This is a genomic window from Pseudomonas sp. 478 (assembly GCF_003254125.1).
Classification (GTDB): Bacteria; Pseudomonadota; Gammaproteobacteria; order Pseudomonadales; family Pseudomonadaceae; genus Aquipseudomonas.
This window is the reverse complement of sequence record NZ_QKZG01000012.1, coordinates 1-82,813: the sequence shown is the minus strand read 5'-3', so window position 1 is coordinate 82,813 and position 82,813 is coordinate 1. Positions and strand designations below refer to the sequence as shown.

Below are 82,813 nucleotides of genomic sequence, written 5' to 3'. Positions count from 1 at the left end.
TGGGTAAGATATCGGCCCTTCCCCGCAGCCCTGCCACATTGATTTGTGCAACGCCGCACATCCCCTGTGGGAGTGAGCCTGCTCGCGATGAGGCCAGAGCGGTCGCCGCAGAAGTTGGATATGGGTAAGATATCGGCCCTTCCCCGCAGCCCTGTCCTGCACCCCGCCGAATAAGCCGATTCCATGCCTTTCGAACTCAGTGTTGACCTCACCACCCTGGCCATTCTGGCTCTCGTCGCTTTCATTGCCGGTTTCATTGACGCCATTGCCGGCGGTGGTGGTCTGTTGACCACTCCGGCGCTGCTGACCGCAGGCCTGCCACCGCATCTGGTGCTGGGCACCAACAAGCTCAGTTCGACGTTCGGCTCGGCCACCGCCAGTTTCACCTTCTACCGACGCAAGCTGTTCCATCCCAGGCAGTGGATGCACGCCATTGTCGGCACGCTGGTGGGCGCGCTGACGGGTGCCGTGGTCGCTCACTACCTGCCGGCGGAATGGCTGAACAAGATGCTCCCGGTGATCGTTTTTGCCTGCGGCATCTATCTGTTGTTTGGCGGCACGCCGAAAGCACCGCTGGACAGCGATGCACCGATCAAGAAAAAGTGGCAATCGACCCAAGGCTTCGGCCTGGGCTTTTACGACGGTGTGGCCGGTCCCGGCACGGGCGCGTTCTGGACCGTCAGCACGATGCTGATGTACCCCATCGACCTGGTGAAAGCCAGCGGCGTGGCGCGCAGCATGAACTTCGTCAGCAACATTGCGGCACTGTCGGTGTTCGTGTTTTCCGGGCAAGTGGACTGGATCATCGGCCTGAGCATGGGCCTGTCGGTGATGATCGGGGCGTTCTTCGGGGCTCGCACCGCCATCAGCGGCGGTGCGAAGTTCATTCGCCCGGTGTTCATCACTGTGGTGCTGGGCTTGACCGTGCGGTTAGCCTGGCAACACTGGTTCAGCGTGGCCTAAGCGCCGCGCCACATAGACGTCGATCAGGTAACGGGCAATCGAGCGTGACGCCGGTAACGGCGGCAGCTCATGAACGTTGAACCACTGGGCGTCTTCGATCTCGTCTTCCTGACACACGATCTCGCCACCGGCGTATTCGGCATGGAAACCCAGCATCATCGAATGCGGGAACGGCCAGCACTGGCTGCCCATGTACTGGATGTTCTTGACCTCGATCTGAACTTCTTCGCGGACTTCGCGAATCAGGCAGTCTTCGGCCGACTCGCCCGGTTCGGCAAACCCTGCCAGCGTGCTGTAAACACCGGTGACGAAACGCGGCGAACGCGCCAGCAGGACTTCATCGCCTCGGGTCACCAGTACGATCATGCTCGGCGAAATCCGCGGGTAGCTGCGTAAATCACACGGCTCGCAATACATCGCCCGTTCCCGGGTCACTTGGGTCATCGCCTGCCCGCAGTTACCGCAAAAGCGGTGTTCGCGGGCCCAGGTGCCAATTTGCGCGGCATAACCGAGCATCCTGTAAACCGTATGGTCGCCTTCGAGCATGAACGCCCGCAGGCCTTTCCAGTTGCAGCCCGGCACCTCGCTGTGACTGCGCAGCTCCAATAAATAGACCGGCTCGCCGTCCAGGTGACCAATGCCATGTTCGGCGAGGATCGACAGGTCCTGGCGCTTGAGCCATTCGCGGGGGAACAGCGCGCCATTGTCATCGAACAGAAAGCCTTCGGGGCTACGCGCCACGGCCCAGCCGCCGGGTTGGTCGGTGTCCAGTACTGCAGTGGTCCAGCGTGAAGTCATTTTTAATCAGTCCAGAAATTCGGGTTTCTGTTTGCTCATATGGGCGGCCATGGCCACGCGCAGATCGGTGGATTGCAGCATGGCGGCGTTCCAGGTGGCGACGTATTCGAGGCCGTCATCGATGCGATGATCGCGCATGTAGCTGATCATCTCTTTGGTGCCGGTGATCGCAATCGGCGACTTGCTGGCGATTTCGCGGGCTATGCCCATGACACCGTCGAGCAGGCTGGCGGTGTCGCTGTAAACACGATTGACCAGGCCCATGCCACGCGCTTCCTCGGCACCGAACGTGCGACCAGTGTAAGCCAGTTCACGCAGCATGCCGTCACCAATGATCCGCGGCAAGCGTTGCAAAGTGCCAACGTCGGCCGCCATGCCGATGTCGATTTCCTTGATCGAGAATTGTGCATCTTCGGCGGCGTAACGCATGTCACAAGCCGCAATCAAATCAATGGCGCCGCCCAGGCAATAACCCTGAACCGCCGCCAGTACCGGCTTGCGGCAATTGTCGACAGCATTGAAAGACGCTTGCAGGGCGAGGATCTTGCGGCGCAACAGGCGCGCGTTGCGCCCCACGTCCTTGCCCAGTTCATTGGCCACACCGGCCAGCATCATCAGGTCGATACCGGAAGAGAAATGCTTGCCCGCACCACTGAGGACCACCACCCGGACTTCGTCGGTGTCATCAATCCACTGGAAAATATCGATGATCTCGCTCCAGAACGCAGCATTCATCGAATTGATCTTTTCCGGCCGGTTGATCTGCACATGGGCGATCTTATCGGCCAGTTCGACGGTGAACGCAGTGTACTGAGACATGGCAGTGATCCTTTTACCGGGCAGCAAATGAGGCCCGGACTATAACAAGGCAACATGGCCGGCTGTAAGGCAGTGGTTCGGCCAAAGACGGGACTTGTCCGCTACGCACCACAACAGTGCGCGAACATGGCTGTGTCTCGCACACTCATGTGACATTCCGAATATTTTTTGTGGCAGAACTGCAAAAAAACATGCCCTTCGTCGGTGCGTTTCTCCCTCCAAGCGGTACGTCCGTACCTCTTTAAACCGATTGTCGAACAATTTTGCCATATGGGCTCCCCCGCTCTAAGTTCTGGCCTAGACTCAGTTCCGCGGGGCAAAACCGGTCGGTCACAAAGCGGAAAAAAAGTCGAAACTTTTGCCGGTCGTGACGGGTCAGCTTAAAAGGAGGTGCGTTGCGACTGGTGCAATCCTTGCAACGATCTCTCCAGCCATTCTGCTTCATCGCATTGGCAGCGCTTGCTCACCGATGCGTAGCGCGTTTGCGCCTGGCCACAGGAATTGGCCACGAAATACCGTTTGTGCCAGACCTAAGAATTAGATCAACAACACGGGAGATTCATATGATCAGTGCGGCTTTAGATATTCAGGGAGAACGTGCTCATCAGCAAGTCGGCGAAACGAGCGCCGTGAGTGCCCCCAGTCACCAATCGATCAGCGTCCCCGGCACCAAGACGCTGGCACCGGTGGCCAGTCAGAATCCCAACAAGAAGAAAGTGCTGTTCGTCACCTCGGAGATCGCCGATCTGGTGAAAACCGGTGGTCTGGGCGACGTTTCCGCAGCGCTGCCGCGAGCCATGGCTCATTTGCATGATGTGCGAGTGTTGATCCCCGGTTACCCGCAAGTGCTGCACAGCGAAAATCCGATTCATATCATTGGCGAGCTCGGTGGTCACGCCGCGTTGCCTCCCTGCAAGATCGGGCGCATGGACATGCCCGACGGTCTGGTCATTTACGTATTAATCTGCCCCGAACTCTACGAGCGCGAGGGTTCGCCTTACGGCGCCAACAACGGCCGCGACTGGCCGGACAACCACATTCGTTTCGCCCGTCTGGGCCTGGCCGCCGCCGATATCGCCGCCAACCTTGCACAAATTCACTGGTGCCCGGACCTGGTGCACGCCCATGACTGGCCTGCCGGTCTGGCACCCGCTTACATGCACTGGCGTGGACAGCGCACCCCGACGCTGTTCACCATTCATAACCTCGCCTATCAGGGCGTGACCAGTCTTGGGTCGTGCCCGGAACTGGGTATTCCCATGCATGCCTTGCAACAGGAAGGCATGGAGTTCTACGGCAAGATGTCGTTCCTCAAGGCCGGCATGGCTTATTCGAGCCACATCACCACCGTCAGCGCCACCTATGCCCAGGAAATCACCACCCCGGCCTTCGGCTGCGGTCTCGACGGTTTTCTTGCCGCCAAGACCCAGCAAGGTCTGCTCAGTGGTATCCCCAATGGCATCGATGAAAGCTGGGACGCGGCCACCGACCCGCACCTGTTCTGCCCCTTCAAAATTGGCGATTGGGAAGGCAAAGCGGTCAACGCCGCCCACGTGCGTGAGCTGTTTGGCCTGGACGATAGCGAAGGTCCGCTGTTCGCTGTGGTGTCGCGACTGGTCTATCAGAAAGGCCTGGACCTGACCGAAGCCGTCTCCGACTACATCGTCAAATCTGGCGGGCAGATCGCGATCATCGGTCGTGGCGAGCCGGAAGAAGAACAAGCCATGCGTGAACTGGCCCTGCGTTTTCCAGGCCAGGTCGGCGTGCGCATCGGTTTCAACGAAACCGACGCCCGTCGCATGTTCGCCGGCAGTGATTTCCTGCTGATGCCTTCGCGTTACGAGCCTTGCGGCCTGAGCCAGATGTACGCCCAGCGCTTCGGTTCGTTGCCGGTGGCACGCAACACCGGGGGTTTGGCCGACACCATTGAAAACGGCGTGACCGGTTTCCTGTTCGACGAATCCACGGCTGAAAGTTACGAGGAAGCCCTGAGCCGGGCCTTCAAGGTCTTCGCCTTCCCCGACCTGCTCAATGCCATGCGCTGCCGAGCCATGGCCGCGCCTTTCAACTGGTGCAAGGCAGTCGAACCGTACGCCGAACTCTACGAAAAACTGGTGACCAAGGCGCTGGGCAAATCGGGCAAACATTAAGAGGTTTTCAAAGATGCCGTTACGGACCCTTGAGACCTGGCCCCACGGCGCAATCATGCTGGACGCAGAACACACGCGTTTTGCCTTGTGGGCGCCAGATGCGTTTTACGTCAGTGTCGAACTGGAAGATGGACAGTCCTTGCCACTCCTGCCCCAGGCAGATGGTTGGTTCGTGATCAATACCCGCTGCCCCGCCGGCACGCGTTACCGCTACAACATCGACGGCGAGCTGGAGGTGCCCGACCCGGCCTCCCGCGCGCAGGCCGGTGATATCGACCGCCACAGCGTGGTGGTCGACCCACTTGCCTATCAATGGCAACACAGCGCCTGGCTTGGGCGGCCGTGGAATGAGGCGGTGATCTACGAATTGCACGTCGGTGCGCTCGGCGGCTTCAGCGAAGTCGAGCAGCACCTGGCGCGCCTCGTGGAGCTGGGCATCAGCGCGATCGAACTGATGCCGCTGGCGCAGTTCCCCGGTGATCGCAATTGGGGTTACGACGGGGTTCTGCCCTACGCGCCCCAAGCCTCCTACGGCACTCCCGAACAACTCAAACACCTGATCGACACCGCCCACGGCCATGGCCTGGCGGTGATTCTCGACGTGGTTTACAACCACTTCGGCCCGGACGGTAATTACCTGCATCGCTACGCCAAGGGCTTCTTCCGCGAAGACAAGCACACCCCGTGGGGTGCGGCGATCGACTTCCGGCGGCGCGAGGTGCGGGACTTCTTCATCGACAATGCGTTGATGTGGTTGCTGGAGTACCGCTTCGATGGCTTGCGCCTGGACGCGGTGCACGCCATCGAAGACCCGGACTTTCTTCGGGAACTGGCGCAAAAGGTTCGCCAGCAAACCGATCCGGCCAGGCATGTGTGGCTGACCGTTGAAAACGAACACAACCAGGCCAGCCTGCTCGAAGAAGGCTTCGACGCGCAGTGGAACGACGACGGCCACAACGCCTTGCACGTGCTGCTGACCGGCGAAACCGACGCCTATTACGCCGACTACGCGCAAAACCCCACCGAGCAACTGGCACGTTGCCTGAGCCAGGGCTTCGTGTTTCAGGGCCACGTAACCCGTCACGGTACAACCCGCGGTGAGCCCAGCGGTCATTTGCCGCCGAGTGCTTTCGTGCTGTTCCTGCAAAATCACGACCAGATCGGCAACCGCGCCTTGGGCGAACGATTACATCAATTGGCCAACCCCGATGCGCTCAAGGCCGCCACCGCATTACTGCTGTTGTCACCGATGATCCCGCTGATGTTCATGGGCGACGAGTTCGCCGCCGAACAACCGTTCCTGTTCTTCACCAGCCATCACGGAGAACTCGCGGAGTTGGTCCGCGAGGGACGCCGTAACGAGTTTGCAGCGTTCAGCGCGTTTGCTGATCCGCACACACGCGAGCAGATTCCCGACCCCAACGCGCGCCAGACCTTTGAGGCTTCACGCCCCGAGCTGACATCAACCCGACAATCCGCCATGCACGACCTGTATCGCCAACTGTTGCAGATCCGCCATCAGCAGATCATCCCCCGCCTGCCCGGTGCGCAAGCATTGGGCGCCGAGGTGCTGGCCACAGGCGCGGTAACGGCGCGCTGGCGACTGGGCGATGGCAGTCAGCTGCGTATTGACCTGAACCTCAGCGACACGCCTGTGGTCCACTCCCCACAGGCCGACGCTTCGTTGTTGTTCGAATACCCGCCACAGTCAGCCGGCCTGTTGGATCAGGGCACGCTTGCCCCGTATTGCGCGCTAGTCAACCTCACGGCCGCAGCCCCTTTGCTACCCCCGGATGGAGAGCGCCAATGAGCGATGCGCAACTGGAAATACTGGCCAGCCGAGCAGGCCTGGCAGTCGACTGGATCGACGCCAACGGCCGCCCACAGAAAGTCGCTCCATCAGTGTTACGCAACGTCCTTACCGGACTCGGCCACCCGGCCGGCAGCGCTCAGGAAATCGACGCCAGCCTGCAAGAACTGCAGCAGGTGCAACAAACCCGACACCTGCCACCGCTGCTGACCGCAGACTTCGGAGTCGGCCTCAGCCTGGCGCATTACTTTGAGCCCGAAACGCCGTGCGAGATCCACCTTGAAGATGGCTCGCGACTTCATTTAAAACTGGATGCCGAGGCGGTGTTGCCCGGCCTGATTCCGGTCGGTTATCAACACGTCAGCATCGACGGACAGGCATTTACGCTGGCCGTTGCACCGGCTCGCTGCTACAGCGTCGGCGATGCCGTCGACAGCCCGATCCCCCGCGCCTGGGGCCTGAGCGTGCAGCTGTATTCGCTGCGTCGTCCGGGCGATGGCGGTTTCGGCGATACCCAGGCACTGGAAGACCTGGCCCGGGTGGCCGGCGAACGCGGTGCCGAAGCGCTGGCGATCAGTCCGCTGCACGCGATGTTCGGCAGCGACACCCAGCGTTACAGCCCGTATTCGCCTTCCAGCCGTTTGTTTCTCAACAGCCTGTACGCCGCACCCGGCGCCATCCTGGGCGATCGAGCATTGCGTACCGCGATTGATGCAACCGGCCTGGCGGCAGAACTCAAGCACCTTGAAGCCTCGCCGTTGATTGATTGGCCGGTGGCGGCCGAAGCCAAACATCGTCTGTTGCAAGCGTTGTACGAAGGCTTTGTCCAGGGCGAACACCCGTTGCATGCCGATTTCAGCAGCTTCCGCCACGCGGCGGGCGAAGCCCTGGAAAACCACTGCCGCTTTGAAGCCATTCAAGAAGCCCGCGCCGCCAAGGGTGAAAGTCTCGACTGGCGGCATTGGCCCGAGCAATGGCAAAACCCGCGCAGCGCGGCCCTGGCCGAATTCGCCGAAGAGAATGCCGGGCGCATCGGCTTCTTTGCCTTCTGCCAATGGCTGATCACACGCTGCCTGGAACGCGCCCAAACCGCCGCCCGCAGCGCTGGCATGAGCATTGGCCTGATCGCCGATCTGGCGGTGGGTGCCGATGGCGGTGGCAGTCAGGCCTGGAGTCGTCAGGACGAGTTGCTCGCCTCGCTGACCGTGGGTGCACCACCGGACATTCTCAACCGCACCGGTCAGGGCTGGGGGATTTCCGCGTTCTCGCCCGAAGGTCTGGTACGCAACGGCTTTCGTGCCTTCATCGAAATGCTCCGCGCCAATTTTGCCCACGCCGGCGGCCTGCGCATCGATCACGTCATGGGCCTGCAACGGCTATGGGTGATCCCCAATGACGCGTCACCCGCCGACGGCGCCTACCTCTATTACCCGGTGGACGACCTGCTGCGCTTGCTGACCCTCGAGTCCCATCGCCATCAGGCCATCGTCCTCGGTGAAGACCTCGGCACCGTGGCCGATGGTCTGCGAGAAAAGCTCATCGCCCGCTCGATCCTGGGTATGCGCGTGCTGTTGTTCGAACAGGACAACGCGCACTTCAAGCCGATTCTCGACTGGCCAGACAACGCACTGGCGACCACCAGCACCCATGACCTGCCGACGCTCAATGGCTGGTGGCATGGCCGCGATATCGACTGGAACGCCCGACTGGGCCTGGTCGACGCCCCGGGTGAAATCGAATGGCGCCATCACCGCGAACGCGAGCGTGAAGGCCTGCGCCGGGTATTGAGCGAGGACCCGCAGAACTTTCGCGACGAGTCCCATGAAACCGATCAAGTGCTCGACGCCGCGATACGTTTCCTCGGTCATACCCGTGCGCCCTTGGTGTTGCTGCCGCTGGAAGATGCCCTGGGCATCGAGCAGCAGGCCAATCTGCCCGGCACCACCGACACGCACCCCAACTGGTCCCGACGCCTGCCCGGCGACAGTGAAGCCTTGCTCGATGACCCGGACGCCGCCCGACGCCTGGAACTGCTCGCCTGTGCGCGGCTTCAGGCGGCCGAGCGTGACCAATGAAGCAAACGCTTATCCAACCGCTGCGGGCGACCCTGCGGCTGCAGTTCCATAAAGACTTCACGCTGGACGATGCGGTGCCGCTGGTGCCGTACTTCGCCAGCCTCGGCATCAGCCACGTCTATGCGTCACCACTGCTGAGCGCCCGCGCCGGTTCCATGCACGGCTACGACGTCGTGGACCCGACCACGGTCAATCCGGAGCTGGGCGGCGAAGCGGCACTGCGGCGTTTGGTCAGCGCATTGCGCGAGCTGAACATGGGGCTGATCCTCGACATCGTCTCCAACCACATGGCCGTCGGCGGTGGCGATAATCCCTGGTGGCAGGATTTGCTGGAATGGGGACGCCTGAGCCCTTACGGCGAGTTCTTCGATATCCAGTGGCATTCGCCCGACCCATTGATGGAAGGTCAGTTGTTGCTGCCCTTCCTCGGCAGCGACTACGGCATCGCCTTGCAGGACGGCACCCTGCCCCTGCGTTTCGATGCGCAAAAGGGCGCGTTTTATGTCGCGCACTATGAGCATCACTTCCCGATCTGCCCGACGAATTACGGCGAACTGCTCAGGACCGATGACCCGCTGAGCGCCGAATCGCTCAAGTCGCTGGCAGACCGTTTCAGCACCTTGAGCTACCAGACCGACGCCCACAGCCTGGCGATACCGCTGAAAACAGAGTTGCGTGAACGGGCCAGCGATCCGGTGATTCTGCAGGCCATCCAGCAAAACCTCAGCGCTTACGACTCGCTCACCGCCGAAGGTTTCCAGCGCCTGCACCAGTTGCTTGAACGCCAAAGCTATCGCCTGGCCAGTTGGCGCACGGCGGCAGATGACATCAACTGGCGGCGTTTTTTCGATGTCAACGAACTGGGCGGCCTGCGGGTCGAACGCCCCGCCGTGTTCGAAGCCACCCATGCAAAAATCTTCGAGCTGGTGGCCGAAGGCCTGGTTGACGGTCTGCGCATCGACCACATCGACGGTCTCGCCGACCCTCGGGGCTACTGCCGCAAATTGCGGCGACGGGTCGACAGCCTGTCGCCGGATCGGCACCTGCCGATCTACGTCGAGAAGATCCTCGGCGAAGGTGAAACCCTGCACCGTGACTGGTCGGTGGATGGCACCACGGGTTACGAGTTCATGAATCAACTGTCGCTGCTGCAACATGCTCCGGAAGGCGCCGACACATTGGCCGAACTGTGGAATCGCTACAGCGAACGGCCCGCCGATTTCCGTCAGGAAGCGCAATTGGCCCGCCAGCAGATTCTCAACGGTTCCCTCGCCGGAGACTTCGAAAGCGTCGCCCAGGCCCTGTTGCAAGTGGCCCGGGATGACCTGATGACCCGCGACCTGACCCTCGGTGCGATTCGTCGGGCGTTGCAGGAACTGATCGTGCATTTCCCGGTGTACCGCACCTACATCAGCCCCCGTGGGCGTACGGCTGAAGACGATGTGTTTTTCCAGCAAGCCATGAACGGTGCGAGGCTTACCCTCGGCGAGGCCGATTGGCCAGTACTCGATTGCCTGGCCCGCTGGCTGGGCGGTGAATCATGGCGCAAACGCCCGCTGGGCCGGCCGCGCAAGATGCTCAAGCATGCCTGTGTGCGTTTTCAGCAACTGACGTCGCCGGCGGCGGCGAAGGCCGTGGAGGACACCGCGTTCTATCGTTCGGCGACATTGTTGTCGCGCAATGACGTGGGCTTCAACACCGAACAGTTCAGCGCGCCGGTAGCCGACTTCCATGCGGCTTGCGTCAACCGTCTCGACGAGTTTCCCGATAATTTGCTGGCCACCGCGACCCACGACCACAAACGCGGCGAAGACACCCGCGCGCGCCTGGCGGTGCTGAGCGAGCGCAGTGCCTGGTACGCCGAGCAAGTGCCGCTCTGGCAGGCCCTCGCCCGCCCCCTGCGCGACGACGACCAGATGCCGACGGCGGGCGATGAGTTGATCCTCTATCAAGCGATCCTCGGCAGCTGGCCGCTCGATCTGCGCAGTGACGATCAAACAGCCTTGGAGAACTACACTCAACGGGTGTGGCAGTGGCAACAGAAAGCCTTGCGCGAAGCCAAGTTGCAAAGCAGCTGGAGCGCGCCGAACGAGGCTTACGAACACGCGGTTCAGCAATTCCTGCAACGTCTGCTTCTGAGCCCCGAAGGTGAACCGTTACGCGCGGCCCTCGGCAAGGCAGCCAAGAGCATCGCCGTTCCCGGCGCACTCAACGGATTGGCGCAAACCTTGCTGCGCATGACCGTGCCGGGGGTGCCGGATCTTTATCAGGGCAACGAGTACTGGGACTTCTCGCTGGTCGATCCGGACAACCGCCGGCCGGTGGATTACGCCAGCCGTCAGCAGTCGATGCAGACGCCCTTGGCACTGCCCGGGCTGTTGGCTGACTGGCGCGACGGGCGTATTAAACAAACGCTGATCGCTCATGTGTTGAACCTGCGGTTCGAGCACACCGAGCTGTTTCGGCGGGGGACGTATCAAGCCCTTGAAGTCGTCGGCAGCCAGGCTCACAGGGTGCTCGCATTTGCGCGCTCGCTGGAAGGAAAACGCGCCATCGTGATCGTGCCGATACGCTGCGCCGAACTGCTGAAAAACAGTGCCCAACCCCTGATTGACGCGCCGCTGTGGGGCGATACACGGGTCAAATTACCGTTCACCGCCCCTGAGGAACATTTGAAGGGACTTTTTTCAAGCACAACAGTCACACACCAAAGGGAGCTGAACATCAGCGACGGGCTGGGGGATTTCCCGGTCAATCTATTTATCCAAACTACCCACACTTGAGTTCAGTTCAGGAGCATTGCGATGAGCACTAACGATAAACGTATCCGCGAATTCGCCTATCAGATCTGGGAATCGGAAGGAAAACCCGAAGGCCAGGACGCTCGCCACTGGGAGATGGCCCGCAAACTGGCTGAAGCCGAAGCCCTGGCACCGAGCAAATCGGCAAAAGCGGCTGCCAGCAAAACCGCCGGCACCAAGGCCCCTGCCAGCAAACCCAATGGCAAGGCGGCGGAGCCAAAAACCAAAGCCAAGCCCGCCGCTGCCTCCAAGGTCATCCCGCCGGGCGAGAAAGCCAGCGAGAAAAAGCCTCGAGCAGCGCGTAAGCCGCCCGCTGTCTGACGCCTTTCACCTTTGTCCTGATTGACCTCGTGGCGAGCCTTCTCGCCACCGAGGGCTCGCTCGCCCTCAAAAAAAACCAGAGCCAAGAATTGTCCCCCCTTTGCAGGAGCACCTATGACCAGTCCGAAGAAAGCCGCGCCAGAACCTCAACTCGAGGCCTCGCGAATCCGTGAAGGCTTGCCCTTCCCGCTGGGCGCGACCTGGGATGGCCTAGGGGTCAACTTCGCCTTGTTTTCCGCCAATGCCACCAAGGTCGAGCTGTGCATCTTCGATGATGCCGGCGAGGTCGAACTGGAACGCATCGAACTGCCGGAATACACCGACGAGATCTACCACGGCTACCTGCCCGACGCGCATCCGGGGATGATCTACGGCTACCGTGTCTACGGCCCGTACGACCCGGCGAACGGTCATCGCTTCAACCCCAACAAACTGCTGATCGACCCCTACGCCAAACAACTGGTCGGCCAGTTGAAATGGTCCGAAGCGCTGTTCGGCTACACCATCGGCCACCCCGACGCCGACCTCAGTTTCGATGAGCGCGACAGCGCGCCGTTCGTGCCCAAGTGCAAGGTGATCGACCCCGCCCACACCTGGGGTCACGACCATCGGGTCAGCGTGCCGTGGGACAAGACCATCATTTATGAGACTCACGTGCGCGGTATCAGCATGCGTCACCCCTCCGTCCCCGAGAATGTGCGCGGCACCTTCGCCGGGCTGATGGTGGATGATGTGCTGGAACACATCCGCAAGCTCGGCGTGTCGACCGTGGAATTGCTGCCGATTCATGCCTTCGTCAACGACCAGCATCTGTTGCACAAAGGCATGACCAATTACTGGGGCTACAACAGCATCGCGTTCTTCGCCCCCGACCCGCGTTACCTGGCCAGCGGCAAGATCGCCGAGTTCAAGGAGATGGTTGCACACCTGCACGAAGCCAATCTTGAAGTGATCCTCGACGTGGTCTACAACCACACCGCCGAGGGCAACGAACAAGGCCCGACCCTGTCCATGCGCGGCATCGACAACGCCTCTTACTACCGCTTGATGCCCGACGACAAGCGCTTCTACATCAACGATTCCGGTACCGGCAACACCCTGGACCTGAGTCACCCGTGCGTGCTGCAAATGGTCACCGACTCCCTGCGCTACTGGGCCTCGGAAATGCACGTGGACGGTTTCCGTTTCGACCTGGCGACCATTCTCGGGCGCTACCACGATGGCTTCGACGAACGTCACAGCTTCCTTGTGGCCTGCCGCCAGGACCCGGTGCTGCGCCAGGTGAAAATGATTGCAGAAGCCTGGGATTGCGGCCCCGGCGGCTATCAGGTCGGTAACTTTCCGCCCGGCTGGGTCGAGTGGAATGACAAATTCCGCGACACCGTGCGTGCGTTCTGGAAAGGCGACGACGGCCAACTGGCCGACTTCGCCAGTCGCATGACCGCCTCCGGCGAGATGTTCAATCAGCGTGGCCGACGGCCGTACGCCTCAGTGAACTTCGTTACCGCCCATGACGGTTTCACCCTGAACGACCTGGTGTCGTACAACGACAAACACAACGAAGCCAACGACGAGAACAATCAGGACGGCAGCAACAACAACCTGTCCTGGAACCACGGCGTCGAAGGCCCGACCGACGATCCCGAGATCAATGAGCTGCGTCAGCGCCAAATGCGCAATTTCTTTGCCACGCTGCTGCTGTCCCAAGGCACGCCGATGCTGGTGGCCGGCGACGAATTCGCCCGCACCCAGGAGGGCAACAACAACGCCTATTGCCAGGACAGCGAGATCGGTTGGGTCAATTGGGACCTGAGCGAAGACGGCAAGGCCCTGCTCAAGTTCGTCAAACGGCTGATCAAGTTGCGCCTGGCCTACCCGATCCTGCGTCGCGGCCGGTTCCTGGTGGGCAATTACAACGAGGACATCGGCGTCAAGGATGTCACCTGGCTCGCGCCGGATGGCAGCGAAATGTCCATCGAACAATGGGAGGAAGGCCATGGCCGCTGCCTCGGCATGCTGATGGATGGCCGTGCTCAGGAAACCGGTATTCGCCGCAAAGGTGCTGACGCCACCTTGCTGTTGGTGGTCAACGCGCATCACGACATCGTCAATTTCCTGCTTCCGGAAGTGCCTGATGGCGGTTTCTGGACCTGCATGATCGACACCAATCAACCGTCGATTCGCGGGCAGGAACGCTTCGAGTTCGGGCACGAATATTCGGTTACTGGCCGTTCGCTGCTGCTGTTCGAATTGCAGCGTGAGGAAGAAGAGTGAAATGGACCTTCAGGGATTAGCTGCCGCCCGGATGAAAAAACATGCCGAATGGAACATCGGGGCGACGAATAGCGTGACATGAGCAATACTCTGTTCGCGGCAATCCAGGGTTTGGAGCGCCGCACATTGCTATCAACTAGAACAAGGACGTAGCCATGAAATCCGTCACCATCAGTGAAAGCAGCCTACCCGTACAAATCTGGAACAGCGCTCCGCAACTGGACAACATTCCTGTCATCAGCACTCAGACCCTGGTCCCCGCCGGCGCACGCGCTGTAGTGATTGCCCCACACCCTGGCGATGAAGTCGTGACCTGCGGCGGCCTGCTGCAGTTGCTCAGCGCCCTGGGACATCCCCTGCAATTAATCTCGATGACCGACGGCAGCGCCAGCCATCCGGGCTCGCAACAGTGGTCGGAGAAACGCTTGAGCGTGTTCCGCCCCCAAGAAAGCCTCGAAGCCTTGCGCCGGCTCGGGCTGCCGATGCACAGCCTCAAATGGATTCGCGGTGGCTTCACCGATAACGCGCTGGCTGAACGGGAATTTCAGATGACTCAATTCATTGCCCGTTATTTACGCCCCGGGGATGTGGTGTTCAGCACCTGGCGCGAGGATGGCATTGTCGACCATGACGCCGTCGGCCGGGCCAGCGTCAAGGCCGCGGCCATGGTCGGGGCGGCGTTCAACGAAGTACCGGTCTGGGCCTGGCACTGGCCAACGCGTGATCGAGGGCTCATCCCGTGGCATCGCGCACGCAAGGTTCGCCTGGACACCTGGACCGTCGCGCGCAAAAGCCACGCCACCCACGCCTATGCCAGCCAGCTCGACGGCGAGCCCGCCATCGGCCTCGCCCCGCTGCTGCCCCCGGTGCTTCTGGAACGGATACGGTTGCCGTACGAAATTGTCTTCGTCTGACGCAGCGCTGGCAGCAGCCTGTAGCAGCTGTCGCAAGCTCGACAGCTGCTACATTTTACTGTGAAGGCTGCTTACGACGAATCACTCTGAACTGCCCGCCGCTGTATCAGTCGCATACATAACCCGTCCTGATTCAGAGGAGTGAACGTGACCAGTGATTCCAAGTGGCAGGCCGTCGAATCATCTCCGTTGAACACGCCCCCGGCGATTCATCGGCTGAGAGTACTGACGGTCAACACCCACAAGGGTTTTACCGCACTCAACCGACGTTTCATTCTCCCGGAACTGCGTGAAGCGGTACGCAGCACGTCGGCGGACCTGGTGTTTCTGCAGGAAGTCGTCGGTGAACACGACCGCCATTCCACTCGCTACAACGATTGGCCGCAGACCTCACAATACGAGTTCCTGGCCGACAGCATGTGGAGCGACTTCGCCTACGGTCGTAACGCGGTCTACCCCAACGGTCACCACGGCAATGCCCTGTTATCGAAGTACCCGATCCGCGAACACCGCAACCTCGACGTCTCGATCACCGGCCCCGAACGCCGCGGCCTGCTGCATTGCGTACTGGATGTGCCCGGGCACACTGAAGTGCATGCGATCTGCGTGCACTTGAGTCTGCTGGAAAGCCATCGACAGTTGCAGCTCCAGCTACTGTGCCAACTGCTCGAATCCTTGCCCGATGATGCACCGGTGATTATCGCCGGCGACTTCAACGACTGGCAGCTGCAAGGCAATACCGCCCTCGCCCGACGCGACTATCTGCATGAAGCCTTTGAGCGTCACCTCGGTCGCCCGGCGAAAACCTATCCGGCGCGCTTTCCGCTGCTGCGTCTGGATCGGATTTATCTGCGCAATGCCAGCAGTCATGAGCCGCGAATACTGGGGCACAAGCCCTGGACGCATTTGTCGGATCACTTGCCGTTGGCGGTGGAAGTGCATCTTTGAAACGTCCGCCGGCCTGCAAATATGGGTGTCAGAGTGAGTGGGCAGACCGGTAGCCCACTATCAAAAGTGCTCTGGGACGCGGATTTTTTGACGATTTTCCGAACAAACAAGAACTTAGATGTGCGGCGAAAATCAATCACTTGCAAGCCCTAAAATACAGCTACCATTTATCGGCCATTTTCTTGACGCAATGTCAAGGGTCTTCTTAGCTACACATTACTACCCCCGGAAATACACCAGGGGCAAACCCCAAGACACCCGCAAAATCGGGCGGCCAAAGGCTTGCCCCACTACATTCGGTCGCCCCTCATTCGGGTAGGAGAGAGACGCCAGAGCGAGATACCGCATGCGATTGCAAGGCAGACCTCCATGAAAACTTCATTCACCCAACAAGAGATCAAAGTAACTTTTTGCACTGTCTCGAGCTCACTTCTTCTGTGCTCGTCCATGGAAGCACTGGCAGGGCCGGCAGAGAATGAAACCACGCCTTGGTACCGTCAGGATGTTCCGGTCATGACCTTACCCTCCGTCACTTTCACCGCCCCCTACTCCGGCCACTTCAGCGCCGCCTCCGATACACGAAGTTCACACCTGACCATCGAGGGCGCGACACCTTCGGCCTGGGATCAGATGTATGGACTGGCTTCGCGGCAGGCGCAAACCGATGTTCTGGCTCAGGGGTTTGCCGTCCCTGGCAGTAGCGAATTCAAAGGTCCGGCGATCCTGACGCTGCAAAGCGATAGCGGTCATATCCAACGGCTCGGGCTGGTCGGCGGCATGACTCAGTTACAAGGCAACAGCAACGGGCTGCTGACCGGTCGCGCCCTTGCTGACCCCAGCCACGACACCCTCAACCTCGAAGGCCAGAGCCTCGGCGCTTACTGGAGTTTGACCGGGCCCCAAGGCTGGCACGTGGACTTGACGGCCAGCGGCGGCCGGGTCAACGGCTATACCCGCAATGACCAGGGCGCCCGACTGGCGACCGAGGGCAACGCGGTGACGCTGTCGGTGGAAGGTGGTTTCCCCATTGGTCTGAGCGATAACTGGGTCGTTGAACCCCAAGCGCAATTAATCAATCAACGCATTACCCTGGACACCCCGTATGCCGGCTCAGGCAATGCCTCGTCCGGCGATCTGACGTCCTGGAGCGGCCGGGTCGGTGCGCGGTTGAAAGGTAGTTACGACATCAACGGCCTGGGGGTCGAACCCTATGTGCGAACCAACGTGTGGCATACGGTGTACACCAGCGATACCGTGAACCTCGATCAGGTCGAGAAGATCAGCAGCAGCCGCTACTCATCGACCGTCGAAGTGGGTTTGGGCCTGGTGGCCAGAGTGACGCCCACCGTGAGTCTTTACGTCAGCGCCGACTACAGCAGTGATGTGGATGGCAATGATTTGAACGGGTTCATTGGGAGTTTGGGTGTGCGGATGCGGTGGTGAGTGTTTCAGTTCAAGAAATTGATTGTTCGGGCTGACGCCTTCGCGAGCAAGCCCGCTCCCACATTGGTTTTGTGTACGACATCAATCCAATGTGGGAGTGAGCCTGCTCGCGATGGGAGCGACTCGGTTTTAGATCAACCCTCCGGACGCAGCATCAACACCGCCAGCGGCGGCAGGTTCAATACCAACGAGAGTGCCTGGCCATGGCTCGGCTCATCCTCGGTAAACGCCCCGCCGCTGTTGCCATAGTTCGAACCGGCGTAAGTGGCCGCATCGCTGTTGATCACCTCGGTCCAACGCCCGGCAAACGGTACGCCAATGCGATAACCCTCACGCGGCACCGGGGTGAAGTTAGCCACCACCAACACCGGCCGCCCCTCCCTGCTCCAGCGCATGAAGGCGTAAACGCTGTTGACGGCATCATCACCAATCAACCACTGGAAGCCTTGCGGCGCGTCGTCCTGATCATGCAGCGCCGGTTCTTCGCGATACAGCCGATTAAGATCGCCGACGAGTTTCTGCACACCTTTGTGTTCCGAGTACTGCAGCAAGTACCAGTCGAGTTGCTGATCGTGGTTCCACTCACGCCACTGACCAAACTCGCAGCCCATGAACAACAGCTTCTTGCCCGGATGTGCCCACATAAAACTGAGGTAGGCGCGCAGGTTGGCGAATTTCTGCCAGCGATCGCCCGGCATCTTGTCGATCAGCGAGTGTTTGCCGTGTACCACCTCGTCGTGGGAAATCGGCAGGATAAAGCGCTCGGACCAGGCATACACCAGGCCAAAACTCAGTTCGTTGTGGTGATGGGCACGGTACACCGGGTCCTGCTGGATGTAGTGCAGCGAATCGTGCATCCAGCCCATGTTCCACTTGTAGTCGAAGCCCAGTCCGCCCTGTTGCGTGCCCTGGCTGACACCCGGCCATGCGGTGGACTCTTCGGCAATCACCAGCGCGCCAGGGGCTTCGAGGTCGACCACGTCATTGAGATGGCGCAGGAAGTCGATGGCTTCGAGGTTTTCCCGACCGCCGTGACGGTTTGGCACCCATTCGCCGGCCTTGCGCGAGTAATCGCGATACAGCATCGAAGCCACGGCATCGACCCGCAGGCCATCGACGTGGAAATGTTTGAGCCAGTGCAGCGCCGAGGCCAGCATGTAGCCGTGCACTTCGGTGCGACCCAGGTTGTAGATCAGCGTGTCCCAGTCCTGATGGAAGCCTTCCTGCGGGTTGCCGTATTCGTACAGCGCAGTGCCGTCGAATTGCGCCAGACCGTGAGTATCGGTCGGGAAATGGGCCGGCACCCAATCGAGGATCACGCCGATGTCAGCCTGGTGGCAGGCATTGACGAACGCGGCGAAGTCATCCGGCGAGCCGTAGCGGGCGCTCGGGGCGAATTGCGACAGCAGCTGATAGCCCCAGGAGCCGCCGAACGGGTGTTCCATGATCGGCATCAGCTCGATGTGGGTAAAACCCAGTTCCTTCACGTAAGGAATCAACCGCTCGGCCAACTCATGCCAGGTGTACAGGCGCGCAACTTCGCCCAGATCATCCAGCTCACATTGCCAGGAGCCGGCATGCAATTCGTAGATCGACAGCGGCGCACTCACCCGATGACGGTCGCCCCGGGATTGCATCCACTCGTGGTCCTGCCAGTCGATATTCAGCGGTGAAGCGACTTTTGACGCGGTGTCCGGCGGCAGCGAGGTGGCCAGCGCCATCGGGTCGGCCTTGAGTGGCAGAATGCCGTGGCTACCGAGGATTTCGTATTTGTACGTTTCCCCCGCTTGCATGCGCGGGACGAAAATTTCCCATACGCCGGTAGGATGACGCAGGCGCATCGGGTGCCGGCGACCGTCCCAGTTGTTGAAGTCGCCCACCACCGACACCCTTCTGGCGTTCGGTGCCCACACGGCGAAACGCACGCCATCGACACCGTCGACCGTTTTCAGCTGCGCGCCCAGGCAAGCGCTGAGATCGCGGTGATTACCTTCGGCGAACAGGTACAAGTCCATCTCGCCGAGCAACGGGCCAAAGCTGTAAGGGTCTTCGCAAACCTGTTCGCCGCCGGCCCACCGGGTTCGCAGCAGATACGGCTGCGCCCGATCGAAGTGCCCGACGAACAGGCCCGGCGTCTGGGTGGCCTCAAGGTTGCCGAGTTCTTCCCCGGAGTCCCTGGCCAGTACCTGCACGCTCAAGGCGTCCGGCAAATAGGCCCGAATGAATTGCCCGCCGGCACCATCGCCGTGGGGGCCAAGAATTGCAAAGGGGTCGTGATGTTCGGCGCGTACCAGTGCGTCGATGTCCCGCGATCTGGGCAGCAACGCTTCTTTAGCGTGACCCTGTTCCTTGTTCGAGAAACTCATGACTACTCTCCACCAAGATCGGAAAAGGGTTTAAGCCCACTCAATAACCCATACAAACCGTGCAACGGCACGGGCAACCATGTGGGGCGATTTTCTGCCTCGTAGGCCACTTCATACGCTGCCTTCTCCAGGCCGAACAACGCCAACGCGGCGTCCTCGCCTTCCGGATCTTGCCATGCATGAGCAAGACTAGCTGCCGCTAGCCGATAAGCGTCGACAAATGCGTGTCTTGCTTCATTCAAATAGCGATCGGCGACACGTTGACGAGCGGCTTTGGCATCGGCCGTGTTGTCGACGTTGTGCACATTGATCGCCATCGCCGCAGCGTAGTCAAAGGAGCGCAATACGCCACTGACATCTTTGTACGGGCTGTGTTTGCCCCGTCGTTCGTGCAACGGCCGCGCCGGTTCGCCTTCGAAGTCGATCAGGTAGGCGTCGCCCTTGATCACCAGCACCTGGCCCAGGTGCAAGTCGCCATGGACGCGAATGCGCAGACCACCAACGGCTTTTTTGCCCAGCTCCTGAACATGACTGAGGATGTCTTTTTTGTTGTCCAGTAAACGAGTGACCAAGGCTTTGTCTGCCGGGTTCAATTCGCTTTGATGCTGTTTGAGCAACTTCAGCGCGTGCTCCAATTGCGCCGCCACGTCCTTGGCACAGGCCAGGGCATCTTTCTGGGTGGTGACCTTCGGGGCGAAGTCCGGGTTGTCGCTGGGCGCCGCCAGCACCTGATGCATTTCACCCAGACGCTGACCGAGCATGCCGGCGAAGTCTCTGAGTTCACCCAAGGCGTTGTAGTGTTGCTCCTGCTCGGACATGGCGTCGGCCAGCTCGTCGCGCAGCGCCCGTTCGAGGTTGTTCTGGGTCCATTCCCAGGCGTCGCCCTGATTGCTCAAGTAGCCTTGGGCAATCATCAGCAGACTTTCCTCACCCGCCGGATCACGGCGAACCACCGAACCCAGCAGCGGCGAGATGTTGCGGTAACCGGCATGAGTCAGGTATGCGCTCATTTCCAGTTCCGGGTGCACGCCGGACGCGACCTTGCGGATCAGTTTCAGCACCAGGCTGTTGCCGATCACCACCGAACTGTTGGACTGCTCGGCGGACAGGTAACGCACTTCCGATTCCCCGGTCAGGCCGAGTTTCGCCAGTTCCCACGTCGGCTCAAAGCAGATATCGCCCGCACTGGATGGCACTACGGTATTACTTTGCATGCCCTGCAACACCGCATGCACAAAGGTATCGAGGCTGAAGGCATCAGTGATCAAGCCGACCTGACGCACGCGCCGGACCCGGGACAAGGCCAGTTGCTGAGGCAACGCGGCACCCACCTGATCTTCGGAGATAAAACCGAAGGGCAGCTGATAGCGGCTGGTCTGGCCGCCACTGGTAACGTCGATTTCACTCAACAAAACGGGGTGCAGCGGATCGCCGAAGCGCACGCCATAAGCGATGTTGACCTGTTCGATGGCCGCGTCCTTGCCGGCAAACCAGCGGCGGTTCTGTAGCCAGCTCGGCAAGATGCCCTGTTCCAGCGTGTTGCGGGACGGCGCTTCGAGCAGTTCTTCCATGCGTTTCTTCAGCACCAGCGTGGTGAAGTCCGGCAGGCTTTGCGCCGGTTCCACGTGCCAGCTTGGCATCTGGTTTTCTGCTGCCAGGCCGAACCAGTAGAAGCCGTAAGGCGCCAGGGTCAGCAGGAAATTCAACTGGCCGATCGGCGGGAAGGCGTTACCGCCAAGCATTTCCACCGGCACCATGCCGGCATAAGCGGATAAATCCAGCTCCGCCGCTTGCGCACTGCGCGATACGTTGGCCACGCACAGAATGATTTCGTACTTACCATCCGGCCCGGTGAATTCTCGGGTGTAGGCCAGGATCCTCCGGTTAGTCGGCGAAAGCATTTTCAGGGTGCCGCGACCGAAGGCCTTGGACTGCTTGCGCACGGCGAGCATGCGCCGGGTCCAGTTCAGCAACGAATGCGGGTCGCCGGCCTGGGTTTCGACGTTAACCGACAGGTAACCGTATTGCGGGTCCATGATCGGTGGCAGCACCAGGCTGGCCGGGTCGGCGCGGGAGAAACCGCCGTTACGGTCAATCGACCACTGCATGGGCGTGCGCACGCCGTCGCGGTCGCCGAGGTAGATGTTGTCGCCCATGCCGATTTCGTCGCCGTAATACAGGGTCGGCGTGCCGGGCATCGACAGCAGCAAACTGTTCAGCAACTCCACACGACGACGGTCGCGTTCCATCAACGGCGCCAAGCGACGGCGAATCCCCAGGTTGATCCGTGCCCGACGGTCGGCCGCGTAGTAATTCCACAGATAATCGCGCTCCTTGTCGGTGACCATTTCCAGGGTCAACTCATCGTGGTTGCGCAGGAAAATCGCCCACTGACAGTTGGCCGGGATCTCCGGGGTCTGACGCAGGATGTCGGTGATCGGAAAACGGTCTTCCTGGGCCAGCGCCATGTACATGCGCGGCATCAGCGGGAAGTGGAACGCCATGTGGCATTCGTCACCGTTCAGGCCTTTGGCGTCGGTGTCGCCGAAGTACAGTTGCGTGTCCTCCGGCCATTGGTTGGCCTCGGCCAGCAACATGCGGTCCGGGTAATTGGCGTCGATTTCGGCACGGATCTGCTTGAGGACGTCGTGGGTCTCGGGCAGGTTTTCGTTGTTGGTGCCGTCGCGTTCGATCAGGTACGGGATCGCGTCCAGACGCAGACCGTCGATGCCCATGTCCAGCCAGTAGCGCATCACCGACAGCACGGCTTTCATGACTTGCGGGTTATCGAAGTTCAGGTCTGGCTGGTGGGAATAGAACCGGTGCCAGAAGTACTGGCCGGCCACCGGGTCCCAGGTCCAGTTGGACTTCTCGGTGTCGAGAAAGATGATGCGGGTGCCGTCGTATTTATGATCGTCATCCGACCAGACGTAGAAATCCCGTGCCGCCGAGCCTTTCTTGGCCTTGCGCGCACGCTGAAACCAGGCGTGCTGGTCCGAGGTGTGGTTGATGACCAGTTCGGTAATCACCCGCAGGCCACGTTTGTGGGCTTCAGAAATGAAACGCTTGGCGTCGGCCATGGTGCCGTAGTCGGAATGCACACCACGGTATTCGGCAATGTCGTAGCCGTCATCACGCCGTGGCGAGGGATAGAACGGCAACAGCCAGATGGTGTTGACGCCCAGATCGGCAATGTAATCGAGTTTGGCGATAAGACCGGGAAAGTCGCCGATCCCGTCATTGTTGGAGTCGAAAAAAGACTTAACGTGAACCTGGTAAATCACCGCATCCTTGTACCAGAGCGGGTCTTTGATAAAGGTGGCTGCCTTGGGTTTCTTCGCCATTTGAAACTCCTGAAAAATTCTGGGAAAACAGTATCTGCCTGAAGAAATACGGTCAGTGTGGGAGCGGGCTTGCTCGCGAAGGGGCCATAACAGTCAGCATTGATGTCGCCTGACACACCGCTTTCGCGAGCAAGCCCGCTCCCACATTTGATCTTCGCCAGGCTCAGGAAATGCTGATTCGCCAGATCCCGAACGGTTGATGCGCCGGGTCGATCCGCATGAATTGGTACTTGCCGTGCCAGGTCCAGCGATGACCGCTCATCAAGTCTTCGCCCTGGGTGCTGGCGTCGTCGGGCAAGCCCATTTCCCACAGCGGCAATTCGAAATTCGCTTCCTGGACGTTATGCGGATCAAGGCTGACGGCCACCAGAATGAAATTGCTGCCATCGGCGCTGCGTTTGCCGAAATACAGAATATTGTCGTTCCAGGCGTTGTAGACCTTCAGGCCCAGATGCGTCTGCAGCGCCGGGTTCTGCCGGCGGATGCGGTTGAGCTGGGCGATCTCGGCAATGATGTTGCCCGGCGCATTGAAGTCCCGAGGGCGGATTTCGTACTTCTCGGAATTGAGGTATTCCTCCTTGCCCGGCACCGGTGCCGCTTCGCACAGTTCGAAGCCTGAATACATGCCCCACAGACCAGAGCCCATGGTGGCCAGTGCCGCGCGGATCAGAAAACCGGCGCGCCCCGACTCATGCAAAAACGCCGGGTTGATGTCCGGTGTGTTGACGAAGAAGTTCGGCCGGAAGCATTCGCGCCACGGTGACTCGTTGAGTTCGGTGAAGTAGGTGGCCAGCTCGGACTTGTTGTTGCGCCAGGTGAAGTAGGTGTAGCTCTGGGAGTAACCGACCTTGCCCAACCGCGCCATCATTGCCGGGGTGGTAAAGGCTTCGGCCAGGAAGATCACCTCGGGGTACAGCGCCCGCACATCAGCGATCAGCCATTGCCAGAACGGCAGCGGTTTGGTGTGAGGGTTGTCGACGCGGAACAGCTTCACGCCCTCCTCGACCCAACCCACCACGATGTCGCGCAACTCGACCCACAGACTCGGAATCGCATCGGTGGCATAGAAATCGACGTTGACGATGTCCTGGTATTTCTTCGGTGGGTTCTCGGCGTATTTGATCGTGCCGTCGGGACGCCAGTTGAACCAGCCCGGATGCTGTTGCAGCCACGGGTGATCCTGAGAACACTGAATCGCAAAATCGAGGGCGATTTCCAGCCCATGGTCTGCAGCCCTCGCGACAAGTCGGCGGAAGTCTTCGCGCGTGCCCAGCTGCGAATGAATGGCTTCATGCCCACCCTCTTCGCTGCCAATGGCATACGGACTGCCCGGATCGTCCGGGCCGGCGGTCAGGGAGTTGTTCGGACCTTTGCGGTAGCTGAGGCCAATCGGGTGGATCGGCGGGAAGTACAGCACATCGAAACCCATGTCCTGGATCATCGGCAGCCGCGAATGTACATCGTTGAAGGTGCCATGACGGGCCGGATCATCAGTGATCGAACGCGGAAACAATTCATACCAACTGGCGAACTGCGCCAGGTCCCGTTCGACGTCGAGCGGGTACTCAGGGCTGATGCTCAAATAGGGACGATGATCGGCCTGCGTCATCAGCTCAGCGCTACGCTGGTGCAGAAACAGCTCGACCTGCTCGATTTCGAGCAACCCCGACAATTCATGGTGCAACGCCTTCAGTTGCTCGCTCAGCTGTCCTTCGGTGCGTTCGGCGGCTTGCTGGACCAGCGTTCGCCCCTCTTGCAACTCCAGGCTGATCGGCACCCTGGCGGCATGTTTTTTCTCCAGCTCGTAACAGAAGCTGGCGAACTGATCGATCCAGGCTTCGATGCAAAACACATAACGGCCCTGACGCGCGACCCGGAACTGGCCCTGCCAACCGTTATTGCCCAGCGCGGCCATGACTTCGCTTTGCCAGGTTTCCTCACCCTCGGCGTGCCAGCGCACTCGCACGGCCAATTTGTCGTGACCGTCGGCAAACACTTTGCTGGTCACCACCACGTCCTGACCCATCACGGCTTTGACGGCGAACTGTCCGCCATCGAGGGTCGGCATGGTGTTTTCGATGGCGATGCGCGGCAGCAGTAAAGCCTGCGACAGCGGCATATGAGGGTTGTAGTTCAGCTCTGTCGGTTTTTCAGCAGTCATCGAGCATCTCTCCTTTACGCCCCATGGACGCTCTTGTGTCTGTGGCTTGTAACAGGATAGCCATCCCGCAGGATCGTCCGCCCCGGAATGAACTCACTTAGGTTCCGAGCGACAGGCGCCGGTAAAAGTTCACGAGGATTTGCCCAAGCCTTCGAAGGAATCAATTCCTGTACGCAGTGGTCAACACACTTAAGCACGACTTACGCCATGTGCCACCGGAGGTTGAATTTATGAGCATTCCGATCCCTGCCGAAACGCCTGATCCAAACATCGACAGCCCGACCATTCCGCCGACCGAGCCTGAACCTGTGCCTGAGCAAGACCCGCCCGGCACTACCCCGCCACCGCGCGAAGACCCGCCAGCGACGATACCGCCGGTGATTGTCACACCCGAGTAGTGATCGTTCCCATGCTCCGCGTGGGAATGCAGCCGAAGCGGACGCGGAACGTCCATTGAGGCATTCCCACGCAGAGCGTGGGAACGATCATTCACGGACTTTGATCCTTGTCCTTGTCGATAATCCGCACAACGGCGGGCATCACGCTGAGAATCGCCAACGCCAGCAACGTACTGAGCACCGCCGTCGCCTCTCGCCCCAACCCGGCCGAGACGCCAATGGCGGCGGTCATCCACAACCCGGCGGCGGTGGTCAGGCCTTTGACGTGCCCCTCGTCGCCCTCGTTGTTTTTCAGAATAGTCCCTGCGCCAAGAAAGCCGATCCCGGCGATCACACCCTGCACCACCCGGCTCATGGCATCGGCTTGCGAGCCGGACATTTGCGGCACCAGCACGAACAGCGCGGCGCCGAGGGCCACCAGCATGTGGGTGCGAACCCCGGCGGCCTTGCCCTTGTGCTCGCGTTCGAAGCCGAGAATCCCGCCCAACACCGCCGCCATCAGCAAGCGCACGGTAATGCGCGTCAGTTGTGAAGCGTCGCCAACGTCGGCGAACTCCGCTTGCAGGGTCACCCAAACCTCATGCCACCAGGCGTTCATGGTGTTGTCCTTGTCAGGGGTCGTTTCAGGGTGGACCGCGTCGACCATTAATCGGTTGCACAGAACGATGATCCTCGGCTGCGCCCTAACGCTTTAGATCCCGCAGAAAAAAGGACACCTCCATGACTGTGCGCATCGAAAACCAGACCTGCTTCTTCATTACCGCGAACGGCGAAGAAATTCGTTTGTGTCCCGACGTCACCATCATTACCGACCCGGAAAAAGCCATGTCGGCGGTGGAGCTCAATGATCGGCGCTTCTACATTACCGAAGCAGAAGCCGACGCATTGACCGTAGCAGGCGCAGTCGACGGGCGTAAGCATTTGAAGGCCACCGACAGTGGTTCGGTGATTTGACTGATCAGCATCAATACCACCCGCAGACGCTTGATATAGGTGTCTGCGTCCTGCTGTAGCGGGTGCATCAACTTGTCGCAGGCAGCGGATCAATGGCCATCTGATCCGCTTTTTATTGCAATAGGTGAGTCTGTTATGCAAACAGATCGCCGCTCATAGTGCTCAGGCCTGATGGAGGCTGATGAGCGAAAGACCATGAGCGATAGAATCCCCGTCCGAATTGTTGAAAGTGCCCCGTCCGTTCAAAGCTATGAGCCTTCGCGTCCAAAGATGAAGGCCAAGTCCAGCGACAACCTGATCCACACCCGCAGCTTCACCGGTTTATTCCGCACCCTGCGCATGAGCGGCGCGGGGTTTCTGTTTTTGCTGTTCTTCGGCACGGTGTGGTTGAACTGGGGCGGTCGCCAGGCGGTGCTCTGGGACCTTTCCGAAAGCAAATTCCACATCTTCGGCGCGACCTTCTGGCCGCAGGATTTCATCCTGCTGTCGGCGCTGCTGATCATTGCCGCGTTCGGCCTGTTTGCGATTACCGTGTTCGCCGGGCGAGTCTGGTGCGGTTACACCTGCCCACAGAGTTCCTGGACCTGGATCTTCATGTGGTGCGAGAAGCTCACCGAAGGCGAACGCAACCAGCGGATCAAGCTGCAAGCCGCGCCCTGGGGCCTGAACAAAATGGTCCGGCGCTCGGCCAAGCACACCTTGTGGCTGGCCATCAGCCTGTTGACCGGCCTGACCTTTGTCGGCTACTTCACCCCGATCCGCCCGCTGGCCGAAGAACTGCTGACCTTGCAGATGGGCGGCGTCAGCCTGTTCTGGGTGCTGTTCTTTACCGGCGCGACTTACATCAACGCCGGTTGGTTGCGTGAAGCGGTGTGCATGCACATGTGTCCGTACGCGCGGTTCCAGAGCGTGATGTTCGACAAAGACACCCTGACCATCTCCTACGACGTGGCCCGTGGCGAAAACCGTGGCCCGCGCAAACGTGACGTGGCACCGGCAGAAGTCGGCCTCGGTGATTGCATCGACTGCCAGCTGTGCGTGCAGGTCTGCCCGACCGGCATCGACATCCGCGACGGTTTGCAGATGGAATGCATCGGTTGCGCCGCGTGCATCGACGCCTGTGATTCGATCATGGACAAAATGGGCTACGCCCGCGGGCTGATCAGCTATACCTCCGAGCATCAATTGCAGGGTGGCAAGACTCATTTGTTGCGCCCGCGATTGATCGGCTACACCGCGGTCCTTCTGGTGATGATCGGTGCGCTTGCCCTGGCGCTGGTGGAGCGGCCGATGGTCTCGCTGGACGTGAGCAAGGACCGTGGCCTGTTCCGCGAGAACAGTCAGGGGCAGATCGAAAACATCTACAGCCTGAAAGTCATCAACAAGACCCAACAACGTCAGGATTACCGTCTGACCCTGGTCGATGGTGACGGCTTCCAGTTGCAAGGCAAGACCGAACTGAGCCTGGCGCCGGGCGAGATTGTGGATGTGCCGGTGTCGGTGGCGATGACCACGGAACGGCCGAGCAGCAGTTCGCAGACGATCAGTTTCAAGATTGTCGACAGTGATGAGCCAGGGATTTATAGCGTGGCGAAGAGCCGGTTTGTTGCGCCGACGAATCGTTGAGCCTTTAAGATGGGGAGCGGTCAGAGGCGGGATTGAGTTTCGTGCATGATCTGTAAGCCACCCCTCACCCTAACCCTCTCCCCGGAGGGGCGAGGGGACTGACCGAGGCGTCCAGCGAATTACGGCGACCTGAAACTCCGAGTCGACTATGGATTCAAAGCAGATTTTTCAGGTCGCCGTTACCTTGAATATCCCCCAATCAGTCCCCTCGCCCCTCTGGGGAGAGGGTTAGGGTGAGGGGTCGATTTCCCTGACACACCACACAACAACCTGGCGACAAGGCCCTCCGATGAAACGCTACGAAAAATTCGCCGACGACATCGCTGAACTGATCCGCTCCGGCGTTCTCGGCCCTGGCCAGCGTGTGCCATCGGTGCGCTACGCCAGCCAGACTTACGGGGTCAGCCCATCCACAGTGTTCCAGGCCTATTACCTGCTCGAACGCCGCGGCCTGATCCGTGCTCGTCCGCGTTCCGGCTACTTCGTCAACGCACACGCGCCGAGTCCGTTCTCGGAGCCGGTGATCAGCAGTCAGGTCAATGAATCCACCGAAGTCGACGTCAGCGAACTGGTGTTCTCGGTCCTCGACTCGATCAAGGACCCGAACACCGTGCCCTTCGGCTCAGCCTTCCCCAGCCCGACCCTGTTCCCGCTGCAGCGCCTGTCCCGCTCCCTGGCCAGCGCCGCGCGCGAGATGGACCCGCGCATGGTCGTCACCGACATGTCGCCGGGCAACCCGCAACTGCGTCGACAAATCGCCCTGCGCTACATGGTCGGCGGGTTGATGCTGCCCATGGAAGAACTGCTGATCACCAACGGCGCACTGGAAGCGCTGAACCTGTGCCTGCAAGCGGTCACCGAGCCCGGCGATCTGGTGGCCATCGAAGCCCCGGCGTTCTACGCGTGCCTGCAAATCCTGGAGCGGCTGAAGCTCAAAGCCGTGGAAATCCCTGTGCATCCGCGCGATGGCATCGACCTTGGCGTACTCGCGCAAACCCTGGCACGGCACCCGATCAAGGCTGTCTGGTGCATGACCAGCTTCCAGAACCCGATGGGCGCGACAATGCCCGAGGCGAAGAAACAGGAACTGGTTGAGCTATTGCGCAGCCATCAGGTGCCGCTGATCGAAGACGACGTCTACGCCGAACTGTATTACGGCCAACAGGCGCCGAAACCGGCCAAGGCTTTTGATACCGAAGGGCTGGTGATGCACTGCGGTTCGTTCGCCAAAAGCCTGGCCCCCGGCTACCGCATCGGCTGGGTTGCCGCCGGGCGTTATGCGCAGAAGATTGAACGGCTGAAACTCATGACGTCGCTGTGTGCGTCGATGCCGGCCCAGGCGGCCATCGCCGATTACCTGCAACACGGCGGCTACGACCGGCACCTGCGAAAACTGCGTTACGCCTTGGAAGAACAGCAAAGCGCCATGCTCGCCGCCATCGCGCGCTACTTCCCGGCGCAGACTCGCGTCAGCCAACCGGCCGGCGGCTACTTTTTGTGGCTGGAATTGCCACCGCAGATGGATTCGCTGAAGTTGTTTCAGATGGCGTTGGCGCAAGGAATCAGCATTGCGCCCGGGCCGATTTTTTCACCGACCCAGCGCTTCAGGAATTGTATCCGCCTGAACTACGGTAGCCCCTGGGATGAGACGGCCGAGAAGGCGATGGAGACGTTGGGGCGGATTGTGCGGTCGTTCTGAATGATCGTTCCCACGCTCTGCGTGGGAATGCCTCTAGGGACGCTCCGCGTTCCAGCTCTCGAAAGGGCCGCAGAGCGTCCCGGGCTGCATTCCCACGCAGAGCGTGGGAACGATCAGTATTAACGCCCGCCGCCGAGGTCAACAAAAGTCCCGGTCGCATAGGAAGCCTTGTCCGACAGCAACCACACAATCGCCTCAGCCACTTCTTCCGGACGCCCGCCCCGAGCCATCGGGATCGCCGACTCCAGCTTGCTGACCCGATCCGGGTCACCGCTCAACGCATGGAAATCGGTGTAGATGTAACCCGGGCGCACGGCGTTGACGCGGATGCCTTCGCCAGCCACTTCCTTGGACAGGCCGATGGTGAACGTATCCAGCGCACCTTTGGAGGCGGCGTAGTCGACGTATTCATTGGGCGCGCCCAGGCGTGAGGCCACCGAGGACACGTTAACGATGCTGCCACCCTGCCCGCCATGCTTGGGCGACATGCGCAGGATCGCGTGTTTCGCGCAGAGGATCGGCGCCAGGACGTTGGTCCTGAGGATCTTGAGAATACGGAACTCAGACATTTCATCGATCCGGGACTTCTGTCCGACGGTGCCGGCGTTGTTCACCAGTGCCGTGACCCGGCCCAACTCCGTGTCCACACGATGGAACAGCGCGATCACTTCATCTTCGATGCTGACGTCAGCGCGCACCGCGATGGCTTGGGCGCCGAGGGCGCGGACTTGCTCCAGCACCGTTTGCGCAGCGGATTCGTCGGCCAGGTAGTTGATGCAGATCTTATAGCCTTGTTCGGCGGCCAACAGGGCTGTGGCGGCGCCGATACCACGGCTGCCGCCAGTGATGACGATGACTTTGTCCATGCGAAATTTCCCCCATACCAAGCGTTAGCGGTCGGGGCCAAGAATAACCGTCATCGCTGGCTTTTGCATGGGCTCACATCAATCACATCGTTCTCAACTCACCGCCAATTGCTCTGCACGCAGAATATCCACCATGAAGCGTTCAGCCGGCAGCGGGTGCCCGAGCAGGTAACCCTGAAGCGAATCACAACCGAGTTGCGTCAGGAAGTCTTGCTGCGAGTCGGTTTCCACCCCTTCGGCGACGATCCGCAACCCCAGTGCCTGGCCGAGGGCAACGATGGCGGAAACGATGGCGGCGTCATCGCTGTCACGCTCCAGATCGCGGACAAAACCCCGGTCGATTTTCAGTTCGTTGGCGGGCAAGCGCTTGAGGTACATCAAGCTCGAATAGCCGGTGCCAAAGTCGTCGATCGACAGGTCGACACCCATTGTCGACAGTTCCTGAAGCACCGTCATGCTCGCATCGGCATCGCTCATGGCGGTGGTTTCGGTGATCTCGAGGGTCAGGCTGTTGGCCGGCAAATGGTGAGTGGCCAAGGCTTTGGCGACGCTCTGGACCAGGCCTGCGTGGCAGAACTGCAGGGCTGAAAGGTTCACTGCGATGCGCCAGTCGGTGTACCCGAGCACGTACCACTCGCGCATCTGGCGGCAGGCTTCGTTGAGCACCCATTCGCCAATCGGAATGATCAGCCCGGTCTTTTCCGCCAGTTCGATGAACTTGTCCGGGAGCAACATGCCCTGGGTCGGATGCTCCCAGCGCAGCAATGCCTCGGCACCGACCGGCCGGCCATTGTTGGCATCGAACTTGGGTTGGTAATAGAGACTGAATTGCTGCTGATCGAGGGCGATACGCAAGTCCTGCAGCAATTGCAGCTGTTTACGCGCGTTGCTGTTCATTGAGGCATCAAAGAAGCTATAGCCGTTTTTGCCGGCGCCCTTGGCGTGATACATCGCCGCGTCGGCGTTCATCAGCAACTCTTCGGCGGTTTCACCGTTACCGGGATAAATCGCGATGCCGACACTGGCAGAAATCTGCAAGTCATGTTCGGCGACCCGGAACGAACGCGCGATCAGCCCGACCTGGCGGGCTGCCAGGCTCAATGCGTCATTCTGTTCGCCGAGCTGCACCAGTAAAACGAACTCATCACCGCCGATCCGCGCCAGGGTGTCATGGCTGCGCAAATCCTCGCGCAAGCGCAGACCGACTTCACGCAACAACAGATCGCCCATATGGTGACCGAAGGCATCGTTGACGGGTTTGAAACCGTCCAGATCGATGAACATCAACGCGAAACAACCGCCCTGCTCCTGCACCATGGACATCGCCTGATCAATACGGTCAGCCAGCAACACGCGATTCGGCAGGCCGGTCAGGGTGTCATGCAAGGCCAGTTGAGTCAGTTCGCGGTTGGCCTCGGTCAATGAGTGGGCAAGGCTTGCGGTGCGGGCCTCAAGGCGCGCATCGAGGATCGAAGTCAACAAGGCAAGGCTCAACACTGCCAGGGTGGTGATCAGCACCAGATTGTCCAGGCCCTTGCCGTTCAGACCGCTGACGGCCGCGCCACAGAAGCTGCCATCCGGGAAACGCGCCGCCGCCATGCCGGTGTAATGCATGCCGACGATCGCGAACCCCATGATCACCGCCGCACCGCCACGGATCAGGCCGACATAAGGCGTGTGCTGGCGCAGGCGGAAAGCGATCCATAACGCGGCGCCCGAGGCGACTACGGCGATCAGCAGCGAGGCGCCGAACAGCGTCGGATCGTAATCGATACCCGGCTGCATGCGCATGGCGGCCATGCCGGTGTAGTGCATCGCGCTGATCCCGGAACCCATGACCAGCGCGCCGAATGCCAATTGCCAGGCTGGCAATTGTGGCTGGCTGACCAGCCACAGGGCAAAGCCGCAGGACAGGATGCCAGTCAGCAGTGACAGCAATGTGATGCCGACGTCGTAACCGAGGTCAATGGGCAATTTGAACGCGAGCATGCCGATGAAATGCATCGACCACACGCCAACCCCCATGGCAAAAGCTCCGCCCGCCGTCCATAGATGCACGGCCCGGCCCTTGGCCGTGGCGATGCGTCCGGTCAGGTCGAGCGCGGTATAGGAGGCGAGAATCGCCACAAAAAGCGAGATGATGACCAGCGTGGGGGAATAGCTACCGATAAGCATGAGACTACTCGCGACAGCCCCTCCGTACTGCTTCCATTCTCGGGGGGGCAAATCGGGCGATTGTACTGATTGCGCAAAAGAACGCACTGACAAAATAAGCAAAGGGCCATCAAGCCGATGAAGCACTTGTTTGACACCTCGCGACGGCCACGTCCAGCAGTAGCAGTAGCAGTAGCAGTTGCGTTGTGGCGAGGGGATTTATCGAAACGTCGCACCGCCCCGTTCGGCTGCGAAGCAGTCGTTAATCCATCGGATGTGGTGTGTGACTGTAAAAAAAAAAAACCGGGGCCGCTTCGCAGCCCAACGGGGATAAATCCCCTCGCCACAGGTCGCAGCCCCTACTCTTTTTCGCTTACTTGCAATGCCCCATCCCAGCCACCGCCCAATGCCGCGATCAACTGCACGCTGGCAATCAACCGGCTCTGCAACAGGCTCAGCATGCTGCGTTCATTGTTCAACGCTGTGGCCTGAACGACCACCACGCCCAGATAAGCGATCACACCGGCCTTGTACTGGTTCTGGGTCAGGCGCAAGGATTCACGCGCCGCGTCCAGTGCTTCCTGGCGCACGCCCGCTTCGTCTTCCAGAACCTTGAGCTGCACCAGATAGTTTTCCACTTCACGGAAGCCATCGAGCACGGTCTGGCGGTACTTGGCCACGGTCTCGTCGTAAGCCGCTTCGCTGCGGTCTACTTCCGCGGAGCGCTGACCGCCGTCGAACAAGGTCATGGCCAATTGCGGTCCGACCGACCAGAAGCGGTTTGGCAAGCTGATCCAGTTGGCATAGGTGCTGCTGCTATAGCCACCGTTCAGACTCAGGGTGAAGTCCGGGTAATAGGCCGCCTTGGCCACACCGATGTTGGCATTGGCCGCCATCACCGAGCGTTCGGCGGAGGCGATGTCCGGGCGGCGCTCGAGCAATTGCGAAGGCAGGCTCAGCGGTATCTCGGGCAACGCGGGAATGTCTTTGGTTTCAGCCAGGCTGAACTCGGCCGGCGGTAGCCCGATCAGTACGGCGATGGCATTCTCGAATTGAGCACGCTGCCAGATCAGATCGACCCTGTCAGCCTGGGTGCTTTTAAGCTGAGTCTGGGCCTGCGCCACCGCGTCCTTGCCGGAGACACCCGCGCGGTACTGGTTTTCAGTCATTGTCAGCGAGCGCTGATAGGCCTCGACCGTCGCTTCCAGCAGGCGTTTCTGCTCGTCGATCACCCGCAATTGCAGGTAGTTCTGCACCAGTTCCGACTGCTGGCTCAAGCGCATCGCCGCCAGATCGGCATAACTCGCCTCGGCGTTGGCGGTGTCGGCTTCAAGGCCTCGGCGCAACTTGCCCCAAACGTCGGCCTCCCAACTGACGCCGGCCTGTGCGGTGTAAGTGTCGCGAATCCCGCTGGAAGAACTGGTCAGGCTCGAACTGCTGCTGCCGGTGCCCTGGCTGGAGCGGTTTTTCCCGACGGTCAGGTCCACGGTCGGAAAAAACGCGCCACGGGCACTGCGCACCAAGGCCTGGGCCTGACGGTACTGGGCTTCGGACTGCGCGACGGTCTGGTTGGCACTGTTTAGCTTTTCGATCAGGCCATTGAGCTGCTGATCGCCATACAACTCCCACCAGGCGCCACGGGCCAGGGAATCGCTGGGATTGGCCTGACGCCAGCCTGCCGCTTCCTTGTATTGCGCCGGCGCAGCCGCTTGCGGGCGCTGGTAATCCGGGCCGATGGCGCAGGCGCTGAGCATCGCCACGCACAGCGCCAGGCTCAACAAACGCGAGCCTCGGGCCGTTACCAGCGGTGCAGCCAGAGTGATAAGCGAACGGTCAGTCATAGCGGAGTTTCCAGAGCAGCATCGGTACGCACCCCACGCCAGTGGTTGAAGCGATGGCGCAGTTTGTCGAGATAGAGGTAAACCACCGGGGTGGTGTAAAGGGTCAGCACCTGGCTGAAAACCAGTCCGCCAATGATCGTCAGGCCCAGTGGCTGACGCATTTCCGCACCTTCGGCACGGCTCAGCAGCAACGGCAACGCGCCGAGGATCGCCGCCAGGGTGGTCATCAGAATCGGCCGCAGACGTTGCAGGCAAGCGCTGCGAATCGATTCCAGCGGCGCCATGCCCTGATGCCGTTCCAGCTGCAAAGCCAGGTCGATCATCAGAATGGCGTTTTTCTTCACCACGCCGATCAGCAGGAACAGCCCAAGCAACGAGATCAGGCTGAACTCACCGCCCAGCGCGTAAATGGACAGCAACGCGCCGACCCCGGCCGACGGCAAGGTCGAAAGAATGGTCAGCGGATGGATGTAGCTTTCATACAGCACACCGAGCACCAGATACACCGCCACCAGCGCCCCGAGAATCATCCACGGCTGGCTCTTCTGGGTCGCGGCAAAGGCGTCGGCAGTGCCGGCCATTTTCACGATCACGTCTTCCGGCATACCCAGTCTGGCGATAGCCCGCTCGATGGCCGCCGTGCCCTGCTCCACCGCCACGCCTTCGGCCATGTCGAAGGAAATGCTCTCGGAGGCGAATTGCCCTTCGTGGCTGACGCGGTCGTCTTCCAGGCTGTTTTCGTAATGAGCGATGGTCGAGAGCGGAATCCGCGCACCGTCAGCCGTGATCACCTGAACCTGTTTGAGGGTGCTCGGGTCCTGGGCATATTTCGGATTGACCTCCATGACCACCTGATACTGGTTAAGGCTGTCGTAAATCGTCGAAATCTGCCGCTGGCTATAGGCGTTGTTCAGCACCGCGGTGACCATGTCCATGTCGACACCCAGGCGTTTGGCCTGATCGCGGTCGACGATCAGGGTCACCTGTTGGGCGCCGCGCCCTTCACGTGCGTCAATCGCGGTCAGTTCCGGCAAGGCCTTGAGCGCGGTCACGACTTTCGGAAACCACTCGCGCAACTCACCAAGGTCGGCGCTTTGCAGGATGTAGGAATACTGCGACGTGGTCTGTTCACGACCGCCACCAAACTGCAGGTCCTGATCGGCCATCAGCATCAGCTGTGCACCAGCGACCTTGGGCATTTCCTTGCGCAGGCGTTCGATGACCTTTTGCGCGGACAGGTTGCGTTCCTTGATCGGTTTCAGCCGCACCAGCATGAAGGCGTTGTTGGTGCCGTTGGTACCGCCGATGAAGCCGGCGACGCTTTGCACCGCGTCATCCTTGAGCACGGCGCGGCGGAAGGTTTCCATTTTTGGCTGCATCACATTGAATGACAGTCCGTCGTCACCGCGTACGAAACCGATCAGCTGGCCGGTGTCCTGCTGAGGCATAAATGTTTTAGGAACAACGACATACAGCGCAATGTTAACGCCGACTGTCACGATCAGGCTAAGCAACGTCAACCGGCGGTGACGCAGCACCCAGTCAAGGCTTGTGGCGTATTTGCCGACCATCCACTCGTTGGCGCGCTGGCTCCAGCGCTGCAAACGGTTTTCCTCACCCGGCGTATGCGGCTTGAGCCAGCGGGCGCAGAGCATCGGCGTCAGCGTCAAGGAGACCACCAGCGACACCACGATGGACGCCGCCAACGTGATGGAAAACTCGCGAAACAGGCTTTCGACAATCCCGCCCATAAACAGGATCGACAGGAACACCGCCACCAGCGAGGCGTTCATCGACAGCAAGGTGAAGCCGACTTCCTGCGCCCCGAGGTACGCGGCCTTCATCGGCGGTACGCCTTTGTCGATGTGCCGGGAAATGTTCTCGAGCACCACAATGGCATCGTCCACCACCAGCCCGGTGGCCAGAATCAGCGCCATCAGCGACAGGTTGTTCAGGGAGAATCCGTAGAGGTACATCACCGCAAAGGTGCCGACCAGCGACACAGGCACCGCAAGGGTCGGAATCAACGAGGCGCGGAAGTTACCGAGAAACAGGAACACCACCAGAATCACCAGCGCCACGGCAATCAGCAGGGTCATTTCCGCTTCGTGCAAGGTCGCCTTGATCACCGGCGACCGGTCCATCGCCACGTTCAATTTCACGCTGGCCGGCAACACGGCCTGCAGCGCCGGCAGTTGAGCTTTGATCGCGTTGACCGTCTCGATGATGTTGGCGCCGGCCTGGCGGTTGATCACCAGCAGTACCGCCGCATCGTTGTTGAAGAAGCCGCTGTTGTAGCGGTCTTCGACGCCGTCGCTGACCTTGGCCACGTCCTTCAGGCGCAGGGCCGCGCCGTCCGCGTAGTGAATGATCAGCGACTCGTAATCCTTGGCTTTCTCCAGTTGATCATTGGCCTGAACCTGCCACAACCGCTGGCTATCTTCGACCGACCCTTTGGGCCGGCGCACGTTGGCGTTGGCGATGGTGTTACGCACATCGTCCAGCGCCACGCCGTACTGGTTGAGCGCCTGCGGTTCGAGTTCGATGCGCACCGCCGGCAGGGAACTGCCACCGATTTGCACTTCACCGACGCCCTGCACCTGGGACACGCTCTGGGACAGAATCGTCGAGGCCAAATCGTAGAGCTGGCCCTTTTCCAGTACGTCGGAGGTCAGTGACAGCACCATGACCGGCGCTTGGGACGGGTTGACCTTCTTGTAGGTCGGCATGCTGCGCATCCCGCTCGGCAACAGGTTGCGCGAAGCGTTGATCGCCGCCTGTACTTCCCGCGCCGCGCCGTTGATGTCGCGGTCCAGGTCGAACTGCAAAATCACCCGGGTCGAGCCCTGGCTGGAGCGGCTGCTCATGGTGTTGACCCCGGCGATGGCGCCGAAGGAACGTTCCAGCGGCGTGGCCACGGTCGAGGCCATGACCTCCGGGCTCGCACCGGGCAGACTCGCCTGGACCACGATCACCGGGAAGTCCATCTGCGGCAGCGGCGATACCGGCAACAGGCCGAAGCTCACGCCGCCCAGCAGCAGGATCGCCAGGCTCAGCAACATCGTCGCGACCGGCCGCTTGATGAAGGGTCCGGACAGGTTCATGGCTGCTCTACCGCTTCCACGGCTTCAGGCTTGCGACCCCAGCGCCGACCGAGGCGGTCGAAGTACAGGTAGATGACCGGAGTGGTAAACAGCGTCAGCACCTGACTCACCAACAAGCCACCCACCATCACCAGACCCAACGGTTGACGCAGTTCCGCGCCGGAACCGGTCGCCAGCATCAGTGGCACCGCGCCGAACAACGCGGCCAGCGTGGTCATCAGAATTGGCCGGAAACGCAGCAGCGCCGCCTGATAGATCGCCGTTTCCGGGTCCACGCCCTGATTGCGTTCAGCGTCGAGGGCGAAGTCGATCATCATGATCGCGTTCTTTTTCACGATACCGATCAACAAAATGATGCCGATGATCGCGATCATGCCCAGATCATTCCCGCTCAACAGCAACGCCAGCAAGGCACCGACCGCTGCCGAGGGCAAGGTCGAGAGAATGGTGATCGGGTGGATGTAACTCTCATAGAGCACGCCGAGCACGATGTACATGGTGACCACCGCCGCCAGAATCAGCAGCAAGGTGCTCGACAGCGACGCCTGGAATGCCTCGGCCGCGCCCTGGAACTGGGTCTGCACGCCAATCGGCATGCCGATGTCCTTCTGCACCTGGTCGATGATCTCCACCGCATGCCCCAGCGCCACGCCGGGCGCGAGGTTGAACGACATCATCACTGCCGGAAACTGCCCGATATGAGTGATCGCCAGTTGGGCCTGACGTTCCTCCATGTGCGCCAGACTGGACAGGCGCACTTGCCCGCCGTCGGTGGTTTTCACGTGAATCTGGTTCAGCGCCTCCGGGCCGATCCTCTCGCCCGACTGCGATTGCAGCACCACGCGGTACTGGCTGGCCTGGGTGTAGATGGTGGAAATCTGTCGCTGACCGAAGGCGTCGTACAGCGCATCGGTGATGTTCGACACCGACACACCGACCCGCGACGCCGCATCGCGGTCGATCACCAGATAGACCTGTAGGCCCTTGTCCTGCAAATCGCTGGCGACGTCGGTCAGCTCAGGCCGCTGGGCCAGTGCGTCCACCAGACGACCGCTCCACAGAGTGAGCAACTCCGAGTCCGGCGACGACATGCTGAACTGATATTGAGTCCGGCTGACGCGGTCTTCGATGGTCAGGTCCTGCACCGGTTGCATGAACAGGCGAATGCCGGTGAGTTTGTCCAGTTCCGGTTGCAGGCGTGCAATCACCTCGGTGGCGCTGAGGTCGCGATTGCTGTGGGATTTGAGGTTAATCAGCAGCCGACCGCTGTTCAGTGTCGAGTTGTCACCGTCGATGCCGATGTAGGACGACAGGCTTTCCACCGCCGGATCCGCCAGGATCACTTTGGCCAGTTCCTGCTGACGTTCGCTCATGGCCGCAAAGGAAATCGACTGCGGCGCTTCGGAAATACCCTGGATCACCCCGGTGTCCTGCACCGGGAAAAAGCCCTTTGGCACCACCATGTAAAGGAACACGGTCAACGCCAGTGTGCCGATGGCCACCATCAGGGTCAGCGGTTGATGCTTGAGAACCCACTTTAACTTGCGCCCGTAAGCCGCGATCATCCAATCAATTGTGGCGCCGCTGGCCCGGTAGAAACGGCCCTGCTCTTCTTCCTTCGGCTCACGTTTGAGCAAACGCGCGCACATCATCGGCGTCAGGGTCAGGGAGACGACAAGGGAAATCAGGATCGCCACCGCCAGGGTGATAGCAAATTCACGGAACAGCCGCCCCACCACGTCGGCCATGAACAGCAGCGGGATCAGTACGGCGATCAGCGACACGGTCAGGGAGATCAACGTGAAGCCTATCTGCTTGGCGCCCTTGAGCGCTGCATTCAGGGGGCTGTCGCCCTCTTCGATAAATCGGGAAATGTTCTCCAGCATGACGATCGCATCGTCCACCACGAAACCGGTGGCGATGGTCAGTGCCATCAGGGTCAGGTTGTTGACCGAGAAACCTGCGAGGTACATCACACCGAAGGTGCCGATCAACGACAGTGGCACGGCCACTGACGGAATGATCGTGGCGCTGGCCCGACGCAGGAACAGAAAGGTCACCATCACGACCAGCGCAATGGCGATCAACAATTCGTGCTGCACGTCGGTGACCGAGGCGCGGATGGTCTGGGTGCGGTCGGTCAGCACGGTCACTTCGAGACCGGCCGGCAGGTTGTCAGTGATGCTCGGCAGCAGGGCTTTGATCCGGTCAACCACTTCGATGACGTTGGCGCCAGGTTGACGCTGGATGTTCAGCAGCACGGCCTGGTTTTCATTGGCCCACGCCGCCAGACGTTCGTTTTCCGCGCCATCGACGATCTCCGCCACGTCCTTGAGCCGCAATGGTGCGCCGTTGGCGTAGGCGAGGATCAGGTTGGCGTAGTCCTTGGGCGAGGTCAGTTGATCGTTTGCATCGAGCATCGACACCCGGGTCGGGCCGTCGAAGTTGCCCTTGGGCTGGTTGACGTTGGACGCGCCGATCAGGGTGCGTACGTCCGACAGGTTCAAGCCATTGGCCGCCAGCGCCTCAGGGTTGACCTTGATCCGCACCGCCTGACGCTGGCCGCCAGCAATGCTGACCATGCCGACGCCGCTGATCTGGGCAATTTTCTGCGCCATGCGCGTGTCGACCAAATCATTGAGTTTGGGCAGCAGCATGGTCTTGGAGGTGATGGCCAGGGTCAGCACCGGGGTGTCCGCCGGGTTGACCTTGTTGTACACCGGCGGCGCCGGCAGGTCCTTGGGCAGCAAATTGGTCGCAGCGTTGATCGCCGCCTGCACCTGCTGCTCGGCGACGTCCATGTTGATGTCGAGGCTGAAACGCAGGGTCAGCACTGAAGCGCCGCCGGAACTGGTCGAGGCCATCTGGGTCAGGCCGGGCATCTGCCCGAATTGACGCTCAAGGGGCGCCGTCACGGCGCTGGTCATCACATCCGGGCTGGCACCGGGATACAGCGTCATGACGCGGATGGTCGGGTAATCGACCTGAGGCAATGCCGACACTGGCAACAACCGATAGGCGATCACGCCGGCCAGGATAATGGCCAGCATGCTCAGGGTCGTGGCGACCGGGCGAAGGATGAACAGCCGCGAGATGTTCATGCGCCGCCCTTTTTCGCCTTGTCGGAGGTCGTCGCGTCAGGCGTCGAAGCGGCCGATTTGCCTTGCAGGTGCCCGGTCGGGGTGGTCGGTACATCCTTGGTGTCGTTGACCACTTCCACTTCGCTGCCTTCCTTCAAGCGGTCGGTGCCTTCAAGGACCACGCGATCTCCAGGGGCCAAGCCTTCGGTAACCACGGTGTTTTCACCATCACTGGCGCCGACTTTCAACTGACGAATAGCGACTTTCTTGTCGCCGTCCAGGGCATAGACAAACGTGCCGTTGGTGCCGAACTGAATCGCTGCCGAAGGTGCGAGCACCACGTCTTTGAGGGTGTCGGCCAGCAGGTGGACGTTGACGAACTGGTTCGGGAACAGCGCCTGATCGCGGTTCTCGTAGCGCGCCTTGAATTTCAGGGTGCCGGTGGTGACGTCGATCTGGTTGTCCAGGCTCTGCAAGACGCCAGTGGCCTGCAACTTGGTGTCGCCACGGTCCCAGGCTTCGGCGGGCAGTTTGGCACCGGTGCGATAACGGGCCAGCACAGTTTCCAGGCTGTTTTCCGGCAAGGTGAAGGCAACGCTGATTGGTTGGGTCTGGGTGATGATCACCAGGGCGGTGGTGTCGTTGGCTGCCACCAGGTTGCCGACATCCAGCTGACGCAAGCCCACACGTCCGGCAATCGGGGCGCGGATCTTGGTGAATTCCAGATTGAGCTTGGCGTCGTTGACCGCCGCCTGATTGGTTTTGACCGTGCCCTGATACTGGCCCACCAGCGCTTCGGCGGTGTCCAGGGTCTGCTTGGCGATACTGTCCTCGCGATACAGGCCGCGATAGCGTTCCACATCGACCTGGGCGTTTTTCAGTTGTGCCTGGTTCTGCAGCAAGGTGCCTTCGGCCTGAAGCAAGGCGTTCTGGTAAGGACGCGGGTCGATTTCAGCCAGCAGATCGCCAGCCTTGACCATCTGCCCTTCCTCGAATGAAATCTTCATCAGTTCACCACCGACGCGGCTGCGCACATTAATGGTGTTCAGCGCCGTCACGGTGCCCAGCGCCTTGTAGTACAGCGGGAAGTCGCCCTTGACCGCTGGCGCGACACGCACTGGAACCGGCCCGGTCGCCCCGCCGAAACCCGGACGCATCCCCCCCGACTTGCCGGTATGCCCGGCAACGGCTTTTTGCCCTGCGCCCTCTTTTTGGGCAGTGCCAGCGGGCCAGAACTTCCAGCACAGGCCAGCGATGACCAACAGGACAAGCAGGCCGAACAGCCAGCGACGGGGACTACGGGAAACGGAGGATTGCATGGAATGATCAACCATTGGGCGCGTGGGCTTCTTCTACAGGAGGCTGAACGATAAGCACTGGCGGGCATTAAGCAAAGCGGCTTTACCGGCAATTTACCTTCGGCTTACGTAACAGGATGTTTTGCCAAGACACTGAATCACAAATGAAAACGGCCTGGACAGTGCCAGGCCGTTAACAATTGTAAAACTAGACTTACTTCAGAACAGCAAGTGCCGCTTCGTAGTTCGGTTCTTCAGCGATTTCCTTGACCAGTTCGCTGTGCAGAACGTTGTCGTTTTCGTCCAGAACCACGACGGCACGGGCGGTCAGGCCTTTGAGCGGGCCGTCAGCGATGGCAACGCCATAGTTCTCGATGAACTCGGCACCGCGCAGGGTCGACAGGTTCTGTACGTTTTCCAGGCCTTCGGCGCCGCAGAAGCGCGCTTGAGCGAACGGCAGGTCAGCGGAGATGCACAGTACGACCGTGTTGGCGACATCGCTGGCCTGGGCGTTGAACTTGCGAACCGACGTCGCGCAGGTTGGGGTATCGACGCTTGGGAAGATGTTCAGCACTTTGCGCTTGCCGGCGAAGCTCGCCAGGGTCACGTCGGACAGATTGCCGGCAACCAGGGAAAAGGCTGGCGCCTTGGAACCGGCTTGTGGCAGTTGGCCGTTGACTTGAACCGGGGAGCCTTTAAGAGTGACTTGAGCCATGAACGGAGTCCTTCTGAACGTTGTTGTAGAGAATTTTGAAGAGGCCGAAGTTAACCACGAAATGGCCCGACGACCTATGCCCAGATACAAATTGTGAAGTGTCGCCCCCTAAATTGGATACAACTCCAACAATCAACACAATTCCCTTGTGGGAGCGGGCTTGCTCCGGGCGGCGTTCCGACGAATACAGTGTGCCAGTCAAAGCAGATGTCGACTGACACGACGCCTTCGCGAGCAAGCCCGCTCCCACAGGGTCGGTGTACAGCGTACCGCCCTCGCCGGCCACAACCAGGCATTCATGACGAAAGGCAGCCAGCGTTGTCGATTCAGGCGACGGCCATTCGACTAGTCTGTGAATCACTCACAACCACCGGAGATAAGACCATGCGATTCATGATCATTGTGAAAGCCAGCCCCGATTCCGAGGCCGGTGTGATGCCCAGCGAAGAACTGATGACCGCGATGGGCAACTACAACGAGGAATTGACCAAGGCCGGCATCCTCATCGACTGCGATGGCCTGCAGCCCAGCAGCAAAGGCGCCCGTGTACGTTTCTCGGGTGACCAGCGCACGGTGATCGACGGCCCGTTCGCCGAAACCAAGGAGCTGATCGCCGGCTACTGGATATGGCAGGTGAAGTCGAAACAGGAGGCGATCGAGTGGGTCAAGCGCTGCCCCAATCCGATGCCGGGCACCGACGCCGAGATCGAGATTCGCCAGGTGTTCGAAGCCGAAGATTTCGGGGACGAGTTCACACCGGAACTGCGGGAGCAGGAAGAGCGGGTGCGTGCGCAGATGAAGAAACATTGAGGCGCTGAGGGGGCGAGCGCGCTCGCTCCCTCAGGACGACTGCATGCAAGCGGTCTTAACCGAGCAAGCGCAGCATATTGCGGTGCCGAGCCTGATCAAACACTGTGGATTCAGGTGATAGCCATTCGAAACCACAAAACCGGTAAAGGCGTTTTAACTGACAAATCGAATCCGACGGTGTGAGGTGGCTGCTCCACCCAACGGGGACCAAGAATCCCCCCCTTCGACTGGCGAACACCGCGTTAACTGCTAGCTTCAACAGACGTGTCCTACAGGCTTGAAAGGAAGGAGATTACGCAGTAATGGTCGAGAAGTGCCGGGTCGTCCAATGAGCCACTAATGCCACTCGCCCTATCCAAACGGCGCTACAGTACCGGTGAAATAACAGGCAACAGTTCACGCTGTTCACCGGGATCAACGTCATCTTCGGCAAATGAGGACTTTGATATGCACATTGCAATTCGCGCAGCCGGTTTCAGCCTGATGACGATGTTCGTAAGTTGCGGCGTCGGTGCCCAGGAGCTTGATACGCGGATCGCCAAGATCGCGATGGAACACGAAATGCCAGCCCATGAATCGATCGCCAGGCTATGCCGAACTGGACTGCCAACAGGCGATTCGACGATGGGCCTCTCAGCCTCAACACATCATTTAGACTTGAGCTTCAAATACGACTGATGCAGATCTGAGACCCAGCCATCGATCACACCCTTCACGTCATCAGCCTTCATGACCTGAGACTCGTTTTCCAAGGGTTTGCCTCACCCTCGGCGTTTTGCTATTGGCCATAGCGGGCATCGGCTGGTTTCTGTTCAGCAGCAAACCGGCCCCCGTGAGCTAGCCCCACGGCCCAGCCTCCAACCACCTGGAATGGACGGCAAAAAAAGGCGATCTGGTCCATGCCGGTTTTGCCGTCGACCTGAAGGACAAGAGCGCCACTGTCGAAATCGAAACCTGCGCCCGCTGCCACTCGCGCCGCGCGCCACTGGGCGACGGCTTCACCGCCGACAAGCGTCTGATGGATGACTACCTGCCGTGCCCCCTGACCCGCGAGTTGTACAGCGGCAAGGTCGATGAAGCCTGCCAAGAGCTGGAGCGGTTGCTGAAAGTGCAACCGGCCAATCGCAATGCCCGGTTGTCGTTGATCCAGTACTACCTGGATAACGGGCAGGAACCCAAGGCGCAGGTGCTGTTGCAGGGCTGGAAGAAAATGAACAGGGGGGATCCGGCGTTGAAGTGATCTGGAGTACATCCTTGAGATCCACCCCCTCACCCCAACCCTCTCCCCACGGGGGCGAGGGGAAAGGGAGCCGATCTTCAAGCCTTTCAAAACCGGAGATCGACTCGAAATTTCAGGTCGATATAACTCGAAAAAACTCCTCGGCCAGTCCCCTCTACCCCTTGGGGCGGTCCGACGTTTCGGGAGGGTTAGGGTGAGGGGTGGATCTAAATAACACCGCACATCCTCACCAGGACGATCCACTCTTGGCCGCCAACTCCCGCCGACTATTCGCCCGCATCGCCTTGATCAACGACACCGTGCCCACCAGCAAAATCGCCGAACCGAACAGGAAGTCAATGTTGTACAGCTGAAAGTCCTGCAACGGCCCCACCAGAAACACCCGGATCGCCCCGATACTCACCAGCGTGGCCAGAAAATCAATGCCTGGCTCGTCGCGATAAAACACGTGCATCAGCGGCAGGCAAATGACCAGCAGCAACAGCAAGACAATCACCTTGAACGAGCCCTTGCGCTCGACGCTGAACGCGCATTCATTGGCGGCGTAAGGTTTGTAATCCTCGTCGCGCACCAGCGAGTTTTTCTCATTGATGTACTCGACCCGGTTGTACTTTTGAATAGGCGTAAAGGTGTTCGACATCTCCATCACCGTGGTGATGTGGCGGAAGCGCAAGTCGATGCGCTCATTGCCCTTGAGGTAATACAGCACCGGTTTATAGCCATAGCGGTAGGTGTCGAAGGGAAACTCGGTGGCGCGCCCCTGCACGCCAATCGGGCGTGGCTCGAGCTCCGCGTAGGCGCTTTTGTTGTCTGAGGCGAGGTTACGGCTCAGGGGTTTGATCCTGACCTGTTCGAGGAAAATCGGCGTGGCGCCGTAGGACCATTGCAGCGGTTCCAGGCGCAAGCGCAGCTCGTTATGGCCCAGGTCGTAGCGGTTGAAGGTGCGCTCGGAAACAATCACCGCGCCGCTGAGCATGAACTCGCCACGCAGATTGTTGGTGATGCGCAGGGTCAGTTGATCCTTGCCCAGCGACAGCGCATCGGCGGCCGGTGGCGTGCCGCACCAGGCGTAACTGTCGAACGCACCACCCAACTGCCCGCCGCGGTTTTCCTGAAACACATAAAAGTAACCGCCCCACAGGGTCAACATCAGCAGTAACGGGGTTAACCCTAAAATCTTCTTGCCCACACTCAAACCAGACTCCTTTCGGTACGACTTCCTTATGAGATGCGGACTCTACCAAAGTGACATCATCGACCCAAGCGAAACCCTCAACGTCGCCTGAACAACGGCCGCGGCTCAATCACCGAACGCCCATACAGCACGCTCATCCCAGCCAGCCCTTTGAGCGCATCTTCGGCGGACTTGCCCTCACGCACCGCGAAGCTGTCGAACCCGCATTGACGCATGTGGCTGAGTTGATCGCGCAGTACGTCGCCGACCGCGCGTAACTCGCCCGTCCAGCCCATTCGAGTGCGCAGCAAGTACGCCTGGCTGTAACCGCGTCCATCACGGAAACTCGGAAAATCCAGGGCAATCAGCGGCAGGTGTGAAAACCACGGTTTGAGGCTTTCCACCTCATCGTCCGGCCCCAACCACACGCCCTTTTGCGGTGGCCCTTCAAGCCAACGGGCCAACGGCAGAATCACTGCACCCGCCGGCCATTCATCGTTGACATTCCTGACCAGGGTCCAGGGATCATCAGCGACAATCCGCGCCACACCCTCCTCCAGCCGCAGCAAATTGTTCATGCCGACACCTCCAGCAGCTTCGGATAGACCTGCTCTTTGAACGGTTCCAGACCGATGCGCTGCAAGGTGTCGACAAACACTTCCTCACTCTCGCGGTAATTGACGAACGTGGCGATGATTTGCTCGATCACCTCGGGCACTTCGGCGGCGCTAAAAGACGGGCCGATGACTTTGCCCAATGCGCTGTTCTTGCCCTGAGCACCGCCGAGGGTGATCTGGTACCACTCGCTGCCGTTCTTATCGACCCCCAGAATGCCGATGTTGCCGATGTGATGGTGGCCGCAGGCGTTCATGCAGCCGGAGATGTTCAGGCTGATGTCGCCCAGATCATGCAGATAGTCGAGGTCTTCGAAGCGTGCCTGTATGGCTTGCGCGATGGGGATCGACTTGGCATTGGCCAGCGCGCAGAAGTCGCCGCCGGGGCAGGCGATGATGTCGGTCAGCAAGCCGATATTGGCGCAGCCTAGGCCCTGTTCGCAGGCCAGGCACCAGAGCGTGTAGAGATCAGCCTTGGGCACGTCGGGCAACACAATGTTCTGTTCATGGGCGATGCGAATTTCGCCAAAACCGAACTGCTCGGACCAACGGGCAACCGCCTCCATTTGCTCGGCCGTGACATCCCCCGGCGGCGAGGCAATGCCCGGTTTGGTCGATAGCACCACGCTGGCATAGCCCGGCACTTTGTGCGGCTGGACGTTGCGCGATACCCAACGGGCGAAGGCCGGGTTTTCGGAAAGGCGTGTGCCGAAATCAAGGTCGGTGTCCGCCAGAGCGCGATAGTCCGGCGGCACAAAAGCACTGGCCACGCGCTCATACTCGACGTCGGTCAACTGCGCCGGGCCGTCCTTGAGGTACTGCCACTCCTCTTCCACTTCCCGGGCAAAGGCTTCGATGCCCAGCGCCTTGACCAGAATCTTGATCCGCGCCTTGTACTTGTTGTCGCGCCGACCGTGGCGGTTGTAGACCCGCAGCACCGCCTCAACGTAGGACAGCAGGTGCTGCCACGGCAACCCTTCACGGATCTGTAAACCAAGGATCGGCGTGCGCCCCAACCCGCCGCCGACAATGACCCGCAGCAACATCTGTCCGTCAGGTCCCGGGTAAAGATAGAGGCCGATGTCATGCATCATGATCGCCGCCCGGTCCTGCTCCGCCGAGCAGATAGCGATTTTGAACTTGCGCGGCAGGAACAGAAATTCCGGGTTGATGGTCGACCACTGCCGGAGGATTTCCGCCAGCGGTCGCGGGTCGATCATTTCATCCGCAGCCACCCCGGCAAAGGCTTCGGTGGTGATGTTGCGCACGCAGTTGCCGGAGGTCTGGATCGCGTGCATTTCCACTTGCGCCAGGCGTTCGAGGATGTCCGGCACCTGGGCCAGTTCGATCCAGTTGAACTGCATGTTCTGCCGCGTGGTGAAGTGGCCGTAGCCACGGTCGTAATCCCGGGCGATGCTCGCCAGCGTGCGCATTTGCGGCGCGCTTAACGTGCCGTAAGGAATCGCCACGCGCAGCATGTAGGCGTGTTTTTGCATGTACAGACCGTTTTGCAAACGTAGCGGCAGGAATTCTTCTTCGCTCAACTCCTGCGCCATGAAGCGTTCGACCTGATCGCGAAACTGCGCGACCCGCTCAAAGACCAGGGCCCGGTCATAGTCATCGTACTGATACATGTGGCTACCTCATCAGGATTGCTCGGGCTCTGCACAACCCCTGTGGGAGCGACCTGTGGCGAGGGGATTTATCCCCGTTGGGTCGCGAAGCGGCCCCGCGTCCGTCCAGACAGATCCTTTTGTCCGGATTGACGACTGCTTCGCAGCCGAACGGGGCGGTGCGACGTTTCGCTAAATCCCCTCACCACAGGTCGCTCCCACAGGGATTTGGGTGAGTTAGAAGCTCTATGGCCCGTTTTCTTGAGGTGACTATGGACCTGCGGCGCAATGCGTTACAGATTCAGTTGGACGCTAAAAAACCGTATCAGGTTGTGGCAGATGGCCGCAGGGTTACCTTAAGTCTGATCCGCATAAATGATGTTTTCCTGAGCCTGTTTTGTTTTTCGCAAGGTTTCTACAGTGCACGACATGCCAGTCCGGGTGGCCTGGCAAGACTTTGCAACCGTGGAAGCATTGACCATGAGCACAGCAACAATCGGACAGGCCTACAACTACAAGGTCGTCCGCCAATTCGTCGTGGCAACCGTGGTTTGGGGTGTCGTGGGGATGGCGATGGGGGTCTGGATCGCCTCGCAACTGGTGTGGCCGCAGATGAACCTCGACCTGCCATGGACCACCTTCGGCCGCTTGCGCCCATTGCACACCAGCCTGGTGATTTTCGGCTTTGCCGGCAGCGCGCAATTCGCCGCCAGTTACTACGCGGTACAGCGTACCTGCCAAGTGCGGCTGTTTTCGGACAAGCTTGCGGCATTCACTTTCTGGGGCTGGCAATCGGTGATTGTGGTTATGCTGATCACCCTGCCCCTGGGCTACACCACCACCAAGGAATACGCCGAGATCGAGTTCTCCGGCGCGGTGTGGATGACCGTGGTCTGGGTCGCGTATGCCATCGTCTTTTTCACCACCGTGGTGCAGCGCAAGACCAAGCACATCTACGTCGGCAACTGGTTCTTCGGCGCGTTTATCGTGGTGATCGCCATGTTGCACGTGGTCAATCACCTGGCGATTCCGGTGGACTGGCTCAAGTCCTATCCGGTGTATTCCGGGGCGACCGACGCCATGGTGCAGTGGTGGTACGGGCACAACGCGGTGGGTTTCTTCCTGACCACCGGGTTCCTGGGGATGATGTATTACTTCGTGCCGAAACAGGTTGGGCGGCCGGTGTATTCCTATCGCTTGTCGATTGTGCACTTCTGGGCGCTGATCACCCTGTACATCTGGGCCGGCCCGCATCACTTGCACTACACCGCGCTGCCGGACTGGGCGCAGTCGCTCGGCATGGCGATGTCGCTGATCCTGCTGGCACCGAGCTGGGGCGGGATGATCAACGGCATGATGACGCTCTCGGGGGCCTGGCATAAATTGCGCACCGACCCGATCCTGCGCTTTCTGGTGCTGTCCCTGGCCTTCTACGGGATGTCGACCTTCGAAGGGCCGATGATGGCGATCAAGACGGTCAACGCCCTCTCCCACTACACCGACTGGACCATCGGCCACGTTCACGCCGGCGCTCTGGGTTGGGTGGCAATGATCACCTTCGGCTCGCTGTACCACATGATCCCGAAAATCTTCGGTCGTACGCAGATGCACAGCATCGGGCTGATCAACGCGCACTTCTGGCTGGCGACCATCGGCACCGTGCTGTACATCGCCTCGATGTGGGTCAACGGCATCACCCAGGGCTTGATGTGGCGTGCGATCAACGATGACGGCACGCTGACTTACTCCTTCGTCGAAGCCTTACAGGCCAGCCATCCGGGGTTCGTGGTGCGCTTCGTCGGCGGTGTGTTCTTCCTCAGCGGCATGTTGTTGATGGCTTATAACGTCTGGCGCACGGTGCGGGTTTCGGACATCGAAATGGCCCACCGCGAAGCGCAGATTGCCTGAGGCGAGGGGCTTGAGATGATTGAGGTCGTGCTGAATGTGTTGGGCGTCGTGGGGCTTTGGCTGGCGGTTGAATACTGCCTGAAACACCAGACGACAGAGAGTCTGGATGAAGCCAGTTTGATTCCGTTTGCCGATGACCCGGAGGTGGCGCGGCGGGTGGAGTTGGCGACGGGCAAGGCCGTGAAGGCCGTGGCGCCGGAAGAAGCGAAACCGGGCTGGGACAACCTGGAATTCTGACGCCACGCCGATCAATGTGGGAGCGGCGATGCGGCGATCCGCCTTGCTCGCGAAGGGGCCATAACATTCAACATCATTGTTGAATGTAAGACTGCTTTCGCGAGCAAGCCCGCTCCCACAGGGGTATGTGTCAGGTCAGAGGACTCAGCCACGCTCGCGGGGAATCAGGCTCTGCAACTGCTGCGCCAGAAAATTCGCATCGAATGCAAAGGTATCCGGGTCTTTCAAGCCATTGGTCTTGCGCCATTGCCAGCTGCTGGACGGTGGCAGGCACACCAGCGAAATGCTGCCGTACCGCGCCGCTGTCAGGCCCATCACAGCCAGCGAAATCTGACCGCCGGCCCCCTTCACATCGGGCACAAACTCCACCGGCTTACCGGCGATCACAATGGACAGCTTCTCGGTCTTGAAGGTCGACGTTTCGACCGGCACGCTCGGTCCCGAGGCGACATAGGCCTCGCGGCTCACCTCCAGCAGATTCGGCGCCTGGACCGGTTCCAGCCATTGCTGGATCTGATCGAACAGTTCACCAATGCGCGTCGCCCACACGGCCGATTGCGACTCGAACAGTTGCTTCTTGTGCGCTTCGCTTTCTGCGTAATGGCGAAGCATCTCACCCAGTTGCTGTACGTCGTCCATTGCGGTGTTCCTTTGTTGAAGCGGTGTTGCGGTTTTTGAGCATGGCAGATTGAGCACAGGACTGTTCGATTAAAACGGCGACTGATGCGTGAGTGGCCGGGGAAATTACGACAAACGGTACCGAAAAACACAATTTATGCAGCTTTACCTGTCATATCTGACAGTAGCCAACTCGTTTGAGCGAGTGTTTGATAGAACCGCCACCTAAATAACCGGGATGGTGAAAGTCACGCTCAAGGAGGCAGGTGATGGAGTATCAAACCAACAGCAATGTTCTGGTCCTTTTTCCGGTGATCATCCCTGGGTGGAAAACGCCAGTCATTCATGAGTCCAATCCGCATGGGGGCATCCCACTTTCCCTCTTCGAAGAACATCCTGAGGGACTTTTATGCGTTATTGACCCTTGGCTCAATAAGGCTATAGACGAACGCGTTGATCTGTTCGTGGACGGCAGAGCAACTCCCGTGACTGGCAAAACCATTGGGCCAGACGAGGAAGACGTTCGTGTTCGACTGTATATCCCCAAAGGCATACTTCACGACGGTGTCAACGAGATCTTCTACCAAGTATTGAGGGTAGGTCAGACAACACCCGAAGAGTCGCTGAAATTAAAAGTTCTCTACCATACCCTTGCACCAGGAGAACCCGGCCATGCGATGAGCAAGGTTCAGGTCTCTGCCGATGTGCAAACCAACGGCGTGGGTAAAGCCCAGGCGGAGCGCGGTGTCGTGGTCGGGTTTGATTATCCCAATAGACGCGCCCATGACGATATTCGCCTGACTGTTGGCACAACCTATGTTGATCATAAAGTTTCTCCCGGGGAAGCCCTTCCAGGCAGTCCGGTTGTAACCGAGACGCTCTTCACCCCCACTTTCGAAAAAGCCGGCGACAACCCGCGCACCCCCTTCTGGTACAGGGTCACTGATCAACTAGGTAATTCATCCGGCGCGTCCGCGAGTATCGAGGTAGACGTACATCTGAAAGAAGAACAACTCGATCTTAAGCCACCCAAAGTGCTGGAAGCCAAGGAACAGAACGGTACTGTATTAGACTTCGAAAAAGACTTTTACGAAGCCACGTCCGCCACCGTCGAAGTCGCTTTCACCGGATCCGCCCGCGGACAAACCGTCAAAGTTTATTGGCTCGGGCGAAACTCGACGTATGGCAGCGAGATACAAACTGTCTCCGTTGCAGGCCAGACCCTGAAATTCCTGGTACCCAGACTGGAAGTTATCGATTGTATTGGTACTGGTGCGCAGGTCAGCTACACAGTCAGGCTGCCAGGTACGGCCAAGGATTTGCCTTCTGAAGATTTACGCATCAGGGTTACCCCCCAAAAGCATCACCTTCCAGAACCCACGCTTTCCTCAGACAAATTGAACATCAGGGCGTATTACCCCACATTGGATGGCGATTACAAAGTGCGTCTTGCAGTGTTTGGCAAAGTCACTCGCTACAGTGAAGAGTTCAACATTATCCAGCCGTCTTACACCAATATAGCGGTTCCCCAGTCGTGGCTGACTGAAAATCGTGGCCTCCCGGTCATGTTCAACTGCACGCTTAAAAAGACTGACACCAATGAGCCGCTTATTTTTTCATGGTGCTTAAGGATTACTTTATAACCGCCACGCATGCAGATCCGTTTTAGTTAAACAACGCAAACAAACAAACGCACTATTGAAGCCGCGCCACTTCGACGTCGGCTTCCACAAGGGGATTGTCATGTTTAAAACAATCGGGTTTCTTTTATTCGCTTTAATAGCGGGCTGCAGCCATCTCGATCGACATTCAGAAAATGAAATCGGCGCCTTCAACAACGCCAGTACGCAAAGTGGCATCACTGTCGCAGCACAACTTAATACGCTTTACGGCAGGAAATTTGCCAACTGCAATAATTCGAATTCACAACCTGCATTTCTTTGTTCGGGCGTCACACTCAGAGTTACGGTTAAGGACCCAGCCAACCAATATAAAGTATGGGACCCGAGCCCCACGTCGATAAAAAGTGGTGGTGTTTCGTTCTCTTACCTAAGAGCGGATACCAACTTTGGACGACTGGCCTGGGGCTACGGTAATGGTTTTATCCTGTACCCCATCTTTGAAGCACCCGCCGACAAGATCGACCTGGACTACCTGTGCTCGTATCCCATGGACGGATGGACCTGGCATCGAAGCCAAACGTCAGTCTGTGTTCCCCATCGCGATTACCCCGTTCAAAGTCAACTTTGCCACAACGCGGGCGTGACCACTGCAGAACAATGGCTGGCTGTATGGAACATATCGGGCGGCAACCCGAACCTACGACAATGCGGTTTCGACATTACCGATGACCGCAACGCCCTGGCAGCACCGGCGTTTTATCAATCCCTTCGAGCAAAGAGCCTGCTGGGTGCTACGGGGTTTAACGGGCATAACGAAACCATTATCAAGACCTGGACTCCCGGTCGCCCCAATACATTTCCGATCATGGCATTCTTTTACATTTACGGCGGTACCGACACGAAACCGCTCGCCGATGCGCAGTACAACCAACGGGACTTCTACAACTCGACCAATCCCAAAATCGTGGTACCGATCATTCGCCTGACACCCGCGAATAGCCCCACTGGCGTTGCTACTTTTACATTCGTCGCCGCAGATCAAGTGGTGACTCAATGAACACTCTAACGTCGCGCTCTTTTCGTACGGGACTGAACGTTATCCGTCATACCCTGTCAGGCGTTGGGTTGATGTCGACTTTGAGTGCATCCCTGTATGCGCAAAATAGAACTGACCCGCCTGACAGTTACATCCTTACCGTGGAGCGCTGTGTGAAATACGTGGAAGGCGCACAGTGGATTTATCGGGACTATGAGTGGTCATTTTCTATTACGCCCACACCCTGTGCGAGGCGGACACCGCCAGAAGGGACGCCCTACCTGTGGGACGAACTCTCCCGCGACTATTCCAACAGCCGCTATTGGAAAAACACCCATGGCATGCGCCATCAATTGATTTGTCATCTGGCGATAGCAAGAGACAAACCGCAATGGAACCTGGAGCCGTGGCGACCTGATGTAGGGTATGAGAAGACGTTGGCCGCCGGATGCAACCATGTCATCCCCTTGCCTGAAAAGGCACCATGACACTTCCCGGAAAGATGAGCGCTACAGTTTATTTTTCACTGGCATCTGCCCTTGAACACATCGAAACTCCCAAGCCAAGCCTGTCAATGCAGGCCATAGCTTGAGGAAAACCAATGCGCACCATCGGCCTTATCGGCGGCATGAGCTGGGAGTCCAGCGCCGAGTATTACCGTCTCATCAATCAGCAGGTGCGCGACCGGCTCGGGCCGTTGCGTTCGGCGAAATTGCTAATGTACAGCGTCGACTTTGGCCCTGTCGAACAGGCTCAGCATGCCGGGCGCTGGGACGAAGCGGCGGCGATTCTAGTGGATGCGGCGCAGCGATTGCAGGCGGGTGGCGCCGATTGCGTGGTGCTGTGCACCAACACCATGCACAAAGTGGCCGGGCAGATTCAGGCAGCGATCAGTATTCCGTTCCTGCACATCGCCGACCCGGCGGGTCAGGCTGCCGTCGAGGCTGGCGCGCTGAAGGTCGGATTGCTCGGCACAGCGTTCACCATGGAGCAGGACTTCCTCAAGGAACGCCTGACCTCGATGGGGCTGACCGTGCTGGTGCCGGAGGCCGATGAACGTCAGGCCGTCCACCGGATCATCTATGACGAGTTGTGCGTCGGGGTGATCAGCGAGCCGTCACGCAAGGTCTATCAGCAGATCATCGAATCACTGACCCGACGTGGCGCCCAGGCAATCATCCTCGGTTGCACGGAAATCGGCCTGCTGATCAAACCCGAGCACAGCGCCCTGCCCTTGCTCGACACCACCGAACTGCATGCACAGGCAGCGGTGGCGTTCGCGTTGGGCGAGTGATTCAACCGGCCTTGGGCGGGCGACGCAGCCGCGCCATGCTCAAGGCATCCACCAGCACGCCGTCACGCACGGCGTAGTCGCGAAACAGCCCTTCGGTGTCGAAGCCGAACTTGCGATACAGCCCGATGGCGGCTTCGTTGTCGGCGTAGACCGAAAGCTCGAGCCGTTGCAGGTTCATCCAGTTGTCGGCGATGTCCAACGCCGCCGCCAACAGCTTCGAGCCGATGCCCTTGCCCTGCCAGGCCACCGCTACGCCCATGCCGAGATTGCCGGCATGGCTGCGGCGGATCCGCGAAAACTGCTCCAGGCCAATATTGCCGATGACCGCCCCTTGATGCAGCGCCACCAGCTGCAGCACACGCTCATTGTCCGGCGCCAGGCGTTTGCGCCAGACCTCGGTGGACTGAAACGGCATTTGCAGCACCTGACGGGCAATGGCCGGGTCGTTGTAGAGCGCGGTAATGCCGTCGATGTGGGAGTCGTTGAAACGTTCGAGGGTGATGACAGCGTCAGTGGCGGGCATGGGTGATTCATCCTTGAGACAGACATGGCCGCCCACTCTAAACCGCAATCTTCCAGTGTGGCGAGAACCATTGTGGGAGCGGCGGTGCGGCGATCCGACTTGCTCGCGAAGGCGATTGCACATTCAACAATGATGTTGACTGCCAGTCCCCCTTCGCGAGCAAGCCCGCTCCCACATTTTGGATGGCGGTCACCCCTCGAACCACTCTCGGCGCTCGTTGAAGGTGTTCTGGATCAGCTCAACAATCATCTGCACCTGCGCTGAACCCTCGGACTCGGCATTAACCGCCATCCACACCTGACGCTGCATCGGTTGACTGAACAGCCCCGGCAACTCAATCAGGCCGCGATCGAAGCGGCTGATGTATCCGGGCAGCAGCCCAATGCAGGCACTGCAACGGATCATCTCCAGCATCAGCGCATAGGAATGCAACTGCACCACCCCGGCCAGGCGCTGGTCCACGAGGGTATTCCACGGCCGGAAACAGTCGACCTGACGGTCATGCTGCCATTGCACCAACAGGAAATCCGTCAAGTCGTCGAGGCTGTCTGGCCGCGACGCGACCCGTGAATACCGTTTGGCGATGTGAGGCAGGTAGTCGAGCCGTGCCAGACGCCGGGGCTCGCTGACCGCAAAACTCGGGCCGGGCAGCGGTGATTCGGTGCCGGCCAGCCACAGCACCACATCGGCGCTGACCGCTTGCAGGGACAGTTCACTGTCCAGGGTGATGATGTCCAGGCGCACGCTGGCGTTGCGCCGCAACAAGGCAACCAGATCGCGACCGAGAATGTCATGCAGGATCGATTCGGCGACGGCCAGGCGAATCAACGGCTGTTCGATCACCGGCAAGTCGCGCTCGTGGGCCAGGGCAATCAACTGCGATTGCAGCTGCAATCCGTCACGACTGAGGGCTACGCCATTCTCTGAGTGGCTGAACAGCGAACACTGCAGTTGCGATTCAAGCTGCGCCAGTTGTTTACGCAGTTGGGTGGCCTTGATATTGAGACTGCGGGCCGCCTGCATGAAACAGCCGCAACGGGCACTGACCCGAAAAGACTGCGCCAGTACCGGATCGATCTCTGCCGCCAGTGCGCGCCAGGATGAGGTTTTTTCTACGGGCAAGCGGTACTCGGCAACTCGCTGACGCGCTGTGGTTTCCATGAATCGCATCGCTGACTCCCTGTCGATCTGTCCTTGAGAGCCTCATCCTGCGCAGGGTTTATGAACCTGACGTGACACTCGGGGCGGAAAATCGATTCAGCCTCCAGGGGTTTGCCGAAAACTCACCGCCAAGCGATTCCAGCTGTTGATGGTGGTGACGGCGATGGTCAGGTCGACCATCTCGCCTTCGTTGAACTGCTCCCGGGCCTGCGTGTAAACGTCGTCCGGCACATGGCTTTCAGAGAGCAACGTGACGGCTTCGGTCCAGGCCAGCGCCGCGCGCTCTCGCGCATTGAAGAAGCCGCTGTCGCGCCAGACCACGATCGAATACAACCGACGGTCAGTCTCGCCGAGTCGCCGGGCATCCACCGAGTGCATGTCGGTGCAGAAAGCACAGCCATTGAGTTGCGAGGCACGGATCTTGATCAAGTGCAGCAAGGCCGGCTCGATGCTGAGGTTGCTGGTCAACGCCTCCATGGCAATCATCGCTTTCATCGCCTTGGGCGATGCGCTGTAGTAATCCAGGCGGGCGTTCATGGCATGACCTCGTGGATCGAATGTGTGCCCCCTCAAAGTAGGCGTTGATACGCAGGCATTACAGATCCAATTCTGCGAAATACCCGTGGACCACTCAGGCACCAGACCAATCGGAGGTTTTTCGCCCACGCAACTTTTGCGCAGGCGCTCATGCGGGTAATCTGGCCCGACGCACACGCGCCTCAATCGCCCCAGGAGCTTCGCCGGTATGGAACTTCACGTTGTCATCAACGGCCGCAAGGACCTGGCAGGCCAGTTGTACAACCAACTGCGCAGCGCCATCGAATCCGGCCGTCTGGCAGCTGGGACGCAACTGCCGCCCAGTCGTTTACTGGCTGAACAATTGGGCATTTCGCGCAAGACCATTTCCGACACCTACACGCAACTGACCTACGAAAACTTCCTCACCGGGGTCATCGGCAAAGGCACCTACGTCAACGCCCGACCGGCGAAAATCACCCGTAAACAGAGCTATTCGGAGTTGGCCAGTGCCGAGGTCATCGAGTCCTGGCGCAACTTGCCAGTGTTTCTGCGCCATCCGACGCTGGAAGGCTCGTTGCGTTACGACTTCATCGGCGGCGCCACCAGCAAGGGCCAGTTCCCCCAGGATGACTGGCGGCGCTGCACCGCTCACGCTTTGCGCCAGATCGCTGCGTCCAAGGGCTTCTACAGTTTGCCCGAAGGCCTGCCGGCGTTACGCAATGCGATTGCCCGGCACATCGCGTTTTCCCGCGGGGTCAATTGCCAGGACGAAGACGTGGTGGTGTGCAACGGTGCGCAACAGGCGCTGGACCTGATCTCCCGGGTGCTCACGCGGCCCGGCAGCATCGTCGCCATGGAAGACCCCGGTTACCCGCCCGCACGCCTGTTGTTCGGTACCCACGGCGCCACGGTGATCGGCGTCCCGGTGGACGCCGAAGGCATTCAAGTAGACAAGATCCCCCTTGGCACCCGCCTGATCTACGTCACCCCGTCGCACCAGTTTCCGCTCGGCATGCCGATGAGCCAGGCGCGCCGGGTCGCGCTGCTGGAGCGGGCCCATGAGTTGGGCGCGATCATCATCGAGGACGATTACGACAGCGAATTCCGCTACGAAGGCCGGCCCACCGATTCGCTGCAAAGCATGGATGAACGCGGCATCGTCGCTTACGTCGGGACCTTTTCGAAAACCCTGCTACCGGAGCTGCGCCTGGGTTATGCGATCCTGCCGCCAGCGATACTCGAAGCGGTCATTCGCGCCAAGCAGCTCACCGACCTGCACACGTCCACCCTACCCCAATGGGCGCTGGCCAAGTTCATCGCCGAAGGCTGTCTGCTCAAGCACATCCGGCGCTGCCATACGATCTATGCCGGACGCCGTGAGCGGATCCTCGAGCGCATGGCCGGCGATCTGTCACCGTGGCTCGAGGCGGTTCCGACTACTGCCGGGTTCCACATGGTGGTTATGTGCAAAGTGTCTATCGATATTCCATTGGTGATCACACTGGCGAAAAAAGTCGAAGTCGGGGTGTATCCCATCGACAGTTTTTTCTATCAGCAAGCGCCGCAGTCCGGGCTGTTCCTCGGTTTTGGCGCCATCGAAACCCTGGACATCGACATCGCCCTGGACCGCCTGCGGGACATTTTGCAGCAGGTTGCCTGACGGATTGGTCTGCGTTTTTATCCCGCGATTGGCTATTGGTGGTCCGGGAATGCAGGCCTATCCTGCATAAACGTTATCCCTCAATGAGCAGGATTCGTCCGGCCTGATTCAGGAGTGTGAGCAATGTCCAACGAAGTGATCAATACCGTTAAGGTGCAGGCCGCCGCCGGCCGCTCGGACGAACTGGGTAAGCAACTGCAAAAAATCGTCGACACCCTGCGCGAATTACCGGGCTGCGATTCCTATATGGTCGACCGCTGCCCCGAGGACGGCAACCGCTGGACGGTCAGCGCCCGCTGGCAATCGGAAGCGGCCATGCAAATGCATTTCAACTGCCCTGAAGTACAGGGCTTTATCAGCCTGATCGACAGCCGCCTGGCCAACAGCGTCGACTTCAACAGCTTTCCTATCGTTTAGAAATTAGGTCGCCGCCTTCGGCTACTCCTACAGGGCTATGGGTACCTCTGTAGAAGTAGCTGGAGGCGGCGATCTTGTTTGTTCAACGCGCAGGATTGGTCCCCTCGCCTTCACGAAAATTGGCTGTTTGATTGGCCTTGGCCGAGACTTACTGTGGTCCCTGACACTAACCACAGCAGGTGATAACCCATGAACGCCTTACGCTACTGTGCTGCGCCCCTCGCCGCCCTGGCCCTGACCTTTTGCGCCGCGACATACGCTCACGAAGCCGCCCCTTCGGAAAAGGTCACGGTGTTGCAGGACCAGATGTTGAAAAACGCACCGGGCAAAAAAGCGCTGATGATCGAAGTCGATTACAAACCCGGCCAATCATCCATCGCCCACAAGCACGACGGCACGGCCATGGCTTACGTCATTTCGGGAGAAATCATTTCCCAGGTCAAAGGCGAAAAGCCGATCACTTACAAGGCCGGTGAATACTGGTACGAGCCAGCCGGCTCGGAGCATTTGGTCTCGAAAAATGCCAGTGCCACCAAACCCGCCAAACTGTTGGTGTTTATGGTGTTAGCGCCCGACGAAAAAGTATTGATCCCTTTGGAAAACTGATAGCTGTTGCGCCAGCCATAAATAAACGGGCTCGAATTAAGCATTCGGGCCTTTTAATTTCCCGACGCAATTAACCGAGACCTTTTAAACCAAACAAAACTATAGTTTTCCTGATAAGTTCAGTGATGGTCTATTTCATTCAGTGTCGACAGGTTTAGTCTGGAATCTCCGCCGACTGTGTCCGGCCTATTAACGTTCCGACTCAAGTTGTTTCACGGGAGAAACACCATGAAACTTGCACTTGTCAGTACCTTGACGATAACGATTCTTTTAACGGGTTGTTCAATACCCACTGCACCGAAAGCTGTTTCTTCGCTCGACGGCATTTTCACCGGACCGGTCGGCCGCAGCAGCGCCACGCATGTCACCCATGGCAGCAACGTGTCCCTGGGCATCGTGTACAGCCGCAACACGCAGACCAACCGCGACTACCTTCAGGATTACCAGGCCAACGCCGGCACCGGTTTCGGCCAGAGCCTGCTGGTGCAGTCGATTCACGATGCCTACGTCGCCACTTCCAAACCGGACTTGGCGGTGGACTGGGTCAAAGCATCCTTGCAACGTCAGTTTGGCTCGGTGACGGTGTATCCGGACATGCAAAGTCTCAAGGCCGCTAAACCGGACGTGGTCGCCATTGTCGACACGCGCAGTCAATTGATGACCTCGCGCAGTTCGGACATCAGCGCAAATGTCAGCGCAGCGTTCTACGATTCCAACTTCAACTACATCGGCACTGCGCAGGGTCATGACGCTAAAGAACTGAGTCCGTTATGGGCGGACTATAAACGCAGCGAAGAGATCGTTGCCGATATAAACGAACAACAGAATGTGCAAGTCAGGGCTTTGCAGAAGTTTGACCAGTCGCTCAGTAATTTATTGACCAGGCCGACAGATAAAGTGTCGATGATCGATAATAATATAGGCAAAAAGTTGTATTGAGGTTGATGGCCCCTTCGCGAGCAAGCCCGCTCCCACATTAGCTCTGTGTACGACGCAAAACCAATGTGGGAGCGGGCTTGCTCGCGAAAGGGCCCGACCAAACGCCACAAACATCAAAAAAAAACCCCGTCTCTCTCAAGACGGGGCTTCTTCATTCAACGCCTGATCAGGCCGCCGGCTCCAACTCAGCGCTGGCGATGCTAGTGGCAGTGACGGGCACTACCGCTTGACCGCTCAACGCCAGATCCAGCAACTCACGGTTGGCCACCGCATACATGGCGTAATCAGTGCCGCTGGCGGCACGGATTTCTACCAGCATGGCGCGCCAGCGTTCGATCATGCCTTCGTGCTCTTCCATCCACAGTTCCAGACGGGTTTCCACGTCCTGGGTGCCGTCGCCCTGTTGCAGGACGGAGATGGTGATCGCACGTTGTTGCCAGTCGACGTCATCGCGGAACGCTTCACGGGCCAGGGCCTGCCAGTTGTTTTCAACCGGCAGAGCGCTGATCTGTTGCAGGTACCAGGTGATGTCCAGCGCACTGCCCACGGCGAAGTAAGCCTTCGCCACGTCGGCGGCGTTCTGACCGGTCACGTCGGACGCTTCGATGATCGGCAGCAAGGTGTACAGGTGAGTGGTGCCTGCAACCATGCGCGCCAGCAACTCAGGAACGCCAGCCGCAACGTACGCCTGATAACGGGTCTGCCAGCCTTCGCGGGTCGGGCCTTCCAGCAGTTCGTCGAGTTTGAGGCCCAGCGCTGCCAGATGTGGACCGAAGTGCGCGACGTCACGGGCAGCATTCTGCTCGTTGCGACGGCTGCGCAGGAACCAGCGCGTAGCGCGACGGCCCAGACGCATCAGCTCATCCATCAGCTCCAGTTGCACGTCAGCGGAAACCTGGTAGTCCAGTGCTTCGATCTGACGGAACCAGTGCGGGAGATGGAAGATGTCGCGCACGATCACGTAAGCACCGGCCACGTTCGCCGGGCTCATGCCGGTCGACTCTTTGAGTCGTTGAACGAAAGTGATGCCCATGTGGTTGACCAGATCGTTGGCGATCTGGGTGCTGACGATCTCACGCTTCAGACGGTGACGGCGCATGGCGTCGGAGAACTTGCTCACCAGGGTCGGCGGGAAAGCAGTTTCCATGTCGCGCGTCAGGTAATCGTCGTCCGGTACCTGGGAATTGAGCAGCGCTTCCTTGAGGTCGATCTTGCTGTAGGAGATCAGCACCGACAGCTCTGCACGGGTCAGGCCATGGCCTTCCGCGAGACGCTCGTTGATCGCTTCTTCAGACGGCAGGAACTCGATGGCGCGATCCAGCTTGCCGCGGCCTTCCAGATCGTTCATCAGACGCTTGTATTCGGCAATCCGCACGAAGGCACGGCGTGCCGCCAGGGACAGTGCCTGAGTCTGCTTGTAGTTGTTGCCCAGCACCAGGTTGCCGACTTCGTCGGTCATGCTCGCCAGCAACTGGTTACGTTGCTTGTCGGTCATGTCACCGGCATGAACCACTTCGTTCAGCAGGATCTTGATGTTCACTTCGTGGTCGGAGCAGTCCACACCACCGGCGTTGTCGATGAAGTCGGTGTTGGAACCGCCGCCATTGAGACCGAATTCGACACGACCCAGCTGGGTCATACCGAGGTTACCGCCCTCGCCCACGACTTTGCAGCGCAGTTCGTTGCCGTTCACGCGCAATGCATCGTTGGCCTTGTCGCCGACATCGGCGTGGCTTTCGCTGCTGGCTTTGACGTACGTACCGATACCGCCGTTCCACAACAGATCCACCGGTGCCTTGAGCAAGGCGTTCAGCAGTTCGGTCGGGGTCAGCTTGTCGGCCTGAATGTCGAAGCGCTCTTTCATCTGCGGGGAAATCGCGATGCTTTTCGCGCTACGGGAGAAGATCCCGCCGCCTTCGGACATGATGCTGGTGTCGTAATCCGACCAGGCCGAACGCGGCAGGTCGAACAGGCGCTGACGCTCGGCGAAGCTGTTGGCCGGCTCCGGGTTCGGGTCGATGAAGATGTGCAGGTGGTTGAACGCTGCGACCAGTTGCAGCTTGTCGGACATCAACAAGCCGTTACCGAACACGTCACCGGCCATGTCGCCGACGCCGACCACCGTGATGTTGTCTTCCTGAACATTGATGCCGCGTTCGCGGAAGTGACGTTGCACGCCAACCCACGCGCCCTTGGCGGTGATGCCCATTTTCTTGTGGTCGTAACCGGCCGAGCCGCCCGATGCGAACGCATCGCCGAGCCAGAAGCCATAGTCGATGGCGATACCGTTGGCAATGTCGGAGAAGGTTGCAGTGCCCTTGTCCGCTGCCACCACCAGGTACGGGTCATCGTCGTCATGACGCACGACGTTGGCCGGCGGTACCAGCGCGCCGTCTTTCAGGTTGTCGGTGATGTCCAACAGGCCCGAGATGAAGATGCGGTAGCAGGCGATGCCCTCGGCCGCGATCTCGTCCCGACCGCCACCCAGTGGCAGGCGACGCGGCAGGAAGCCGCCCTTGGCGCCCACCGGCACGATGACCGAGTTCTTCACTTGCTGGGCTTTTACCAGGCCCAGGACTTCGGTGCGGTAGTCTTCTTCACGATCAGACCAGCGCAAACCACCGCGAGCAACGTTGCCGAAGCGCAGGTGCACGCCTTCGACACGTGGCGAGTAAACGAAGATTTCGAACTTCGGTACTGGCTTCGGCAGCTCTGGAATCTGGTGCGGGTTGAACTTGAAGCTGAAGTAGGACTTGTTCTGACCGTGCGCGTCGGTCTGGTAGAAGTTGGTCCGCAGGGTGGCCTTGATCAGGTCCAGGTAGCGACGCAGGATACGGTCTTCGTTCAGTACCTGAACGTCGTCCAGGGCGCTGAGAATCGCGTGTTCCAGGCGTTGCTGCTTGTCTTCCAGATCGTCGCCGGTCAGCTTGCGCGCCAGGTAGAAACGGGTTTTGAACAACCGGGTCAACTCGCGAGCGATGTCGGTGTGGTTGTTCAGGGTGCTGGCGATGTAACCCAGGTCGAAGCCCAGGCGAATCTGCTTCATGTAACGGGCGTAGGCACGCAGCAGCGCGACATCGCGCCATGGCAGGCCGGCAGTCAGCACCAGGCGGTTGAACGCATCGTTCTCGGCATCGCCGCGCACGATGTGGACGAAAGCGTCCTGCAAGGTGTCGTTGAGTTGCTGGATGTCGAGTTCCAGGCCTTCAGCGGCGGTGAACGCGAAATCGTGAATCCAGAACTCGCGGCCATTGTTGTGACGCAGGCGATACGGGAATTCACCCAGCACGCGCAGGCCGAGGTTTTCCAGGATCGGCAACACGTCGGACAATGCCAGCGGGGTATCGGCGTGATACAGCTTGCAGTGCAGCTCGCGCTGACCGGAGACCTGACCCAGTGGCTGATAGAAGCTCATCACCAGCGGATTGGATTCTTTCAGGCTCAGCAGGTGCTGCATGTCGACCACAGCCGAATGCGCGGCGAAACGCTCGCGGTAACCGGCCGGGAAGCCTTTCGGGAAGTCGGCCAACACGTTGGTGCCGTGGGCTTCGCCGAAGCTTTCGACCACCAGGCTCGCGTAGTCGTCCTGCCAGCTGCGGCAGGCTTGCACGACTTCTTTTTCCAGCAGAACCGGGTCGATGTCCAGACGGTTCTTCGGATCGACGCGCAAAATCAGTTGCACACGGGCCAGCACGGACTCGGAGAAGAAGGTCCAGAACTCGCAGTCCGAGGCTTTCAGGCGATCCATCAGCACTTGCTGGATCTTCTGGCGCACTTCGGTGGAGTAGATATCGCGCGGCACGTACGCCAGGCAGTAGCAGAAACGACCATACGGGTCTTTGCGCAGGAACACGCGAATCTTGTTGCGTTCCTGGATCTGCACGATCGACATCACGGTGGTGAACAGCTCGTCCACCGGGGTCTGGAACAGGTCGTCGCGCGGCAGCACTTCAACCACCTGCGCCAGTTCCTTGCCCAGGTGAGCCTTGGCCTGGAAGCCGGAACGGCGTTCGATTTCTTCGACCTTGCGGCGGATGTACGGGATGACCCGCACGCTCTCGCCATACACCGAGGAGGTGTATAGGCCCATGAAACGGCATTCCTTGATCACGTTGCCGTCGGCATCGATTTCACGGATAGACACGTAATCCGGGTAAGCCGGACGGTGTACACGGCTTGGGTGCGCAGCCTTGGCGAACGACAGCAGGGTCGGTTCGCGCAGGTAGTTCACGGCGTAGTCTTCGATGCGCAGGTCATCGTAGGTCAGGCCGGTACGCAGCAGTTTGGTCAGGCCGAGGAAGGAATCCTGGTCGTAGACGATGTGGCCGCCGTCGGCTTCATCGCGCACCACGAATTCTTCATAGCCCAGGAACGTGAAGTGGTTGCCCACCAGCCATTCCAGGAAGCTTTTGATTTCGCCTTTTTCTTCAGGGTCGACCGCGAACTGGCTGTTGTCCAGGCCAGTGAGGATTTCCTGGACCTTGGCTTTCATCGGTTCGAAATCGGCGACCGCGACGCGGACTTCACCGAGAACCTGTTCCAGTTCCTTGCTCAGGACATTCAGTTCGGCCGAGTTGGCGCAACGGTCGATTTCCAGGTACATCAGCGATTCTTGAAGAATGCCTTCGCCCTGGGTGCCTTTCGGCAGGATTTCCAGCAACTCGCCTTTGCTGCCGCGACGTACGCTCAGCACAGTGGTTTGCAGAGTATGGATGCTGTAGCCGCGACGGTTCAGCTCGGTGCGTACCGAGTCCACCAGAAATGGCAGGTCGTGGTGCAGCACTTCGACCGCGGTGTGGGTCGACTGCCAGCCGTGGCGTTCGTAATCGGGGTTGTAGACGCGCACTTGCGGTTGCGCGTGATCGAAGCGCTCAAGCAGGCGCCACGCAGAAAGGGTGCAGCCGGCGAGGTCGGACAACCGACGCTGGGTCAGCTCGTCCAGGGAAATGATGCCGAAAAATTGTTCCGCGAACAGCGCCACTTGTGGCAGTGCCTGTTCACTGATGTGCTGGGCCAGTGCCGCTTGCAGTTGGTGCTGGAAGTCGGCTTTGCTGGCTGCGGTGAAGAACGCCATCTGTGGTACTCCGCTTGGGCTTGTTATTGATGGAAGCGTCGCGTGCAAACCCCTTTCGGGGCAATCCGTCACCCTGTTCCTGATTCTCGGGCAGAGGAAACAGGATGACAGGTGGGTGAAGCTGGACGAGACACTCAGGTCACATTCACCTTCCATGAATGGGCATCTGCAAAAACGACTGGGCAAGGTGCAGCGCAATGCCTTTACAGGTGCTCATCCGTTGCGCAGCTTAACCAGTGCGGCAAGCCCCGTGCTTGCAGCGCTGCGACATATTCGGTCATCGGTACGCAGCTTGCGCCTTGCGCATCGAACAACACTAGCAGCCGCACGGCAAAACGGGGGGTTAAAGCCCGGTTTTACGGCACATCCGTACCAGAAATGACCAGCAACACCCCAGATGTTCACGACACATCCTCAGACACTCAGGCGAGCAGAAATTCCCCAAGGCTGGCAGAATCGCCCTTTGTTCGTCTTCACAACGCTCGTCGAGCCAGGAATTCCCCATGCAAATGACCACCGCCCTCTTGATCGTCAACCCGTGCGACGACGAAGAAGACAACATGGCCATGCTCTGCTGCCACAGCGATCAGGGCGATATGTTCCTGATGACCCGCTACCCGGACGAGGACGCACTGGACATCAGCCTTGGCGACGAGCCTTCGACGCTGGACGGCGTAAAAGTCACCCTCAGCCCTACACGCCTGCTGATCGAAATCGCTGCTGCTGACGCCGATGCGCTCAATGGTGATGATTCGCTGGAAATCATTCACAGCACTGATGCGAGCGACTTGGCGGAAGTGGAAGAAACACTGCAGAACATCCTCAAGGGTACTGGCACCTACATAAGTCAGCTCTGAGCCCCTGAATCTCGGGTACCTGAACCTGCCTCATCGTGAGCAGGCTCGCTCCCACAGGGGGTCTCCTGCGGATGCAAAAATTTGCGTCCAGCACAATTCCAATGTGGGAGCGGGCTTGCTCGCGAAGAGGCCCGAAAGAACACCATCACCCTCTGAGTCCTACAAAATTCAAACAATCTCGCCAATCAATTCCTGCACTTTGCACAAAATGCCGTTAGTCGCCGCCCCCCGCGATAGATTAAAGTAACGCCCCCAGCCCTGGCGTTATTCGAACGTCTTCGGTCACCCTTTCCAGGAACAGTCATCGATGGAACATCGTGAAGCGCTGCTAGCGCTGCGAACCTTTCTTTCAACGCAGATTCTCGGCCAGGAAAAACTCATCGAGCGCTTGCTCATCGCCTTGCTCGCCGACGGCCACATGCTGGTCGAGGGCGCTCCGGGCCTGGCCAAGACCAAGGCCATCAAAGAACTTGCCGAAGGCATCGAAGCACAGTTCCATCGCATCCAGTTCACCCCCGACCTGTTGCCGGCCGACATCACCGGTACGGAAATCTATCGCCCGGAAACCGGCAGTTTCGTGTTCCAGCAAGGCCCGATCTTCCACAACCTGGTGCTGGCGGACGAAATCAACCGCGCCCCGGCCAAGGTTCAATCGGCCCTGCTCGAAGCCATGGGCGAGCGCCAGGTCAGCGTCGGGCGCAGCACCTACGAGCTGTCGCCGCTGTTTTTGGTGATGGCCACGCAAAACCCGATCGAGCAGGAAGGCACCTATCCATTGCCCGAAGCGCAGCTCGACCGCTTCCTGATGCACGTGAAAATCGGCTTCCCGGACGCCGCCGTCGAACGTCGGATCCTGCAACAGGCCCGTGGCGAAGCGCTGAACGGCGAAACCAAGCCCGAGCGCCGGGTCAGCCAGCAGGCGATTTTTGCCGCACGCAAGGAAATCCTCGGCTTGTACATGGCCGACGCCGTGGAGGAATACCTGGTGCAACTGGTCATGGCCACGCGCACCCCGGCCAAGTTCGACCCGGAGATGGCCGAGTGGATCGCCTATGGCGCCAGCCCGCGCGGCTCGATTGCCCTCGACCGTTGCGCCCGGGCCCACGCCTGGCTGGCCGGTCGCGACTTCGTCAGCCCGGAAGACATTCAAGCCGTGCTGTTCGACGTACTGCGCCACCGCATCATTCTTTCCTTTGAAGCCGAAGCCGCGGGCATCGACCAGGACCGGGTGGTCCAGCGGATTCTCGACGTCGTAGCCGTCGCTTGACCCCGATGAACGTCATCCTGCCGCCCGAACCGGGCATCCGTGTCAGCCTCGCCGAGCTGATCGAGATGCGCCATCGCGTGCGTGAAGTGCAACTGTTTTCCACACCGAGCCAGCGCAGCCCGCTGATCGGCCTGCACCACTCCAAACTGCGCGGGCGCGGGGTGGACTTCGATCAGGTGCGGGTTTATCAGGCCGGCGATGACGTGCGCAGCATCGACTGGCGCGTTACCGCCCGCACCCAGGAACCCCATACCAAGCTGTTCCATGAAGAACGCGAGCGGCCGATTTTCATCATGGTCGAGCAAAGCCGCCGACTGTTTTTCGGCTCGGGGCTGATGTTCAAATCGGTGCTCGCCGCCCAGGCCGCGAGCCTGATCGGCTGGGCCGCACTGGGTCATAACGATCGGGTCGGCGGACTGGTGTTCGGCAACAACGAGCACTATGAAATCAAGCCACGACGCAGCAAACAGAGCCTGCTGCAATTGCTCAACCGTCTGGTGCGGGTCAATCAGTCGCTGCACACGGAAAACGAGCCGGACCGGGACGCCTTCAACATTGCCCTGCGTCGCGCCCGGGAAGTACTGCGCCCCGGCAGCCTGGTGATCATCATCTGCGACGAACGCACCCTGACCGAGGGCGCCGAACAACAGCTGAGTCTGTTGTCGCGGCATTGCGATCTATTGCTGCTGCCGGTATCCGATCCGCTGGATCACGCCCTGCCCGCCGCCGGGCTTTTACGTTTTGCCGAACGCGGTGCGCAACTGGAACTCGACACCCTGAATTTCGAGCTGCGCCAGACCTATCGCGCCCAGGCCGAAGCGCGCCTCGCTCGCTGGGAATTGCTCGCGCAGAAGCTGCGGGTATTGCTGATGCCCCTGAGCACCCAGAGCGAGATGGTCGAACAATTGCGCGAATACCTGAACCCGCAGAAACCGGGGAAAGGCCGATGAGCAGCCTCGATCAACTGCAACCGCTGATCTCCCCGCCACCCATCGAATTCTGGCCACCGGCACCGGGCTGGTGGCTGTTGCTGGTGTTAGTGCCGTTCATTGGTTTCGGTCTGTGGAAGGCCAGGCACTTCTTTGCGAACAAACGCCCGATCGTGCGCGCCGAACAACCGCTGGACCCGGTGCGCCTCGCCGCGCTGGCAGAACTCGTGCGGATGCCCAAACCCTACGACGGCGCGCCGGCCGGTGCCTGGTTGCAGCAACTCAACGGTTTGCTCAAACGCCTGTGCCGCAACCATTACCCCTACAGCCAGAGCCACACCCTCAATGGGCGCAAATGGCTGGCATTCCTCGACAATCGCTGCCCGGCCGCCGGCCTGACCCGCTGGATGGTGCTGGTCGAAGGCGCCTACAAACCCGAATGCAAACTCGACGACAAGGCCATCGCCGGCCTGACTCAAGCGGTCGACACCTGGATTCGTAAACATGTTTGAGTTCGCCTGGCCGTGGGTCTTTGCCCTGTTGCCGCTACCCTGGCTGATGCGCGTCGTGCTGCCTGTCGCCGACAGTGGCGAGCCGGCGCTCAAAGTCAGCTTCCTCGGCGACCTCGAAGGCCTGGTCCGCCGCCGCGCCCGGGCCAACCTGCCGGCCTGGCGCCAACAGGCACCGTTCATTCTGCTGTGGCTGTTGCTACTGATCGCGGCGGCGCGCCCGCAATGGCTTGGCGAACCGCTGCCCATCGCCGCCAGCGGTCGCGATCTGCTGGTAGCGGTCGACGTGTCCGGCTCGATGGATTTCCCCGACATGCAGTGGCAGGACGAAGAAGTCAGTCGACTCACCCTGGTTCAGCACTTGCTCGGTGACTTCCTTGAAAGTCGCGATGGCGATCGCGTCGGCCTGATCCTGTTCGGCAGCCAGGCGTATCTGCAAGCACCGCTGACGTTCGACCGGCACACGGTGCGCGTGTGGCTTGACGAGGCGCGGATCGGCATCGCCGGCAAGAACACCGCCATCGGCGATGCCATCGGCCTGGCCCTCAAACGCCTGCGCCAACGCCCGGCACAAAGTCGCGTACTGATTCTGGTCACTGACGGCGCCAACAACGGTGGCCAAATCGACCCGCTCACGGCTGCGCGGCTGGCGGCTAGCGAAGGCGTGAAAATCTACCCGATCGGCATCGGCGCCGATCCGGAGCAAAGCGGCACTTTGGGTTTCCTGGGGGTCAACCCGAGCCTCGACCTCGACGAACCCTCCTTGATGGCGATCGCCGAAGCCACGGGCGGCCAGTATTTTCGCGCCCATGATGGCAAGGAACTGCAAGCGATCAAGGACACCCTCGACCAACTGGAACCGGTGACGCAGCAACCGACTCAGGCCCGCCCGGCTCAGGCGTTGTACCACTGGCCTTTGGCGCTGGCGTTGCTGTTGAGCATGCTGTTGGTTGTTCGCGAGCGCTGGCCGGATAACCCGTTGCGGCGACTGTTCACCAAGGACCTTCTGCAAACTCAACTGCCCGACTGGCGCCAGCGGCTTAAACGCCTGCGTCTGCGGAGGCGCCGATGAGTGCACTCTGGCCGTACTTGTTTCGCCCCTGGTGGTTGCTGTTGATGCCATTGCTGGGCTGGTTGCTCTGGCAACTCTGGCATCGGCAGAAACGCGCCGGGCGCTGGCAGATGATTCTGCCACCGGCCTTCCATGCCGCGCTGCTCAGTGGTGGCAGCGGTCGCGACAGCAAATTGCCGTGGGTCATCCTTGGATGTGCCTGGGTGCTGACTGTTCTGGCGCTGCTTGGGCCGAGCTGGGAACGTGTCGAGCAAGCCAGCCAGAAACCCGCCGACCCACTGGTCGTGGTCCTTGAGCTGACCCCGGAAATGCTCGCCACCGACGTACCGCCCAGCCGGCTGGAACAGGCTCGGCGCAAGCTGTTCGACCTGCTGGAGAACCGCAGCGATGCCCAGACCGCGATCGTCGTCTACGCCGGCAGCGCTCACACTTTAGTGCCGCTATCTGATGACCTGTCGACCAGCCGTAATCTATTGGATGCCCTCAAGCCTTCGCTGATGCCCCAAGTGGGACATCGCGCCGACCTGGCGGTGACCAAGGCCCTTGCCCTGCTGAAACAGGGCGCCCTCGGCGACGGGCGGATCCTGCTGATCGGTTCGACCTTGACCGAACTGGAACGCCAGGGGATTGAGCAGGCGCTGGACGGCAAATCGACACAATTTCTGATGCTCGGTATCGGCACTGCCGAAGGCGCGCCGATCACCCAGGAGGACGGCAGTTTCCTGAAGGACGACCAGGGCGCGATTCTAGTGCCACATCTGGACGAACCAGGCCTGAAAGCCTTTGCCAGCGACTTGGACGGACGCTATCGCCACGCGCGCCTGGACGATGCCGACTTGCGCGCACTAGGTTTGCTCGAGGGACCACGCACGTTGCGCAACGACGGCCATACCCTGCGCCTCGATACGTGGGCCGATCAGGGTTACTGGCTGTTGTTGCCGTTGCTGCTGCTGGCGGCGTGCGCCGGTCGTCGCGGCTGGCTGTTCTGCTTGCCACTGCTGTTTTTGCTGCCTCAACCGAGTTATGCCTTCGACTTCAACGATTTGTGGCTGCGGCCCGACCAACAGGGTCTGATCTTGCTCAAGCAAAAGCGCCCGGCCGAGGCGGCGCAGCATTTCGAAGATCGACAATGGCAAGGTGTCGCGCTCTATGAGGCAGGCGATTACAGCGGCGCCGCCCAGCGGTTCGCCGAAGGCAGCGACGCCCACGCCCACTACAATCGTGGCAACGCCCTGGCCAAAAGCGGCGAGCTGGAAGCCGCGCTGGATGCCTACGATCAGGCGCTGGAACGCCAACCGGATTTGCGTCCGGCCCTGACCAACAAAGCGCTGGTGGAAACTCTGCTCAAGCAGAAAAACACTCCACCGCCCGTTGATCAGGACAAAAACGCCGGCAACGAGACCGAGCCCCCCACGCAAGAACCGCCGCCGGGCGCGGCCACGCAACCGTCGGATAAGGGCGAACCGAAAAGCGACGGCCAACCAACCACGACGGACTCTGACCAACAGAGCAAAACGCCGTCGAAACCCGGCACCAATGAAGTCCCGGGCAGTGAACTGGGGGATGAAGACAGCACCCGACCACCGATGCGCCCGGCCAACGACAGCATCGACGGCGAACAGCGCCAGGCGCTGGAGCAATGGCTGCGCAAGATCCCGGATGACCCGGGTGAATTGCTCAGGCGCAAATTCTGGTACGAACAGCAACAACATCAGGATCAGGGAAAAACTCGATGACCCGCTTCACCACTTTCTTGCTCGCACTGCTGATCTGCACTGTTCAGGCCCAGGCTGCGGGGCTGGTCGCCAGTGTGGATCGCAGTCGCCTGAACAGCGGCGAAACGATTGAACTGACCCTGGAAACCAACGACGTGACGCAGTTCGGCAAGCCCGACCTGACACCACTGGAGCCGCTGTTCGACGTGCGCGGCACCCGTCAGGTCAACCAGCTGACCACCCTGAACGGCGACAACCGGGCGACCACTCGCTGGATCATCACCCTGCTGCCTCGGCAAAACGGCAGCGTGGTGATTCCGTCACTGCAACTGGGTGACGTGCAGAGCCAGCCGATCACCGTGCAAGTGGTCGAGACCGAAACCCAGGACAGCCCGACCCAACGGGACCCGGTGTTCATCGACGCCAGCCTCGATCAAAACAGCGTGTACGTACAAGCCCAGGCGATCCTGACCTTGCGCATCTACCATTCGGTGTCGCTGTACGACGACAGCAGCCTGCCCCCTTTGCAAATCCCCGATGTGCGCATCGAGCAACTGGGCGAAGCACGCACCTATGAGAAAGACATCAATGGCCTGCGCCACGGCGTGATCGAAATGCGCTACGCGATCTACCCGCAACACAGCGGTGAGCTGGTCATTCCACCGCAGATATTCAATGCCGCACTGGTGGACGCACAACCCGCCAAGGACTCAGCCGCGCAGGCACCGAAATCCGGCAAATTGATGCGGGTCAGTTCCGCCGAGATTCTGCTGACGGTCAAGGCCAAACCCATCACCTACCCGGCCGACGTGCCATGGCTGCCGGCCCGTAGTCTCAGCCTGAGCGAAAGCTGGAACCCGGAACCGGATCATGCGCAGGTGGGTGATTCATTGACCCGCAGCCTGACGGTAAAGGCTGAGGGGCTGGACAGTTCGCAATTGCCACCGCTGCCCGCCACCGACGTCAACGGCTTGCGGCGCTACCCGGATCAACCGGTACTGGGCAACCAGAACAGCGAACGAGGCCTGATCGGCAGTCGCGAAGACCGTGAAGCCCTCGTCCCGACGCGTAGTGGCGCAATCGAATTGCCAGCGGTTGAAGTGATCTGGTGGAACACCTTCGAGGACCACCTCGATCACAGCAGCCTGCCGGCTCAAACCCTGCCAGTGGCGAACAACCCGAGCCTGATGGTCGACACCCCGGCCGGCATGCCTCAAGTCTTTTCCGCAGCCGACAACGAAGCCCTCTGGTGGTGGAAACTCAGCACCCTGATCCTGGCCTGCACCACCCTGCTGGGCTTCGGTCTCTGGTGGCGCGCCCGCTGGCAACCGGCAATCCTGCGCGCGGCGCAGACCGGCCCGAGCCCGCGCACCGTGCTCGACGATCTCAAACGCGCCTGTCAGGCCAACGACTCCCACGCCACCCGCCAGGCCCTCGACGCCTGGGCCCGACAACAACCGGAAACCCTGGCCGATATGGCGGCGCGCTTTGTGCCGTTGTCCGACGCCCTCGATGGCTTGAACGGCGCGCTCTACAGCGAAACCGGCCAGCATTGGCAAGGTGAAGACTTGTGGCGGGCGATCAAGGCGATTCCGATTGCCGAGCGGGTTCAGGATCCGGTGGGCGACAGTGGATTGCCGCCGCTTTATCCGAAGTAAAATCACTATCACTTGAGGGAAGGGGCTTTTGTGGCGAGGGGGCTTGCCCCCGTTCGGCCGCGAAGCGGTCGTAAATCCAGGTAATGTGATGTATCTGAAGAAACGGAGGGGCCGCTTCGCGACCCAACGGGGGCAAGCCCCCTCGCCACAAAAGCCCCGCCACTACAGCAAGGTCAGTACATAGCCACATCCAACGTGTTTGCCAGTAAACTCCCTCCCCTTTAGCCGCCATCATTTTCCTCGCGGCCATCACCTTATTTCCTACGGAGTTCACCTTGCGTCTGTTTCACACCTCCGACTGGCACCTTGGGCAAAACCTGCACGGCCAGGAACGCGATTTCGAACACGCCTGCTTTCTCGAATGGCTGCTGCGCCAGCTGAAGCTGGACCAGCCAGACGTGCTGCTGATCGCCGGCGATATCTTCGACACGGTCAACCCGCCGGTCAAAGCCCAGGAACGCCTCTACGACTTCATCGTCAGTGCCCATGAACAACAACCGAAGCTGACCATCGTGATGATCGCCGGCAACCACGACTCCGGCTCGCGGATCGAACTGCCCGCGCCGTTGATGCGGCGTTTGCGCACGCATGCGCTGGGTCGTGTGCTGTGGCTGGATGATGGTCAACTCGACGCTGAGCGCCTGCTGCTGCCATTGCCGGATGCCAAGGGCAAAACCGTCGCCTGGTGCCTGGCGCTGCCGTTCCTGCGACCGGCAGAAGTGACTGGCGCGCATTTGGGTGACAACTACCTGCGCGGTATCGGTCAGGTACACGAATGGCTGATCGAAGCCGCCAATGCCAAGCGCAAACCGGGTCAGGCGCTGATCGCCATCAGCCACGCGCACATGGCCGGCGGCTCGGTGTCGGAAGACTCCGAGCGCAGCCTGATCATCGGCAACGCCGAAGCGCTGCCCGCCAGCCTGTTCGGGCCGAGCATCAGTTACGTCGCCCTCGGTCACTTGCACAAGCCGCAGAAGGTCAATGGTGAAGAGCGCATCCGCTACAGCGGCTCGCCGATTCCGTTGTCGTTCTCCGAGATTGGCTATCAGCACCAGATTCTCGACATCACACTGAAAGGCGAAACCCTGGTCAGCGTCGAACCCAAACTGATCCCCCGGGCGGTGAATCTGCAACGCATCGGTCCCGCGCCACTGGCGGAAATCCTCCTGCAATTGGCCGATTTGCCAAATATCGACCTACTGGCCGATATCCAGCGCCAGCCATGGCTGGAAGTTCGGGTGCGCCTCGATGAGCCGCAACCCGACTTGCGTTATCAAGTGGAAACCGCCCTGCAAGGCAAAGCCGTGCGGCTGGTGCGGATCGCCGCTGAATACGCTGGCAACGGCAGCCGCGATGGCGTCGATGACGGCACGACCTTGATCGAACTCGACCAGCTCTCGCCTCAGGAACTGTTCAGCCGCGCCTGGCAGGACAACTACGGCAGCGAGGTCGACGAGCAAACCCTCAAGGACTTCGCCGAGCTGTTGCAAGACGTGCAGATGGAGAGCGAACAACCATGAAGATCCTCGCGATCCGCCTGAAAAACCTCGCCTCACTGGCCGGGCCTTTTGAAATCGACTTTACCGCTGAGCCGCTGGCCAGCGCCGGTCTGTTCGCGATCACCGGGCCGACCGGCGCCGGTAAAAGCACCTTGCTCGACGCCTTGTGCCTGGCGCTGTTCGGTGCTGTGCCTCGGCTGAGCAATGCCCAGGTGTCTGCCAAAGCGCCAGACGCCGACGGCGAGATCAGCACTGGCGACCCCCGCACATTGCTGCGTCGCGGCACGGGTGAAGGTTATGCCGAAGTCGATTTCGTTGGCATCGATGGCCGTCGCTACCGCGCTCGCTGGGAAGCTAATCGCGCCCGGGAGAAGGCCGGCGGCAAGCTGCAAGCCAGCCGTCAGAGTTTGCGCGACATCGATCTGGATCAACTGCTGGCCAGTCAGAAAGTTGAATTCAAAACCCAGCTCGAATCCGTTCTGGGCCTGAACTTCGAGCAATTCACCCGTGCGGTGCTGCTGGCTCAGAGTGAATTCAGTGCATTCCTCAAGGCCAACGACAACGAACGTAGCGAACTGCTGGAAAAACTCACCGACACCGCGCTGTATACGCGCCTCGGTCGACGAGCGTTCGACAAAACCAAAGAGGCTCGCGAAACCCACAAGCTGTTGCAGGACCAGGCCACCGGCGTGACGCCGCTGTCGCCCGAAGCGCGCGCGGAACTCGATGAACGCTTCAACGAGGCTCAGCAACAACTCAAGACCCAGCAAGCGCAGCTCAAGCAATTGGAACTGCAACACACCTGGCTCAAGGATTTGCGTCAGTTGCAGGACGAACAACAGAGCGCCACCGAGCAGCTGCAATCGGCCCGGCAGCACTGGGAAGGTCTGGCCGGCGAACGTTTGAAGCTGACTCGCCTGGAGCAACTGGCCCCCCAACGGCACCAGTTCGCCCGCAAGACTGAACTCACCGCCCAGCTCACACCGCTGGCCGCGCAGATTCAGCAACACACCCAACAGCAAACCGAGCTGAACGAGCGTCAGGCGCAACTCGAACACAGCCTGAGCGCTGCGCAGGCCGCCCTCGTCGAAGCCCAAGGCCAACACACCACCAGCGCGCCACTGCTGCGTCAGGCCTTCGAAGAGCAAAGCACCCTCGCCCGTCTGGTCAAGGACGCCAGCCTCAGTGCCGAGCTCAAGCAGCAGACGGAACTGGCCTGGACTCAGGGCCAAAACACGATCCAAGGCCTGCTCGACCAACAGAAACAGGTCGCCGAACGTTTGCAGCGGATTGCCGGGGAGCTTGAACAAAGCACCCCTCTGGCGCCCTTGAGCGATGCCTGGAACGCCTACCGTGATCGCCTGCAACAGCTGATGTTGATCGGCAATCGCCTGAACAAGGGCCAGGCCGAACTGGCCGCCCTGGAACAAAGCGCCGCTCGCGCTGCCGAGGACCTGTCCACTCAGCGCCAGAGCCTTGAAGTGCTGTACAAGGAAGCCGGCGCCGAACCGGAAGCGGTGGCCGAGCAGATCCGGATTCTCGGGAGTCTGTTGCAGGATAACCGCAAGCAGCAGCGAGCTTTTGAGGAGCTGACACGCCTGTGGGCCAGTCAGCAGGAACTGGACAAGCGCGCGTCCGAACTCCAGCAGCGCCAGCTCACCGCTCAGCAAGAACGAGAACGTCTGACCCAGGACGGTGTAAAAGCCAAGAACGAATTGGTCGTTGCCGAACAGACCCTGAGCGTCACCCGCGAACTGCTGGAGCGCCAACGCCTGGCCCGCAGCGCCAGTGTCGAAGAACTGCGCGAGCAGTTGCAGGACGATCAGCCGTGCCCGGTCTGTGGCAGCCCCGACCATCCCTATCATCAGCCCGAAGCCCTGCTGCAGAGCCTTGGCCGGCATGATGAAAGCGAACAGGCCAACGCCCAGAAAGCCGTCGACCTGCTGAAAGAAAAACTCACTGACCTGCGCGCTGAAGTGGGCGGCGTGATTGCCCAGCAAAAAGAGTTGCTGCAACAACAAGAACACCTCGCGACGCAGCAGCAGAGCCTGGCACCGAGCCTTGAAGCCCATCCGTTGTCTGCGCAATTGCTCACGCAGGATGCGGCTAAACGCGATGCCTGGTTGGTGCAGCAAAATAACCAGTTGAACCAAAGCATCACTCAGGACGAACAACGGCAAACCGCCCTGCTGGCCCTGCAGCAAGACGCCGCGCGCCTTCAACAGCAACTGCGTAGCGCTGAAGCGGCGAGCCAGCAAGCTGCCCAGCACCTGGCCAACCAGCAACGTGAGTTGAGCAGTGATCGCCAGCGTCTGGACGAGGAGTTGACGGCGTTCAGCACCCTGCTCCCGGCCGATACGCTGCAAGCGCTGCGCAACGAGCCGGCCGCGACCTTCATGCAGTTGGACCGGCAGATCAGCCAGCGCCTGGAACAACTCGATCAGCAACGCGATGAACTCAGCGAACAGCAACAACGGCAGCAGACGCTGGAGAAAGAACAGGACCGCCAGCTCACTCGCCTCCAGCAGTTGGAAACGGCCCGCCAGCAGTTCACCGCCCTCGCCGACCAGCAACAGGCCTGCCAGCAAAAACTCACGCAATTGCTCGGCGAACACGCCAGCGCCGAGCAGTGGCAGCAGCAACTGGATCAAGCCGTCGAACAGGCGCGCAATGCCGAAGCCACGGCCAATCAGGAACTGCAAACCGTGCGTACGCGGCTGGTGCAGCTGGGCGCCGAACTCAAGGCTCAGCAAGAACGTTCGCAGGCACTGGACACCGAAGATCGCGAGCTGAGCGGCAAGATTGCCGACTGGCGCGCATTGCATCCGGAGCTGGATGACGGTGGTCTGGAAGATCTGCTGAGTGTCGACGACCAGCAGCTCAGCGAACTGCGCCGGCAATTGCAGCAAAGCGAAAAAGCCATCGAACAGACCAAGGTCCTGTTACAGGAACGCGATCAGCGTCTGCTCAATCACCAGGCACAGCACAACGGCAATCTCGACTTCGAACAGCTGGCGACGGCGCTTGCCGAATTGCAAAACCAGTTCACCGCCAGCGAACACCGTTGCGCCGAACTGCGCGCCGAACAGGCCGAGGATCAGCGCCGGCAAAACGCCAATCAGGCCCTCGCGCAGCAGATTGCCGACGCCTATACCGAATACCAGCGCTGGGCACGTTTGAATGCCCTGATCGGTTCGGCCACGGGCGACACCTTCCGCAAGATCGCCCAGGCCTACAACCTCGACCTGCTGGTGCATCACGCCAACGTTCAGTTGCGGCAACTGGTGCGGCGCTACCGCCTCAAACGTGGCGGCAGCATGCTCGGTTTGCTGGTGATGGACACCGAGATGGGTGATGAACTGCGTTCGGTGCATTCGTTGTCCGGCGGCGAGACGTTCCTGGTGTCACTGGCCCTGGCGCTCGGTTTGGCGTCGATGGCATCGAGCACGTTGAAAATCGAATCGTTGTTCATCGACGAAGGCTTCGGCAGCCTCGATCCGGAATCCCTGCAACTGGCCATGGATGCTCTCGACGGCTTGCAAGCCCAGGGACGAAAAGTCGCGGTGATTTCACACGTACAGGAAATGCATGAACGGATTCCGGTGCAGATTCAGGTGCGCCGTCAGGGCAACGGCCTGAGTACGCTGGAGGTGAAATGAATACGCTGTATTCCTTCCGCCGCTGCCCCTACGCGATGCGGGCGCGCATGGCCCTGCGCTATTCAGGGGTTGCGGTGAATATTGTCGAGGTCAGCCTGAAGGACAAACCTGCCGAAATGCTCGCGCTGTCGAGCAAAGGCACGGTGCCGGTGCTGAGCGTCGACGGTCAGGTGATCGATGAAAGCCTGGCGATCATGCACTGGGCCCTGGCGCAGAATGATCCGCAGGATTGGTTGCTCAAGGATGCTCCTGCCGGGCAGCAACTCATTGCCGGGTTGATCGAAGAAAACGATCAGGTGTTCAAAGTGCACCTGAATCGCTACAAGTACGCCGAGCGATACCCCGAGCAGCCAATGACGGTTTATCGAGCTGAGGGCGAGGTGTTTTTGCGCAGGCTCGATGAGTTGCTGGAGGGACGCGACTACTTGCTGGCCGAGCATCCGAGCCTGGCGGATGTGGCGCTGATGCCGTTCGTGCGGCAGTTCGCCCATGTGGATCGCGAGTGGTTTGGGCAGACGCCCTATCGCCGTTTGCAGGCCTGGTTGCAGCGGTTTCTGGAGTCGGAGCTATTTATTGGCGTGATGCAAAAATAAGAAAATACATAAATTGTGGCGAGGGAGCTTGCTCCCGTTCGGCTGCGAAGCAGTCGTGAATCGACGGATAGAGTATTCCTGAAGGGACAAGGTTGCAGGTTTTGGGGTCGCGTCGCAGCCCAGCGGGAGCAAGCTCCCTCGCCACAATGGACCTCATCGCTGCCGGCATTTACGCAAACACTTCACACATCTGCAACACCGAGCAATCCACGTGGAACGGCCCGAAGAAGTCGTTCTGGCGTTCGATTGGCGGGTTGCCGGCCAGCAGCCCCAAAGCCTTCGCGGTTTCAATGTTACGAGCAAGGTTGTGATTGGCTTCGATAGTCCGTGCCACCGACCCCGCCGAGCCCTGTCCGATCCCCAGCAAGGAAGATCCATTGGTCATGAACGCCAGGAAGGCGATGACCCAAAGTCTGTGCCCTTTCATTCCCCGGCGACTCCCGCGAGTTCAGCTTGATCGACCATCGCGGTTTGCGAACGGTGTTCAAACTGGATGCCGGGATGAGCGACTTGAATCGGCGCTTCAAGTGGTTGGCGCGATTGTGGCGAGAGGCTGACAACCAGCACCAGGACCACGTAAAGAGCGATAGCCAGGTAGGCGCCGTGTTTGGCAGAAGTGATGATTGCGCTGGCCATGATGTTCTCCGCAGGCATGTTTCGATGCCCACAGAATCGATCAAAAAACCGGTGGTAACCACTCAGGATTACCCATAGTAACCATCAGCTTCGTTAATCATTGAACCAAACTATCTTAGTCTTCAATAAAACTTATCAAGCGCTCGCGGGCCGCATCCGGCTCGTCTGGAACGGGCTGGGCAGCCGAAAGAATGGGAGTGGAATAGAGAAACAGAAGAACCACGGCCAGACGCATTGCCATGCTGTCGATCCTTATCAGGAGAAGGAGTCAAAAAATCAGCGTCAAATTTAAACGTGTGGCCATGTGATATCAAGCATTACATTGATGGCAATATAATGCTGTCGTAAACGCGTTATGCAGGAGCGACATCACTCAGGTTTCTCAAAGCTTTTCAGCTCGATCCACTCAAGTGACTTCGCTCCTGCATAAAAGGTGCAGGGTTCAAATTTCAGCCTTGGGTCTTGTGATCCAGAGCCGCGTAAAAGTTGGCGCTCTGTTGCAAGTATTTCTGGGTGTAGCTTTGGGCGTGGGATTTTTGGTCGCTGATTTCAACGTTGGCGCTGGCTGGCAACGCAACGGTGGCAGAGATTGCGGAAGCGGCGATTACAGAGAAGAGATTGAAGTTCATGGCGGTGTTCCTCGGATTCGGTTGGCTTGCTTGCCCGGTGGGGCCGTGAAGCAAACTTAACCTTCGAGGTTGGCGCCTTGAAATCTTTTGTAGCATTAGCAGATATCAGCGTCATTAATAGAAGGATGCAGGCCCCATCAACCGGGGCCTGCGGCTTATTGACGCACCATGAACTTGAGGTCGCTCGGGGCATCCATCGGCAGTTTTTGCACGGTTTTACCCAGCAGGCCTGTCTTGGAATCGCGCTCGACGACGACAATTTGGTTGCTTTTCTGATTGGCGATCAACAAGAACTTGCCACTCGGATCGAGGCTGAACTCGCGCGGGTGATCACCTTCTACGGAACGGCGCTGCAGCTCCTTGAGGTGCCCGGTCGCAGGATCGATGGCGAACACCAGCAACTGATTGGCGGTGCCACGGTTGCTGACGTAGAGGAACTTGCCATCGCTTGACGCGTGAAGTGCAGCGGCTGCCTTGTCCGAAACGGGTTGCCCCGCCGCCAGCTCAACCATCTGCGTTTGCTTGAGTTGGCCATCCTTGTAATCGAACACCGCAACCTGCGCACTCATTTCCATGGTCAGCCACGCGTGTTTGCCATCGGCGCTAAACAGCAGATGACGCGGACCGCTGCCGGGTGGCAACTGGACGGACGCCGGTGTAGCGGCGGTCAAGGGCAGTTCCGGGTTAGCCGTGGGGTCGAAGCGGTAGGCAAAGATCTTGTCGGCGCCCAGGTCATTGGAGAACACATACTGGCCGTCCGGCGAGGACACCGTGGAATGCACGTGTGCCGACATCTGCCGTTCAGGATTGACCCGGCTCGATGGATGGCTGCTCATCTGCACCACGGGTTTGAGTTTGCCATCGGCGTCCACCGGCAACACCGCCAGGGTGCCGCCCGGATCTTCAGACACCGAATAGTTGCTGACAAACAGGTGACTGGCTTCAGCGCTGAGGCCCGAATGCGTCGGCTCGTTGCCCAGGCTCTGCACCTGATTGATCAGGCTCAGTTCATGGGTTTTCGGATCGATCGCATAACTGCTGACGCGCCCTACCGGATCGCTCTGTCCCGGGCCGTTTTCGTTGACCACGAACAGCTGACGCTGATCCTTGGACAGGGTCAGCCAGGATGGGTTTTCGCTCTTGATCACTTGCAACGGCTTGGCGTCGATCTGCCCGGTAGCGCTGTCGAAGTTCAGGCGATAAATCCCCTGGCTCTGACCGGCTGTGTAGGAACCGACCAGCAACTGATAGTCGTCGGCCGACGCAGCCTGAAAACCAATCGCGCCGACGCTGCCGGCCATCAACAATGGCCAGAGCTTACGCATCCTCATTCGCTTCTTCCTCGTCGTCATCACCGCGGAACGCGGTCATGCACACCAACCGGTGCTCGCCGGAACTGCCGGTGATCAGCCAGCTTTGCAGGTCTGGATCGAAGGTCGCGGCCTCGACCTCGGCCGGGGAGAATTCCCAGTGCTTGGACACACGACCGTCCAGGCATTCGATGTGCAGGTTATCGTCTTCATCGAGGGAGAATTCGAAGGCATGCAGCCCGTCGATTTCCACCATATCGCAGTGTTCGAGGGTGGCGAGCAAGGTGTCGGTTGGGGCGGTCATGGCAGTCAATCTTTGAATGGGAAAGACGCAATGATAGCTCAATGCAGGAGCAACTCCGTGTCGGTCACTAAACTCACACACAACCCCGAACAAATGTGGGAGATTCTATGGTTGAGGGAAAGCCCTCAACTGGCTTTTGGCTGATATTCGCTTTGACCTTTCAGCAAGGCGAATACCACCCGAGCAAGC

Annotated in this window: 64 protein-coding genes and 2 pseudogenes; 38 read left to right on the top strand and 28 right to left on the bottom strand. The window is 59.9% G+C overall.

All coding sequences use genetic code 11. From position 1 onward, the window contains the following. Positions 1 to 183: 183 nt before the first annotated feature. Positions 184 to 963 (top strand): TSUP family transporter, encoded by a 780-nt coding sequence (locus DFS28_RS23175; protein ID WP_111451596.1) that lies wholly within the window; start codon positions 184 to 186, stop codon positions 961 to 963. Here DFS28_RS23175 and nudC read toward each other — a convergent pair. Both nudC and DFS28_RS23165 read right to left on the bottom strand, forming a co-directional pair. Beyond that, positions 931 to 1,761: an NAD(+) diphosphatase gene (nudC, locus tag DFS28_RS23170; RefSeq protein ID WP_111451595.1), complete on the bottom strand. Its 831-nt coding sequence runs from the start codon at positions 1,759 to 1,761 to the stop codon at positions 931 to 933. The genes DFS28_RS23175 and nudC overlap by 33 nt on opposite strands. A 6-nt stretch (positions 1,762 to 1,767) precedes the next feature. Beyond that, entirely contained in the window at positions 1,768 to 2,580 is an 813-nt protein-coding gene (locus DFS28_RS23165; RefSeq protein WP_111451594.1) for a crotonase/enoyl-CoA hydratase family protein, read from the bottom strand. Positions 2,581 to 3,143: 563 nt separating this feature from the next. Here DFS28_RS23165 and glgA point away from each other — a divergent pair. The 9 genes from glgA (at position 3,144) to DFS28_RS23120 (ending at position 17,316) form a co-directional block, all read left to right on the top strand. After that, positions 3,144 to 4,730, top strand: coding sequence for a glycogen synthase GlgA (gene glgA, locus DFS28_RS23160; protein WP_111451593.1), 1,587 nt, complete (start codon positions 3,144 to 3,146; stop codon positions 4,728 to 4,730). A 13-nt stretch (positions 4,731 to 4,743) separates the two neighbouring features. Then, positions 4,744 to 6,540, top strand: coding sequence for a malto-oligosyltrehalose trehalohydrolase (gene treZ / locus DFS28_RS23155; RefSeq protein ID WP_111451592.1), 1,797 nt, complete (start codon positions 4,744 to 4,746; stop codon positions 6,538 to 6,540). Continuing rightward, on the top strand, positions 6,537 to 8,615 hold the full coding sequence (gene malQ, locus DFS28_RS23150; protein WP_111451591.1) for a 4-alpha-glucanotransferase: 2,079 nt from the start codon (positions 6,537 to 6,539) through the stop codon (positions 8,613 to 8,615). Before treZ ends, malQ begins: the two co-directional genes overlap by 4 nt. Then, the gene (locus tag DFS28_RS23145; RefSeq protein WP_111451590.1) at positions 8,612 to 11,398 is read left to right on the top strand and encodes a malto-oligosyltrehalose synthase; all 2,787 of its coding nucleotides are present in this window, start codon (positions 8,612 to 8,614) and stop codon (positions 11,396 to 11,398) included. The genes malQ and DFS28_RS23145 overlap by 4 nt, the downstream gene beginning before the upstream one ends. A 21-nt stretch (positions 11,399 to 11,419) precedes the next feature. Next, on the top strand, positions 11,420 to 11,737 hold the full coding sequence (locus DFS28_RS23140) for a DUF2934 domain-containing protein (RefSeq protein ID WP_111451589.1): 318 nt from the start codon (positions 11,420 to 11,422) through the stop codon (positions 11,735 to 11,737). Positions 11,738 to 11,851: 114 nt separating this feature from the next. Continuing rightward, complete coding sequence (gene glgX, locus DFS28_RS23135; RefSeq protein ID WP_111451588.1) at positions 11,852 to 14,011, top strand: glycogen debranching protein GlgX; 2,160 nt, start codon at positions 11,852 to 11,854, stop codon at positions 14,009 to 14,011. Positions 14,012 to 14,166: 155 nt separating this feature from the next. Continuing rightward, entirely contained in the window at positions 14,167 to 14,925 is a 759-nt protein-coding gene (locus DFS28_RS23130; RefSeq protein WP_111451587.1) for a PIG-L deacetylase family protein, read from the top strand. Positions 14,926 to 15,072: 147 nt separating this feature from the next. Then, positions 15,073 to 15,873 (top strand): endonuclease/exonuclease/phosphatase family protein, encoded by an 801-nt coding sequence (locus tag DFS28_RS23125; protein ID WP_111451586.1) that lies wholly within the window; start codon positions 15,073 to 15,075, stop codon positions 15,871 to 15,873. Positions 15,874 to 16,242: 369 nt separating this feature from the next. Next, positions 16,243 to 17,316 (top strand): autotransporter outer membrane beta-barrel domain-containing protein, encoded by a 1,074-nt coding sequence (locus DFS28_RS23120; RefSeq protein WP_111451585.1) that lies wholly within the window; start codon positions 16,243 to 16,245, stop codon positions 17,314 to 17,316. Positions 17,317 to 17,450: 134 nt separating this feature from the next. Here the strand turns inward: DFS28_RS23120 and glgB are convergent, their stop codons facing one another. The 3 genes from glgB to DFS28_RS23105 form a co-directional block, all read right to left on the bottom strand. Further along, positions 17,451 to 19,682, bottom strand: a complete 2,232-nt coding sequence (gene glgB, locus DFS28_RS23115; protein WP_111451584.1) for a 1,4-alpha-glucan branching protein GlgB — start codon at positions 19,680 to 19,682, stop codon at positions 17,451 to 17,453. A gap of 2 nt (positions 19,683 to 19,684) precedes the next feature. After that, positions 19,685 to 23,026: a maltose alpha-D-glucosyltransferase gene (gene treS / locus DFS28_RS23110; protein WP_111451583.1), complete on the bottom strand. Its 3,342-nt coding sequence runs from the start codon at positions 23,024 to 23,026 to the stop codon at positions 19,685 to 19,687. Between the two features lie 163 nt (positions 23,027 to 23,189). Continuing rightward, positions 23,190 to 25,187: an alpha-1,4-glucan--maltose-1-phosphate maltosyltransferase gene (locus tag DFS28_RS23105; RefSeq protein ID WP_111451582.1), complete on the bottom strand. Its 1,998-nt coding sequence runs from the start codon at positions 25,185 to 25,187 to the stop codon at positions 23,190 to 23,192. Positions 25,188 to 25,417: 230 nt separating this feature from the next. On the opposite strand from DFS28_RS23105, the gene DFS28_RS30640 reads away from it, so the two are divergent. Then, positions 25,418 to 25,585, top strand: coding sequence for a hypothetical protein (locus tag DFS28_RS30640; protein ID WP_165934012.1), 168 nt, complete (start codon positions 25,418 to 25,420; stop codon positions 25,583 to 25,585). Between the two features lie 91 nt (positions 25,586 to 25,676). Here DFS28_RS30640 and DFS28_RS23100 read toward each other — a convergent pair whose 3' ends face one another. Next, entirely contained in the window at positions 25,677 to 26,183 is a 507-nt protein-coding gene (locus DFS28_RS23100) for an MgtC/SapB family protein (protein WP_111451673.1), read from the bottom strand. A gap of 122 nt (positions 26,184 to 26,305) precedes the next feature. Here DFS28_RS23100 and DFS28_RS23095 point away from each other — a divergent pair, with 122 nt between their 5' ends. The 3 genes from DFS28_RS23095 (at position 26,306) to mapR (ending at position 29,864) form a co-directional block, all read left to right on the top strand. Then, complete coding sequence (locus tag DFS28_RS23095; protein ID WP_111451581.1) at positions 26,306 to 26,539, top strand: DUF3203 family protein; 234 nt, start codon at positions 26,306 to 26,308, stop codon at positions 26,537 to 26,539. A 195-nt stretch (positions 26,540 to 26,734) separates the two neighbouring features. After that, complete coding sequence (gene ccoG, locus DFS28_RS23090) at positions 26,735 to 28,165, top strand: cytochrome c oxidase accessory protein CcoG (RefSeq protein WP_111451580.1); 1,431 nt, start codon at positions 26,735 to 26,737, stop codon at positions 28,163 to 28,165. 289 nt (positions 28,166 to 28,454) lie between these two features. After that, positions 28,455 to 29,864 (top strand): GntR family transcriptional regulator MpaR, encoded by a 1,410-nt coding sequence (mapR, locus tag DFS28_RS23085; protein WP_076031034.1) that lies wholly within the window; start codon positions 28,455 to 28,457, stop codon positions 29,862 to 29,864. Between the two features lie 119 nt (positions 29,865 to 29,983). On the opposite strand, the gene DFS28_RS23080 is transcribed toward mapR, so the two are convergent. The 7 genes from DFS28_RS23080 to tpx all read right to left on the bottom strand — a co-directional run bounded on the left by DFS28_RS23080 (position 29,984) and on the right by tpx (position 42,922). Continuing rightward, the gene (locus DFS28_RS23080; RefSeq protein ID WP_008150878.1) at positions 29,984 to 30,730 is read right to left on the bottom strand and encodes an SDR family oxidoreductase; all 747 of its coding nucleotides are present in this window, start codon (positions 30,728 to 30,730) and stop codon (positions 29,984 to 29,986) included. 93 nt (positions 30,731 to 30,823) lie between these two features. Continuing rightward, positions 30,824 to 32,905 (bottom strand): bifunctional diguanylate cyclase/phosphodiesterase, encoded by a 2,082-nt coding sequence (locus tag DFS28_RS23075; RefSeq protein ID WP_111451579.1) that lies wholly within the window; start codon positions 32,903 to 32,905, stop codon positions 30,824 to 30,826. A gap of 338 nt (positions 32,906 to 33,243) precedes the next feature. After that, positions 33,244 to 34,725 carry an efflux transporter outer membrane subunit gene (locus DFS28_RS23070; RefSeq protein ID WP_111451578.1) on the bottom strand — a complete coding sequence of 494 codons (1,482 nt, stop codon included), beginning with the start codon at positions 34,723 to 34,725 and terminating at the stop codon, positions 33,244 to 33,246. After that, the gene (locus tag DFS28_RS23065; protein WP_111451577.1) at positions 34,722 to 37,829 is read right to left on the bottom strand and encodes an efflux RND transporter permease subunit; all 3,108 of its coding nucleotides are present in this window, start codon (positions 37,827 to 37,829) and stop codon (positions 34,722 to 34,724) included. The genes DFS28_RS23070 and DFS28_RS23065 overlap by 4 nt, the downstream gene beginning before the upstream one ends. After that, positions 37,826 to 40,930, bottom strand: a complete 3,105-nt coding sequence (locus tag DFS28_RS23060) for an MdtB/MuxB family multidrug efflux RND transporter permease subunit (protein ID WP_111451576.1) — start codon at positions 40,928 to 40,930, stop codon at positions 37,826 to 37,828. The genes DFS28_RS23065 and DFS28_RS23060 overlap by 4 nt, the downstream gene beginning before the upstream one ends. Then, on the bottom strand, positions 40,927 to 42,243 hold the full coding sequence (locus DFS28_RS23055) for an MdtA/MuxA family multidrug efflux RND transporter periplasmic adaptor subunit (protein WP_111451575.1): 1,317 nt from the start codon (positions 42,241 to 42,243) through the stop codon (positions 40,927 to 40,929). Before DFS28_RS23055 ends, DFS28_RS23060 begins: the two co-directional genes overlap by 4 nt. A 178-nt stretch (positions 42,244 to 42,421) precedes the next feature. Then, positions 42,422 to 42,922, bottom strand: a complete 501-nt coding sequence (gene tpx, locus DFS28_RS23050; protein WP_008150862.1) for a thiol peroxidase — start codon at positions 42,920 to 42,922, stop codon at positions 42,422 to 42,424. Between the two features lie 384 nt (positions 42,923 to 43,306). On the opposite strand from tpx, the gene DFS28_RS23045 reads away from it, so the two are divergent. Beyond that, the gene (locus DFS28_RS23045; RefSeq protein WP_111451574.1) at positions 43,307 to 43,732 is read left to right on the top strand and encodes a YciI family protein; all 426 of its coding nucleotides are present in this window, start codon (positions 43,307 to 43,309) and stop codon (positions 43,730 to 43,732) included. Positions 43,733 to 44,179: 447 nt separating this feature from the next. Next, on the top strand, positions 44,180 to 44,410 hold the full coding sequence (locus DFS28_RS23040) for a hypothetical protein (protein ID WP_225607460.1): 231 nt from the start codon (positions 44,180 to 44,182) through the stop codon (positions 44,408 to 44,410). On the opposite strand, the pseudogene DFS28_RS30955 reads toward DFS28_RS23040, so the two are convergent. After that, positions 44,380 to 44,493, bottom strand: a pseudogene (locus tag DFS28_RS30955) (DUF3313 domain-containing protein); the annotation flags it as partial. The gene DFS28_RS23040 and the pseudogene DFS28_RS30955 overlap by 31 nt on opposite strands. Before the next feature lie 83 nt (positions 44,494 to 44,576). On the opposite strand from DFS28_RS30955, the pseudogene DFS28_RS30950 reads away from it, so the two are divergent. Together DFS28_RS30950 and DFS28_RS30945 are read left to right on the top strand one after the other, a co-directional pair. Then, a pseudogene (locus DFS28_RS30950) lies at positions 44,577 to 44,810 on the top strand (hypothetical protein); the annotation flags it as partial. A 30-nt stretch (positions 44,811 to 44,840) separates the two neighbouring features. Continuing rightward, on the top strand, positions 44,841 to 44,972 hold the full coding sequence (locus tag DFS28_RS30945) for a hypothetical protein (protein ID WP_256596902.1): 132 nt from the start codon (positions 44,841 to 44,843) through the stop codon (positions 44,970 to 44,972). Between the two features lie 226 nt (positions 44,973 to 45,198). Here the strand turns inward: DFS28_RS30945 and DFS28_RS23025 are convergent, their stop codons facing one another. The 3 genes from DFS28_RS23025 to DFS28_RS23015 form a co-directional block, all read right to left on the bottom strand. Continuing rightward, complete coding sequence (locus DFS28_RS23025) at positions 45,199 to 46,167, bottom strand: hypothetical protein (protein ID WP_111451572.1); 969 nt, start codon at positions 46,165 to 46,167, stop codon at positions 45,199 to 45,201. A 77-nt stretch (positions 46,168 to 46,244) separates the two neighbouring features. Continuing rightward, positions 46,245 to 46,724, bottom strand: coding sequence for a DUF934 domain-containing protein (locus tag DFS28_RS23020; RefSeq protein ID WP_111451571.1), 480 nt, complete (start codon positions 46,722 to 46,724; stop codon positions 46,245 to 46,247). After that, complete coding sequence (locus tag DFS28_RS23015) at positions 46,721 to 48,394, bottom strand: nitrite/sulfite reductase (protein WP_111451570.1); 1,674 nt, start codon at positions 48,392 to 48,394, stop codon at positions 46,721 to 46,723. The genes DFS28_RS23020 and DFS28_RS23015 overlap by 4 nt, the downstream gene beginning before the upstream one ends. A 459-nt stretch (positions 48,395 to 48,853) precedes the next feature. Here DFS28_RS23015 and ccoN point away from each other — a divergent pair, with 459 nt between their 5' ends. Then, positions 48,854 to 50,281: a cytochrome-c oxidase, cbb3-type subunit I gene (ccoN, locus tag DFS28_RS23005; RefSeq protein ID WP_111451672.1), complete on the top strand. Its 1,428-nt coding sequence runs from the start codon at positions 48,854 to 48,856 to the stop codon at positions 50,279 to 50,281. Between the two features lie 15 nt (positions 50,282 to 50,296). Further along, the gene (locus DFS28_RS23000; protein ID WP_111451569.1) at positions 50,297 to 50,518 is read left to right on the top strand and encodes a cbb3-type cytochrome c oxidase subunit 3; all 222 of its coding nucleotides are present in this window, start codon (positions 50,297 to 50,299) and stop codon (positions 50,516 to 50,518) included. 144 nt (positions 50,519 to 50,662) lie between these two features. Here DFS28_RS23000 and DFS28_RS22995 read toward each other — a convergent pair whose 3' ends face one another. Next, positions 50,663 to 51,157: a hypothetical protein gene (locus tag DFS28_RS22995; protein WP_111451568.1), complete on the bottom strand. Its 495-nt coding sequence runs from the start codon at positions 51,155 to 51,157 to the stop codon at positions 50,663 to 50,665. Positions 51,158 to 51,405: 248 nt separating this feature from the next. On the opposite strand from DFS28_RS22995, the gene DFS28_RS22990 reads away from it, so the two are divergent. The 4 genes from DFS28_RS22990 (at position 51,406) to DFS28_RS22975 (ending at position 55,088) form a co-directional block, all read left to right on the top strand. Beyond that, positions 51,406 to 52,779: a hypothetical protein gene (locus DFS28_RS22990; RefSeq protein WP_256596899.1), complete on the top strand. Its 1,374-nt coding sequence runs from the start codon at positions 51,406 to 51,408 to the stop codon at positions 52,777 to 52,779. Positions 52,780 to 52,879: 100 nt separating this feature from the next. Further along, positions 52,880 to 53,815 (top strand): halovibrin HvnC, encoded by a 936-nt coding sequence (locus DFS28_RS22985; RefSeq protein ID WP_111451567.1) that lies wholly within the window; start codon positions 52,880 to 52,882, stop codon positions 53,813 to 53,815. Positions 53,816 to 53,886: 71 nt separating this feature from the next. Next, positions 53,887 to 54,282, top strand: a complete 396-nt coding sequence (locus DFS28_RS22980; protein WP_158539694.1) for a DUF2599 domain-containing protein — start codon at positions 53,887 to 53,889, stop codon at positions 54,280 to 54,282. Positions 54,283 to 54,395: 113 nt separating this feature from the next. Further along, positions 54,396 to 55,088 (top strand): aspartate/glutamate racemase family protein, encoded by a 693-nt coding sequence (locus tag DFS28_RS22975; protein ID WP_111451565.1) that lies wholly within the window; start codon positions 54,396 to 54,398, stop codon positions 55,086 to 55,088. Position 55,089: 1 nt separating this feature from the next. On the opposite strand, the gene DFS28_RS22970 is transcribed toward DFS28_RS22975, so the two are convergent. The 3 genes from DFS28_RS22970 to DFS28_RS22960 all read right to left on the bottom strand — a co-directional run bounded on the left by DFS28_RS22970 (position 55,090) and on the right by DFS28_RS22960 (position 57,309). Continuing rightward, positions 55,090 to 55,611, bottom strand: coding sequence for a GNAT family N-acetyltransferase (locus DFS28_RS22970; RefSeq protein WP_111451564.1), 522 nt, complete (start codon positions 55,609 to 55,611; stop codon positions 55,090 to 55,092). A 189-nt stretch (positions 55,612 to 55,800) separates the two neighbouring features. Beyond that, a complete protein-coding gene (locus DFS28_RS22965) occupies positions 55,801 to 56,781 on the bottom strand; it encodes a LysR family transcriptional regulator (protein ID WP_111451563.1) in 981 nt (326 codons plus the stop codon). Between the two features lie 87 nt (positions 56,782 to 56,868). After that, positions 56,869 to 57,309, bottom strand: coding sequence for a carboxymuconolactone decarboxylase family protein (locus DFS28_RS22960; protein WP_008150813.1), 441 nt, complete (start codon positions 57,307 to 57,309; stop codon positions 56,869 to 56,871). A gap of 208 nt (positions 57,310 to 57,517) precedes the next feature. On the opposite strand from DFS28_RS22960, the gene DFS28_RS22955 reads away from it, so the two are divergent. From DFS28_RS22955 to DFS28_RS22940, 4 genes are all read left to right on the top strand, one after another. After that, a complete protein-coding gene (locus tag DFS28_RS22955; protein ID WP_111451562.1) occupies positions 57,518 to 58,951 on the top strand; it encodes a PLP-dependent aminotransferase family protein in 1,434 nt (477 codons plus the stop codon). A 123-nt stretch (positions 58,952 to 59,074) separates the two neighbouring features. Then, positions 59,075 to 59,368, top strand: a complete 294-nt coding sequence (locus DFS28_RS22950; protein WP_111451561.1) for a putative quinol monooxygenase — start codon at positions 59,075 to 59,077, stop codon at positions 59,366 to 59,368. 189 nt (positions 59,369 to 59,557) lie between these two features. Further along, positions 59,558 to 59,974 carry a cupin domain-containing protein gene (locus DFS28_RS22945; RefSeq protein ID WP_111451560.1) on the top strand — a complete coding sequence of 139 codons (417 nt, stop codon included), beginning with the start codon at positions 59,558 to 59,560 and terminating at the stop codon, positions 59,972 to 59,974. A 228-nt stretch (positions 59,975 to 60,202) separates the two neighbouring features. Then, a complete protein-coding gene (locus tag DFS28_RS22940; RefSeq protein WP_111451559.1) occupies positions 60,203 to 60,913 on the top strand; it encodes an ATPase in 711 nt (236 codons plus the stop codon). A gap of 166 nt (positions 60,914 to 61,079) precedes the next feature. Here DFS28_RS22940 and DFS28_RS22935 read toward each other — a convergent pair whose 3' ends face one another. Continuing rightward, positions 61,080 to 65,987: an NAD-glutamate dehydrogenase gene (locus tag DFS28_RS22935; RefSeq protein WP_111451558.1), complete on the bottom strand. Its 4,908-nt coding sequence runs from the start codon at positions 65,985 to 65,987 to the stop codon at positions 61,080 to 61,082. 503 nt (positions 65,988 to 66,490) lie between these two features. On the opposite strand from DFS28_RS22935, the gene DFS28_RS22930 reads away from it, so the two are divergent. From DFS28_RS22930 to DFS28_RS22885, 10 genes are all read left to right on the top strand, one after another. Beyond that, entirely contained in the window at positions 66,491 to 66,844 is a 354-nt protein-coding gene (locus DFS28_RS22930) for a hypothetical protein (RefSeq protein WP_074876853.1), read from the top strand. Positions 66,845 to 67,151: 307 nt separating this feature from the next. After that, positions 67,152 to 68,111, top strand: coding sequence for a MoxR family ATPase (locus tag DFS28_RS22925; RefSeq protein ID WP_008150800.1), 960 nt, complete (start codon positions 67,152 to 67,154; stop codon positions 68,109 to 68,111). Between the two features lie 5 nt (positions 68,112 to 68,116). Beyond that, the gene (locus DFS28_RS22920) at positions 68,117 to 69,061 is read left to right on the top strand and encodes a DUF58 domain-containing protein (protein WP_008150798.1); all 945 of its coding nucleotides are present in this window, start codon (positions 68,117 to 68,119) and stop codon (positions 69,059 to 69,061) included. Continuing rightward, on the top strand, positions 69,058 to 69,552 hold the full coding sequence (locus DFS28_RS22915; protein ID WP_111451557.1) for a DUF4381 domain-containing protein: 495 nt from the start codon (positions 69,058 to 69,060) through the stop codon (positions 69,550 to 69,552). Before DFS28_RS22920 ends, DFS28_RS22915 begins: the two co-directional genes overlap by 4 nt. Further along, positions 69,545 to 70,621 carry a VWA domain-containing protein gene (locus DFS28_RS22910; RefSeq protein WP_111451556.1) on the top strand — a complete coding sequence of 359 codons (1,077 nt, stop codon included), beginning with the start codon at positions 69,545 to 69,547 and terminating at the stop codon, positions 70,619 to 70,621. Before DFS28_RS22915 ends, DFS28_RS22910 begins: the two co-directional genes overlap by 8 nt. Beyond that, positions 70,618 to 72,357: a tetratricopeptide repeat protein gene (locus DFS28_RS22905; RefSeq protein WP_111451555.1), complete on the top strand. Its 1,740-nt coding sequence runs from the start codon at positions 70,618 to 70,620 to the stop codon at positions 72,355 to 72,357. The genes DFS28_RS22910 and DFS28_RS22905 overlap by 4 nt, the downstream gene beginning before the upstream one ends. After that, positions 72,354 to 73,994 (top strand): BatD family protein, encoded by a 1,641-nt coding sequence (locus tag DFS28_RS22900; RefSeq protein ID WP_111451554.1) that lies wholly within the window; start codon positions 72,354 to 72,356, stop codon positions 73,992 to 73,994. Before DFS28_RS22905 ends, DFS28_RS22900 begins: the two co-directional genes overlap by 4 nt. A 275-nt stretch (positions 73,995 to 74,269) precedes the next feature. Further along, on the top strand, positions 74,270 to 75,514 hold the full coding sequence (locus tag DFS28_RS22895) for an exonuclease SbcCD subunit D C-terminal domain-containing protein (RefSeq protein WP_102614364.1): 1,245 nt from the start codon (positions 74,270 to 74,272) through the stop codon (positions 75,512 to 75,514). Next, positions 75,511 to 79,152: an AAA family ATPase gene (locus tag DFS28_RS22890; protein ID WP_111451553.1), complete on the top strand. Its 3,642-nt coding sequence runs from the start codon at positions 75,511 to 75,513 to the stop codon at positions 79,150 to 79,152. Before DFS28_RS22895 ends, DFS28_RS22890 begins: the two co-directional genes overlap by 4 nt. Beyond that, positions 79,149 to 79,745 carry a glutathione S-transferase gene (locus DFS28_RS22885; protein WP_111451552.1) on the top strand — a complete coding sequence of 199 codons (597 nt, stop codon included), beginning with the start codon at positions 79,149 to 79,151 and terminating at the stop codon, positions 79,743 to 79,745. Before DFS28_RS22890 ends, DFS28_RS22885 begins: the two co-directional genes overlap by 4 nt. Positions 79,746 to 79,914: 169 nt before the next feature. Here DFS28_RS22885 and DFS28_RS22880 read toward each other — a convergent pair whose 3' ends face one another. The 6 genes from DFS28_RS22880 to DFS28_RS22860 form a co-directional block, all read right to left on the bottom strand. Continuing rightward, the gene (locus tag DFS28_RS22880; protein ID WP_111451551.1) at positions 79,915 to 80,172 is read right to left on the bottom strand and encodes a hypothetical protein; all 258 of its coding nucleotides are present in this window, start codon (positions 80,170 to 80,172) and stop codon (positions 79,915 to 79,917) included. Then, the gene (locus DFS28_RS22875; RefSeq protein ID WP_008157051.1) at positions 80,169 to 80,381 is read right to left on the bottom strand and encodes a hypothetical protein; all 213 of its coding nucleotides are present in this window, start codon (positions 80,379 to 80,381) and stop codon (positions 80,169 to 80,171) included. Before DFS28_RS22875 ends, DFS28_RS22880 begins: the two co-directional genes overlap by 4 nt. Positions 80,382 to 80,496: 115 nt before the next feature. Beyond that, complete coding sequence (locus DFS28_RS30940) at positions 80,497 to 80,622, bottom strand: hypothetical protein (protein WP_256596898.1); 126 nt, start codon at positions 80,620 to 80,622, stop codon at positions 80,497 to 80,499. A 208-nt stretch (positions 80,623 to 80,830) separates the two neighbouring features. After that, complete coding sequence (locus DFS28_RS22870) at positions 80,831 to 81,010, bottom strand: hypothetical protein (protein WP_111451550.1); 180 nt, start codon at positions 81,008 to 81,010, stop codon at positions 80,831 to 80,833. Between the two features lie 155 nt (positions 81,011 to 81,165). Further along, on the bottom strand, positions 81,166 to 82,335 hold the full coding sequence (locus DFS28_RS22865) for a lactonase family protein (protein ID WP_111451549.1): 1,170 nt from the start codon (positions 82,333 to 82,335) through the stop codon (positions 81,166 to 81,168). Then, a complete protein-coding gene (locus DFS28_RS22860) occupies positions 82,328 to 82,624 on the bottom strand; it encodes a DUF5629 family protein (RefSeq protein WP_111451548.1) in 297 nt (98 codons plus the stop codon). The genes DFS28_RS22865 and DFS28_RS22860 overlap by 8 nt, the downstream gene beginning before the upstream one ends. Between the last annotated feature and the right edge of the window lie 189 nt (positions 82,625 to 82,813).

Excerpts from the sequence above, each read along its gene's own strand:
- DFS28_RS23175 (WP_111451596.1), top strand. The coding sequence starts at position 184 with ATGCCTTTCGAACTCAGTGTTGACCTCACCACCCTGGCCATTCTGGCT.
- nudC (WP_111451595.1), bottom strand. The coding sequence starts at position 1,761 with ATGACTTCACGCTGGACCACTGCAGTACTGGACACCGACCAACCCGGC.
- DFS28_RS23165 (WP_111451594.1), bottom strand. The coding sequence starts at position 2,580 with ATGTCTCAGTACACTGCGTTCACCGTCGAACTGGCCGATAAGATCGCC.
- glgA (WP_111451593.1), top strand. The coding sequence starts at position 3,144 with ATGATCAGTGCGGCTTTAGATATTCAGGGAGAACGTGCTCATCAGCAA.
- treZ (WP_111451592.1), top strand. The coding sequence starts at position 4,744 with ATGCCGTTACGGACCCTTGAGACCTGGCCCCACGGCGCAATCATGCTG.
- malQ (WP_111451591.1), top strand. The coding sequence starts at position 6,537 with ATGAGCGATGCGCAACTGGAAATACTGGCCAGCCGAGCAGGCCTGGCA.
- DFS28_RS23145 (WP_111451590.1), top strand. The coding sequence starts at position 8,612 with ATGAAGCAAACGCTTATCCAACCGCTGCGGGCGACCCTGCGGCTGCAG.
- DFS28_RS23140 (WP_111451589.1), top strand. The coding sequence starts at position 11,420 with ATGAGCACTAACGATAAACGTATCCGCGAATTCGCCTATCAGATCTGG.
- glgX (WP_111451588.1), top strand. The coding sequence starts at position 11,852 with ATGACCAGTCCGAAGAAAGCCGCGCCAGAACCTCAACTCGAGGCCTCG.
- DFS28_RS23130 (WP_111451587.1), top strand. The coding sequence starts at position 14,167 with ATGAAATCCGTCACCATCAGTGAAAGCAGCCTACCCGTACAAATCTGG.
- DFS28_RS23120 (WP_111451585.1), top strand. The coding sequence starts at position 16,243 with ATGAAAACTTCATTCACCCAACAAGAGATCAAAGTAACTTTTTGCACT.
- glgB (WP_111451584.1), bottom strand. The coding sequence starts at position 19,682 with ATGAGTTTCTCGAACAAGGAACAGGGTCACGCTAAAGAAGCGTTGCTG.
- treS (WP_111451583.1), bottom strand. The coding sequence starts at position 23,026 with ATGGCGAAGAAACCCAAGGCAGCCACCTTTATCAAAGACCCGCTCTGG.
- DFS28_RS23105 (WP_111451582.1), bottom strand. The coding sequence starts at position 25,187 with ATGACTGCTGAAAAACCGACAGAGCTGAACTACAACCCTCATATGCCG.
- DFS28_RS30640 (WP_165934012.1), top strand. The coding sequence starts at position 25,418 with ATGAGCATTCCGATCCCTGCCGAAACGCCTGATCCAAACATCGACAGC.
- DFS28_RS23100 (WP_111451673.1), bottom strand. The coding sequence starts at position 26,183 with ATGAACGCCTGGTGGCATGAGGTTTGGGTGACCCTGCAAGCGGAGTTC.
- DFS28_RS23095 (WP_111451581.1), top strand. The coding sequence starts at position 26,306 with ATGACTGTGCGCATCGAAAACCAGACCTGCTTCTTCATTACCGCGAAC.
- ccoG (WP_111451580.1), top strand. The coding sequence starts at position 26,735 with ATGAGCGATAGAATCCCCGTCCGAATTGTTGAAAGTGCCCCGTCCGTT.
- mapR (WP_076031034.1), top strand. The coding sequence starts at position 28,455 with ATGAAACGCTACGAAAAATTCGCCGACGACATCGCTGAACTGATCCGC.
- DFS28_RS23080 (WP_008150878.1), bottom strand. The coding sequence starts at position 30,730 with ATGGACAAAGTCATCGTCATCACTGGCGGCAGCCGTGGTATCGGCGCC.
- DFS28_RS23075 (WP_111451579.1), bottom strand. The coding sequence starts at position 32,905 with ATGCTTATCGGTAGCTATTCCCCCACGCTGGTCATCATCTCGCTTTTT.
- DFS28_RS23070 (WP_111451578.1), bottom strand. The coding sequence starts at position 34,725 with ATGACTGACCGTTCGCTTATCACTCTGGCTGCACCGCTGGTAACGGCC.
- DFS28_RS23065 (WP_111451577.1), bottom strand. The coding sequence starts at position 37,829 with ATGAACCTGTCCGGACCCTTCATCAAGCGGCCGGTCGCGACGATGTTG.
- DFS28_RS23060 (WP_111451576.1), bottom strand. The coding sequence starts at position 40,930 with ATGAACATCTCGCGGCTGTTCATCCTTCGCCCGGTCGCCACGACCCTG.
- DFS28_RS23055 (WP_111451575.1), bottom strand. The coding sequence starts at position 42,243 with ATGGTTGATCATTCCATGCAATCCTCCGTTTCCCGTAGTCCCCGTCGC.
- tpx (WP_008150862.1), bottom strand. The coding sequence starts at position 42,922 with ATGGCTCAAGTCACTCTTAAAGGCTCCCCGGTTCAAGTCAACGGCCAA.
- DFS28_RS23045 (WP_111451574.1), top strand. The coding sequence starts at position 43,307 with ATGCGATTCATGATCATTGTGAAAGCCAGCCCCGATTCCGAGGCCGGT.
- DFS28_RS23040 (WP_225607460.1), top strand. The coding sequence starts at position 44,180 with ATGCACATTGCAATTCGCGCAGCCGGTTTCAGCCTGATGACGATGTTC.
- DFS28_RS23020 (WP_111451571.1), bottom strand. The coding sequence starts at position 46,724 with ATGAACAATTTGCTGCGGCTGGAGGAGGGTGTGGCGCGGATTGTCGCT.
- DFS28_RS23015 (WP_111451570.1), bottom strand. The coding sequence starts at position 48,394 with ATGTATCAGTACGATGACTATGACCGGGCCCTGGTCTTTGAGCGGGTC.
- ccoN (WP_111451672.1), top strand. The coding sequence starts at position 48,854 with ATGAGCACAGCAACAATCGGACAGGCCTACAACTACAAGGTCGTCCGC.
- DFS28_RS23000 (WP_111451569.1), top strand. The coding sequence starts at position 50,297 with ATGATTGAGGTCGTGCTGAATGTGTTGGGCGTCGTGGGGCTTTGGCTG.
- DFS28_RS22995 (WP_111451568.1), bottom strand. The coding sequence starts at position 51,157 with ATGGACGACGTACAGCAACTGGGTGAGATGCTTCGCCATTACGCAGAA.
- DFS28_RS22990 (WP_256596899.1), top strand. The coding sequence starts at position 51,406 with ATGGAGTATCAAACCAACAGCAATGTTCTGGTCCTTTTTCCGGTGATC.
- DFS28_RS22985 (WP_111451567.1), top strand. The coding sequence starts at position 52,880 with ATGTTTAAAACAATCGGGTTTCTTTTATTCGCTTTAATAGCGGGCTGC.
- DFS28_RS22980 (WP_158539694.1), top strand. The coding sequence starts at position 53,887 with ATGTCGACTTTGAGTGCATCCCTGTATGCGCAAAATAGAACTGACCCG.
- DFS28_RS22975 (WP_111451565.1), top strand. The coding sequence starts at position 54,396 with ATGCGCACCATCGGCCTTATCGGCGGCATGAGCTGGGAGTCCAGCGCC.
- DFS28_RS22970 (WP_111451564.1), bottom strand. The coding sequence starts at position 55,611 with ATGCCCGCCACTGACGCTGTCATCACCCTCGAACGTTTCAACGACTCC.
- DFS28_RS22965 (WP_111451563.1), bottom strand. The coding sequence starts at position 56,781 with ATGCGATTCATGGAAACCACAGCGCGTCAGCGAGTTGCCGAGTACCGC.
- DFS28_RS22960 (WP_008150813.1), bottom strand. The coding sequence starts at position 57,309 with ATGAACGCCCGCCTGGATTACTACAGCGCATCGCCCAAGGCGATGAAA.
- DFS28_RS22955 (WP_111451562.1), top strand. The coding sequence starts at position 57,518 with ATGGAACTTCACGTTGTCATCAACGGCCGCAAGGACCTGGCAGGCCAG.
- DFS28_RS22950 (WP_111451561.1), top strand. The coding sequence starts at position 59,075 with ATGTCCAACGAAGTGATCAATACCGTTAAGGTGCAGGCCGCCGCCGGC.
- DFS28_RS22945 (WP_111451560.1), top strand. The coding sequence starts at position 59,558 with ATGAACGCCTTACGCTACTGTGCTGCGCCCCTCGCCGCCCTGGCCCTG.
- DFS28_RS22940 (WP_111451559.1), top strand. The coding sequence starts at position 60,203 with ATGAAACTTGCACTTGTCAGTACCTTGACGATAACGATTCTTTTAACG.
- DFS28_RS22935 (WP_111451558.1), bottom strand. The coding sequence starts at position 65,987 with ATGGCGTTCTTCACCGCAGCCAGCAAAGCCGACTTCCAGCACCAACTG.
- DFS28_RS22930 (WP_074876853.1), top strand. The coding sequence starts at position 66,491 with ATGCAAATGACCACCGCCCTCTTGATCGTCAACCCGTGCGACGACGAA.
- DFS28_RS22925 (WP_008150800.1), top strand. The coding sequence starts at position 67,152 with ATGGAACATCGTGAAGCGCTGCTAGCGCTGCGAACCTTTCTTTCAACG.
- DFS28_RS22920 (WP_008150798.1), top strand. The coding sequence starts at position 68,117 with ATGAACGTCATCCTGCCGCCCGAACCGGGCATCCGTGTCAGCCTCGCC.
- DFS28_RS22915 (WP_111451557.1), top strand. The coding sequence starts at position 69,058 with ATGAGCAGCCTCGATCAACTGCAACCGCTGATCTCCCCGCCACCCATC.
- DFS28_RS22910 (WP_111451556.1), top strand. The coding sequence starts at position 69,545 with ATGTTTGAGTTCGCCTGGCCGTGGGTCTTTGCCCTGTTGCCGCTACCC.
- DFS28_RS22905 (WP_111451555.1), top strand. The coding sequence starts at position 70,618 with ATGAGTGCACTCTGGCCGTACTTGTTTCGCCCCTGGTGGTTGCTGTTG.
- DFS28_RS22900 (WP_111451554.1), top strand. The coding sequence starts at position 72,354 with ATGACCCGCTTCACCACTTTCTTGCTCGCACTGCTGATCTGCACTGTT.
- DFS28_RS22890 (WP_111451553.1), top strand. The coding sequence starts at position 75,511 with ATGAAGATCCTCGCGATCCGCCTGAAAAACCTCGCCTCACTGGCCGGG.
- DFS28_RS22885 (WP_111451552.1), top strand. The coding sequence starts at position 79,149 with ATGAATACGCTGTATTCCTTCCGCCGCTGCCCCTACGCGATGCGGGCG.
- DFS28_RS22880 (WP_111451551.1), bottom strand. The coding sequence starts at position 80,172 with ATGAAAGGGCACAGACTTTGGGTCATCGCCTTCCTGGCGTTCATGACC.
- DFS28_RS22875 (WP_008157051.1), bottom strand. The coding sequence starts at position 80,381 with ATGGCCAGCGCAATCATCACTTCTGCCAAACACGGCGCCTACCTGGCT.
- DFS28_RS30940 (WP_256596898.1), bottom strand. The coding sequence starts at position 80,622 with ATGGCAATGCGTCTGGCCGTGGTTCTTCTGTTTCTCTATTCCACTCCC.
- DFS28_RS22870 (WP_111451550.1), bottom strand. The coding sequence starts at position 81,010 with ATGAACTTCAATCTCTTCTCTGTAATCGCCGCTTCCGCAATCTCTGCC.
- DFS28_RS22865 (WP_111451549.1), bottom strand. The coding sequence starts at position 82,335 with ATGCGTAAGCTCTGGCCATTGTTGATGGCCGGCAGCGTCGGCGCGATT.
- DFS28_RS22860 (WP_111451548.1), bottom strand. The coding sequence starts at position 82,624 with ATGACCGCCCCAACCGACACCTTGCTCGCCACCCTCGAACACTGCGAT.